Origin of the sequence: Brevibacillus migulae (assembly GCF_004521915.1) — a bacterium.
In the GTDB taxonomy this organism is placed as follows: domain Bacteria; phylum Bacillota; class Bacilli; order Brevibacillales; family Brevibacillaceae; genus Brevibacillus_F; species Brevibacillus_F migulae.
In genome coordinates this window covers 1-115,343 of the sequence record NZ_SDKD01000018.1, presented here as the reverse complement: position 1 = coordinate 115,343, position 115,343 = coordinate 1, and the positions used below count along the sequence as shown (strand labels likewise).

The window sequence follows — 115,343 nt, the reverse complement described above, 5'->3', positions numbered from 1 at the left end:
CCTCCTCCTGGCCATATCAGGAATGTTGTTGAGCCTTGTAAACGGGGCAGTCAAGATAAGTGTCGTGGACATTATCCGCGTGTTTACAGGCAGCGAACAGGGAACCATTCGGGATATTATCTGGAATGTTCGACTCCCGAGGACGCTGATTGCCTGCTTGGTCAGTATCAATCTTTCCGTCGCGGGAGCGTTGCTGCAGGGAGTCATGCGCAATTCGATGGCAGATCCCTACATCATCGGGGTATCTTCGGGAGCGGGGTTGTTTGGCGTAGCAGCGCTCGTCATGTTTCCGGCTTATGCGTACCTGATGACACCAGCAGCATTTCTGGGGGCACTGGGGGCTGCTGTCTTGATTTACGTACTGGCGTGGCACGATGGTGTTCGACCTGCAAGGCTTGTACTGGCAGGAGTGGCGGTTTCCGCTTTCTTCAACGCGGGTGTTTCCGGGCTCCTCACGTTTTACAGCGATCGGGTGGATGGAGCACTGCTGTTCATGGTAGGCGGACTCTCTGCCAAAAGCTGGCCGCATCTTCAGCTCCTGCTTCCCTATTCAATTGTGGGCATACTGCTCGCTCTCTTCGCCACCCGGCAGATGAACATACTGGCGCTGGGTGACTCCGTAGCAAAGGGACTGGGTTTGCCTGTGGAGCGGACAAGGCTGCTTGTGACGGCGGCAGCCGCGCTGCTGTCAGCAAGTGCTGTCAGTGTTGTCGGATTGCTTGGGTTTGTTGGATTGATAGTCCCGCACGCCGCCCGCATGATGGTCGGTCATGACTATCGAATATTGCTTCCGGCCACCGCTTTGCTTGGGATCGCTGTGTTAACGATTTTCGATACTGCGGCACGCATTCTCTTCGCTCCGGTTGAACTGCCGGTCGGCATCATCATGGGGGCTGTAGGGGCTCCGTTTTTTCTCTGCTTATTGAGGAAAAGAGAGGTGCAGGGTTGAGAGGTTGAAAACGGGAGGGAGGATTTTCCACAAAAAATCGGCCATCTTGTTGTTTTGAACGCGCTCAACACGGGTACTAAACTACTAACCGGGATTCAAAATCTTGTGATAACAACTCTTTCCGAAAAAGGCAAACTCGCTCGAAAGACGGGGACGCAAAGCTACGGGCCTACGGCAGAAACGCCATGGCAGCCGGGTTGCCGAAGAAGGCTGGAATGAAAAATCCACCTCTTCTTGGTGGATTTTTTCACACTCACGCCCGGAAACGTCGGAACAAAGGAGGAAAAGATGATTTACGAGATTCTGCTCCTTGTCGTCTTGATCGCATTCTGGAAAAAGGGCTCTCTCATCCGTTTGGCGCAGACTGAGATTCAGCTGTCGTATCTGATCATCACCAGCCTGCTGCTCCAGCTCGCGGCGATGCTATTGTACGATCGCAGTGTGTGGATGGCCGAAACGTTTCCGTACTGGATCACCGTTTCCTATACCATGCTTGCCTATGCCTGCTGGCGGAATCGCAAATTGCCCGGATTTCTCTGGTTCGGGATGGGGATGCTCCTGAATTTCCTAGTGATTACGGTCAATGGAGGCAGGATGCCGGTCTCGGTGGATGCACTGCAGTGGGCTGGTCTATCTTCGTACATCCCGCTATTGGAAGAGGGACTCACCAAGCATCAGCTCATGACAGCGAATACGCATCTCATCTTTCTCGCCGATGTGGTTCCGCTTCGACCACCATTCGCTTTCAGCAGCATGGTTGTCAGTATCGGAGACATTGCTGCCACATGGGGAATCTCCCGGTTTGTGTACAAAAAGATGACAGAGTAAGACCGCTTTGCCGGGGCGCTTATGTCTGATCAACAAGGAGGTGGATCGCATGAAAAATTGGCTGTTCTGGTTGACACTGGCTGCAATGGTTCTGTCCGCGATCGCAAAGATTCCACTGAAATAATGAGGATGATTCACACCTGACGATGCTATGACGAAACTTGCAGCGCCCCCCCCCTTTTTTATCTCTAAATGGAAAGGATGTGCAGCCGTGCCAAAAATTTCACAGATCTATTTGTATACGGTCTTTGCACTTGGCCTGGCTGTCATCCTTCTCATCATGCCATCGATCGATGCCGCCTTACTTTGCGCAGCCTTGACGCTTGCGCTGTTTGCTGGCCTGTTGGACAAATACTGTGTAGAACTGCCGAATGGCACGCTTTTTTCAGGATCGAGCATTTTTACGTTTGCGACTTTGTTATGCTTCGGGCTGCCGGAAGCGCTCGTGGTCGAGATCGTGATTGCCTTATTCGGGGCCATTTTTGAACGGATTCAACTGATCAAGGTACTGTTCAATGTTGGGCAATATGCCTTATCGATTGCGGCTGCCGGAAGCGTATACGAATGGTTGGGCGGGGCAGCAGGCAGCTTCTCCTGGCAAGATATTCCCGCCCTGATGACTTCTTTGTTTGTGTATAATCTCGTCAATTTATGCCTGGTCTCCGTGGCGATCGCCAAGCTGACGAATCAAGGTGTCTTGATGATCTGGCTTGATTCCTTGAAGGATACCGGCTTCATTTATGTAGTCACGCTAGTGCTCAGCCTCCGCTTGGGTTTGATTTTCCATCCCGATCGGCAAATTCAGTTTTGGATGGAAGCCGCTTTTATCTTTCTGTTCTTCCTGGCTTTGCGCTATGCGTTCCGCATGTTTATCGAACTGCGCAAAACGTATCTTCATTCGCTCGAATCATTTACCAATATGACCGAAGATAAGCTGTCGATCAGCGTAGGGCATGCAGCACGTGTAGGACGATTGGCGAGGCAGCTGGCGGAGGAGCTGAAATTGCCGTTGGCGGAAATCGATGCGATCCACTATGCTGCCCTTTTCCATGATGTAGGCAAAGGGCAGGTGAGAGAGAGCATATTCAAGAAACGGGGACCGCTGACACTGGAGGAAGAAAAGGAACAGCGCAAGCATGTAGAGATCGGGGCTGAAATGGTTCGGGACATTTCCGGATTGGAAAAGGCTTCGGACTATGTGCTGTATCATCATGAACAATGGGGTGGCGGAGGCTACCCGAAAGGCTTGCAGGGAGAAGAAATTCCGCTCGGCGCTAGGGTCATCGCAGCGGCTGATCACTACGATAAGCTGCTGCATGACAAAAAGGAAGGAAATCCGGCGAAACGATTTGCCAAGCTTGCCGACAATGTGCTGGATCCCAGACTGGTCAAGCTGGTGATGAAGATCGCTGATTTTACGATCGAACCCGAGGTGGAGAAAACCAGTGTAGAACCGAATCGGGTGACAGAAGTCGTGGTGACGCATACAAACCGGCACAAAGTGGATCAATCGGTATTGATGCAAAAGTTTGAGGCTAGCCTGTTTGCCGTTTACGAGGATGGTTTTCGCGATGGGATGGGAGAGTCGATCGCCATGCCCTTGACGAGGCAAATTGCGCCTTTGGCTGAACGGGCACGGGAAGAACAAAAGCAAATTCGTGAATATGTGGAGGATCCAGATACGGGAAAAGTATACGATCTCTACTGTTATCCATATCAGCATGCGGTCTTTCTCAGTCTGTTCGATGTGACCGGGATCATAGAGTATGAGCTGAAACAGGAGGAACGGATCAAGATTCTCTATCGCGATGTAATTTTTTCCGTGACACAAGGGAAATTGCTCTTGGCGGATGAGGAACAGATTCGCCCATACAGCCAAGGGGACTGTCTGGCAGAAGCGAGCATTGACACCAAAAAAGACGTGGCGCTCTGCCGTGAGCAAGTTTCTAAGACACTGGAGAGCCTGGGGATCGTGGATAAGACCAAATTCAGCATCCTGCTTTGCACTTCCGAGGTTGTGACCAATGTACTCAAGCATGCCGAACACGGAAGGATGCGGGTCTGCACGGACGGAGCACACCTGCGTGTGATCGTGGCGGACAATGGCAATGGCATTGAATTGTCCGAGCTTCCCAAATCTACGCTGTTGGCGGGCTATTCTTCGAAAGTGTCGATGGGACAAGGATTCAGCCTGATGCTGAAGCTGATGGATCGCGTGATTATCAACACAGGTCACCAGGGGACAACGGTGGTCCTGGAAGTGAAATTGGAGGGGGGTGGCGATGACAATGCCTAAGAAGCATACGCTGAAAAGCAAGCTGCTGTCCCAGCTGATGCGACAGATGAGCGTAGTTCTCAGTTTGATTGCCATCCCCACCATGTTTTTGGTTTTTGCTGTTCTTCATTCCGAATTTGAACGGAAACAGCAAGAGGAGATCCATACCATCACCCAGGTCATCCGCCATGCCATGGAAACCTCGCAGAATGCGAGCAAAACGATCGAGCATATGATCGAACTGTATCTGCTGAATATTTCCCAGGACTTGGCGGACGCTTTGAAGGGGAGGGATATCCACAGTATTTCCCAGCAGGAGCTGGAAGCTTTGAAGAATCAATATGAGTTGGCGGGTCTTTCCCTGTTTGTGAAAAAAGGAGAGGGGTTCGAAATCGCCATATCCTCCGAAGAAAAAGAAGTCGGATTGCATACGGCGGATTGGGGCTACTGGAATACCGCCTTCCATCAACTCATCGACCGGCAATTGGTAAACGTCGGCAAAGGATATGCAGCGAAGAACTACTGGGTCGGTCCGATTTCGCGGGCGGAAAATCAGAAAGAATACTATAAATATGCGTATTACTACGATGGCCGTACAGATTTTCTCATTAATCCGTACATCGTGGAAAACGAAATCAATCAATTGGCGGAAGCATCTTCACCGGATCGTTTGATCGACCAAATCACAAAGGAAAGCGGTTTGATTGAGGATATCGCGGTTGTCAACGTACAGGCACTGCAAAAAGGAAGCGATAATACGATCGTAGAGCCCGATATCGATACTCCTGTGCTCTACGGACGTTACCAGCCCCAGCCGGGGGACATGGCGCGAATACAGGAAGCGCTACGTTCCAATCAGTTGATCGGCTATGAGTACGAGGGAAATAAAACGGCGATGAAGCGTTATTTTTATACGCTGCCGGAAAGTCGGATCATGATCATTCATGCCGATTTGAGCCAAGAAAGAACAGCTGAAATCAAAAGCATTGCGTTTATATTTGCTGCATCATGCCTGTTTCTGATCATTTTCATCCTCTTGATGAAAGCCGTCACACAGAAATATATACGTCCGCTTGAGCAAATCTCCTCGCATATCGGGCAGGTGGCGGCCGGAAACCTGACGGGAACCATCGCGATCACGGAAGACAATGAATGGGCCGTATTAAGCAACCAGGTCAATGACATGACCGATAAAATGCGGCAGCTCATTTTGCAAATAAAAAAGGAGATTCACTCGCTGCACGTCACGTCCAATCTGCTGTCCAACCGTATTTATAACTCGATGGACAACATGAGCACCACTTCTCTTACGATGACCGACCAATCCAAGGTCCTGCTTGCTGAAATCGAAGCCTATGGAGTGGCCCTGCAGCAGCTCGTGCAGGTCAAGTATGGGGAATCGAGGGGAGAAAGGATACCAGAAGAAGAACGCTCCGAGCTGGAAGCATGTCTGGAAGCGCTGGGCAACCGCCTGCAGCAGCTCGTCCTCCTGTTTACCTCACAAACTGGCAGCTTGACTAACATCAGCTTGAGCTTTCATGACAGTCTGCAAGAACTGAGCGGAATCATCCGCGATCTGGATTTGCACGCGGACGAATTAATCACGAGGGTGGAAACCTTTGAGTTGGGTGAGTAGGGAGGTGCAAACCATGATAACCATTCGTCAATCTCGAAACGAGAATATACTCGTATTCGCCGTGGAAGGTGTTCTCGATATTTTCACAGTCGATGATTTTGATGCAGCACTCACTGAGGTCACAGGGGTGCAAAAGCTGGTGATCGATCTGTCAGCCGTGACTTTTCTCGATTCAACCGGAATCGGGGCGATCCTCCGCGCGATCTATCAGGGGCAGGATCATGGCTTTACGGTGGAATTAAGCGGCATGAATGAAGAGATCAAAGAATTGTTTGATACGGTAGGGATTTTGCGGGTATTGGAAGCGCTGCAAAAGGGGGAGAGATAAATGAGCACCCCGCATGCGGATCAAGATCCGGTACGTCGTCCGATTGAAGAATTGGAGAAAACGTTAAAAAGAGAAATCTATCAGGCAAGAAACATTCAAAACCGTCTGCTGAATGGAAAGAAACCGACCCTTTCTGACGGTGAAATCACAGGGAAATCCATCCCGGCGCGTGTGATTGGCGGGGACTATTTCGATTTCTATACGCTGCCCGAAGGAACGATACGAATTGTCATCGGGGACGTTATGGGAAAGGGCATACCAGCAGCGATGCTGATGATCCTAACTCGCGGGGCATTTCGCAGCGCTGCCGGTAAAACGAAGACCCCCGGAGAAACGCTTACGGCCATGAATCAGGCGTTGTATGAAGATTTCCGCTCCCTTTCTTCATTTGTCACGGTGTTTTGCGCAGATTGGAATCCGGCTACCAATGAGTTTGTCTATGCCAATGCTGGGCATACCTTACCGCTTCTGCTGAAAGCAAACAAGGAAGTCAAAGAGGTGCCGAAGCTCAATGGAGTCATGCTGGGCGGTCTTTACGGACAGACCTATGAGGAGCGCCGGATCCACATTGAAGCGGGCGACAAGGTGTTTTTTTACACGGATGGCATTATTGAGGCTGAAAATAAGAACGGCGTTCAATTCACACGGGATCGATTAATCGATGTACTGCTAAGTCATCCTGCTCAGTCTGTAACAGAGATGGAACAATCCGTCATTGATGCTGTACAGGCCTTTACGGAGGGCATGCCGCAAAAAGATGATATCACTATGGTTATCGTACGGGCAGGATATGGGATACAGGGATGTTCCAGAGAGACGGTCACGAGCGTGGAACCAAGTAAGGTGGGAAATCAACATGAGTAGAAGCGTGGTTGCAAAAGGAAAAACGGTACCTGAAGCTGTGGAGCTTGCTCTCCAACTTTTATCAGCTACCCGGGAGCAAGTCGATATCGAAATTTTGGAAATGGAAACCAAAGGGATTTTCGGGATCGGGGGGAAGCCCGCTGTAGTCAAGGTCGTCGTCAAGGATAACCATACCGAAGCAGCTGTTCAGAAAGGTTCCGCTTCCGAGGCGGCACAGGTCGTCACAGACACCATGGAAATCCTGATGAATACGATTGACGGACTGGAGCTGTCTGATGAAGGGGTTGGCTTCGCCCCGAATCCCCCTTCCATCGTTCCTGAGGGGAAGGAGGGGCTGGAAGGCATGGTCTGGGTAAAGGACGGGCAAATTTTTTGCAGAGACGGGGTAAACAAATACCCGACGGTGACGACCTGTCCCGAGGTTATCCTCTATAAGAATGATGAACAGGTAAAGGGAACGGTCCTCCTCTCGGAAAAGGACAAGCTTCGCGTCGAGGTCTTGGAGGAAATGACTCCGTCTCGTTGGGAGATTCATATGGAAACGGAAAAACTGAAGGCGCATTTGAAGGTAAGGCCGGGAACGCGCATCTCCAGACGTTTGGTTGACCAGGAAGCGGATGATCACCTGGATCTGTTCGTAGAGGAGTCCGTCAGAACCGTGAATGATATCAACATCAACGACGTTTACGATAAATTGGCGGATTTGGGAATTGTACAGGGTATCAATCACCAGGAGATCAGGCGGGCCTGCGAATCCCAACCGTTAAAAAGGGCGAAGTCGTCGCCATTGTACGCCCCGCTATCGAAGGGAAAGCAGGACTAACCGTAACGGGGCTCACCATCTTTCCGAAACCGGTGTACGAGATGGTGGTAAAAAACGGAAAAGGCATCGTGTTGATGGAAGAAGGGGTCAAGGTTGTTGCGATCGAAGCGGGGCGTCCCCAGTTTCAAATACGCGGAATGATGGCAAAGGTCTCCATTATGGATAAACTCTACCACCAGCAAGACGTCGACATTACCACGGGGAACATCCGCTTTACCGGCGATGTCGAAGTCACCGGAAATGTTGAGGAAGGAATGGAAGTTGCCGCAGAAGGAGACATTCTGCTTCAGCAAAATGTGAATATGGCCAAGATTACGGCGGGAAACTCTCTGGTGATCAAAGGCAACGTGATCGGCAGTGAGATCATCGCCGGAAAAAGCAATTTGCTTATCGCGGAGTGTGCTCATTTGCTCGGGGAAATGATCGTTCAAATGAAGTTGATCATCGTTGCCGTTGAGCAATTGTACCGGACCAGTGCCTTTAAGACGACGGATATTCAAAAGATCGGCTTAAGTTCCCTGCTCAAAATTTTGTTGGAGAGCAAGTTTAAGTCATTTCCTGCGCTGGTCAAGCAATTCCATGAAAAGACGAGAGAAGGTAAGAATGTATTGGACGAGGAATGGCTGAATTTTGCCAATCGCTTGTATCTTTCCTTCTTTACGATTCATCCGGGCGAATTAAAAGGGATCGAGGATTTGGTTAGGATCAAACAAAAGCTGGAGGAATTCCATCATTTCAGCATGATGCCGCCTGATCCAAATTCGAGCATCCATCTGCCCTACGCCTTGAACAGCAAAATATATTGCAGCGGTGATGTAATCATCAATGGCCAAGGCTGTTACAACACCAAAATCCATGCAGGCGGCGAATTGAAGTTGAACGGATTTATGCGCGGCGGGGACATCTATGCCGCTTTGGGAGCGGAGATTGCCGAGGCCGGAACCAAGGGAGGGTTGCAGACAAAGATCGTCGTTCCCGCTAACCAGCATATCCGCATTAAGGTGGCGATGGAGGATACGATCGTACAAGTAGGCAAAAGGCAGCACCGATTCCTGCAGGAAACGAGAAATATCCATGCTAGATTGAATGCAAGCAACGAATTACTGTTGCATTAAGGGGGACATGAATATGCTGTTTTATAAAGTGATCGAGGAAGGAAACGGAAGACGAATCGCCCTTGAAGGGGATATTGATATCGATGCCGTTGAAGTTGTAAAGGAAGAGGTGATCCCCGCTGCCTCCGCAGCGTCAAGCGTTGTCATCGATTTTGCCAACATACGTTTTGTCGATTCTACAGGGATCGGGTTATTAATTGACCTCGTGCAGACCTTGAGGGAAAACGGGGTCCAAGAACTCTCAATTGCCAATGTTTCATCGGAAGTTACCGAAGTGTTTCAACTGTTGCAGCTCCCTCTCATTTTAGGAGAAGATATTTTTCGTTGACATCATACCATGCAGGGGCTGGAGAAAATGAAGATAAACAGAAGCACCGCTACCTCCAGAGCGATCCCTATGCTCTCATTCCTAGCGGCCCTGATAGCTGCACCGGTGATCTATTTGCTGGGAGTGCCCTTCATACAGAAGGTTACAGACATCGTCCCGACAGCAAGCGCGTTCGTTTTGGGAATGATTTGCCTATGGGGAGTGGCATCCTTGCTTGTCATTTGGAACCAGCACGGGAAATTGAAGGAATGGGCGAAACGTATGGACTCCCATGCACACGTCCTCGAGCAGGAAAAACAAAAGTTCCAGTCGCTGTTCGACCATCACCCTGATTTGATCTGCATTGCCAATCGCGAAGGAATGATCGTAGAAATCAATCCGGGTAAAGAGCATCTGGTCGGTGATTCCCCAGAATTGACATTCGGCACTCCTTTTCTGCAATACATTGTACCGGAAGATCAGCAGAGAATCGCTTCCTATTTCCAGCGTGTCCTGGAGGGAGAGGCTCTTTCCTACGAAACCGCCATTTTGAATCTCGTAGGCGAACGAGTTGAGTTCGCGGTCAAAGCAGTTCCATTGTTCAAGGGGCAAAAGGTCGAGGGCGTCTACTTCATATTGAAGGAGATAACCGCCGAAAAGCAACTGCAGGCCGAACTGACGGAGAAGCATGACAAAATGACCACGCTACTGCAATCCACACCCGTCGGGATAGCGGAAGTTGACATGGCTGGACGGATCCAGGTCTGGAACAGAGGAGCGGAACGTATTTTTGGCTGGAAGCAGGAAGAATTGCAGGGGCGGTACGCGCCAAACGTTCCTCGCGAAGAATTTCTGTCATTCCGGGATCAGCTGATGCAAGGCAAGGAGCTGGTGGGAAAAGAAGTCCGTCGGCGAAAAAAAGACGGTTCTCCACTGGACATTAATCTGACCATGTCCAAAATCAATACCGCAAACGGAGAAGTGGCAGGGTTCATTGTCATTCTGGAGGATATTACTTTACGCAAAAGAGAGGAACGTAAACGGCAGCACGATCTGGAAATGGCGCGCAAAATCCAGGAAAGTGTGTTGTCGCCCCCTATCGAAGATGGCAGCATCAGCATTCATTCCACATATATCCCATCCTACAAAGTAAGTGGAGACATGTACTGCTGGTACCAGATTGATCAGCATCGATATGGTGTCATGATGCTGGATGTCATGGGGCATGGAGTGTCGTCCTGCCTGATCAGCATGTCCATTCGCTCCTTGCTGAGAGGGATGATCGTACGGGTTCAGAAACCAGAACTGGTATTTGCTGAATTGAACAAGCATATGAATGGGTTGTTTCAAAGCCAGATTGGCATCCCCTGCTTTTTTACCGCCACGTATTTGCTGATCGACAGAAACGAACAATCGATCGAATATATCAATGCGGGCAATCCTCCGGGCTTTTTGCATGATGAGGATGGACTGATTCGCCTGCTTTCTTCATCCAGCCCTCCCATCGGGTTGAGCGTGGAGAACCAGGTGAAAGCGGAAAAATTGCATTTCTCGGGGAATGCGCGGATCATGCTATATAGCGACGGACTATTGGGCAAAGGCTCTCTGAAACAAGGGGTCGATGAGCTGCTGCAACGTTTTTTTCAGCACCGTCACTTGGATCCTTACCCGTTTTCCAGAATGATGGGGGGCGACGATGATCAAGATGACATTTGCGTAGTGGTGGCAGATATAGTGGGAGACAGGAAGGATTTTGTTACCAATGAATGGAGAACAATCGATGCCAGATAGAGGTTTTGCGTTCTTTTTCCTTGGCCTGAGCCACATACATTTTTGTCTCCAAAATGTCAGACATCAACCGCGTCAGCCGGCGGTCGCGTTCCTTCAAGCTAGCCTCAATGTATCGCTCTTGCTGCTCCATTTTCGCAAGCAGCTGTTGATTGAACTGCTCCTGATGGGATACACGCTCGGCTAATGCATTCATTTTTTGCTCCAATCGCTGCGCCTGCTCCAGAGGAGATGAGATGATCGGCTTCGGTAACGGCGATAGGGCAGTTTGTTCCCTGCGCGGCAGATCTCGCCGGTTGGCGCGGTTTGTCACATTGGCAACGGCCACCTCTAGCGGCATGGCCTGCGATCGGCAAAGCTCCTTGATTTCAAACAGCAGGGCCAGGTCCTTTTGCCTGTATTCTCTGCCATTTTGCGCATTGCGCAGGAAGACATGGCCATGCTGCTCCAGAAGCAAGCTCCACTTCCGCAAGGTGCTGATGCCGATCTCCAACGAATCAGCAGCCTCTTTGCATGTGAAGGTTTTTTCCTTGGCAACCAGATCAATGACAAGCGCTTCTCGCATCCGAATCCCTCCCTTTGTTTTCCGTTTTGCTGTATGCTAGCCATTTCGGTGAGCAGGCAGCGAATTCCTGTTAGAACTGTCCGACACTTTCTGGGGGAATTCGTCTCAACCAGCATCTTCTCGCTGGTGAGTCTGGAAAAACGTGCGGCATTTTTGAGGGATTTGTTGGAAAATGCTGCTATTCGAAGATTGATTCGTTCTGAAATCATAAACAAATGGAGATTTTAACTGACGGCCTTGGAAGGGTCGTTTTTTTAGTGTGTGGGAAATGACTTTTCGCCCAGTATCCAGGGGGGGCCATTGTCACAGGGTGAAGGAAAAAAAGGAAAAAGGGACGATTTTTCCTCTTGGTAAATAATGGTTTACGGACCGCATTCGCAACTCTTCAAACACAGACAATCTTCCAAAGGCTACTAAGCAATCTCTCTCCAGGCCAGGGTGTGCAAGCGATCAGTCTGGCAAGTGCTGCTGCGTTGGGGCAACGATTGTGGCAACCATTAGCTTCGGTGGGAGCGCAGGTGAATAGTGGAGTGACAGGGTTCATCCGAGCCATCGGAGGCGGATTATATACCTTGTTTCATTCGGGAGTGAAAGGGAAACATGCAAAAGCTGCGGTGGCCATCTCCCTCACCCTTGCAGTAGGAGGAGCGGCCGCTGCACCACAAGATTTTTGGAAGCAAGAAGAATATTTTGCAGGTAAATGGTGGCATGATCCCGCAAAGGTAGATCAGGCAATTCTCGCCCTACAAACGGAAATTAACGAAAAGGGAAGAATCAAGCTCCCGGATGATGCTTTTGATCCGAATAAAATGGCAGCCATTCAACGCGTGATTGGTGCGTTAACCACGAAGGAATACAATCCACAGGTCCCGGATGTCATCCAGACCATTATGTCCAAAAATTAGCTATACGGTACCCCGCTTGAATTGAACAAGGATAATTTCAAGGTCATAGTAGAGCGTTATCGTGGTGGGTTAATTGGACAGGATTCTGGGGATGCCATCGAGCGGATGGGGATCGGGACGATTTTTCATGATGCTGCCTATGGTTTGGTTGGTGGGAATGCTGTATTGGGAAGCGGGAAATCAGTAGGGAGTACGCAGGTTACGCAAAAACCGGTTGCGAACAATAATAAACCAGTGAATGATTCACAATCGGGGAAATTGGCAACCGAGGGGACGCCAAAAGCTCCTAACGTTACAGTCACTTATAAATCAGGTTACGATAAGCATTTTATTGAAGTAGAAGGATTTAAAGCAAAAACGACTATAGGCATAAAAGGTGGTCATAACCTTGAAAACTTTGAAAAATTCATATCCGACAACTTTGGAGATCAGATTAAGGATATTAACCAAGCTGTAACAAAAACGCCCCATCCCAATATACCTGGTATTTATGAAGTGAAATACAAGCTCCCTGTCTATGATGGAATGAGTTCAGCTAACGGTGGAAAAGGGAACTTCACTGGCCAGTGGAAGGAATATAAGAATCCCAAAACAGTCTATGATCCAAAGGTAATTTCAAATGAACAGATATTGAAGTTAGGAAGAGAAGCTATGGAAGAAGGTATCCAAAGTAATAGAATAAAAATAGATACACGTCAAAATGCTGTTTCTGATGAAGTTGTTGGATATGTTGAAATTGATGGTAAACAATTACAATTTATAGGTTATAGGGATAAAGCAACTGGAGAAATAACAAACTTTTTCCCTGTAATTCCAAAAAATTAGTCAATGAAGGAGATGATTTTTTTGGACGATGAAATCTACTATGTAGAAGATGTACAGGAAAAGATTAAGAATATGGAGGCATACTATAGTACTTTAGGTGATGGATATTTTTTAGATGCTCTTAATGAATTTAAACTTGGGAAAGGATTTGGTATTGGTTATACAAGCTGTTATTTTGCAACTGAATGCACACCAAATGACGAAGAGTATTTCGGAGATAGTGGAGTGAATTTTACAACAACGCCACCAGTGACTAGTGTAGAAGTATATGCAATTGTAGATAATCAAATGTTTTTTGAACATTTAGTTAAAGTGGCGCGGGATTATCTTTCACGACATCCACAAAATACCGCAAAAGTTGAGAGTTGTTTAGTACAAATAAAGAAGCAGTTGCATTTATAGGACAGTGTTATTTCAAAAAATTCAATTGTAAGATCCAACTACATAACCAATTTGATATACCCTAAAAGGCTTTTTCCTACTAAAAAGATGAGGAGGAATTAGCCTTTTTCGTTCACGATATTTCCATTTTCAATCGATCGATGTAGAAAATGGAACAAAATCTCTAAAGGGGAGGGACAAGCGATCCGATCTGATATAAGACAGGGAAAAATCGGATTAAACATGTTTAGCAGAAAAAGTTTTATTTTGACAGAGCAGTTTGCGTATATTTCCAGAGAGAACAACGTTCGAGTCTTGATAAAATTCTCTGATATTCGTTATTATATGAGTACTTGGTGCTGCAAGAAAAGTAACAAATTAAGAAAAGTGTACAACTTCCTTAAGGCTTATTCCCTGATTAATCACCAGAAGGGAATGAGCTTTTTTTGCAATCTAAAATAAAACAGAACGCCTTCCTTCCGCCAAAACTGTGACCCAGGTCACACCGATCCCCTTGACACATGTGATACTATACTACCTATAAAGAGCATTGACTCCTGATGAGGAAGATCGTTCACATCGCGATAGGAGGTGTCCCATGAATCCGATCTCTGTAAACACCATGTACGAATTGGTGGGTGGAGAGAATACCGTCAATCGTTTAGTTGAAGCCTTTTATCCAAAAGTATACGCCGATCCCGATCTGAAGCCATTGTTCCCGGATGGCGTCGATGAGATCATGAGAAAGCAGCGGATGTTCATGACGCAATTTTTGGGCGGTCCGCCGTTATATAGTGAGGAATTCGGCCCGCCGGCGATGCGACAGCGCCATTTGCCATTTGCCGTGACTCCGCGGCGCGCCAGAGCTTGGCTGCGCTGCATGCGGGAAGCAATGGATGAAATCGGGCTGGAAGGAATTCCGCGACAATTGTTTTATAGCAGGCTGGAGCAAGTCGCTCAGATTATGATCAATACACCGGATCAAGCCGACAGCGATACCCAATAATGTGATACCCGACCACGTTGCCGAAAAGGCGGATGGTCGGGATTTTCTTTTTCTCTAGCCACTAAGGGTATAATGGGGAGGAAATATCACTTAGCAGGAAAAAGGGAGGAGCGAACAGTGGCCTTCGGGATCAACAGAAAAGAGCTGGAAGCATGGAAGAAACGTGTGAGCGAAGGGAAAATCGCTTATTTGACTCACTTTTGGACCGATCCTCGCTTTCCTGGCATTCATACGGTAACAAAAGTGGGCTGCGCTGATCTGGAACGGTTGACGGCATGGTGTGTTCAAAACGGCCTGAATCCAAAATATATTCATCAACGGGTTGAGTTTCCTCATTTTGATCTCATCGGAGAGAAGCAAAAGGAAATCCTGCAAAAAGAAGAGCTGTGGGAACAGTTGACCCGCTTTCGAATCGTGTAGGGAGTGTTAGGCAAAGAAATAGCGGTAATCCAGGAACAGAGAATGAAGTCCTGGCTTACCGCTGATGAGTCAAACGACGATGAGCCTGTCAAACGGGGCTGTGCTGTAAGGCGAATCGATCCGCAGCTAATGGAATTTGTTCTAACCAGCCATTTTTGATCATGAGATTTGCGCCATCATCAGCATAGGTCAGCATTTCGGCCAACAATTGGGAATATCGCACTCCCAAATCTCTTCTCATGCTGGTCGCCAATGAAAAGCCGAATTGCTCGATTCCGGCCCCGGTCAACATTGCTCCATGAAACATCATGAGCTTGTCGGAAAAGGGGGCAATCGTTGTATCGGATATGTACGTATCCCAAGGGATGGAAGCGGCTAGATCTTCATCGGTTAAGATGCCGCGAAATAATTCTGATTGTTTGAGGGCAATTTGTTTTCCGCGTTGGAAAAAGTCCTTCACATCTTTTGCTTTCGCTACCTGCGAAAAGCCGATCATCAATGTTTTCACCACTTCTGCAGACTGAAGGTTGGAAAAACAGCAGGCTATTTCCATGACGGTGATGGAGCGCTGTTCCCCTAAAAAACCTTTGAGAAAGCCTAGCTTTTCCGTCATCTCCGCTTTCTCAGGTATAGGGACATAAGGGGATCTGACATACAACCCCTTTGACAGCAATGTATGCTTTGTTCTTGCATTCAACTCCGTAGATGAAGATATGCACGCTGTGTAAAATTGATGAACATCCTCGCGTGTAGCCATCGCAAGCGCCTTCGAATAATAAGTCAACCCCGTATTTGCTAGTTGATGTAGATACAATAATACAAATGCATCGGAGAACAGGCGGGGGGCATCGAGGTTTTTGTCCTGATCCGTAAACCCAATAGGGATCGGGATGGCCTCAGACTCGAAAATGCTAGTGACGGTTTGTACATGCCGTTGGGATAAATGAAGTGCATATTGCAGAATGCTGGATATATTTTCGTCTTCGCACTTATGTAAAAAATATTGCAAACAGCACTGGGCCATATCATCAACCATATATGAAATCCATAAGTGAGCGATTTCAGAAGAAGTTAACATCTGCTTATGTTTTTCCACCGTTAAGGACCTCCACTTTTCGGGTATTGTCCCTCCTTCCTCTACCATCTATACATGCTGCATCAATGTACCCACGCTGTCACTCCAAAAATGCCTCCAGCGCCTCTACGTCCAGAATCGTGATCCGCTTCCGATTAATGGCAATGATCTCTTCCTTTTTCAATTGGTTAAACAGCCGGTTCACAGTCTCACGGGTACTGCCAACCATATTGGCAAATTCCTGATGAGTAAGGGGAATGTCGATCTGGATGACATTGCCGTTTTGCTTTCCGTGCTCATGGGCGATCCTCAGCAGGATGGAGATAATCCTGTAGTTGACATCGTGTACGGAAAACGCCTGCAGCTTGTGCTGCAGCTCCAGGATTTTGCTGCCTAACACCCGCATGACCTTGATCGCAATCGAGGGAACCTCCAGCAAGGTTTGCTCAAACAACTGAATCGGAATGGCGATGAGCTCTGCCGTCTCCACGACCTCAGCAGTGGCTGGGTAGGGAGACTGATCAAAGAACCCGACATGGGGAAACATATCTCCCTTTTTGAGAAAGTTAACGATTTGCTCGTTGCCATTAATATCCGTTTTGTATATCTTGATAATCCCTTCCTGAATGAAGAAGACAGCGGTGCGCTTTTCTCCTTCCATGAAAACATTCGCTTTCCGTTGGTATGTATGGGGGATGGCAATCTGGAGTATTTTCCCAAACTCTTGCTCATCCAGCTCCCGAAACAACGGGATATTCCGTAAGATCGATTCCATAGGCTCACGTCCCATCTCCTGTACGTAATGATGCATGCTTATGTTTATCGTAGCTCAAGCTCCGATCGGGCAGGTGTGACGGATGTCACTTCGACTCGATCGCCGCGTGTGGTTGGATGGGAAATAACCAGAAATTCAACAGCGTGGGCATGTTCATTTCGTGCTTGATGAGCGACTCCCGGTGGAATCTCCACACCTTCCTGTGGCTGAAGAGTCACGGACTTGCCTTCTATTTCAATCGTTAAGACGCCGGACAGCGCAAAGAAATATTGCCGAGAACGCTCATGATAATGCTTGATTTCCGCAGTCCCCGCCGGCATCCGCTCATGGATGACGCTTAGCTCCGGCTGCCTGACCAGATGCCAACCGTCACAGCCATCTCCCCAGATGTAGTGCTCCGCCACTTGCTTACTTGTTTTCATCCTGAATCTCCGCTCCTCTTTTTTCTACTACCATATCATAATTGTCTGCCGGTCGGGTACGCGCTCATGGCGATAATCTCCTATGCACTTTGCAGGAATTGTCTTGTATGATGATAAGGTTTGACAGACGCGTACAAAAGACAGGCAAGGAGGTACTTTCATTTGAAATATAGAAAATCGGTTACAGGTTGCTTGGCGGCTGCCGTATGTTTCATAGGAATGGTTTTTGGGCGAACAGAGGTGGAAGCGGCAACGACAGCTTCCCTATCCATCGTGGCAAATGGGGTGAAGGTCAATGTACCTGCAGATCAACTGCCGTTTATCCAGAAAGGGAGAACGCTGGTGCCTGTCCGGTCACTGTTTACCGAATTGGGAGCAGAGGTGAGCTGGGATGCCAAAAACCGGGTTGTTCTTGCGCAGAAGGAAGGGATTTCCCTTCGTTTGCCGATCGGTGCCGCGGAGGCCTATGTCAATAATAGGCCCGTTTCTTTGGAGCAACCGGCGCAAATGGTGAAGGGGCGTACTTTTGTCCCATTGCGCTTTGTCAGCGAAGCATTAGGGGCGAAGGTGTTCTGGGACAATCATCAGCATACCGTGACGATCATTGATGATCTCGCGAGTGTGGAAATTCCTCGGCAAGAAAAATGGCCGGAAGCGTGGAAGCAAGGAATGAGGGAGCAGACACCGGCGGGTCATGCTGAGCTGGCGATGCTGTGGGCACATGGTGTGAAGGTGCAGACGGGCCCGTTCCTTGCGCCGGGGTTGGAAAAACAGCTTTCACAAGCGGAAAGTATGCATGTGCAAAAGGTGTGGCTGACCTACGTCAATGATTTTTCCGTGGGAGATGCACATTATATAAGCAGAAACGTGACGATTCAGGAACAGGACGGTACCATACGTGATCAGGGCGTTGACACCGTCGAAGTCAAGCTTGTTCCGGACGTCGGATATCTTGTTACGGGATATGCCCAGCATAGAAACACAGTGGAGGAGCCGTCAAATGGCGCGGAATTCTGGTTTGTCAGCGGTTTATCCGCGAAAAGAGAGGAGCTTTCCCTAGCGGCTCTGCCCATCCTCTCCAACAATCAACGGACGGGACGCAATTGTTTTCCGTTGCAAGTCTTGGAACGTGTGGGTGAAGTAGAGAAGGTTGCCGACAGCAGTTATGTGCTGAAGGTTGCAGGACAAGCGTTAACCGAGCCATTTCCTGTACAAGTGATCGACAATCAGCCGTATGTCGACGTGGAAATTTTGGTCAACGCATTGAACGGCCGTCAAATGGCGCTGCCAGACGCAAGCGGCACGGCAGGGTATCGAGCGGAATGGATCGCCAAGTCACATCAACTCATCATCGAGAATACCGGATATACCCGTATTAGCTGAGATTTCAAGAAAAAAGAGAGGGCGAATGATCGTCCTCTCTTTGCTTATCCTAGAGCCCCTCGACCAGACGAGGGATCCGTGCCGTCACTTGCCTGTACAGCTCCTCTTCGTTGATCGTGAGAAGCTGTCTGTGACGCATGAGAATCCGCCCATCAACGATCGTGGTGTCAACATCCGCACCGGTAGCGCTGTAGGCGAGCAAGGCATACACATTATGGACAGGCTGCAGGTGCGGCTTTTGCAGATCGATCAGGATCAGATCGGCCTGTTTCCCGACCTCCAGCGTCCCTACCTGATGATCGATCCCGAGCAGTTTGGCGCTTTCGATCGTCGCCATCTGCAGGGCACGCTTGGCTGGCAGGCGGGTCGGATCCCCGTAATCCAGCTTTTGCAGCCAGCACGCAGCCTTGATCTCGGCAAACATATCCAGCGTCGTGGCGCTTCCGGCTCCGTCCGTACCCAAGCCTACCGTGATGCCTTGCATGTCCATATCGGTGATGGGGGCGATCCCGCAGCCCAGCTTCAGATTGCTGACCGGGTTATGGGCGATGCCTCCCCGCATACCCTTCAAGTACCCGATATCGCGCCGATTGAGATGAACGCTGTGCGCCAAAAGCACGTGCGTATGGTCAAACATGCCCAGATGGTACAAATATTCCGTCGGGGTCTGTCCGTACTTCTCTCTGATTTTGACGATCTCTTCCTTGGTCTCCGCCAGATGGATATGGAGCGATACTTGGCGTTTGCGGGCTAGCTCGATGACCTCGCGCAACGGCTCAGGGGGGCAGGTATAGGGAGCGTGCGGGCCAAACATCGTGGTGATCCGGCCGTTTGCCGCTCCTGACCATCTGTCCACCAGGTCGATCGCTTCTTGCATGCGGCGTCCGCCATCATCCTCGAAAAAGACGAGTCCTCGGGTCAGGGAAGCGCGCATCCCGTTTTCTTGAATGGCGGTGGCGATCTCATTCATATGGATGTACATATCGGCGAATGCGGTCGTCCCGGAGCGGATCATCTCGGCCATGGCCAGCTGTGATCCCCAGTAAATATCTTCTTCATTCATCCGTGCTTCGGCAGGCAGCATCTTTTTCTCCAGCCAGTCCATCAGGATCAAGTCATCGGAAAAGCCGCGCAAAAGCGACATCGGCGTATGATTGTGGGCATTGATCAGCCCTGGCATCGCAGCCATACCTTTTGCCTGGATGACTTCATCGGCTTCCATGGTGAGCGCTGATCCGATCGCGGCAATTTTTCCGTCGCGGATGAACAGATCACCTGCCACAGGCTCGTCTGCCTCTGTCATGGTGAGAATCGTACAATCCTTGATCAGGATGCTTTTCATAAAATCACTCCTTTTGGTCTTACATGGGTTCTGCAAAGGAGTGTAAGGCTTGACGCAACGGCAATGTCAAACCATATTATGAATCCAGGTGCTGCTTTTGCAGCCAGAGCGACATAATCGATCCTTCCCGAAAGGTTGAGAAAAAGGTCAGTGCGTATTCGCCGATCGGGTAATTCAGCAAATACTCGCTGTGTGTCGCGCTTTCTTCCTCCCACTTTGGTTTTCCAAGGATGCGGCGCACATCCTCTGCCCGCAAGACTCCGATTTTTTTCGCAGGAAGGTCAAAGATGGCCGCTTGATCATGCTGATCATAAAAGACAGAGCATGAGCAGCTTTGATAGGCGAAAAATTTGCCTCCTTCATAGTAGTAGGAATCGAAAGGCTTGCCCCATGCTTGTTCGATCTGCTGGCGGGAGCTGCCCAATGAAAATGGTATCGCTTTGACACGTCCTTCCTTGGCAAGCGAAAGCATTTGCTTGTCCACGATACCGGGACTTCGCTGCTGGGTGGACAAGATGGCCGCACGATAAGCGGGATTCCATTCCACATCTACCCCCAGGGCTTGGCTGGTTGCTCGCAGTGGGATCAGGAGCTCACCCTTGACGAGTTCGGGGGCGACCTCCATCGTTACATTTTTTCCGTTTATGTGGGCGACGGGAACGCCTGCTGTCAATTGGATGCGCTTCCCGTCTTTGCTGATCGTGACGGTATTCCAGTGAGGGTCATGCGCTTCAGCCGCATCGATCGCTGTAAGGAAGGCGGCAGCTTGTACCAGCAACCGGTCTTTTACAATTTTGTAGGAAAAGCTGGGTTCATAGCCAAGCACGCTGGCGTCGACCTCGATATGAACCGGTTTGGTCCCTTCCGCGAACACAGGTTGTCCATTGCAGGCCAAGTAAAGGAATGAAGCAAAAAGAAAGACGGCAAGCAGACGAAGCTGATTCATGACATGCTCCCCCTCACATTGATATGCTTGTATTTCTACCAACATATGTAGGAAAAGCCCAGAGTTGAATCGGAAACGAAAAAATATACGAAATTTTCATAAAACGAACCACGTAACAAAATTTGGCGAATAATCTCGGCTGAACGAAATATTATTTCGTAAACAGCCTATTCTTTCGCGAAAGGTGTCCGTGCTATGAATGGAGGACTCATCAGCCTGCAGACCATGTTGGAGGAGCTCAAGCCATCGGAAAGAAGGGTAGCGGCCTATATTTTGGCACATCCGGAAAAAGTGGTGCAATTATCCGTGCAAAAGCTGGCTGAATTAAGCGGTGTGTCCGAAGCGACTGTGATCCGGCTGACCCGCTCGCTCGGGATGAAGGGCTATCAGGAAATGAAGCTGCGGATCGCCGGGGATTTGACGATCCAGGCTTCTTCGAGCGGCAGCTATCAGGACATCGTGATGCAGGGAAGCATGGAAGCCTTGATTCAATCGGTCAGCCGCAACAACATCCAATCCATCCAGGACACCATCTCGGTTTTATCGGTAGAAGAAGTGCAGCGGGCAGCAGATGTCCTCTCGCACGCCAGAAAAATCGATGTATATGGGGTAGGCGCGTCGGCGGTCATCGCGGCTGACATCAGACAGAAGCTGTCGCGGATCAACATGTGGTGTGAAGCCCATTCCGATTTCCATGCACAGCTGACCTCGGCGGTGAGCTTGACGGAAAAGGATGCAGCAATCGGCATTTCCTACTCCGGGCAGACGGAGGATGTGATCCAGTCGCTGACGGAGGCGAAAAAGCAAGGAGCCACAGTGATAAGCCTAACCAAGTTTGGCCCGTCGCCTGTCGCCGAATTGGCGGATATTCGCCTGTTTACCAGCACGGTAGAGAAAAGCATCCGCAGCGGCGCGATGGCATCGCGAATCGCCCAGCTCAATGTGATCGACATCCTGTTTATCGCTTTGGTGCGAAACAAGCATGAGTCAATCATTCCGGTGCTGGAACGGACGAGAGGGGCCGTTAGCCGCACGAAGCGCACCTGAGGGAGGGGGAGAAAAAAGTGGAACAAGCCATTGAGCGATTGCAAAGCTGGATCCGGTCAAGCATGATTCCCGGCGCTTCCCTGCGTGTGCTCCATCAGGGGAAATTGCACTGCACCATCGATTGCGGCGTGACGAATCTGGCCGCTCCCCAGCCTGTTGATGCCCATACATTATATGACCTCGCTTCTTTGACCAAGGTCGTGGCTACGTTGCCGGTGACACTCTGCCTGATGCAGGCTGGTGAGCTGCGGCTAACCGATACAGTGGGGCGATTTTTCCCTGCTTGTCCACCGGAAAAACGGATGATCACCGTCGGACAGCTGCTGCTGCACACGTCCGGACTTCCCGCAGACTTGCCGGATAAGCGTCGGGACGGACACTTGCAGCTGCCCGAGAGTATCTTTCAGCAAGCCATGCTGAATCCTCCGGGCGTGAAAGTCGTGTATAGCGATCTCGGCATGATCCTCCTTGGGCTGATCATGGAGAAGGTAACCGGGCAAACGTTGGCGCAGCTTGCCAAAGGATTGGTACATACCCCATTAGGGATGCATCACACATGCTATCGCCCGGAAAAGGAGCGACTGTCAGGCAGGATCGCGGCTACGGAATATTGCATCCGTCAAGGTGATTATTTGCAAGGCGTAGTACATGATGAGAAAGCCCATCGGATGGGAGGGGTCGCGGGACATGCCGGCCTATTTGCAACGGCCGATGACCTGGTCCGGTATGTCCGATGTTGGCTTTATGGAGAAGGCAAGCTGTTCCGGCCGCCATGGAGAGAGTATGCGACTCGCTGCCATACCGATGGAGCCGGTGGACACCGCGGGCTTGGCTGGGAGAGCAATCACGGAGCGGAGCTGACCAGCTGCGGCAGCCTGTTTAGCCAGGCGAGCTATGGGCATACCGGATTCACTGGCACGAGCATCTGGATCGATCCGGTGCAGGATGTGGCCATCATCTTGCTTACCAATGCGGTGCATATGGGGCGGGATCACAAGTTGAGAGCATGGAGACCCGCCCTGCATGATGAGGTGATGAAAGGGCTTGGATTCGGCTCCATGCGGTGACGAGCCGGATGGATGAATAAAAGGGGGAAGAAATGGATGAAAAAACGAGGTCTTCATGCATTCACGACGGTGGCACTCGCAGCTTCTCTTTTCGTATCAGCATGCTCGGGTGGTTCCGGTTCGCAGAATACGGCACCGAGCGGCGAAACGCCACAGCAGCAAAGTCCGTCAGGGGAGCAGGTCGTGCTGGAGATGCATAGCTGGCGGGTAGAGGATGTGGCCGGCTATGAAAAGATCATCCAGGCATTTGAGAAGGAGAATCCCGGGATCAAAATCAATTTCAAACCATTCAAAGCGACGGAATACAACACCATCTTGAACACCGCACTCCAAAGCGACAGTGGTCCGGATATTCTCCAGCTGCGTCCGTATGCGACAGGCATCGCGCTGGCTGATGCGGGCTATCTGGAGCCGCTGGACGGGGTGAAAGGGCTGGAGCAGTTTCCGAAAGATTTCCTGGCAGCTTCGACAGGCAAGGATGGGAAAGTGTACGGCGTTCCATTGTCAATAAATTCCACCCAGATTTACTATAATAAGGATCTTTTTGAACAAAACGGACTGCAAGAGCCAAAAAGCTGGGATGAGCTGATCCAGGTCTCCAAGACATTGAAAGAGAAGGGGATCACGCCTTTTGCCTTTGGTTCCAAGGAAGGCTGGCTGCTGTCCTTAAGCCATGGCGTAATCGCTCCTGGTGCGTACAATGGTAACGGTTTTGTCGAAAAGCTGTTAAAAGGCGAGACCAATCTGACTTCTCCGGAGTTTCTGCTTTCCGTTCAGCGGATGAAGGAGCTAACGACTTATTTCCCGGAAAATTTTACGGGTCTTGAATTAACCGATCTGCGTGCGCTGTTTGCTACCGGAAAAGCGGCGATGTTCATCAATGGCTCGTTTGAGCTGGAAGGCATTCGCCAATTGAATCCGGACCTGAAGATCGACTTCTTCCCAATGCCGACTGATGATGGCAAACAAGTCATCACGACATGGGTAGACGGCTCGTACGGGGTCAACGCCAAATCGAAGCACAAGGCAGAGGCGCTCAAGTTCATGGAATTTATGACGACCAAGACATTCGGAGAGATTTTCGCCAATGAGCTGAAACGGATCAGTGCTGTTCCCGGCGTGCAATCCAGCGATCCCTTGGTGAACAAAATGGCTGAGCTGGCGCAAAGCAGTGCCACCCCTTATCTGATGGTCGTGCATCTGAGCCAAGGAAACCCGACGACCAAGGTGACGCTGGAAACTTCCTTGCAAGCCTTGTATCTGGATCAGCTGACACCGGAACAAGTGACACAGGAAGTGGAAAAATCGGCAGAAACCTGGTTTGCACCGCTGAAAAAATAGACGTGACCGAGTGGTTGTATCAAAGACTGAGGGAAGGAGGAAAAGAGGATGGCAAAAAGCAAGCGTTCATGGTTGATCCACCTTTTTCCGCTTCCTGCTTTGATTCTGTATGTGATGTTTGTCTTGTATCCGCTGTTTTCAGCCTTCTCGTATAGCCTTTATGACTGGAAGGGAATCGCCAAGGGTGCTTTTGTCGGTCTGGAAAATTTCACCACGCTGTTCACAAAAGAGCCCTTCAACGAGATGTTTTGGCGGGCGATCCAGCACAATCTCATTTACTTCGTGATCGAAATGATCGTGCAAAACGGCCTCGGTTTTCTTTTGGCCTATATCATTTACCGGAAAATCAGGGGGGCGGAGCTGTTAAAAGCCGCCTATTTTCTCCCGCGCCTCCTCTCTGTCATTATTGTTGGATTTTTATGGAAGCTCATTTTAAACCCCAACTTCGGCGCACTCAACACCTTCTTGGGCAAGCTTGGCTTGGAATCTTGGGCAAAGCCGTGGTTGGGGGATCCCGATACAGCGCTGTACGCGATCATTTTGGTCAACTGCTGGTTTGGGATCGGCTTTGCTGTCCTGGTGTTCCTTGCTGGTCTGCAATCGATCCCTGCGGAGCTGATTGAGGCGGCACGTCTGGACGGGGCCAATCGCTTGCGGCTGCTGCGAAGCGTCGTCCTGCCGCTCTGCATGCCATCGATTACGATCATGAGCGTATTGACCTTCATTCAAGCTTTTGAAGCGTTTGAGCTTGTCTATGCGATGCAGGGATCCATGGGCGAACCGGTTTACTCCACAGATACGCTGGCCGTCTATTTTTATCGGTTAGCCTTCGGCGGGGCTGGAGGCACGGATACGGTGGCGATTGGTCTCGGTTCGGCCTTGGCTGTTGTCCTCTTTCTGATCGTCGCGTCCGTCTCGGCCATCTCCCTCTATCTGCTGCGGAAACGCGAGGTCCAGCACTAGTGAAAGTCCATTCGCCCAAGGGAGGTGATGTTTCAAGTGAATACGAGGATTGGCGCACGCTCACTGCAATACTTGCTAGCCTATCTGTTCGTCCTGCTGTCCATCTATCCAATCTGGCTGATGATCGTAAATTCCTTTAAAACGACCGCTGAAATCTATATGGATCCGCTTGGACTGCCCGCCACCTTTTCATTCACCAACTACCGCAAGCTGTGGGAGACCGTCCCGTTTGCCGATTATCTCACCAACAGCATCCTTGTCAGCGTGGCATCCGTTATCTTGACCCTGATCTTCGCCTCGCTGGCTGCCTTTTACCTTGCGCGGTTTTCCTTTCGCTGGAATGGCTTCCTCTATTTCTTCTTTCTGTTAGGTTTGATGATCCCGATCAAGCTTGGGATAGTACCGCTCTTTTTGTTAATGAAGGAGCTGGGCCTGCTGAATTCCCTCTGGTCGTTGATCCTGCTGTACACGGGCAGCGGCATTCCGCTATCGGTTTTTATCCTGACCGGTTTTTTGCGTACGCTTCCGATTGAATTGGAGGAAGCAGCCCGGATCGATGGCTGCAATCACTTCCAGGTTTTTTGGCGGATCCTGCTGCCTCTCGTCCGGCCCGCACTCGGCACCGTGATGATCATCAATTTCATTTCTGCATGGAACGATTTCTTCTTTCCATTGATCTTTATCCAAAAGGACGCACTGAAGACGATTCCGATCGGGATGCTCAGCCTCTTTGGTGAATATGAGGCGGATTGGAGCCTGCTGTTTGCGGGATTGACCCTGTCGGCACTGCCGATGATCATCGTCTTCCTGCTGGCCTCGAAGCAATTCATGGAGGGGCTGACGGCCGGAGCGGTGAAATAGCGGGTGGGAAAATGGTTTTGAAACTGTTTTCGTCCGGTAGTATGATAAGGATGGAAAAAGGATGCGCAGCTGCATCCACGCAGGAGAAATCATGTTTTGCCGAAGCAAGCCAAAAGGAAGTGTGAGAGATGCCAGCGAAGCTGAGTCAGAAAATAACCAATGTCACGATTGTCATGGAGTCCGGAGTATTGTCCAATGCCGTCTTGATGATTCAGGACGGCAAAATTGCGTATGCAGGCGAGGATACGGGCGAGAGCTGTGAAGACACCTTCGACGGCCAAGGAGCGGTGCTTGTGCCCGGATTTATCGATTTGCATGTTCACGGCGGAGCAGGCAGTGATTTTATGGACAAGTCTGTGGAAGCTGTACAAGCGATCTGCCAATTTCATGCAGCGCACGGGACGACGGGCCTATTGGCGACTACCATGACAGCGCCGATGGACGCCACCGTGGATGTACTGCAGTTTTATAACCAGCTGCCCGAAACCGGAGGGGCAGCCGTGCTCGGGGTTCATATGGAAGGACCGTTCATTCATCCTGAGTTGAAAGGCGCGCAAAACGGTGACTGGATTGAGCCGGCCACGCTGGCGAATATCGAACAGATTTTGGAGACGGCAAGGCCCGGTCTGATCAAGCTCATTACATTGGCTCCCGAGCTGATCGAAGATGATCGTGTATTTGCAAGATTGAAGGAGCAGGGGATTATTGTTTCCGTAGGGCATTCCACCCTCGACTATCATGGCGGCGTATGCTGCCTGAAAAAAGGCGTCAGCCACGCGACACATCTGGGCAACGCCATGAAAGGGCTGCATCACCGCAATCCGAATGTCATCGGTCTGGTCATGGAGACACCGGAGATGACGTTTGACCTGATCGCGGACGGCATTCACCTGGCACCGGAATTCATTCGCCTGCTCACCAAGATTTGCACCCCCGAACAAATCATGCTGATCACGGATGCCATGCGGGCGGCTGGCCTGGCTGACGGGACGTATGATCTGGGCGGGCAGGAAGTGATTGTGAGAGGGAATGAAGCCCGACTGGCTGACGGTGTACTGGCAGGAAGTGTCCTGACCATGGACGTCGCCTTGGCCAACCTGATGCGCTTTGCCAACATGCCGCTGGAGCAGGCCATTCGTCATGTTTCGATCAATCAGGCACAAAAATTGGGAATTGCTGACCATAAAGGAAGCATTGCAAAAGGAAAAGATGCGGATCTGGTGCTGCTTTCCGCTGACATGAAGGTTCTTGCGACTTGGGTGGAAGGAAAGAAGGTCTACCAAGCCTAAACTTGTAGAAGAGAAATACCGGATTCTAGTAAATAGCACATCTTGATATACAGGGAATCTGTAATGGCAGCATGTGCAACAGGGCTTGTCGCACTAGGAAAAAAGTAGGAAAAGGGATTGATCTGCCTTTCCTACTTTCTTTGTGTAATGGGGAGTTTCCGCGAAAATTGTAGGAATCCAATCATTGAAAAGCTAGCCAAGCGATGTATAATGAAGACTAGATGTACGGTTATCAATTGAATCGCTCGATAAAGGCAAACTCTTTGAAAGAAGAGGACGCAAAGCCACGGATCTAAGGTTGTGAAAACTAGGATGGCCGGGTTACCGAAAGGATCTGACTACGATTGGACCAATGGCTATTTCCAGAAATTCGAGGAAAGGCCATTTTTATTTGGGCAAAAGAGTGGATTTGATCTGGCTTCGAGAGAGGCATTTATGGATAGAAAGAAAGGCAGGGTGAGCGAAGCGGTATGAATGAGAGTATTGCTGCCCATGATCACTTGCATAGAAAGCCGATACTCAGAGAGCACTTACAAAAAGAACAGATTGATCGGGCTCTCTTTGACAGTCATCCAGATGCAGTCTTTGCAATGGATTTGTATGGCACAATCCTGCATGCAAATCCACAGTGTGAATTCTTGACCGGTTATCCCGCCAAAGAATGGGAGGGACATGTCCTTCAGCAGATGATCATTCCGGAAGAACGGGAGAACGCGAGCCGATTCTTGCAAAGGGCTGCAGAAGGGGAGACGGTCACCTATGAAACTACGATTCTTCATAAAACAGGTATGTACCTGACCATTTTGATGAAGAATTTCCCGGCTATCATAGAGGGGCAAGTTGTCGGTATCTATGGATTGGCAACCGCACTCTCTCAGGATGAAAAATACCAGCTCATTACGGAAAATACCTTGGATATGATCGCGAAAATCTCCTTGGAAGGAAAGTGTCTCTATATTTCCCCAGCCTGCCAGACAGTCTTGGGGTATGAGCCGCGGGAGATGGTTGGCCAGTATGTATGGCAGTATTTCCATCCGGATGAGCGCGTCCAGTTTCATCTGAAAGAGCTGCGCGCTTCCTTTCTGGAGAAGAAATCGTATACCGTGACCTGTCGATTGCGGACCAAATGGGGAGCCTATACCTGGTTTGAAATCCTCGGAAAGCCAGTGATGGATCCGCGGACGGGGCGGATTCAGGAAATCATCGCGGTGGCGCGAGATATTACAGAAAGAATGAAAACCCAGGAGCTGCTGCAAAACTCGGAAAAGTTGACATTGGTGGGACAGCTGGCTGCGGGAATCGCGCATGAGATTCGCAATCCGCTCACTGCCCTGAAAGGATTTTTGCAATTGATGCAATCGGGCAATCAGCAAAAACAGGAGTATTTCTCCATCATGTCCTCCGAGCTGGCACGCATTGAGCTGATCGTCAGCGAGCTGCTTGTCCTTGCCAAGCCGCAAACATCCGCATTTCAGGAGCGGAATTTACATACGCTGATCAATCACGTCGTGACATTGATCGATACAGAAGCCATCATCAAAAATGTGCAAATCTCGGTGGAAGTCGATGACAATGTGCAGTGGATTCGCTGCGATGAAAATCAATTGAAGCAGGCTTTCCTGAATTTTCTGAAGAACGCAATCGAGGCCATGCCGGACGGCGGCACCATATCCATCAAGGTGTGGAAGGACACGGATCGGGTCATCATTCAGTTCATTGACAATGGCTGCGGGATTCCGGAAGAGATGATTCGGAGGCTGGGAGAACCGTTTTTTACCACCAAGGATTCAGGGACAGGCCTGGGATTCATGGTGAGTCGGAGAATTATTGAAAATCACCAAGGAAGCATCCGACTGACCAGCCAACCGAATCAAGGCACGACGGTCGAGGTTGCGCTGCCCCTGTAAAGCGAAGATTGGGAGGATTCCATGACTGCACACCCAGCAAAAAAGAAAACGGTACTGACTGCCGGCTTTGCGCAAATGCCCAAGGGCACGCCGCTTTTTGAAGCGTACACCATGATCGGTTGCATCCTGATCATTGATGTGGAGCAGCAAGTCATTGTAGACGCCGGCTTTACGTTTCTCATGGAAAAAACAAGCGAATTTCTCGCCGAGCTGCTGAGGGGCATGCGGGTCGATCAAGGCTTCGCGGACATTCATCAGGTCGTTTCCGAACACTTTCTGGCTCCTGGCCAGGGAGCCGTGCTGCAAGCCATCCGGGCAGCAGTCGATCGGTATCATGAGCAGATCAAATTGTAAATGAAGATAAGAGTCGAAGTTTACCATAACCGCTCTCTTTTAAGAGAGGCGGTTTTTTTATTACCCTTTTTTTACATTCTATTAACCTCTTCCCCATCCCACCTTCACAACCCAACACTAGACTGAAATTACACAGAAAACTACATAAACCCAAAAAAACTCACATAAGAACAAGTAAGGAGACTGATGGAGGGATGAGAGTGAATAACGTAATGAAGCTAGCAAAGAGGAGCATGTTGGCCGGATTGGTAGGGACGCTCGCATTGGCAGTGTCGGCTTGTGGAAGCAATAGCGCACCGGGAGGAGGGACAACCACAACGGCTGAGAACACCGCATCGCCTCAACCAACTGCCGCATTGAGCTTGGCCGACATCGAGACAAAAGCGAAGCAAGAAGGGGAAGTCGTCAGTGTGGGAATGCCCGATTCTTGGGCGAACTGGAAAGACACATGGACAGACTTGGGCAGCAAGTACGGCTTGAAGCATACGGATACGGACATGTCCTCCGCGGAAGAGATCGCCAAATTTGAAGCAGAGAAGAACAACCCGACAGCGGATATCGGGGATGTCGGAATCGCGTTTGGCCCGGTGGCTGTGGAAAAAGGAGTGACACAGCCGTATAAAACCTCCTATTGGGATGAGATCCCGACATGGGCCAAAGACAGTGAAGGTCATTGGATCGTAGGCTATCAAGGAACGATTGCCACGATCACGAACAAAGAACTGGTGAAAAACCCGCCAAAATCATGGGACGATCTCAAAAAGGGCGATTACAAAGTAGCGGTGGGCGATGTGATGAAAGCGGCGCAAGCGCAGATGGCCGTGCTTGCTGCGGCAATGGCTTTTGGCGGCGATGAGAAGAACATTCAGCCGGGCATCGATTTCTTTGCCGAATTGGCCAAGCAAGGGCGACTGTCTTTGGCAGAGGTAAAGGTAGCCAACTTTGAAAAGGGCGAAGTCGAAGTTGCCTTTTTGTGGGACTTTAACGCATTGGGCTACCGTGATCAGATCGATTCGAACCGTTTTGAAGTGTCCATTCCGAGCGAGGGCAGTGTCGTAAGCGGCTATGCCACGATCATCAACAAATATGCGCCGCATCCACATGCAGCGATGCTCACGAGAGAATACATCTTAAGCGACGCAGGGCAAATCAATCTGGCCAAAGGCTATGCCCGTCCGATTCGCGACAGCGTCAAACTGCCGGACGACGTCGCAAGCAAGCTTATCGCGAAAGAGCAATATAAGAATGCGAAGCCAGTCTTGGATTACAAAGCATGGGAAGAAACAGCGAAAAAGCTTCCACAGCTGTGGCAAGAGCAAGTGCTTGCCAATATGAAATAGGCGGCCGGCCATGAACAAAAAAGTGATCATGGTGGTCGTCGATGGCTTGCAGTATGAAACCGCCATTACCCAGATGGGCTATGTGAATCACCTCGTGGAAAAAGGAAAGGCGGCGCGGTGCCAGGTATTATCCGAGCTGCCGAGCCTCTCCCGTCCGCTTTACGAAGTGCTGCTGACGGGCACGCCAAGCTGGAAGAATGGGATTACGTCCAATCAGGTGGTCCGAAAATCTGGGCAGAAAAGCTTGTTTCAGCTTGCGAAGGAGCATGGTTTGCGAAATGCGGCAGCCGCCTATTATTGGGTGAGTGAGCTGTACAACCGGGCACCTTTCCACCATCTCCTCGATCGCCATCAGGCAAATCCGGAGAACACGATTCAATACGGTTCCTTTTATTTTGAAGATCCTTATCCCGATTCCCATCTGCTCATCGATGCCGAATACCTGCGGAGAACTTATGATCCTCATTTTCTTTATATCCATCCGATGGGCATTGATCACGCAGGGCATCTCTTCGGCTCGGACTCCAAGCAATACCGGGGAAAAGCGATCGAGATGGATACGCTGCTCGCCAATCTGCTGCCGCACTGGATGGAAGAGGGGTACTCCATCGTGGTGACCGCTGATCATGGAATGAATCGGGATGGCTTGCATGGCGGGACCGGGGATGATGAACGTCATGTCCCGTTGTATGTCATCGGCCAGCACATACAGCCGGGAATCTATGAAGGGCAACACCCACAATTGGCCGTCGCACCCTTGATCTGCCAGCTGCTGGGTTTAGCACCCTCTGATGAGATGATTTCTTATGAGTGGCCGTTTTTTGCGGTATAGCTTGCATTTGGCGATGTCCTCCCACCGCGGAGGACATCTGTCTAAAGGGGAAATGTAACATGCGTACACAAACCAACTTGCGAATGATCGCGCTGGTGCTGGTGCCGTTTGTCTTGATCATTATAGCCTTTGAGCTCATGCCGTTGGCGGTCATGGTGATGGACAGCTTCCGTGGAGATGAAGGGAAAGGCTGGACTTTCGCGCAGTACGTGACGGCGTTGACCAGCAAGTACTATTTGACCGGTTTGAAAAACAGCGTGCTGATCTCGCTATACTCCAGTCTGGTGGGCATCCTTGTGGCCATCTTTGCCGCATACTCGTTGACCCGCTTTCCGACGAGTCTGCGGGAAAAAATCCTGCTCTTTTCAAATATGACCTCCAATTTTGCAGGTGTTCCTTTGGCATTTGCCTATGTGGTCCTGCTGGGCAACAACGGACTGTTCACCTTGTTGTTTCAGAAAATGGGCTGGGACATCCTGGCCGAATTTGATTTATACAGCTGGATCGGATTAGCGCTCGTCTATGTCTACTTTCAGATTCCCCTTGCCATCCTCTTGCTGTATCCGACCTATTTTGCGATCCAGGAGCAGTGGAAGGAAGCGGCAGCGCTCTTGGGCGCCTCCTCCTTCCAATTTTGGCGGCATATCGGCATTCCGGTGATCATGCCTGGATTGGTCGGAACCTTCAGCATCCTTTTTGCCAATTCGATGGGAGCATATGCGACTGCCTATGCACTCGTCGGCAGTAACTTTAACTTGCTGTCGATCCGCATCGGTGCCTTGGTGGCGGGAGACGTGATGACACGGCCGGAGCTCGCCGGCGCACTTGCGGTGATCCTTGCCATCACGATGATCGCAGCCATGTGGGTGAATGAACGGATGATGCGTCGGGTAAGGAGGGACTTGCGATGAAAAACAGACTGCTGTGGCATAAGGCGCTCACTGCAATCGTTCTCCTTTATTTGTTCATACCGTTATTGGCGACCTTTCTGTATTCGATCTCGACCGACTGGTATCGGACAGTCCTGCCGGAAGGGTACACAGGGAAGTGGTATGGGGAGCTCGTCTCCGATCCGCGCTTTATCGATGCGCTTGGCCGGACGCTTTTCGTCTGTATCGTGACGATCCTGATCAGCCTGGTGGTGATGGTCATCACCGTTTTTGCCGTGACGGTCTATCTGCCGCGGCTGGAGCGGCTGTTGCAGGGCATCGCGATGCTGCCGTATGCAGTGCCGCCGGTGGTCACTGCCGTGGGACTGATCACGATCTATTCCCAAGGGCCGTTTGCCTTATCGGGAAGCGTATGGCTCGTGATCGGCGCTTACTTCGTTGCGATCCTGCCCTACATGTACCAAGGCATTCGCAACAGCATGCGGACGGTGGACGCCATCTCGCTTCTGGATGCGGCCGAGCTGCTCGGGGCGAGCAAGCTGAAAGGCTTTTGGCTGGTCGTGTTTCCCAACATTTTACCGGGGGTACTCGTCGCGACGCTGCTTTCCTTCTCCATCCTGTTTGGCGAATTCGTGCTGGCCAATCTGTTAATCGGCGGCCACTATGAGATGATCCAGGTCTATCTGGTCCGCCGGATGGAGGAAAATGGCCATCTCGCCAGCTCCATTGTGGTCTGTTACTTCATTTTCATCAGCATCATATCTGCCGTTGTGCTGCGTCTGGGACGATCGGCAAAGGAGGGTCGGACATGAGCTACGTCCGCATTGAACAAGTTTCCAAGCGATATCATCAGGAACAGGTGCTGAAAGAGGTGTCCCTCACGATCGAGAAAGGGGCGCTCGTCACTCTTCTGGGGCCGAGCGGATGCGGGAAAAGCACCTTGCTGCGATGCATCGCGGGTCTTACGGATATCGAGCCAGGCGGGAAAATGATCGTGGGGGAGACCGACATTACGAACCGTTCGCCAAAGGAACGGGAGGTAGGTATGGTCTTTCAATCCTATGCCCTGTTCCCCAATTTGACGGTCTTTGACAATATCGCCTTTGGCTTGAAGATGAAGGGGCTTGAAAAGCGTGTCTACACGGAAAAAGTCGAGCAGATCATCAGGCTGGTGGATTTGACGGGGAGGGAGCAACAGTATCCCCATCAGCTCTCCGGCGGGCAGCAGCAGCGGGTAGCGCTGGCGCGTTCGCTGGTGGTCGAGCCCAAAATCCTGCTGCTGGATGAGCCGCTGAGCGCGCTGGATGCCAAAATCCGAAAAAACCTGCAAATGGAGCTTCGCCGCATTCAAAAGGCGCTCTCGATTACGACGGTCTTTGTGACACATGACCAGGAAGAAGCGATGACCGTCTCGGATCACATCTTCATCATGGATCAAGGCAGGATTGTCCAGGCAGGCACTCCGGACGAAATCTACCGCTCTCCAGCCAATGAATTCGTAGCTCGGTTTATCGGAAGCTACAATGTCCTGAATGCCGCTGATTGGAAGAGCCTTGTGGCAGAGCAGCGCACAGGCAGCTATGCAGTGCGGCCTGAAGTGATCCGGCTCCTGCCGATTGATGCACCGGACGTACGGGAAACCGGCTGGCACTTCACAGGAAAAGTGAGAGAGAAGACGCTGAAAGGCAATGTGATACGGGCGCAGATCGTAGCCAACGGCATCCCCCTTCATGTCGATATGCTCAATACATCCAGCCAGCACGACATTCATGAAGGCATGGATGTGCGCGTATTCATCCCGGAGAGTGAGTGTGTCCCGTTGGATTGAGCGTCTGAAGGAGAGGGAGAAGGGAGCAAACGGTTTGTCACTTTTAGCAGAAGAACGAAAAATGGCCATTCTGGAAGAATGCAATCAAACCGGAAAAGTAAAGGTCGTGACATTGGCTGGGCGTTTCCAGGTCTCGGAGGAGACGATTCGCCGTGATCTAGATGCGCTGGAGCGAATGGGCAAGCTGAAGCGGGTCTATGGCGGCGCGGTACTGAAATCGTATGACAACGGAGAACCGCCGTACCATCAAAGACAGGTGCTGTACAGCGCGGAAAAGGAAATGATCGGAAAAACAGCTGCGCAGCTGCTCAAGGATGGCGATACGGTGGTCATTGACACGGGGACGACCGTACTGGAGCTGGCGAAAGCGATCCAGGGGCGAAGACGATTGACGCTGATCACGAATTCACTGCCGGTAGCCGCTGTACTGACCGAGCTGCTCAACCAGCAGCGCTTCACGGGGAAGCTCATCATGCTTGGCGGAGAGATCAATGCAGAGCAGCAAGCGATTAGCGGACAAAGCAGTGCGAAAATGCTGGAGCAGTTTTCCGTGGACAAAGCCTTTATCTCGATTGGGGGCATTTCGTTACGCTGGGGGATCAGTGATTACGATCTGAATGAATCGCTCCTGTCGCAAGTGATGATTCAAGTGGCCAAAGAAGTGATCGTGCTGGCGGATCACAGCAAAATCGGTGTCCATGCGTTTTGCCAGATCGCGGGGCTCGATGCCATCGATATGGTCATCTGTGATCAACCCTGTCCAAAAGCATGGAAAAAAGAAATGGAAACCAAGGGAGTCCATTGGATGACAGCCATACCCGGAGGTGAACAGTCATGATTGATATGCATGTGCATCTGGAGGAAGGGCCGTATTCTTTGCGTTGGCTGCAGCGTACAGGGGAGGCGCTGTGCTTTTTTATGGAACAACAGCAGGAGCAAAAGCATACGGAAGCATGGCTGCAGCAGACATTTGCCCTCTTGCAGCAGCGCATGATGAAGGGAGCCTACTCTCGGGAATGGCTGGACCTCTACCGAAAGCGTGCCAAACAGCTGGGGATCGTGCAGGTGGGTATCGTGGACCATCTCTATCGCTTTCAGGAGTATAAGGACTACTATCTTACCCACATGCATGTCGCCGACGATCCATTGGGACGGCTGCAGGAGCAATGGCTGGAGCAGGTATGCACGGCATCGCTGGAGGAATTCGTGACCTTTCTCCAGGGAGAGCAGGCGCATTGGGCAGCAGATGGGGTAGAGTTGAAGATCGGCATCGAGCTTGATTACTTCCCCGGCGGAGAGGCAGAGTTAGCCGGAGTCATTCGGCATTACCCCTGGGATCATACCATTGGCTCTGTGCATTTCCTGGATGGCTGGGGCTTTGATAATCCCGAGACCCAGGACCGTTATCAGCGTGCAGACTTGCTCGCCTTGTACGAACGATACTTTGCCGTCATGGAGCAAGGGATCAAGTCCCGTCTCTTCGATATTGCCGCACACCCGGATAATCTCAAGGTATTTGGCTATCGGCCGGCAGAGGCACTCCTACTGCCCATGTATGAGCGCATTGCGAGGAGTCTTGTAGAGAACGGAGTAGCGACCGAGATCAATACGGGCCTATTGTACCGTTATCCCGTCAAAGAGATGTGCCCGAGCATGACGTTCCTGAAGGTGTTGGCACGATTTCAGGTTCCCGTCACTACCAGCTCGGATGCACACTTTCCCGACCATCTTGGACAGCATGTGGCGGATGCCATCGCGGTACTCGAGCAAGCCGGATATGAGCGGGTCTTGTCCTTTTCGCAGCGGAGGCGGATCGATATGGAGCTGAAGCGTTAAGTTGAAAGAGAAAAAACAGGCGTGCGCATCCAAAAGGGTCGAGTATGCCTGTTTTTTTCTGATGTGGCCACAGCCCTCGTATTGACAGTGACTTTGATCCTAGTATGAAAGGACTGTATCACGACGTTTTTATGTCGAATGGCACGGGGGAACGAAGGCTTTTGAACCACAAAAATAGGAAATTATTCGCGCGAAAGGCTTAATTTTCGCTTGATCCGTTTACACAACTGGGCTTTATTGGTATTTTTGTCTCGGAATTAATATTTTGGGATGTTTCCTTAGTAGCAGTATGTCAAGTCAGAAAGCTTCATAGGTATAGAAGCGAAGTGCCGTTCCAGGCGTTCACGATACAGGTCGTAAGGAGGGATGACCGTGTCTTTTCAGCCAAAAATGGGAGAGACCGTCTCCATCAACGGCAGGGAGTATGTGTGGGCTGAAAATCCGGATCAGCCCGGCATGATCATGCGGAAGGAAGGGACGGAAAGCTTTCTCTACGCCTTGCATGCTGCGGAGGAGAGAGATGATTCCCGCATCGCATTAAAAGTGTTTTTGCGTCACTATCGCACTCCTTCTGTAGTCTCCCAGGTAGAACGTCTGCGAGCTGTCATGGATATGCAAGGATTGCAAGCGGCAAACAGGATCGTACTGATTCCGCAAGTACATATGGAGTTGCTCACGGTGTACAGGGATTTGATGTACGCTGTCGTCATGCCCTGGATCGATGGTCCCACCTGGCAGGATATCGTCAAAGAGAAGCGGCCGATCAGCAGACAGCAGGCATGGATGATGGCCAAAGCGCTGGCAGAAACCTTGGCTACCTTGGAACAGCATGGCATGGCACATGGAAGGTTGACTGCCGCGAATCTGCTCCTGCCTTGTCTCCATCCGCAACCGGACGACACGGCATACCCGATCGAACTCGTCGATCTGGAGCATGCCTATCATCCGGACTGGAAGGCGCAAGACGGAATCCGTGATGAGCACTGGGGGCCATATGCCGACCGGGTTAGCGGGGCATTGCTATTAGCCGAAATACTGGGGTGGATAGACCCGCAAATTCGCCAGATCACGCGGACGCGGGGATATTTTTTTCCCCAGGAGCTGCACAAAGATGGGGAGAGATACCGAAAGCTGTTGGCGAGTTTGCGAAAAAACTGGGGAGAACCTCTTGCCCAGCTGTTCGAACGAGCATGGGCAGCCCGAACCGCAGAGCTGTGCCCGCAGATGGGGGAATGGCTCATTTCCTTGTGCGAGGCGAAATCTCTAACAGCTTCAGCGTCTCCTGGAAAAATCACTGTTGTGCATGCATCTGAGCCATTGCCGCAGGCGTATGAGCTTCGCAAGCTGCTCATGATTGAACCGGCTGCGCTCACTCTGCAGCCAGGTGAAGCCAAAGAGCTGAAAGCTTACTGCATTTGGGTGGATGGGAGAGAAGAGGAGGTTTCGGATCGCGTTCTCTGGCATGTCGAGGGTGCAAACACCGTTGTCCATCCGGATCAGGGGGTCATTCGCGGGCTTGCTCCCGGGACAGTCAAGGTATGGGCCGAATATGAGGGGCAGCAAGCGGAGATATTCGTTTGCGTGTCCAATCAAGAGGGCATCAAGCCAGAAGCGCGATCCCCCGTGTGGAAGAACCGGAAAATGTGGGCGGGTGCTGCTGCGGCTGCAGGGGTTCTGCTGGCATGCACCTTGGCTTTCGCCGTGTTGGGCGAAGAAGAACAAGCATCCGGCAGCAAGCTGCCAGCCGTCCAGGAAAGTGGCCAAGGGAACGCACCCGGCAATCAGGGAATCGATCAGCCCAAACCCGCCGATGTCTCACAGCAGGAGGCCGCTGCACCACAGGATGGAGGATTGCCTTCCCAAGCAATGCCTACCGTTCCTCCTGCCTCGGGAAATGCCGCGGGGGCATCCGTGAATGCGGGACCGAATGCTGCGGAGACACCGTCATCTGCCCATGCTCCGTCCGCAGTGATTCCCGTACAGCCAAAGCCAGCCGCAACTGCAGCACCCGCGCCAGCCAAGACTGTTGCATCATCCAAAAAGTCCGCTGCCAAGCCCAAAGCCACGACGAAAAAGGCTCCCGTGAAAAAGACGAAGCCGCCGGTCAAGCCAGCGCCGGCACCCGTTGTCCGGCTGGCACCAAAAGAACAGGCCGGGAAATGGGGCTATATTCGGAAAGGGACAGGGTTTGAAAAAGACAAGGTCGTGATCCCTTTTCAGTATGATCACGCTACGCCGTTTTCAGGAGGATTGGCATTGGTAAAAAAGGAAGGCAAGTTTGGCTATATCGATGCGAACGGGAAGCAAGTGATCCCGTTTCAGTTTGACTATGCCACCCCCTTTGTGAATGGCAGAGCTACGGTCAAAAAGGACGGCGTGCTCGGCCAAATCAATCAAACGGGCACCATGATCAAATAATCGAGCAAGTTTGACAGGAAGAAACACATTTGTGGAGTATAGTAGTAATTGGTAGAGATAGAAGGGAAAGGGAGGTACTCCATGTTAAAAAGAATCACCATTTTGATGTTTGTCCTCATGCTGTTCGCGGTTCAACTGCAAATCCCCCAGGCAAATGCCGCTTCTTATCGTGACCTGAATGGCCACTGGGCGGAGGAATATGCAGAGGCGTTGGCCGACCTCGGCATTTATGCCAATAAAAGCGGCAACTTTTACCCGGATCAACCGGTTTCCCGGGGCGAAGCGCTTGTGCTGTTGAATCGTGTGCTGGAAAAATCTTTTGGCCATTTGAGCGATCCCAATAACGCAGTCTCGCTCGATTTTCGCTATCCGCTGGCTGCAGAAGTGAGGCAGGCCGTTGGCAACATCGACAAATTATTTTATGTACAACAGAAGCAGTTTGTCGATTTCAGTCCCGGCGCCAGCATGCTCTACTATCTTCATCTGTCTGCTACAAAAGGAACGATGTTGAGTGCCACCAAGCGAAATGCGGATTGGTGGGTGGCGAGTGCACATCTCCAGCAGCCTTTAAATCGCGAGGAAGCCAGCATGCTGATCTTCCATGCCTTGTCCAATAAGATCATCGACGATTTGGATGTCCAACCGCAAGATGTGCTTTCCCGTTACCAGGATTTTTACAATTGGAAGGTGCCTAGCCTCTATTTGGACACCAAAGCATCGTATCCGACCCTGATCAAGGAATACCGGATTTTTGAGAGTCCAGACGGCTATTTTCAACCAAAAGGAAAAGTGACACGCGGGCAATACGCAGTCGTATTGAAGCGCTTATATGATTTCTTTGACCTGTACAAACGCAATCAATTCGCTGGTTCACCCAGTCAAAAGCTGCAAATTGCCAATCTGATGCTGTCAACCGCTGCTTACAGCTATCAAAAACAAGACCAGGCGACCATGAAGCTCTATTTCGATGACAAAGCGCTGGATACGATGGAAGAAATTTATCCATCTCCGTTCCATTCCTATGACGGAGAGTTGAAGCTGAGCACGGAGGACAGACCGGCAGATGAGATTTTCATTATCGGAACCTATCAATCGCCGCTCATTGGAAAATATCAAATCGAATACTTGCTGAAAAAGGATGAGAACGCGAAGAATCCGTATGGTTGGATGATTAACATGGTTCAGTTTAAGCAGTTGTAGGCTTTCAAGTGAAATGCCTTCTCTTAGGGAAAACTTGGGGAGGGCATTTTTCTATGTCCAGCATTCTGCGGATGTAGTAATATAAGAAAATATAAAGTTCGCATCGTTGTAAGGAACAGGTAGGAAGGGCAAGGGGTGATATTTATGAAAGAAAGCTGCTCTTTTGAACCATATCAGTTTTTACAAAACTTGAACAAGCAATTACGTCAAATAGATCAGATTGACCTGGAAGCCTTGCAGCCTTACGCAGCTGAAGCCAATGAACATAAAGAGCTTTATCAGGAAACAATCAGCGAGGTTACGCGAATCGGTGAAAAAGTAAAATATTTGCAGTCGATTTCAGAACATTTGAAAATTCTGCACGAATTAGGACACGTCTTCACGCAAAGCTTTGATCAGGAGCAGATCTGCAAGAAGGCGCATGAGCTGTGCTCGCGAGTCATGCCAACCGATGCGTTTTTTCTCTCTTTTTATCATGAGGGAGACCGCGAAATCTTTCTTCCCTACTCGTGGGATAATGGCGTTCAGTACCCGCCACGGTATTTAGAGTTTGGCAAAGGGTTTATTTCCCAGGTGCTGCAAACGAAACAGACGATGCACTTTAAAACCCAAAAAGACATGGATGGGCCAGTCATTGTCAGATGGGGCAATCCCGAGAAAGAGACCAGTACGGCGATTTTTGTGCCGATGCTGTTGGGTGACAAGGTGAAAGGGGTTATTTCCGCCCAATCGTATCGGGAATACGCGTATGATCAAGAGCATGAGGAGCTGCTGCGGATCATCGGCATCCAGGTGGCGAATGCCATGGAAACTGCCCAGTTGTATAAAAAGCTCTATCAGGTTTCGGTAACGGATGAACTGAGCGGATTGAAAAACTATCGAGCTTTCCATCAGGACTTGGAAAAAATGATCGCGGAACTGCAGGATCATGAAACGATTACTTTGGTCATGCTTGATTCCGATCATTTGAAGCAAGTCAATGACCGATATGGCCATCATATGGGGGATATGATGATCAGGCGGATTGCGGAGACCATCGAGGCGAACCTGGGAATAGACGAGTATGGCTATCGCTATGCGGGTGACGAATTCATGATCGTAAGCCGAAATCGCAAGCTGGACGAGATGATTGCAAAGGTAGAAAAGATTCAGGATGATCTTGCCCTTCACCCGCTCTGTCATGAGAGCGAAGAGATCCCGGTTTCTGTCAGTGTAGGCATCGCGGAATGTCCGCTGCACGCCCGCACCTCGGACACGCTGAAACGGGTCGCGGACCAAGCGCTCTATGAATCGAAGAACAAAGGGAAAAATTGCTATACGGTCTATCAATATGAGCGAGTGTAACGAGAAAGAATAGCAATTTCGGACCTATATGAATTTTTCAATCAGAAGAATAGAGTCATGTAAAAGAGCACGTGCGGTGTTCTTTTTTTACTGGATCAAGAAGGATGAACATCCCCGGCCAAACATCCTGAAACAGCATGAAAGCCCCCGCTTGAGCCAGACTTGACATTTTTTAGGAAAGCATCCACTGTAGTTTTTTTAATTGGGATAAAAGAGAATAATTGTAATTCAGGTAAGAAACAAGTAGAATAAAAGGTGAAAAAAGGTAATTTTTATAATTCTTTATATTGCCGAAGATTCAAGCGGGTGCACGTGAGTAATGGAAGCGGGATTCTCTACTGACCGGGGCGCTGAACATATGATGTTTCGAACACAAGAGCTCATGCTGAAACAAAATCGACTCTTACAAGGAATTGCAGTTGCCGCCAGCAATCTGCTCACATCCTCCGATCATTTGGGAGGACTTCGTGAAGCACTGGCGGTTATTGGTGCTGTTACCGAGGTGCATCGCGTATATCTGATCGAATGCCATGTAGCACCCTCGCAGGAAGGACATTATCCCTCCGTCATAATGGAATGGCACGAGCCTTCTTTCTCTCGGAGGCTTTCGGAGTTGGAAGGGACACTGGCCCATCCGGTAAACGTGATCGAACAGCGGATGGAAGAGTTGAGCAGCGGACAGCCTGTGGTCGAACAAATGCGAGAATTGACCATCGCGACCGGGAAGATTCATCATTTCTTTTCGATTGGAACGGTTCTGTTGATTCCGATAGTTGTGAACGATTGCTTTACAGGTGTAGTTGGCCTCGATCTCTTCTTTCATGAGCGGTCCTGGAGCAGCTATGAGCTTGCCGTTCTTTCCATAGCGGCCTCCTGTATCGGCGGCGCTCTGGAACGGATGCAGCAGCAAAAGCAATTAGAGTTGACCAATCAAATGCTGCAAAGGCTGTCTACCCTCGATAGTCTTACAGAAGTGGCCAATCGCCGCTATTTTGACGAGTATTTTGAACGGGAGTGGAAGCGGGCTGTCCGCAATGGCTCGCCGCTTTCCCTCATCATGCTGGATATCGACTACTTCAAATCCTACAACGATACTTACGGACATCAGGAAGGGGATGCTTGTCTGATCCAGGTAGCCGGCATCTTAAGACGGACCGTATGCCGGGCTACAGATTTGGTCGCACGCTACGGCGGAGAAGAATTCGCCATCGTGCTGCCTGATACTGATTTGGCTGGCGCCTGCTTCGTATCGGAACAGATCCGGGCGAACGTGGAGCGGTTCAAAATGGGTGCGCTGCAGTCGCAGGCAAACAAATATGTAACAGTAAGCATCGGTGTCGCTTCCTTTCGTCCGCAAGCGGACAGTGAGCAGTCAGCGTTGATCCGTGCTGCTGACCGTGCGCTTTACCAGGCAAAAGCGGCCGGACGCAATCAGGTAAGATCCATACAGATGCCATAATTCTTCCGGGGAAAGAAGGAGTAAGAATGATCGTCTACAACAAATTGATCGGGAAAAAGCTGAAACAGGACGTGTTCAATGCCAATGGGGTTCTGCTTTTCGTGGCAGGCACTGTGCTCTCGCAATCGGATGTTGACGCATTGGAAGGCCATCGCATTTACGATGTGTCTGTCGAGGAGATGGAGGAAAGCTTCGAGGAGGCAGCCGTCACCACGGAAAAACAAATCGGGAAGCTGGTGCCCAGTGAGGAGCTTGCTGAGCATTATCTCGATATGCTGAACCGGACAAAAGGCCTGTTTGAGCTTGTGACAGCAAACTATACGCCACCGCTCGCGCAGTTTTCGGACTCCTTTTTTCCCCTCCTCGATCAGGTCATGAAAGAGACCGGCGTGTTCCATCAAATTTATCTCATTGAAGGCTGTGACGACTATACATATAGGCACTCCATCAATGTGGGGATTCTCTCTTCGCTGATTGCCAAACTGATCAAGCGGCCCCAAGAGGAGATCGTCCGCATTGGCCAGGCCGGACTTTTGCATGATATTGGCAAGATGCTGATCCCGGATGATATTTTAACGAAGCCAGGAAGCCTGACACCCGTGGAATTCGCCTTAATGAAAGCACATACCGTCCATGGCTACGAGATGATCATGAAGATGGAGGGAGCAGATCGTATGCACGCAGACTGTGCCCTGAATCACCATGAGCGATTGGATGGAAGCGGTTACCCGCATGGCAAAAAAGGCGCTGAGATTCCACTGGAAAGCCAGATTGTGGCGATCGCGGATATTTTTGATGCCATTTGCTCGGACCGTGTCTACAAGACGAAAACATCGCCTTTTGAAGCGGCGAAAGTGTTGTGGAAGGCAGCCTGTAAGGGTGAGTTAAATGCGGAGATTGCCACGAAATTCATACATTATGTCACCTCCTTCTATATTGGCGGCAGGGCTCTGCTGAATTGCGGGGATATTGTGGACGTCATCATGATTTATCCGGATGAACCCATGAATCCACTGGTCCGACGGGGCGGGGAATACTTGGATCTGCGTCACCACCGGTCGCTGTGGATTGAAAAAATGTTGGCGTAATTCCAAAAAAATGGTTGAAACATTATGGTAACTTCCTTCGTTTATAATGGTGACACGTTTGAAAGGAGAGGTGCCATAATGAATAAAAAGGGATCAACAATCAAACGGATTGCTGCAATCGCAGGATGCACCATGCTTTTAGCGGTTGGAGCAGGAACAGCGATGGCCCAAACAAATCCGGCTGCCGCCAAGCCTGTAACGCAAGTAGACCTGGATAATCAGCGCTCGCCTGAAGTAAAAGTCAATTCCGGTTTTAATCTGGGCAAGGATAATACGTATGTGTTGGATACAAAGTATGCAGATGTAAATGGGGATGGCGTTCGTGATCATGTTCTTCTGGTTGGTTACAAAGAAGGTCTGAGAATGGACATTCCATCAAAGGATTTTCGCATTGTGCTCCGTGACGGTGATACCAAGCAGCAGCTGATTGGCCCGAAAAGCAAGGCTGAAACTGCTGTGAAGCCGTATTTGTGGATCGGTGACTACAATGGAGATGGCGTAAAGGACGTTCGCCTGACATTGCCCCAAGATGCAAAGGGACAGCAAGTGAAGCAAGAATGGTATACCTTTAATTAAATCGGAAGCTGATTCTGTCGCTCCTGCTCGTAGAGGGGCGATTTTTTTATGCTGTGCGACCTGATGCAATCGCCGCATGAGGAAGTTATATTATGAACTATATTAGAATGATTTTAAAAAGACATTGACTTTTATCTGAATCCTGATACAATGATATTTGTTCTCATATTAAAATAATTACAAAGAGATAGAAGCGGATAGTGAGGAGGATTCTGATGTACGATGTGATTATCATCGGAGGCGGACCAGCCGGTGCCAGTGCAGCCATTTACACCGCACGCGGCAATATGAAGACGTTGGTTATCGATAAAGCCCCTGGCTCTGGAGCCTTGGCCATTACTCATAAAATCGCCAATTACCCTGGTGTGGAAGGCGAATTGACCGGTCGCGAGCTGTTGGAAAAAATGCGCAACCAAGCGATTGCTTTTGGAGCCGAGTTTGTCCAGACAACGATTACAGCGGTCGATGTGGAAGATGAAGTGAAAAGCATCTACACAGCGGATGGTACATACCAAGCCAAAGCGGTCATCGTTGCAACTGGTTCCAAAGGCAGAAACCGCATGCTGGCAGGTGAAGAGGAATTGTTGGGCAGAGGCGTAAGCACTTGCGCGACATGTGACGGAGCTTTTTACCAAGGAAAAACGGTCGCGGTGATCGGTGACTCCGAGGAAGCGCTGGAGGAAGCGATGGCGTTGACCAAGTTTGTCGATCATATCCACTTCATTATCCCGCGCGGTGATTTGCAAGGCGTCGATGAGATTCCGGAGTTGGACAAAACCCGTTATTATCTTCGTACGCGTCCGTTGGAGATCGTGGGAGACAAGAAGGTGGAAGGCGTCAAGGTTCGCACGCCGGAGGGAGAAGAGTCCGTCATTACGGTAGACGGCGTATTCGTCTTCTTGTCCGGAAGCAAGCCAGGAACCGATTTGCTGGTCGATCAGGTTCCTCTGGATGAGGAAGGCTTCATGATCGTCGATGAATACATGCAATCCCCGGTTCCTGGCGTCTTCGCTGCGGGTGAAGTCCGCAAATCGCCTGTCAAACAAGCGGTAGTCGCCGCTGCTGATGGCGCCATTGCCGCCATGGCAGTAGATAAATATATCAACAAGCGTTCCAAAGTAGTTCCCCAATACAAATAAGTAGGAGATGGATGAGAAATGGCACAAGTAATCGTATATTCCAGCACAAACTGCATGTACTGCAAGCAAGTAAAAAGCTATTTGACCGAGCAAAACGTTGCTTTTGAAGAGCGCAACATCGACGAAAACCCAGCTTTCCATGATGAGCTGTCCCGTCTTGGCATCATGTCTGTTCCATTGACACTCGTTGGCGACAAGCAAGTGCTTGGCTTCAACCCAACACGTTTCAAAAAACTGCTGGCTGCAGCGGCTGAGCAAGAGCAACAAGCATAAGTGTGGTGGTTCCGCTGCTGCGGTGAGGTGAGCATATTCCGCAACTCCGCTTCATTCTACGCCCCGCTGAGGGTATAGCCTGTCCGCTCCGCAGCAAATCGCGGGGGGATGCAAAAAGTGGTATCGCTTCGCAGTTTAGCCGGGTTTGCATCCCTGTTTCCCGCGATTCACTGCTCCGCTGGGTCGGGCTCCGCAGGCGCTCCGTTTCGGAACATGCTCACCCGCGGAGCAGAAGCTTTTTTGAATGTGAAATACAGGAAGCAGGACAGGAAGCTGAAAACGCCAAGAAGCCCCGTATAAGCGGGGCTTCTTGGCATTTTCTTATATAATGCAACCGTCGGTGAGGAAGGGAAGGCCGGGACGGGCGGAGTTTTTTGCCATACCGACCAAGGTGGAGCTTGCAAAAACGGGACATGCTTGTCGCGCAATCGCTACGGGTGAATCCGCTTCTTCGAACCCTTTTGTGCGACGTCCCGTTTTTGCGAGCGGAACCGGACAGTCTCAACTTCCTCGCAGGTGTGGCAACTTCGCAGCCCCGCCCGGTCTTCCCTTCCCCCACCACAATGTTTGCACAACCCTTATGCTGGTTTTTCTCTTCCGGTGAAACAGGTATAATCGACACAAAGACATTACCGCGGATGGAGTAGGAGGAAACAGATGGTCAGAGACGTTGCGAATCGATATCGCGGACTTCCCCCGCGCACGCCCGAGATGTTGCTGCAGGTCATCCGGAAATTTTATAGGGGAGCGGTCAGTCACTACGCATGGATTCAGGAAAAGAAGGCAGAGACGCTGCTGGCGTGGCAGCAATATCGGCAGACAGGCGAGCCGCACGAGCTGGGAGAAGCGCTGACAGTCTTGTTTCAGGAGTTTCACTTCTATGTGACCTGCTGGCTGCAGATCGATCTCGCCCTGTTCCGCTTGGCACGAATGGAGGAGACCAAGGCGTACCAAGAGGTAAGAGAACAGTTTGAGGCGGAGATCGAGCGACACTTGGCGGTCCGTGCAAAACTGGAGGATATTCCGAATGCTGTTGAAACACAGTACCTCCATTTTGGTGCAGAGCTGCGTTGTGTACCAGAGGATCGCTATTGGTTTGAAGGGACATTCTTCACCGTAGAGGAAGACAGTTTGCATACCCTCCATGAGCTGGCCCGCAGGGTGTCGGCGATCACAGAGACGCTGCAGCAAAAAGAACCGCCCTGTCAGTGACAGCGCGGTTTTATCCAACAGCAGCTTCTTTTTTTTCACCGCAAAGCTTATAGACATACTGGGCATATCCGATCAGATTGGAAAGAGAAGTTCGGCGAATGGTGGGTTCATCGAATTTTTCCGGTTTGGCATTGGCCTCAAAAAACCAAAGCCTTCCTTCTTTTGTCAGACCCAAATCCATTGACATCTCAGCCAAATCCTCAACGACTTCATTCAAATTTTCCGCGATCGTTAATGCCGTCTCCCCTATTTTTTTCATCATCTCTTCTTCCTGCTCGGGGAACAATTCACCCAACACTTTTTTGGCTGAATGAATCGAGCCCCCCCGCGGCACATGCGTAGTAATGCTGTTTGCGCCCGCACGCCTGATGCCGATCCCGGTTACATCCCAGACGCCGGTTCCATTTTTTTGCACCAACACGCGCACATCGAAGGGGCGGCCTTTGTATTTGGCAAGCGGAATGGCCTGTTGTATGATGTATTTTTTTCCGGCTATCCGCTGGCGGATATACTTCCACGCTGCATGGAGGGTTGAAAAATAGCAGGTAATGGCTCTTTGCTGATGGACACGCCGCAGGCGCCAACGCTTTTGGTAGAAATCCAGGCGCATGATGCCCTGGCCGGCTTTGCCGAGAACGGGCTTTAAATAGACGCTTCGGTGTTGAGACAGGAATGTTTTCAACCTGACAAAGCTGTCTAATCGTTTCGTTTCCGGCAAAAAGGTGGTCGCTTCAGGTATTTCTTCCAACCGTTGAAACAGGGATTGTTTGTTAAAGAAGCGGCGATTAAACAGGGTGATTTGTTTCATACTCGCGAATTGATTCAAGGTTTTGATGACGTCACTTTGTTTTTCCCATTTGCGGGTGGGAATCCGGTTGTATACGACATGCGGAAACGGCAATGTGGCTTCTAACCAGGTATCCTGCTTCTCATCATACAGGTAACCGGACACTTTATGCTGCTCCCAGTCGATGCCGCTCGGAGTAAATACATAGACCAATGCGCCCAGCTTTTTGCCGGAGAGAAAGATATCCCGAAAATTGTCCCGATTTCCGCGGAATTCTAGTCCTTCGCCAACGGTAAGGATACCGATCAATGGCCCGATGCTGATCTGGTCATTCCATATCCGCCACCGTATCCTCGTACGGATGCGGCCGGTCTGAACGGGAGGAAGACCGAGATGAATACGCTTTTTTTGTGCGTACGGCCCTACCTGTGCTACGACTCGACGACGCGCACTAAATGCGATCGGTAGCCGCGCAGCGTGCAGATACCATTTGCCCGAGGGAAGTATGGTAAGCCACCCGGAACGCGACTGGGTCATGGGAATTCCTCCTTCCTGATACACAAGGTGGGTCATGATGTTCAAAAGTTAGCCAGATAACAGCTGTAGTCTACAAGCAGGCTGCGGGAAATCTCATCCGCATGTTTGAGACGGGCGTGCTTGAAGATGGAACGGCCTGGCTTGGAGTTCGCTTCAAACATCCAGACATGTCCGTGAACATCGATTCCCATATCCAGTCCGAGTTCCCCGAGGTAAATGCCTTTTGCTTCTTCAATGGCTGAGGCGAGTCGGATCGCGGCTTCACTGATACGGTTCTGTATCAAAGCTTTTTGACGTCCGTATAAATGTTGCAGCAGATCTTCACCTGGGATCACGGTTCCACCTGTCCGGACATGGGTGGTCACGCTGCCTGAGCCTGCCACTTTTGCCGCCATGCAGGAAACGACCCACTCATTTTGCTGGTTTTTGTGAAGATGTACACGGAAATCGAAGGGGCGGTTTTGATAGGTTGCAAGATTGATTCCTTGCTGGACGAGATAAGCACTGACTTTTCTCGTACGGAAAATATGCTGGTACAGTGACGTCAGTTTACGGAATCGCCGTTTCACATTTGTGCCGCCAACATGATAGGAAACCTCATAGCTATGACCGGGGACCTGGGTAATTTTGACGATCCCGTAGCCGAGGCTTCCGTCCTTTGGTTTTAAATAAAGCATCCGGTATTTACTGAGCATGTTGCGAAGCGTACGGATCGAGGGAGCATGGTGGGTTTCCGGTATATGCTCATTTACCTCGGCATTGGGGTATAGCAGCTGATGGACGCCCCACTTATTGAAAAAGCCTTGGTTAAACATGGGGATGTTTTCATAATTGGCCAGTTGCACTTTGAATTGCCGGACATTTTCTTTTTTCTCCGCACCCCGTGATGGGATCCGGTCATAGATGACGTCAGGCAGGGCAGTTAGCAATTTTTTCCATTGATAGCGACCTTGCTTGGTACGTCGAAGAAACCAGCCCCGCACTTGCTTTTGCTCCCAATCCACATCGTCTGGAGAAAAAATGAAATAAAAGACCCCTTTTCCTTCTTGCGCTTGCAGCAGCTTGGTAAAAAAGGAGCTCCGTTGGCCAATCGGCTGGCTCGCCTGATTGCGAAGACCGGTCGTGACAATCCCGATCGACGGTCCGATTCGCAGGACTTCGCCTTCTTTTTTCAAATGGATCAACCCGCTATGGGGAATGCCAAGTTGGTTCTTGAGTGAACTGGTCACTTTGACTGTGTTGCTGTCTGGATTGCGCTTATCCTGGAAGACGGTGGCGACCACTTGCCTTTTTCCCAGTGACAGGGTGATTCTTTGACGGGGGCGAAGCTGCAGTTGTTGGCACAGATTCAGCGGTATGACGATCCCAGTCAGATGAGGATAGGATAGGAAGCGAAGTCGCACTGTAATAGAATCCATACACTTAGTAACCTCCTACGCGCTCTTTCATGAGATAGTGGGCGTACTTGACCGGTTGGGAGATGGAACGGATTCGGGCCATCCGGTCGGAAATCTGACGAAAAACGGTTCGGCCCGGCCTGCTGTTGACTTCGATAATCCATACATGTCCGTTCGTATCAATACCGATATCAATTCCCAGTTCGACCAGTCGTCCGTGATACTGTTCCAGAAAAGACGGGAGCAAGCTGGTTACCTGATCGATCTCCTCTTCGATGCGCTTCCGCTGCTGGACTGGGAAGATATCGGCAAGAAAATCGGAGAGTGGAACGGCCCTCCCTCCTCCATGCAGATTGGATGTAATATTCTCCTTAACACCAATACGCACGGCTTTCCCGGTTGTTTCCCACTGCCCATGCCCGTTTTTTTGCACGAGCACACGCACATCAAACGGTGTCCGATCCGGTGTATGAAGTGTCAGATAAGGTTGTAGAAGAAATCTGCGCGTGCCCATAAAGCCGGTGAGAAAGCTCTTCAATTCCGTTTGTGAGCGGAAACGTTTGCGAAAAGGTTTATTCTCCTGAGCTCTGCCTGTTGCCGTAAACGCGCCGTCTTTGCCTGTGATGCGCACGACTCCGATCCCATGTGTGCCGGCAGCGGGTTTGATGATGACGGCACGTTTTTGCTGAAGCATATCAAACAGCGTTGTCATGCTGAACCACTGAGTGTCGGGCAGCCATTTTTTCAGCGCTGGTGATTGGCTTAAGATTTGGTGAACCTGCCATTTTCCCGATAAGCCGTGGCCGAGAAACTGGATGTCGGGATCGTTTTGCAACTTCTCAATAAATGGTTTATAGTGGCGATAGGACGGCCCGATAAAGCATCGGTCATAAATAAAGGCGGGAAGCGGCAGGGTCGACGCCTGCCAAGCACCTTGGCGATATATATACCCGGAAGCCAGTCTGCGTTCAAAATCGACTCGCCGGGGAGAAAAAACAAAGACACGGATGCCCAATTTGCGTCCGATCAGGGTCAGCTTTTTGTAATAGCCTTTTTCCATGAATTGGGATCCATTGCAATAGGTGATGATTCCTAGCGTTTTCCTCTGTTCATCCATAGAAGTCACCTGCGTTTGCGTTTTCTCTTTTTTGCGACTTTGACTTTCTTTTTCTCATTGCTTGGAAGTGGAAATCCACTCAAGTAAGCAGCATAATCAAGCATGCGGACGACCGATGGCCGTGGCTTGCGGCGTAAGGAGGGTTGTGGCTCTCCTTCTTCGCCGTCCACATCTGGCTGCTGTACGGAAGACGTGGATTTGGAAGGCTTGCTGTTTACCTCCAGCAGCCAAATACGGCCGCGTGTGTCAACGCCAAGATCCACACCGAATTCCGCATAGTGGCCTTGAATACTGTCCTCCAGCATGGTCGCGAGCCGTTGCGCCACCTGCTTGATCTCCTCCACACTGGTGGAACCCCCTAACCGGGGACCGCAAATGAGCAGGGCTTGACGGGGAGAGATCATCGAGCCGCCGCGGGCTATATTGGAGACCACTTTGTTTTGACCAAGCCGGGCAACCAGCGAGCTGACACTCCATTTTCCGCGTCTGTCTTTTTGTACGAGAACGCGAAAGTCGGTCGGTTTTCCGTTGCGTCCGATCAGCGAAAGCCCTTGCTGCAGCAGATATGCTTTTCCTTTGGTCTGTTTTTGCAAGGCGCGATGCAGCGACATGACGTCGCGAAAGGTCTGGGTCGCTGTGCCTTCTGGAGTGGGACGTGTCAGCTTGTATCCGGCGGAGGATGTGCGAATCTGATAAATCCCCTTGCCCATGCTTCCGTTGGTCGGCTTGGCATAGACGGAAGGAAAGCTGCCAACCATCTCAACGAGGTCTTGATGAGCATGATAGCGTACCGTTTTGGGCAGATAGGGCGTTGCTTCCGGCACTGCCTGTAATGCGCGATGGACATGCCATTTGTTTAAAAAATGTTCGTTAAAAAACGGAATCTGCCGTTCTTTGCACCGTGTAATCAATGTTTCCAATTCTTCGGCTTTCTCGGATTTGCGGTTCCCAATTCGGTTGTAGATACATTGGGGCAATGGGAGTGTGGCTGTATGCCACAAGCCATTTCTCCGGATCAAGCCACGGACGGTCTCTGTTTCCCAGTTGACGTCCTGCATCCGAAAGGCGACGGCTACCCCTCCCCGCTGCCGACAAATATCAGCAATTTCATTGAGAAAAGGTGTAAAGGTTCCATATGGATTTCGCGCGTTTTGCGAAAATCTGGAAATGAGGATGCCGATCAACGGCCCAAATACAAGGCGGCGCAGATTCGCTTCATACCGCAGCTGAAGAGGTATGCCCGTAGGAATGCGCAAGGTACGAGCGAGAGATGGGCGAATCACAGTGGTTGAGGAGCGTTCGAACTCTTTTACTTGCCCCGTTGCCTGTATGCTGCCGAATTGAATGGTCAGTGCAGTCAGCGGAATCTTTAATTTGCGGCATACGCTTTTGGGAAGATAGAGGTCAGTTTCTGCAGAAGTCGGTTCCAACGCTCGGACAGTGGTACGGACCTGTAACATGAATATCCCCTTCCCGTGGGCGTTAGGTTAGTCTATTTTATGAGTGCCTAATAACTTTGGTTCCTTGATAGAGAGGTGTTTGCATTGAACGACTGGGCATTAATGCTAGTAAATATAGCAATCGGTTCGGTAATAGGCGGAGTCACAAACGAGCTTGCCATCCGCATGCTTTTCCGCCCCTATAAACCATGGATGATCGGGAGTTTTCGCGTACCTTTTACCCCAGGGTTGATCCCGCGGCGAAGAGACGAAATCGGGGTGCAAATGGGCCGGTTGGTGGAGCATCATCTGCTCACGGTAGAAGGCGTAAAAAAGGCGATTGCCCAATCTGGAGCAGAAGCGATGCTGCAGAACTGGCTGACAAGTCTGTTCGAAAAATGGCTGGCTGGCGATCGCAGTCTCAAAGAGCAAATCCAATCGTGGATTCCGGGATGGTTTACGGATGAAGGGGGCTGGAGTGAACAGATCCGGCAGCCCGTCCGGCAAAAATGGAAGGACGGCATCCAGACGCTGCTTCATCGCCATGGCGAGCGAACGATTGCGAGTCTCATCTCCGAGGGAGCGAAAGACCGTCTGCAGGCATCGGTCGATTCACTCGGACGCATGATACTCGAGCGCTTCGCTGATTATTTACGCTCTTCCGAAGGGCAAAGGGATGTGCAGCAAATGATCCGCGGCTTGCTCGGCGGGGGAGGTGGCATGTTTGGCGGTCTGATGGGTATGTTTCTCGGTGATGACAAAATGGTCGCCAAAATTCTGCCATACCTCGAAGATATCCTGCAGAGCCCGGAGTTGGCCCAGCGCCTGTCAGCCTTTTTGCATCAGGAAGTGGACAAGCTGCTGCAAAAGCCGTTGCATGAGGTCGTCTCGTTGATCGGAGAGGCGCAAATCGATGAATGGTCGGAAGCGTTGTTTCAACGAATGGAGGAAAAGTCGCTGGAATGGCTGGACCAACCGCCTGCCTATTGGTTTGCGAAATGGCGGGAGAGCATTGTGCAGGAACTGATCCCACGTGTAACAAGATGGGCGGTAACACTGCTCCAGCAAAATGTGGAAACGCTTTTCGCCAAGCTGTCGATCACAGAAATTGTGACGCGGCAGGTGGAATCCTTCCCATTGGAGCGGGTAGAGGAAATGATTGTCGGGATATCCGGCAAAGAATTCCGGATGATCACGGTGCTGGGCTTTATTCTTGGCGGCATCATTGGAGCGGTCCAGGGGCTGATTGGATGGTTGTGGTAACGGACAGCCTCCACTTTTCCATATAAATGAAAAGAAACTGTAATTGCGTTGTAATATTCCTGTAACATTTCCGGGGTAAGATAAAAGCACGATGAAAACCCCCTTAATGTAATATAATTGCCAGTGCAGCTGAAGAAAGCTGCTCTTTTTTTTTGCTTCCTGTTCAGTTATATTTGTCGGAGGAGGGGGAAGACGGATGGCGACTAAACACGAACAAATTTTACAATATATCGACCGCCTCCCTGTGGGGACGAAAATATCTGTCAGGCAGATAGCCAAAGATCTGGAAGTAAGCGAAGGTACCGCTTACCGAGCCATTAAGGAAGCGGAAACCCAGGGATACGTCAGCACCATCGAACGCGTCGGAACCGTGCGGATTGAAAAGAAACAGAAGGAAAACATCGAGCGCCTGACCTTTGCCGAGGTTGTCAATATCGTGGATGGACACGTGCTGGGCGGGAAAGAAGGCTTACATAAAACGTTGAACAAATTTGTAATCGGTGCGATGAAGCTGGAAGCGATGATGCGCTATGTGGAAGCGGGCAGCCTGCTGATTGTCGGGAACCGCGATCAGGCGCACAAGCTTTCCTTGCAGCAAGGGGCAGCGGTCCTCGTCACGGGGGGATTCGATACCAGCGATGAGGTAAAAGCGTTGGCGGACCAGCTCGCCCTGCCGATCATCTCATCTAGCTACGATACATTTACGGTCGCGGCTTTGATCAACCGCGCGATATACGACCGTTTGATCAAAAAAGAGATCGTCATGGTAGAGGACATTCTCAAGCCTTTGGCGGAAACGCCTCTGCTCCATCCATGGGATCCGATCGCCAAGTGGCATCAATACACGGAATGGTATCGGGAAACACGCTTTACGGTAGTAGACGAGCAAATGCGGCTGGTCGGCATCATTACGTCGAAAGACATCATCGGCCATGAGCCAACCGTGACCATTGAAAAGGCGATGTCGAAAAATCCGATCACGACCTCTCCGCGCGTATCGGTTGCCTCCTGTGCCCATACGATGGTGTGGGAAGGGATCGAGCTGCTGCCCGTCGTGGACAATTACAAAAAGCTGGTCGGCGTGCTCAGTCGCCAGGATGTGCTAAAAGCTCTGCAGTATATTCAGAAGCAGCCGCAGACGGGTGAGACCTTCCCGAATTTGATCATGAATCATTTTCGCGAGGAAAAAGAGGGAGACACGCTATCCTATTACGGCGAGGTTTCCCCGCAAATGACGAATCATCTGGGAACGGTGGCAAGCGGCATTTTGACCACCGTCATGGTCGAGGCGGCTTGCAACCTGCTCCGGCAGCATCGGAGAGGCGACATGATGCCGGAAAACATTACGGTCTACTTTTTGAAACCGGTGCAAATGGAAAGCCGGATCGAAGTAGTCCCGCGTTTATTGGATATCAGCAGACGTGTAGGAAAAGTCGAAGTATCCGTCTATCATGATGAGGTCATGGTGGGGAAAGCCATGGTGACCGCACAAATACTTGAGCGATAATCGATTAAAAGATGCCATCGTGGAGTCAACTTCACAAAGGTGTCTTTTTTTATTGGGAAAACTATGGAAAATATTTCAAAATGTTGCTATATTTGATTGTGTGCTATAGGAAAAAGGAGGAAATCCGAATGAAGATTTGGAAAAAAGCTGCACTTACTGCTGTAGCTGTTAGCTTGCTTTCAGCGACTCCGGCGTGGGCGGCAAAACCAAAAGACCACGAGGACAGATTGTCCAACAAAGAGGCGTGGCTGAAGAAGCTGGAAGAGGCTCAGGAAGCAAAAGAGAAAGCTTTGGAAAAGGGAAAAGGAAAAGTCAAAGCAAAGGCGATCAAAAAGCTTCCGGCGGAAATGAAACAAGTCCTGCAAAAGATCATCAAGCAGTTGCCCGAGTTGAAAGATTTCGAAGTGAGCAGCGCTTACATAAATGAAGGAGATGAATACCAGCCGGAGACATGGGAGTTCGAGCTGGATAATGGCAAAAAGGGTGATGAAGCCGCATATGCAGACATTGAGGTGAATGCAGAAACGGGTGCGCTGTCAAGCTATCGTTACCATACGAGAGACGAGGAAGAGGGAGAACTTCCCGACTATGATGATGCCAAGAAGAAGGCAGACGATTTTTTAGCAAAGATTATGACTACGGATGCAAAAAAATATAAAGTCATCGCGGATGTAGAAGAGGAAGAGGAAGAAGATTTCGAAGGATCCAGGATGTTCATTTATGAGCGTTTCGTAAATGGCATTCCGCTACGGGGTGCACATATTTCCATTCATGTGGACAGTGAAGGAAACATCGTGTATTTCAGAAATGCAAACCCTTCCAAAATCAAGGATTCCAGCTTTCCAAAGCCCAATAATGCATTGTCTGAAAAGGAAGCAGATGAAAAGTATACCGACCTGATGGACATGGAACTGCTATACAATAAATCAGAGATCATCGAGTATCCAGCGGATGACGACGATGACGATGACGATGATGATCGCGACTATAAAACCAAGCCCGTATTGAAATACGAGCCTCGCTACGCAGGTCCAATGGATGCGGCGAAGGGCGGAATTCCGAAAGATTTAGATCTGTGGGAAGAGAGCAAAAATGAAGGGAAAATGTTCTCGCTCACTCCAAAAGGAGAGAAAATGTACGCTCCTAACCGTGAGGCTGCAGAACAGCTGCTAAAGAACGCTTTTGGCATCGATATGAGCAAGTTTGAAATGTACGATGAAGACGATGAAGAAGATGAAATCTACTATAACTGGGAATCTAACTCGGATGATGATGATCGGGAAATTGAGCTCGGAGTAGATGCGAAAACCGGAGAGGTTATTGATTTCTATGTTTGGCACCGAGAAGATGCGCCTAAGCCAAAACTTTCAGAGGAACAAGCATTGGAGTATGCAACCACCTTTGTGGAGAGATTCATCGACACCGATATAAAAGAAGTGCAGCTGCGTAACGTATACCTCCCAGTGGAAACACCAAAGTTCCCGTCATGGGTGGACAAGGATATCATTGAAGAAATCGAAGAAGAAATCGAGCCTGAGCATACCTACCGTTTCTCCTTTTATGCCACTCATCAAGGAGTAGCGGTTGAGAACGACCGTTTCTCTGTTCGAGTAAACGCAACAACGGGGGAAATAGAAGGTTTCGGCTATAATTTAGAGGATGATGTCGACCTCCCGGATAACGAAAATGTCGCGTCCGAGAAAAAAGCGGCGAAAGCCTACTTGAAGGCTCAACCGCTGAAGCTCATGTATATTTATCCTGAATTCTTCGGTTACAAGGCTCCGAAGCCAATTCTGGTATATGAGTCCGAATATACGCAAGCCGGTTATGTCGATGCATTCACTGGGGAATTTGTGAAAGTAAGAGAACCAAAAAAAGACTAGATTGAAAAAAGGCTCCGCCCTATCCAGTGGCGGAGCCTAACTTTTTACTCGGACGGTTTAGAATCCACCATGCTGATCGTTATGCATCGTACTCATCGTCTGCCCATAGTACGCATCACCCGAAAAGTCCTTGGAGGCAAATTTATCCCTCGCCCGCAAGCTGACCGAACCACGCAGGCAATACGCAAGACCGATGAGACCGCCACCCAATATGAGAATGAGCAAAAACGGATTCATAGTGAGCCCCCTCCTAGTAACTGTAATGCACCAGTCATTACCATTTACGAAAAGAAACGAAAAAAGTTACGATTAGAGTTGACGAATAGTGTGATAACGGCTATCATTTGAAATGGTCATGATAATCATTATCATTTATATAAGGGGAGATTTCCTTGTTAAACCCACGAATCAGCCTCACAGCACCAATCCTGGGAATGGCATTGCTCGTTTCTGCTTGCGGAAACAACGCGAGTGCACCAGCTAACCAGACAACCGATGCGCCTGCGACTGCGACAGCCGGACAGCAAGCCGAGCAGCCGCAAGCGGCGAATACAACCGATTCAGAGCAGTTCCAAGATGCTGTCAAAGCATACCATCAATTTGTGATCGCGCAAACCGATCAGTTCGTAAAAGATACACAGGCATTTGTCGATGCGATCAAAGCGAACGATATGGAAAAAGCCAAAGCTCTCTATGCTCCATCGCGGATGTATTTTGAGCGTATTGAACCGATCGCCGAATCGCTAGGGGATTTTGACCCATGGATCGATGCCCGCGAAGGCGACGTACCTGCGAATGAGTGGAAAGGTTTCCACCGCTTGGAGAAAGCATTGTGGCAGGATAAATCTTTGGATGGCATGGCACCGGTAGCGGATCAATTGCTGCAGGATGTGAAAATGCTTCGTGTGAAGGTTGAAGGGGTAGAAATCGATGCTCCGATGCTCGTGACCGGTGCCGTGGAATTGCTGAATGAGGTTTCCTCCAGCAAAGTGACAGGTGAGGAAGAGCGCTATTCCCACACGGATTTGTATGATTTTGCGGCAAACGTAGAAGGTGCTTATGAAATCTTCAAAGTGCTGCAGCCAACCGTAGAGGCGAAGAATAAAGAGCTTGCTGCCGAAATCGACAAGCGCTTTAAAGAGCTGGATGCGACGCTTCAGCCTTACCGCAAAGACAGCGGCTATGTTCTCTACACAGATTTGAAAGAAGATGAAGTGAAAAAATTGAGCCAGGCGATCGATGCCTTAGCCGAGCCTCTGTCCCAGATCGGTACCGTTGTGGAGGGATGATGAAATGAAGCAGGAAGCAAACGACCGAGCAGACAAGTCCGCCATCAGCAGACGCGAGCTGTTGAAAATGGGGGCCGTCGGTGGCTTGGGATTATTCCTGGGCGCCGGCGTGATGAAAGGATTCGATATCGTTGACAACAACAAACCAGCCGCTTCCATGCTGACAAATGCGAATGGGATCATCCCTTTCTACGGTCGTCATCAAGCTGGTATCGTCACACCCATGCAGGATTTTGTCTGCATGGGTGCGTTTGATTTGACGGTGACGGACATTGCGGAGGTCAGAAAACTGTTTCAGGACTGGACAGCTGCTTCTGCAAGACTTGCCAAGGGGGAAGGTGTCGGCGAGGAAAGCAACAATGCGCTTGTGCCGCCAGTCGATACCGGGGAAACGATCGGACTGCAGCCGATGTCGACAACCATCACCTTTGGGGTCGGTCCGTCCTTTTTTGACGATCGCTTCGGTCTTGCCAGCAAACGACCGTCCAAACTCGTAGACATACCTGCGTTCAAACGTGATGAGCTGGTAGAGGAATGGTCACACGGCGATATCATCGTACAGGTCTGTGCGAATGATCAACAGGTAGCGTTCCATGCACTGCGCAATTTGGCCCGCATTGCCCGCGGCAAAGCGGTGCTGAGATGGCTGCAGCAAGGCTTTCAGCGGGCAGGAGCAGCGGATCCAAAAGGGGCAACTCCGCGCAATTTGCTCGGCTTTAAGGACGGCACGAACAATCCCAACGTGGCGGATGAAGAGACCGCCAAGCAGATTGTGTGGGCGCAGGCGGAAGACGGTGCACCGTGGATGGATCAAGGCAGCTATATGGTCGTCCGCCGAATCCGGATGCGAATCGAAGTGTGGGATCGCACGGCGCTCGGCGAGCAAGAGGCTACATTTGGGCGATACCGCGACTCCGGCGCACCACTTGGAGCAACAGGCGAGTTTGACCCTGCAGATTATACCAAGCTGGATAAAAATGGAAAGCCTGTGATTCCGGCCGATTCCCATATGGCTATAGCCAGTATGGGGGGCAAGGTCAAAATCCATCGTCGCGGCTATTCGTATTCCAATGGGATTGATCTGAAAACCGGACAGCTGGATGCAGGGCTTCTGTTTATCTGTTTTAACCGGGATCCGCTGCAGCAGTTTATCCCGATGCAAACCAAGTTGGCGGAGCTCGACCGGTTAAATGAATATATAGAGCATGTGGGCAGCGGCATCTACGCTTGCCTGCCAGGCGTGAAAGAGGGCGGTTATATTGGCGATACGTTACTGTAAAGAGACTAGGTTGAACATGAAACGGATCGGTATCATTCTCTGTACCGTCGCTATGCTCATGCTTTCCGTTTTTCCTTTCTCAGCGAGCGCCAATGAAGACAAGGCCGCCGTGCACAAGCAGCTGATCTCCTTTTCCAGTGATGCCTTGATCAGTGCGGGAGACGCGGACTGGGAAAACGTCCGTAAAGCAATCGCGGGGTTACAGCAGGCCTCCCTTTCGCTGCAGAAAGAGGAAGGAAATGAAGCCAAAGCCTTCACAGCAGCCTTGCAGGAAGCAGAAGCCGCTCTAGGGACAGCTGAAAGCGATCCAAAGCGCGCTTATGCAGCCATATCCGCACTTGCCAAGGCAACGGATACGTACATTTCGGCTGGCGATCAAGATCAGATGGCGGCGCAAATCCATGAAAAGATTCAAACGGCACTCCTGCCGATTCTGAAAGAAACAATGACTTCTGTTCAAGCCGCTGACTGGGACGCAGCGAAAAAGTCGTACAACCAATTCGTTGCCGCTTGGGGAAAAGCCGAAACGGCGATTCGCAAGGAAGATTCCAAGCTGTATGGCCGGATTGAAGTGAAGCTCAGCGGCGCGCGCATTGCGCTAAATACAGAGACGCCGAATCAGCAGCAGGCGACGACGAAATTGCAAGATCTGATTACCATTTTGGAGGACTATGCCGCTGGCAGGACAACCGCACCGGATTCTGCGGAAAACGGGGCTGCGGTAAATTCCATTGCCGGACTGATCGCACTGGTGGAGCAAGTCCGGGCGGATATCCAGCAAAAGCAAGCTGCTGCCGCCTATGCCAAAATGGAGACATTCGTTTCCTCTTGGCCGGAGGTGGAAGGAGAGGTTTCCACCCGTTCTCCGCAAGCGTATCGTGATATTGAAAATTACATGATCACCCTGTCCAGCCTCATGCTTTCTGCGGCGCCGGATTATGCGAAAGCAAGCGAAACTGCCGATCTGCTGATCCAGACGCTTTCTCCCTATGCCGAAGCATCGGCGTATACGGTATGGGATGCATTCGCGATATTGTTCCGCGAAGGCTTGGAGGCGATCTTGATCGTTGCGGCTCTGCTGGCGATGCTGAAGCGTTCCGGAAACGAAGATAAGCGGAAATGGATCTGGTCTGGAGCGGCCATGGGGATCGTGGTTTCCATCGCGATGGCTCTGGTGCTCACCGTATATCTGTCCAATCTTTCGACGGGAAGCTCACGTGAGATGGTCGAGGGGATTTCCAGCCTGATCGCGGTGATCTTTATGGTCACGGTAGGGGCATGGCTGCACGGAAAATCCAATATGAAAAGCTGGAATCGTTTTGTAGAGCGTACGATCGGAGCTTCGTTGGCAAAGGGAGCATTGTGGTCGCTTTCGATTACGGCTTTCTTGACGGTCATGCGCGAAGGGGCGGAAACCATCATTTTCTACTTGGGGATGGCACCGACGATTGACCCGATGGATTTGCTGCTGGGGATTGGGACTGCTGTCCTCACCCTGGTGGTCATCGCCTTTGCTGTATTGAAAGCAAGCGCGCGGATTCCGATTACCCTCTTTTTCCGCGTGGCGGGCCTGTTGATGTATTACATGGCCTTTAAGTTTTTGGGCGTGGGCATCCATGCGTTGCAAGTATCGGGTGTACTTCCTGCGCATGCCACGGGGGTAGTTCCGGAGATATCGGCGCTGGGCGTATACCAGAGCTGGGAAGTAATCATTCCACAACTGGTAGTCCTGATCATTATTTTGGGATCGATTATCCGGGTGGAGTGGAAAAGGCGCACGGTGAACAGCGGGCCCACTCCCGAAATGTGAGTAGTACGAACTTATCGCAATCGAGAAGAAATCACCTCAGACCTTTCATGCTACCATGAGGATAAATCAAAACGAGGTGATCAATGATGGCTCTGACAGCGAGCAATATTTTTGTCAATTTACCGGTAAAAGATTTGAAGAAATCGATGGAGTTCTTCTCCAGCATCGGCTTTGCCTTTAATCCGCAGTTTACTGATGATAATGCGGCGTGCATGGTGGTTAGTGAGAATATCTATGTGATGCTGCTGGTGGAACCATTCTTCCAAGGATTCAGCAAACGGCAAGTCACCGATACGGCCGATAGCTCGGAAGTCATCGTGGCATTGTCGGCGGAAAGCCGTGAAAAAGTAGACGAGATCGTCAACAAGGCGCTCGAAGCGGGTGGAAAGCCTGCGAATGAGCCGATGGACCAGGGCGGTTTCATGTATGCGTGGAGCTTTCATGATCTCGATGGGCATATGTGGGAAATCTTGTACATGGATCCGAGTGCCGTCCATCAATAAATCAAGAGTCCTATGAAGCGGGAGCGCATTTTTGGGGAAAGCCGCACATCGTTCATCAGACAAGACAATGGAAAACACGTCTCGTCATGTTGAAATCATTTAGGCAGCAGGTCTTTGGTGACCAGCTGCCTTTTTTCGCTGTGGGGTTCCATTATTCCTGATCTTTGAGCGGCACTCCGAAATGCCACAGTAAATAGGAAGTAATCAGCACGGAGATCGTGTAGGCCAACAACGGCTTTTTGTAATGGAGCCGAATCACAGAAAAGGAAATGAAATTAAACCAGATGGACCACAAAAAATTCCAATGATTGGCGTAAGAGATGGCGCCTATGTGATGAGCAATGAATTCCAACACCGCATAAATGGCGACATACTTCGTAATATGGAGAAATTGTTTGAATCGGTTTGCCGGGTAATTGGATAAGAAAACAAGCGTGACTGCGGGGAATGTAATGATGGAATAAAACAGATCAGCTGTTTCTTCACTCAGGAGAATATGGCCATGGTACCGCCAGAGATAAAAATCAGGATCATTCACCAGTAACCCGTATACCAAATTCGCAAATGGATAGAAAAGCATCGTTGCGTGATATTTTTTCCAGTTTTTCCAATCGCCCCATCGCCACGCGGCAAATAAAGACCAGAGAATAATTGCGATATGCATGTTTAGGCTCCGTGGTTTTTTTGTTAGTTTATCCCAAGGAGCATGAATTCATTTCCCTGCAGGTGCAGTTTCCAAATGGAGCTTGAAAAACGACAGCGTGTTCCTGATGATTTTTCGGCTAACCTCATCGTCGTTAAAAAGATCAAACGCATGCTGGCCATCTGGATGGGTAACCAGCTCTACCGGGATGCGTTGGTTCGTGGCTTCTTGCATGAAACGATCGATGGAGTCGTTGAAGAAGGGACGATCCAAGCCTGCCTTTACCACGAGCATAGGCGGTACGTTTGCTGGATTGCTTTTCAGGTGATTCATGGCAGAATACTGGCGGACGGTCTCGGGAGACAAATCGGGGAGCTCGCTTGCAAGCCCGTACATATCCATCAGTGGATAGTAGGCAGCCACACAGGTCAGCCACTCCGGCACGGTTTGCAGCAGCGCGGTCAAGGCTGTCGGGCCGCCTGCCGAGCAAAGCCACACTCCCAAATCTCATGAGGAAGAAATCGTAATGGAAACGAAGCGATTATGGAAGGTTCATGGTTGCCCTTTCTATTCGCGCTCCTCGTCAGTGGTGTCGTTTGTATGCGCTGTAAGCTTGATTTGCTTTAGACATTCACGGATCGCATCAACGACCGTTTGGGGCTCGGATAATTGGGGGAAATGGCCGCTATTGTGAGCGGTAATGTGTTTGCTGCCATTTGACAAGGAAAGCAGCTTCAATTGATTGTCCCTTCGTTTTTTACGAGCTTCCGCAGGCATGAGGCGATTCTCTTTGCCGCCAGTCACGACCCATACAGGGATTCCGGGGAAAAACTCGATTTGATCGATCTGTTCGACCGTATTTTTGACAAAATGAACTTCGCTGAATTTTTTGTGGGGATGCAAGAGATCAAATAGAGACAATAACTTGTTCAATGCTTTGACAAACTTGCCTTGATATTCATGAAGGTGGATATCATCCGGATGGCTGGATTCCAAAAAGACGATTCCGGCTAATTCGTCTGGATAAAGGCGCGCATATAAATTTGCATATAATCCTCCTAAAGAGTGACCGACCAATAAATAAGGAGGCGCAAAACCGACGAGTGTCAACGCCTCGCGCAGGGCTTCAATGATCGTGTTTCCATCTTGGGGTTCTTTGGGTTTATCACTATCGGCAACACCAAAACGATTATAAGAAAAAACGGAGGATATTTCCGAAAGGTCGGGCAATATTTTCATCCACCCTTCTATCGGCCCGGAGCCACCGTTGATCAAAACGATGCCTGGTGTGCCCGTTCCGCATACGTGATATTCCAGCATCCCTTTTGAGGTCTTGATTTTTGTTTTCTCGATACGCAATACACCGCACCTCGCTTGTCCAGATGCCCTTACATACGTACAAATGAAAGGAAAGTTTCCGAAAAGGAGCTCTGGGGAGTTGACAGAGGTCTGCTGATTTGATAATTATCTAATTAGATCATTATCAATTTTGTATCTGATGGAAAGGAGGTTTTAAATTGCAATTACAGCGCCTAGTGAATTTCCACAAAACATTAGGGGATCCGACGCGGATTCGCATCCTCGCTTTACTGGCCAATGGGCCTCTCCACGGCCAAGCGTTGGCTGGAAAGCTTGGCGTCACTCCGCCAACCATTTCCCATCACATGGATAAGCTCCGCGAGCTGGGACTGATCTACGAGCGCAGGGACAAAAATACGATTTATTTTCATTTGCATGCCAACCATTTGAAGCGGGATGTGACTGCGATTTTGGACGTAGTGTTCCAGCAGGGGATATCCGAGGAGCAGGAGGAGAACGAGATCATGCGCACACAGGAAGCGGAAAAGGCAGCAGTCATCCAAAATTTCTTTACCTTGGACGGAAAGCTCAAATCCATTCCGGCCCAGCGTAAGAAGAAGCTGATTGTCTTTGAACATATGGTAAAAGGGCTCTCGATGGGGAAAAAGTATCCGGAAAAGGAACTTAATGAATACATCAAAACGTTTCACGAGGATTATGCTACCATTCGCCGTGAATTTATCATGAATCAGTATATGTATCGGGAAAATGGCATCTATGAAATGAACCCGCCGGAATTGTGGGGAAAATAAAAAGGACAACCGCAGGCACAGCCCGGTTGTCTGAAGCAATAGAACGTCACAAAGAGAGTATAGCGCAGATCGGCAATCATCGCTATCGCAAACGTCTGGCAATACAGGTAAAAAATAACCCCGGTCGTCGTGGCCGGGGGAAGGAGACGAAATAGGAGAAAAAAGGTTGTCCTATTCCTTTTTTCGGTAAGAATGTTCTCCTTCCTGCTTAGGGAAACGCTGGAAATCGGCTAAAACTTGCAGCTGATTTCTAGCTTTCTTTGTTTTGGAAGGCATTCCATTCCCGGCGATTCGTCAAAAAATTGCGTGTACCCTGAATGAAATTGAAAAGACCGACCAGCAAAAACAGCAGACCGACAATGACTCGGACGGTTGTTAACGGTTCAAACGTATATTGGTTGATCCCGAACAACAAGAGCAAAATGCCTAAAGACATATTCATCTTGCCAAGCGTCATTCTGGCGGCCAAGGGATGCAATTCGCGTCTGCGGGCACTGATGCTGAAATAGACACTTCCGACCAACGACGCCAGCACTCCTGTCATATAAAAAGCGGACCACATCGTACCATCATCCTCCAATAAGCTTCTCCATCTTCTCATCCTACAGGAGAAACAGGCACAACGCAAATTCGGCCGATTGTATGTTCGCATTTTCGTAAACAATGCTATAATAAAAGAAAGCTTCAAGCCGGCTATATAGGGGACTATCTACTGGGAGGAGGGGAAGCATGGACACTTCCTTTATCCATCTGCACGTACATACTGAATACAGCTTGCTGGATTCCACCGCGCGAATCGACAAGCTGGTAGCAAAAGCCGTCACGCTGGGGATGCCGGCGTTGGCCATGACGGATCATGTCAATTTATACGGAGCCATTCCGTTTTATCAGGCTTGCAAGAAGGCCGGGATCAAGCCGATTATCGGGCTTGAGGTATACATTGCGCAAGGCGATCTGGCGGATCGGTCCAGACAAGCTCCGCCGCCGTTTCATCTGATTTTGCTGGCTGAAAATGAACGTGGCTACCGCAATTTGCTGCGCATCAGCTCGTTTGCCCATATGGAAGGCTACCATCTGCTGCCGCGAATCAGCAAAGATATCCTGCAAAAGCATAGCGAGGGTCTGATCGCGCTTAGCGGCTGCAGCAAGGGCGAGGTCTCTTCCCTGCTTTTGGCCGGCCAGACAGAGGCGGCAAAAAATGCGGCTCTCTGGTACCAGCAAGTCTTTGGGCGAGGCTCCTTTTTCCTCGAGCTGCAGGATCACGGCCTGGAAATCGAGCGGAGGCTGAATCAGCGGTTGGCGCGTTTGCATCTGGAGACAGGGATTCCGTTGGTGGCCACCAATAACGTTCATTACGTCGAGAAGCATGAGGCCAAGCTGCAGGATGTGCTGCTGGCGATCGGCGAGGGGAAGGCCGTGGATGAAGAGTCGCGTTTTCGCTATGAGGGGGAGGAATATTACCTCAAGAGTGCCGACGAGATGGCACAGCTGTTTGCCTTTGCGCCCGAGGCCATAAGCAACACCGCCGCCATTGCCGAGCGCTGCGAGCTGGAGCTTGCGTTTGATCAGCATATTTTGCCACGCTTTCCGGTGCCGCCGACGAGGGATCCCGTGCTCTATCTGCGCAAGCTTTGTGAGCAAGGCTGTGTGGAGCGGTACGGGGAAATCACCGAGGAGATCCGGCAGCGGCTGGATCACGAGCTGTCTATCATTACGAAAACAGGGTTTACCGATTACTTCTTGATCGTCTGGGATTTCATGCGCTATGCCCATGAGCAAGGCATCCCAACCGGGCCGGGCCGGGGGTCTGCGGCAGGCAGTCTGGTTGCCTATGCGCTGAAAATCACCAATGTGGATCCGCTGAAATTCAATCTGCTGTTTGAACGGTTTCTCAATCCGGAGCGCGTCACCATGCCGGATATCGATATCGACTTCTCCGTGGAGCGCCGGGATGAGGTCATCCAGTATGTGGCCAATAAATATGGACGCGATCGGGTCGCACAAATCATTACATTCGGTACGCTTGCCGCGCGCGCAGCCGTACGGGATGTGGGCAGGGCGCTCGGGATCTCGCTCGGCCAGATCGACAAGGTTGCCAAGATGATTCCTTCTTTTGTCGGGATGACCATCGACTATGCGATGCAGCAAAATCCCGAGATTGCCAAGCTTTGTGCCGAAAATCAGAAAATCGCACAGTTGATCGAAATCGCCAAAGGATTGGAAGGCTTGCCGAGACATGCCTCCACCCATGCCGCGGGTGTCGTCATTTCCCGTGATCCGCTCACCGAATACGTGCCGCTGCAGAGCGGGAACGAAGGCTTGGCCCTGACGCAGTACCCGATGGATGTGCTGGAGCAGGTCGGTCTGCTCAAAATGGACTTTCTCGGTTTGCGCAACCTGACGATTATCCAGGAGGCGCTCCGTCACATTGAGCATCAGGGCATTACGATTTCCCTCGACCAACTGCCAGCGGAAGACGAAAAGACGTTTCGCATGCTTAGCCGAGGCGAGACGACGGGTGTCTTCCAGCTCGAGTCGGCCGGGATGCGCAACGTCCTGCGCGAATTAAAGCCGGGGAATCTGGACGATATCATCGCGGTGCTGGCGCTGTATCGTCCAGGCCCGATGGAAATCATCCCGCAGTACATCCAGGCCAAGCATGGTGTCAGCAAGATAGGCTACCCGCATCCCGATCTGGAGCCCATTTTGCGCGAAACTTACGGCTTCATGATCTATCAGGAGCAGATCATGCAGATTTCCTCCAAAATGGCGGGCTTCTCCCTCGGAGAGGCGGATATTCTGCGCCGCGCTGTGGGCAAGAAAAAGCGGGAGCTGCTGGCGGAGCAGCGCGCCAAATTTGTCGTGGGCAGCATCCGCCAAGGCTATGATGACAAGCTGGCGAATGAAGTGTACGACCTGATCGTTCGCTTTGCCGATTATGGCTTCAACAAGGCGCACTCGGTCGCCTATGCCGTGATCGCGTACCAGATGGCGTATCTGAAGGCCAACCATCCGCTGGCTTTCATGGCTTCGCTGCTCTCCATGTCGATCGGCAGCCAAGGGAAAATTGCCGAGTACGTCGAGGAGGCCCGGAGACTGCGGCTAGCCGTCCTGCCTCCGGATGTGAATGCGAGCGAAGCGGCCTTTACGGTGGAAAAAGAAGCGATCCGCTTTGGGTTGGCTGCCATCAAAAATGTCGGCTATGGGGCCATTGAGTGGATCGTCAAGGAAAGAGCCCGTGCTCCCTATAAAGACCTGCTTGACTTCTGTACCCGAATGGACACGCGTCTGGTGAACCGTCGCGTCATCGAATCGCTCATCCTGGCAGGAGCTACGGATTCACTTCCCGGCCATCGCGCCCAGAAACTGATCATGCTGGATGAAATCATGGGGAAAGCCAATGTCCGGCGCGAGGAGCGCGAAGGAGCTCAGCTCAATCTGTTTGCGATGGAAGGAAAAGAAGTGGCGGACACCAGTCCGGTCCAGTATCCGGAGGTCCCCCCATTCACGAGCGTACAGCAGCTGCGCGAGGAAAGAGACCTGCTGGGTGCCTATTTATCCGGTCACCCGCTCGATCAATATTCGTTTGCGATGAATCGACCCGGCGTGTATGCGATAGGGGCTCTCGGAGAGCTGGGCAAGGACAAGACCGTCAAAGTCATCGGAATGATCATTGACCTGAAGCGGATTCAAACGAAAAAGGGCGATCCGATGGCGTTTTTGACCATCGAAGACAAGACTTCGCAGGTAGAGGTGGTCGTCTTTCCACAGGTGTTCGCCAAATTCGGGGAGCTGCTGGAAAAGGAGCGGCTGATCGTGCTGGAAGGCCGTTTGGACCAGCAAGATGACGCCTTGAAGATCCTGTCCTCGCGCTTTTGGGATTTGACCGCATTGCCGAAGCCGGAGACCGAACCCTTTTTGTTCATAAAAATTTCACCGCAGCAGGAGCGCGATTCGACACTCGCGACCCTCCAGCAAAAGCTTGTCGAAAAAAGAGGAACGATTCCCGTGGTCCTTTATTATGAAGGAAGGAAGCAGTCGATCCGCTTGCCGGACAGCATTCGCGTCGAGGCAGACGAGCCATTTTTGGAGCAAGTGCGAGCAATTGTGGGGCATGACAGCGTAATTCAGAAAGAAATGCCGATAAACTGGGGAGGATGATGTTTGTCCTCTCTTTTTTGTATTTTTCTGCATGTTTACAGATTGGACGATTTTGCTATAATGGGAACATAGTTTACAAAGTGGTCTGACCACTGAGCATCGGTTTCAACACATGGGTGAGAATGGAGTGGTTGAGTTGTCCAATTTACGAGAAGAAGCTCTGGAATTACACAAAAAACATCAGGGGAAATTGTCCGCGGTTTCAAAAGTGCCGGTGCGGAATGCACGCGACTTGAGCCTTGCGTACTCACCTGGAGTGGCTGAACCTTGCAAGGAGATTTTCGATGATCCGTCGAAAGTATATGAGTACACCATGAAAGGGAACCTCGTTGCCGTAGTCAGTGACGGTACAGCCGTTTTGGGTCTGGGCAACATCGGTCCTGCTGCCGCAATGCCGGTCATGGAAGGGAAAGCGGTGCTGTTTAAGGCGTTTGCAGGCGTAGACGCATTTCCGATCTGCCTGAATACCACTGATGTGGATAAAATCGTGGAAACGGTGAAGCTTCTGGAACCGACCTTTGGCGGTGTCAATCTGGAGGATATCGCTGCACCTGCTTGCTTCGAAATCGAAGAGCGCTTGAAAAAAGAAACGAATATCCCGGTCTTCCATGATGACCAGCATGGTACGGCAATCGTATCTGCTGCAGGGCTGATCAATGCGCTGCGCGTGGTGGGCAAAAAGCTTGAAGACATTCGTGTCGTAGCCAATGGCGCCGGTGCTGCCGGTATCGCTATCATCAAGCTGCTGTTGTCCATGGGTGTAAAAGATGTCATTATGTGCGATACAAAAGGCATAGTATATGAGGGTCGTCCTTTCGGCATGAACAAGGTCAAGGAACAAATGGCCGCGATCACCAACCGCCAGAAGCTCCAAGGCGACCTTGCTGATGCGATGAAGGGTGCAGACGTGTTCATCGGCGTATCGGTTGCCGGTGCGGTTACACCAGAAATGGTCCGTTCGATGAATAAAGATGCGATCATTTTTGCCATGGCGAACCCAACGCCGGAAATCATGCCGGATCTGGCCAAAGAAGCAGGTGCTGCTGTAGTAGGTACTGGTCGTTCTGACTTCCCGAACCAAGTGAACAACGTACTGGCTTTCCCGGGCATTTTCCGCGGAGCGCTGGAAACTTACGCAACGAATATCAACGAAGAAATGAAGCTGGCTGCGGTCTACGCGATTGCAGACCTGATCAGCCCGGAAGAGCTGTCTGCAGATAAAGTGATCCCGGCTCCATTTGACCCGCGCGTCGCTCCACATGTGGCCGCAGCAGTAGCCAAAGCGGCGATGGAAACCGGTGTTGCCCGCAAGACTGTCGATCCGGAAGAAGTAAAGGAAAAGACATCGCGTCTTTCCGCATTTTCGATGCAATCTGTATAATGTCATGCGGCGGGGGTAGAGATTCATCTGTCTCCGCCTCAGTAGTTCAAGGCTAAGTCGCCAGAGGGGAGAATGGAGCTTGCTTGATTCTGCACAAGATCGCAAAGTCTACGAGGGCATCCTGCTGCAAATTCATGAGATCGTCCAGGAACGCAATTTGCGGCCTGGAGATAAGCTGCCGTCGGAGCGTGAGCTGTCGGAGCAGCTGGGAGCGGGGCGCTCTTCTGTCCGCGAAGCCTTACGTGCACTTGAACTACTCGGCTTGATTGAAACAAGACGTGGAGAAGGCACTTTTTTAAAACATTATCGGCATAATCGTTTAATTGATATTTTAGGCTTTTTTATTTTGCGCGATTACAAGACGAAAAAAGATCTCGTAGAAATGCGAAAGATCCTGGAACTTGAAGCGGTAAGACTGGCATGCAAGCGTGCTACCCAGAAGCATTTTGAGGAGATGGAACGCTTATTGGCTGCGTCAGTGGAACGCATTGAAGAAGGCGAAATCCCGACCGAAGAGGATTATCATTTTCACCGGGTCATCTGCCGTTCCAGCCGCAACTCCATTCTGCACCGCATCTGGGTCCCGTTGGTGGAATACAGCCAAAACACGCGGAGTGAATCGTTGGCAAGAGAAGGAAGAGCGCGAAACGCCATTGAAGAACATCGGCTTATCCTGGAAGCGATCCGGGGCGGCGATGAAGAAGTCGCTGTGCAGCGGATGCGGGATCACTTGGAAAACAGCAGGCTATAGCAAATGTGAAGCCCGCTAAAGAACCGTCCGATGCCCATAAATGGCGCTGGTTTGCGACGTCCACAAATGCTGTGATATGATGATGCAGATTATATTTTGCCAGGGTGTTAGTAAGGAGGAAACAGGCCTCATGTGGACGGTTATTTATATCGCTCCAAGTTCCAAAATCGCCGAGCGCATTCAGCAACGTTTGACAGATGAAGGGTTTCTTGTGAAGGTTCGTGAGGCAAGAGTTTCGAAGCAATACGAAATTCTAGTGCCAGAAGGCGAGGTCCACGAAGTCCAAGAGGTACTCAGCACCATCCTTCACTGAAAAAAATGTGAGGTGTTACTGTGCTTAAAGATCTTTTTGGCAAAAAACGCAAATTTGCCACCGTCCCTACGCAAAATCTGGGACGGGTACCAACCGTTGAACAGAAAGAAGTTCCCGAAGGACTTATGAATAAATGTTCCCATTGCGGAACCATCCACTATTCCAAGGATCTCGAGAAAAACCTGCGTGTCTGCAAAGGCTGCGGGCATCATTTTACCATGTCCGCCCCGGAGCGCATTCAAAGCCTATTGGATGACGGCGTGCTCACGGAGGAATTCGATGCCGATCTGGTAGCGGCCAATCCTTTGGGCTTCCCGGGGTACCTGGAGAAGCTGGAGAAGGATACAGAGGCGACTTCGCTTCGGGAGGCGATCATCACCGGAGAAGGAAAGCTCTTGGGAAATCGGATCGTCCTCGGCGTCATGGATTCCCGTTTTCGCATGGGCAGCATGGGCTCCGTCGTCGGGGAAAAAATTACTCGTGCCATCGAGCGAGCGATCGAACGAAAGCTGCCGTTCATTCTTTTCTCCGCATCGGGCGGTGCCCGTATGCAAGAAGGGGCGCTGAGCTTGATGCAGATGGCCAAAACAAGTGCAGCGCTGGCCAAGATGGCAGAGGAACGCCTGCTCTTTATTTCGGTCATGACCAACCCGACAACAGGCGGGGTATCTGCCAGCTTCGCATCGCTTGGCGATTACAATATCGCTGAGCCGGGCGCTTTGATTGGCTTCGCGGGACGTCGTATCATTGAACAAACCATTCGTCAGGAACTGCCGAAAGATTTCCAAACTGCGGAATTCCTCTTGAAGCATGGACAGCTTGATATGATTGTGCCGCGCAAAGATCTGCGCGATACGCTCGGTAAGCTGGTAGAGATGCATACCGTTCAGGAGGGAGTGTAAGTATGGCAGGAGATCTTTCCTTTGAAAAACCGCTCGTCGAACTGCATGATAAAATCAAGGAACTCCGTCGCTTCACCGAGGAGAAAGGCATTGATTTTTCGGACGAGGTTGCCAGACTGGAGCAGAAAGCAAAAGATTTGGCACAGCAGATCTATGGCAATTTGACGCCATGGCAGCGCGTCCAGATCGCGCGGCATCCTGAGCGGCCTACTACCTTGGAATATGTCGGGCAGATTTTCACCGACTTCATGGAAATGCATGGGGATCGCCTGTATGGAGATGACCAAGCGATTGTCGGCGGGATTGCCAAGCTGGATGGCCGGCCGGTGACGATCATCGGCCATCAGAAGGGGAAGGATACGAAAGACAATATTCTTCGCAACTTCGGTTCGCCGCATCCGGAAGGCTACCGCAAAGCGCTGCGCCTCATGCAGCAGGCCGATAAGTTTGGCAGACCGATCATTTGCTTCATCAACACCGCAGGGGCTTATCCGGGGAAAGCGGCGGAAGAGCGCGGGCAAAGCGAAGCGATTGCGCGCAATCTCCGGGAGATGGCGGGATTTGGCGTTCCGATCCTTTGCGTAGTGATCGGCGAAGGCGGAAGCGGTGGAGCATTGGCGATCAGTGTAGGGAACCGCATTTATATGCTGGAGAACTCTACATACTCCGTAATTTCCCCGGAAGGCGCAGCTGCCCTCTTGTGGAAGGATGCAAGCTTGGCGATGCGTGCGGCTGAAACTATGAAAATTACCGCACCGGATCTGCAGGAGCTGGGCATCATTGATGCGATTATTCCTGAGCCATTCGGCGGTGCGCATCGCGCGCTTGCAGAGCAATCTGTCCTGATCAAATCACAGCTGCTCGAAGGATTGAAACAGCTGGAAGGCATGACCCGTGAACAACTGATACAGGATCGATACGACAAATTTAAATTGATGGGAAGCTTCTCCTCTTTGTAATCTACAAAGAGGATTTTTTTCGCTTTTTTCCTGCGGATAAATCTGCTACAATCGTCTCTGGATAGGAATGTGCATACTTTCACAAGGAGTATAACACATTGGTTAAACCTGTATAACAGAAATGGTAACATCATCTTTCAACATGTGCTGGAATCAATAATTATTACATACTGTTTGTTATTCCAGCCATGCTAATGTGGAGAAGATTGGAGAGGTGAGTCTGGATGAAAAAAATTGCCGTACTAACCAGTGGAGGAGATTCGCCAGGAATGAACGCTGCGGTCAGGGCTGCAGTCAGAAGAGCAGTATACCTTGGCGTGCATATGTATGGCGTGTATCACGGATATAACGGTTTGATTGCAGGTGATATCCGTGAAATGACGTTGGGTTCTGTTGGCGACATCATTCATCGTGGTGGAACCATCCTGTACACAGCTCGCAGCGAGGAATTCCGTACAGAAGCCGGGCAGCAAAAGGCTGCGGAGCAGCTGCGTCAGAATGGCATCGAAGGCTTGATCGTCATTGGCGGAGACGGTTCGTTCCGGGGAGCGCAAAAGTTGACCAAGATCGGAATTCCAACGATTGGCGTACCGGGAACCATTGATAATGACATTCCTTGCACCGACTTTACCATCGGATTCGATACGGCGTTGAATACGATTGTGGAAGCGATCGATAAAATCCGCGATACGGCCACCTCTCATGAACGGACATATATCATTGAAGTGATGGGCCGGGATGCAGGGGATCTTGCGCTGTGGGCAGGTCTGGCTGCAGGAGCGGAATCCATTATTATTCCGGAAGAAGAGCAAGATATGGATGATATCATCGAACGCTTGCACGCAGGCCATCGCCGTGGGAAAAAGCATTCCATTATCATCGTGGCAGAAGGAGTGGGCAGCGCTACCTCCTATGCGGAAACGATCAAGGAACGCACAGGCTGGGAAACGCGGGTGACGGTATTGGGCCATATCCAGCGGGGAGGCTCACCAACCGCTTTTGACCGGATGCTGGCAAGCCGGATGGGTGCGGCAGCGGTTGATTTGCTGCTGGAAGGGAAAAAAGACCGAATGGTAGGAATCCAGAACAACCAGATCGTGGACATCGATTTCGATGAGGCATTGGCGCAAAAGCACAAGCTGGACACATCCATTTATCAATTGGCACGCACACTCTCCATTTAGATGGGGAAACAAACATACTTGGGGAGGAATATCCTTGCTTAGAAAGGCGAAAATCGTATGTACGATTGGCCCTGCAAGTGAATCGGTAGAAATGCTGACCAAGCTGATTCACGCGGGGATGAATGTAGCAAGACTTAATTTTTCACATGGCTCTCACGAAGAGCATGCAGCACGTATCGATAACATTCGCGAAGCATCGAGACAGACTGGCAAGCTGGTGGCCATCCTGCTCGATACGAAAGGACCGGAAATCCGCACGGGCACTCTTTCCACCGATTCCGTGGAGCTGGTAGAAGGCAATGTGATCACGCTGACTACCGAAGAAGTTGCTGGTACGGTTGATCGTGTTTCCATTACCTATGCCGATCTGCCGAAAGATGTGGAAGTCGGCAGCACCATTCTGATCGATGACGGTTTGATCGGACTGACCGTGGAAGCGATCGAGAATACGGAAATCGTGTGCCGGATTAAAAATGGCGGCACCTTGAAAAGCAAAAAAGGGGTAAACGTACCGGGCGTGCAAATCAAGCTGCCGGGGATCACGGAAAAAGACGCGCAGGATATCGAATTCGGGATTCGCCAGGGCGTGGATTTTATCGCGGCTTCTTTTGTGCGTAAAGCATCCGACATTCTCGAAATCCGCGAGATTTTGGAGCGCCATGATGCGACGATCGATATTATTGCCAAGATCGAGAATGAAGAAGGCGTGATGAATGTCGATGAAATATTGGCGGTTGCGGATGGCCTCATGGTTGCACGCGGCGACTTGGGCGTAGAAATTCCGGCGGAAGAAGTGCCGCTGGTACAGAAGAAGCTGATCCGCAAATGTAATGAACTGGGCAAGGCAGTCATTACTGCCACGCAAATGCTGGATTCCATGCAGCGCAACCCGCGTCCGACTCGTGCGGAAGCAAGTGACGTAGCCAATGCCATTTTCGATGGTACGGATGCGATCATGCTGTCCGGAGAAACGGCTGCAGGCAAATATCCGGTGGAATCGGTAGAAACCATGAACCGGATCGCGATGCGGGCGGAGCAGGAATTGAACTATCGTGAAATCCTGCATGGCCACGCATTGGCGAAGCAGGTCACCATCACGGATGCGATCAGCCAGGCTGTTGCCAATGCGGCGCTGGATCTGGATGCAGCGGCTGTGATTACAGCCACGGAAAGCGGACATACGGCACGCATGGTATCCAAATACCGTCCGAAAGCGCCGATCATCGCGGTCACTCCTTATGAGGCTGTCGCTCGCCGTTTGGCGCTGGTCAACGGTGTATATCCGCTTATTGGCGCGGTAGCCGCTTCTACCGATGAAATGCTGAGCCAATCTGTGGATGAAGCGGTGAAATCCGGGTTGGTTCGTCACGGTGATCTCGTGGTCATTTCCGCTGGCGTACCTGTTCGGGAAACAGGGACAACCAATCTGATGAAGATCCATGTCATTGGCGATATCATCGCAAAAGGACAAGGCATCGGCCGCACGGTTGTAACGGGCAAGGTTGTCATTGCAAAATCCGCTTCGGAAGCGCTCGGCAAAATGGAAGACGGGGCTGTGTTGGTCACGATTGGCACCGATTCGGACATGATTCAAGCATTTGAACGCGCAGGAGCGGTCATCACCGAAGAAGGCGGTTTGACTTCCCATGCCGCGATCGTGGGCTTGAATCTCAATGTGCCTGTCATTGTGGGCGTAACAAGAGCCACCGATATATTGAAGGATGGAATGACCGTTACCGTAGATTCCGGTCGTGGACATATTTACACCGGACATGCCCGCGTACTGTAAGCTGGCACCGGTAAAGGGGGAAGGCGGAGTCAATCACTCCGTCTTTTTCCCGTTGTCCCAAAAGTTAGGGTAAAATAGGAAAAGATAGAGGAAAGGAGCCGGATGAATGAACAGTTATACCGTGCACACATCACGCTTTCATGTACGCTACAGTGAAACCGATCAGATGGGGATCGTGTATCATGCCAATTATTTGCCGTGGTTCGAGGTAGGCCGTACCGATTTTTTGCGCGGCGCAGGGGTGACGTATCGGCAGCTTGAGGAGCAGGGGTTTTTGCTGCCTGTTACAGATGCCACGCTATCTTACAAGCAGCCTGCGCGTTATGATGATGAGATCGAAGTCCGGACACGCATTGGGGAGCTGACGCCAGTGCGGCTGACGTTTGCCTATGAGATTGTGCGTGCGTATGATGAGGAGCTTCTGGTTACCGGGGAAACGAAGCACGTGTTTACAAGCAAATCACTGAAGCCCGTGCGTCTCTCGCGCTCGCTTCCCGAGCTGTATGCATGGCTGGAAGCCGCATATGGAAAAGGCTGATCGAAGCGGTCTCAAAAAACGGAAGGGGGATGCTGGATGTTTCGCATCTTGCTGATCTTGTTTATTGTGGTTCCGGCGCTTGAACTATGGGGGATTATCGCGGTAGGAAAGGTGATCGGCGGCTGGCCTACGGTGCTGTTGATCATTGCAACCGGCATGATCGGCGCATGGCTGGCGAAAAAACAAGGGCTGCAGGTGATGCGCACGCTGCAGCTCCAGCTGTCCCGCGGAGAAATGCCGACGCTAACCATCCTGGAAGGTGCTCTGGTTCTCGTCGGCAGTGTGCTGCTACTCACGCCTGGTTTTTTAAGCGATGTCCTCGGACTGTTGATGCTGTTGCCTTATACGCGGTTGATTCTTGCCCATCTATTGAAAAAATGGCTGTGGCGTTTGATTTCAACCGGGAAAATCAACCTGCTTTTCCGTCGGTAGAGGAAGGACCTTTGATATAGTTCCAGATGTCCTCAAAAATGTTCGCTTTGATCAAGGCATTGATCACGACCAGGCTGACTGGACCGGCGATCAATCCAAGGAAGCCGAACAGCTGCAAACCGATGAATAAAGCGACAAGCGTCATTAGCGGATCGAGCCCGACGTTTTCCGCCACCACTTTTGGCTCAATGATCTGGCGGAAGATGACGACGATTCCATACAAGATGGACAAACCGATCACCAGCGTATAGTTCCCTTTGAAGAATGCATAGATAATCCATGGGACAAAGATCGTGCCTGTCCCCAGATAAGGGAGCAGATCGACAAGCCCGGTGATCAAGCCGATCGTGATCGCGTAATCCACGCGCATGATCAGAAGACCGATGATGACAAGAGCGGCCGTCAGCGAGATCAAGGTAAGCTGCGCACGCAGAAAGCCGAAGAGCGCATTGCGCAGGTCGATGACGATCTGATCGACTCGGCTGTTTAAGCCGCGCGGCAGCAACCGGCGAAAGCGCCCTTCCCACAGGAAGAAATCCTTGCTGATGAAGAAGGCGCCGAGCAGCGAGATGACCAAGACCGTTGCCATATTGGGCAGAGACAGCAGGACGTTTTTCAAGCCGTTCAGGAAGCCCAGGCCCAGATTTTTTGCGGTATCGGTGACGGCCTTGATGGCATTTTGTACATTGGTACGAATTGTTTCCTGTGAGGGCTCATCCAGCTGCTCCCACAAAAACGTAAACTGGTTATAAATTCCGATCAAAAAGTCCTGGGAAATGGTTTTCTCCAGGTAGTCGGCAAACTCATTTGTATAATGGGGGAGGATTTCGGCTAAATGACCGATTTCGGTAACCGTCTCCGTGATCGCGAGGGTGATCACGCCGCCTACGATCGACAGCAGCAGGAGAAGCATGAGTATGACGGCCAGCCAGCGTGGCATCTTCGTTTTCCGATGCAAATAGGTAACCGGTCTGTTAATCATCATGGCTATGACTAGTGAGATAAAAAATGGGTAAAGTAATGGTGTTGCAAAAAGAAAAATACGATAGCTTATGTATAACAAAATACACACCCATAAAAAGCGAACAATCTGAAAATGGCGGGTGATCCACCGATCCTCTGACAAAAGCAAGCCCTCCCTTTCTTGCGTGCGGGCAATTTCTAAGTTTTTCCGCTCCTTACCTATTATGCCGTAATTCGTTCGTTATGAGCAAGTTTCCCGACCGTTTAGGCCAGTCTGGGTAAGGAATGTGAATACTTCTGAGATATTTATCATTCACAAAACTGTAATAATCTTTTATAATGATTGTCGAATTAGGGTTTACTTTCTTAGTATTGCCATGTAGAAGTGGAGACAACCTAGAATCAGCCTCCTCTTTCCTTTTTTCTTTGTATTGAAAAGGCGTCTTACGCTTTCATCCCCTACAGACAACGATGAACGATAGGTGCCTTTTCGAGATAATGATCATGCGGGAATGGCGGTAAGAAGGAAGTGCCTGAATCATTCAATAGAGAGAAATAATACGCTTAAAAGGAGAGAGTTACATGACAGCTACTCGTGGATTGGAAGGCGTTGTTGCAGCCCAGTCAGCCATCTGTTCGATTGTCGACGGTGTTTTGTGCTACGGTGGTATCAACATTGATGAACTGGCTGAACACGCGACCTTTGAAGAAGTAGTCTATCTCCTCTGGCACGGTGTATTGCCAAAGCGCGACCAACTGACTGAGCTTCAAAAGCAGCTGGGCGAAAACGCCACTGTACCAAAAGAGGTAATTGACAGCATCCGTACATATCCGCAGGGTGTGAATTCGATGGCAGCATTGCGCACAGCGGTTTCCACATTGGCTTTGTACGATGCGGAAGCACAAGTGATGGATCCGGAAGCGAACTACCGCAAATCCATTCGCTTGATGGCGCAAACGCCAACCATCATCGCTGCATTTGACCGAATTCGTAAGGGACTGGAACCAGTCGCGCCGAATCCTTCATACAGCCTCGCGAAAAACTTTTTGTATATGCTTACAGGAAACGAGCCATCTGACACAGCTGTGAAGGCGTTTGACGTAGCTCTGATCCTGCATGCTGACCATGAGTTTAACGCTTCTACCTTCGCAGCCCGTGTGACTGTGGCAACACTGACCGACATTTACTCCGGTATTGTTTCTGCGATCGGCACACTCAAAGGGCCTCTGCATGGTGGCGCAAATGAAGCCGTTGCCAATATGCTTCAAGAGATCGGCTCTGTTGCCAATGTCGAATCTTATATCCGCCAAAAGCTGGATAACAAAGATAAAATCATGGGCTTCGGTCACCGTGTATACAAAGACGGTGATCCACGCGCAAAATGGCTGCGTCAAATGTCGGAAAAACTGACTGCCCAAATCGGACGTCCTGAACTGTATCAAATGTCCGAGAAAGTGGAAGAGATGGTGACAGGCGAAAAAGGCTTGAAACCAAACGTAGATTTCTATTCTGCTTCTGTCTACATTTCCCTTGGCCTGGAAACGGATCTGTTCACTCCGATCTTTGCGATCAGCCGCATGTCTGGATGGACAGCGCATATCATGGAACAATACACCAACAACCGTCTGATTCGCCCTCGTGCTGATTACACCGGTCCGGTGAACCAACACTACGTGCCAATCGACCAACGCTAAGGATGACATGCAAGGACTACCACAGGTTGTGGTAGTTCTCGTCTGTCTGTGTAAATGGTTTTCCAATCTTTACCTATATACAATTCATAGATGCTGTGGAGGGATTACTCGTGTTCAAAACCTTGTCCAAGCCTACTCATGGTGAAAAAATCACGGTTCAAAATGGCAAACTGGTTGTACCTAACAATCCAATCATTCCGTTTATCGAGGGCGACGGTACCGGTCCTGACATCTGGAATGCTTCAGTTCGCGTATTGGACGCGGTCGTAGAAAAAGCATACAAAGGCGAGAAAAAAATCGCTTGGTTCGAAGTGTTCGCTGGTGAAAAAGCGTTCAACCAATTCAACGAATGGCTCCCAGAAGACACTTTGACTGCTGTTCGCGAATACCTGATCGCGATCAAAGGTCCTTTGACTACTCCTGTAGGCGGCGGTATCCGTTCCATCAACGTGGCGCTGCGCCAAGAGCTGGATCTGTATGCATGCGTACGTCCTGTACAATATTTCGACGGCGTGCCATCCCCTGTCAAACATCCTGAGCTGACTGACATGGTGATCTTCCGTGAAAACACTGAAGACATCTATGCGGGTGTGGAGTGGGCAGAAGGAACTCCAGAAGTGAAAAAAGTAATCGAGTTCCTGCAAAAAGAAATGGGCGTGAAGAAAATCCGTTTCCCAGAAACTTCTGGTATCGGGATCAAGCCTGTTTCCAAAGACGGTACAGAGCGTCTGGTTCGCGCAGCGATCAACTACGCGCTGGCTAACAACCGCAAATCCGTTACTTTGGTACACAAAGGCAACATCATGAAATTTACCGAAGGCGCGTTCAAAAACTGGGGTTATGAAGTAGCCGAGCGTGAATACGGCGATAAAGTGTTCACATGGGCACAATACGATCGCATCAAGGCTGAAGGCGGCGACGCTGACAAAGCGCAAAAAGAAGCGGAAGCAGCTGGCAAGCTGATCGTGAAAGACGTAATCGCTGACGCGTTCCTGCAACAAATCCTGACTCGTCCAGCTGAATACGATGTAGTAGCAACCCTGAACCTCAACGGTGACTATGTATCCGACGCACTGGCTGCCCAAGTAGGCGGTATCGGTATCGCACCTGGTGCAAACATCAACTACCTGACTGGCCATGCGATCTTCGAAGCAACTCACGGTACTGCACCAAAATACGCTGGTCTGGATAAAGTGAACCCATCTTCCGTGATCCTGTCCGGTGAAATGATGCTCCGCCACCTTGGCTGGAACGAAGCAGCTGACATGCTGATCGCTTCGATGGAAAAAACCATCTCCTCCAAACGAGTAACGTATGACTTCGCTCGTCTGATGGAAGGTGCTACTGAACTGAAATGCTCCGAGTTTGCTGACGAATTGATTAAAAACCTGTAATTCCAAACGGAAGGGGACCTAATAATGGCACATACGCGTAAAAAAATTGCAGTTATTGGTTCTGGCTTCACAGGTGCAACAACAGCATTCATCTTGGCGCAAAAAGAATTGGGCGACGTCGTTCTCGTTGACATTCCTCAGTTGGAAAACCCGACAAAAGGAAAAGCGTTGGACATGATGGAATCTTCTCCAGTGCTCGGATTTGATTCCAACATCACCGGTACGGCTGACTATGCAGAGATCAAAGATGCCGATATGGTCATCATCACTGCAGGGATCGCTCGCAAGCCTGGCATGTCCCGCGATGACCTCGTGAACACCAATGCAGGCATCATGCGTTCCGTAGCCGAACAAGTGAAAACCTACGCACCCAATTCGGTGGTGATCGTACTCTCCAACCCGGTAGATGCGATGACCTACACCTTCTTCAAAACGTCCGGCTTCCCGAAAGAACGCGTAATCGGTCAGTCCGGCGTATTGGATACAGCCCGTTTCCGTACATTCGTAGCACAAGAGCTGAATGTCTCCGTAGAAGACGTGACCGGCTTTGTATTGGGCGGTCACGGTGACGACATGGTTCCACTCGTTCGTTATTCCTACGCGGGCGGTATTCCGCTTGAAACACTCATTCCAAAAGATCGTCTGGAAGCAATCGTGGAGCGTACCCGCAAAGGCGGCGGCGAAATCGTAAACCTGTTGGGCAACGGTTCCGCTTACTACGCACCTGCTGCATCCTTGGTGCAAATGGCAGAAGCGATCCTGAAAGACAAAAAACGCATTCTCCCTTCCATCGCTTACCTGGAAGGAGAATACGGCTACAGCGATCTGTACCTCGGCGTACCAACCCTCCTCGGAGGCGCTGGTATCGAGAAAGTATATGAGCTGGAGCTGACTGCGGAAGAGAAAGCGGCACTCGACAAGTCTGCTGAATCCGTTCGCAACGTCATGAAAGTTTTGGCTCAATAGATTGATAGGGTAAGAAAAACGTCCTGAGTTTTCTCGGGACGTTTTTTTTATGTATTTTTATTATCCTTTAAAGGGATGTTGTAACTGGAAGTGAGTTTCCCATTCTAAGCGACTTGTCGAAGTCCATCTTAGCGGAGTATCAATCTCGCGGAAAAAGAAGGGCAACCTGAATCCGCGACAATGCGACACCACTTTTGCCCTTCCCGCGAGATTGATACGGAGCGGACAGTCCCTCTCCCTCGCGGGACGCAGACCTTTAGCGAAGAGTGGGGAACTCACTTCCCCCCACAACAGCCCGCCCACACCCCTCCCCCATCTTTACAGAAAAATAACTTGTTTCATGAACATGCTTTTGGCAGACTGAAAGTTAAGGGGAGTTTAAGAAGTTGCAGTTACTTAAATGGGGGGTTCAACAGACGTGACAAAAATTTTGGTTGTCGACGACGAAGTATCAATTGCGAAGCTGCTGCAGTTCAATCTGGAAAAGGCGGGCTACGAGGTGGTTACCGCTTTTGACGGAAAACAAGCATTGGAAGTAGCCCGTGCCGAACAGCCTGATTTTATCATTTTGGATCTGATGTTGCCCAAAATGGACGGGATGGACGTCTGCAAGACATTGCGGCAGGAGAGAAACAATACGCCGATCTTGATTTTAACGGCAAAAGATGATGAGCTGGACAAAATATTGGGCCTCGAGCTTGGTGCTGATGATTACCTGACAAAACCTTTCAGCCCACGGGAGGTGTTGGCCCGGGTCAAGGCAATCCTGCGCAGGACGCAAACGGTCTTGGAACCGGCGAGTGGGCAGGAGGATGTCGTGCTGCAGTTCGGTGATATCCGCTTGTATCCGGAGAAGTATGAGGTATACCGGGCCGATCGAAAAGTGGAGCTGACACCGAAGGAATTTGAGCTTCTCCATCATTTGGCCTCTCATCAAGGACGGGTTCTGACACGCGATCAGCTGTTAAACGCAGTCTGGAATTATGACTTCATCGGGGATTCCCGTATCGTAGACGTCCATGTCAGCCACCTGCGCGAAAAGCTGGAAGAAGATACGAAAAATCCGCGCTACATCAAAACCGTTCGCGGACTTGGCTACAAGCTCGAAGGATAGATTCATGATAAGCAGCATGATGGTGGTGGTTTCGTGACCCGTTTTCGTTTTAAACTTACTTTGACCATTCTCGGTCTGATTTCGCTTGTGATGGTCTTGATGGGAGTCTTTTTTGCCAAAGTATTGGAACGCTCCTATTTGGAAACATTGCAGGAGCTGCTATGGAGAGAGTCCCGCTTTATTGCGGAGACGATCAATGATAACCGTGTCCTCATGGATAAAGCCCAACTCGCACAGAAACTGCGGCAGTTTTCCCCTGCGGATGATGTTCGGGTGACGATAATCGATCAGGATGGGAGTGTCCGCTATGATTCGGAATCCAATCCGGATGGCATGGAAAATCATGCCCATCGCCCAGAGTTTGCAGCGGCATTGCAAGGAGAAATGGGCAGCTCGAGGCGATACAGTCATACATTAGGCTTTGACATGCTGTATGTGGCAGTACCCGTGTCGTATCACGGAGAAGTGATTGGCTCTGTCCGTTCCTCGATGTCCATGGAGGAAATCTCTACTACCATTCACCGTATGTGGTACAGCTTGTTGACAGGCTTGTTCATTACACTCGTGGTAGGTTCCCTTGTCGTCTCCAAGATTTCATCCAATATCAGCAGACCGATCGAGGAGATTACACGGGTGGCCAAAGCGATTACCCAGCGTCAATTCGAAAGCCGGGTCAAGCTGCGGGCGAAGGATGAAATCGGCCAGCTGGCGGGTGCGATCAATTTCATGGCTTCCAGCCTGGAGCAGCAGATGTATGAGATCTCGGAAAATCAGCAGCGTTTGACAGGCGTTTTGACCAATATGACCAGCGGTGTGATTTTTGTCTCGGAGAATCGGCGAATCATGCTGGTAAATCCTGCGGTGGAAAAGCTGCTCGGCACCTCGCATGCGGAGCTGATCGGGAAGCTGCATATTGAGGCGGGAAAAAGCTTTGGTCTTAGTCAATATATTGATCGATGCATCGATTTGGGGGAAAAATTTCGGGAAGAAGTGCATATTTACTACCCGCAGGAGCGTATTTTGGACGTGAGCTTTGCTCCTTATATCAACTATAAAGGGGAAGCGAAAGGGGTGGTGGCGGTATTGCACGATATCACGGAGATACGCCGTCTGGAAAAGCTGCGGAGCAACTTCGTGGCCAATGTGTCCCACGAGCTGCGTACGCCGATCACCTCGATCAAAGGCTTTACCGAGACGCTGCTGGATGGAGCCATGCATGATGAGGAGATCTGTCGCAATTTCCTGCAAATCATCTATGATGAAAGCGAACGGTTGAATCGGATGATCAGAGATACGCTGGATCTGTCCAGAATTGAGATGAAGAAGATCCCGTTGACGCTGGAACATCTGCATGTGAACACGTTGATTGCGGATTTGATTGCACTCGTGCAAGAGCAGGCATCCAAAAAACAGCTGACGATCCTTTTTGATGAGGCGGCTGATATGTGGATGGTGACGGACCGCGACAGCCTCCATCAGATCCTGCTGAATCTCGTGAGCAACGCCATTGCCTATACACCCGAGGGAGGCAAGATCGCAATGGAGATCAGTCAGGATCAGGCGGGGACGACCATCCGTGTGTCGGATACGGGGATCGGCATTCCTGAAAAGGATCTGGGACGTATTTTTGAGCGATTCTATCGTGTGGATAAAGCGCGCACCAGAGATTCGGGGGGGACAGGTCTTGGCCTCGCCATTGTAAAGCATCTCGTTGATAATCTTCAGGGTCATATCAAAGTGGAGAGCCAAGAAGGAAAGGGAACGACCTTTACGCTTTTCTTTTCAGCCAAATAGATGCGAAGGAAAACAGTCACCCCGAAAAAGGTGGCTGTTTTTGCAAAAAAAAGAATCTTAACAAAAAAAATACATTGTCTTTACTATGCTTCTATATATCCCTTGTAACATTGGCCTGATCAAATAAAATGAGACACCATTGGAGGGGTAGAAGCAATGACCAGACATATTTTTGAAGATCAATTGGATGTTCTGCATCGCAAGCTGATGACGATGGGTACATTGGTCGAGGAAGCAATACACAAGGCCATAAAAAGTCTGGTGGAACGCGATGACAAGCTGGCGGAAGAAGTGATCAGCAATGATAAGCTGATCAATTCGTTGGAGCAGGAGATCGAATCCGGCTGCTTCCGCTTAATCGCTCTGCAGCAACCGGTCGGTGGAGATTTGCGCAGATTGGGAACCATGCTGAAGCTCGTCACCGATCTAGAGCGGATGGGGGATCATGCAGTTGCCATTGCCAAAACTACCCGTCGCCTTATGCCGGAACCGTATATTAAACCGCTCATCGATATTCCGATCATGGCAGATCATGTCAAAGCAATGGTACGGGATTGCCTCAACGCGTACATTGCCCGCAATCAGGAAGAGGCGGAGGAAATCGCCGAACGGGATGATGTGATCGATAAACTGTTTTCCAAAATATTCCGTGATATGATAGAAGTAATGAGCAAGAATAAAGATCATATTTCACAAGGAACGCATCTGCTGTTGGTTGCTCAATATTTGGAGAGAATTGCGGATCATGTCACCAATATTTGTGAATGGATCATTTATCTGAATACAGGCAAAATGACAGACTTAAACAACTGACGCGCTGATAGCTTCGTTTAGAGAAAAGGCGCGCCAGGGTAAATAACATACAGGGAAACGAATCGTAGCCTGACAGGGGATAAAAAAGGGGGAGAACCCGGTGGAAGAGAGAGATCTTCTTCATCCGGATTATTTTATCAATCGAGAAATGAGTTGGCTTGCCTTCAACAGTCGTGTGCTGGAAGAGGCGATGGACGAATCCAATCCGGCGCTGGAGCGATTGAAGTTTCTGGCGATCGTTTCTTCCAACCTGGACGAGTTTTTTATGGTCCGCGTCGCCGGTCTCAAGGATCAGGTGAAAGCTGGCTTCAATCGGCCGGATTCATCGGGTTATACACCGAAAGAGCAGCTGCGGATGATCAATGCCCGGACGCACCATATGGTGGAGAGGCAATATCAATGCTTATGTGAACATATATTGCCGCTGCTTGAGGAAAATGGCATTCATTTTTTACAAGCGGCAGACCTGACGCAGGAGCAGGAATCTTTTTTGGATGAATATTTCGATTCGCTGATCTATCCGGTCCTGACCCCTCTTGCCGTGGATCAAAGCCGGCCCTTTCCGCTGCTTCTGAATAAAAGCCTGAATTTGGCTGTCATGCTGGAGCGCAGAGCAGAGAATACGAATAAGCATGTATTTGCCGTTGTGCAAGTGCCGGCTGTATTGTCACGGTTCATCGAGCTGCCGTCAGCCAATGGAAAGGTATACATTTTATTGGAAGAAGTCATTAAGAAATATATCAATCGTCTTTTCAAAGGAAACGAAGTCACGTCGGTACATCCGTTTCGCATTACGCGCAATGCGGATATGACGCTGGATGAAGAAGGCGCGGAAGACCTGCTGGAGGAAATTGAAAAAGAGCTGAAAAAGCGGAAATGGGGAGCGGCCATCCGCCTGGAAATTGACGGACAGATGGATCAGGAGGTGCGTCTCATTTTGCAGGAAGCGCTTGAGGTGCATCCGCGCGATATTTATCCGATCAACGGTCCAATCGATTTGACCAAGTTCTTTGGCTTTATCCAATTGCCGGGCTACGAGCATCTGCGCAATGAAACGATTCTGCCACAGCCTCCTGCCGATTTGATCGGTGAAGAGGATCTGTTTGCAGCGATTGCCAAGCGCGATATCCTGGTACATCATCCCTTCGAATCTTTTGACTGCGTCGTAGATTTTGTGCAAAAGGCTGCGCAAGATCCTGATGTCCTGGCGATCAAGCAGACGCTCTATCGCGTCAGCGGGGATTCACCGATCGTGCGTTCCTTGGCGCTGGCTGCGGAAAATGGGAAGCAGGTAACCGTATTGGTAGAGCTGAAGGCACGTTTTGACGAGGAAAACAATATTCATTGGGCAAAGCAGCTGGAAAAGTCTGGATGCCAAGTCATCTATGGGCTGGTAGGTCTGAAGACGCATTGCAAGATTACGCTTGTCGTGAGAAAAGAAGGGGACCGCATCAGACGTTATGTGCACCTAAGTACTGGAAACTACAATAACATGACGGCGACCTTATATACGGATCTCGGGCTGTTCACCAGCAATCCTGACATTGGGGTGGACGCGTCTGCCTTATTCAATGATTTATCCGGTTACTCGGAGCCGCCGGAATGGCGCAAGCTGGAAGCTGCCCCAAAAGGGCTGCGCAAAAAGTTCCGTGAGATGATCCGACGTGAAGTGGAAAAGACGACTTCAGAGAACCCAGGCCGGATTATTGCCAAAATGAATTCGCTGACAGATGAAGAAATCATCGGATGCTTGTATGAGGCTTCCTGCGCAGGTGTACAGATTGATTTGATCGTACGGGGCATTTGCTGCTTGCGTCCAGGAATACCCGGCGTAAGTGAAAATATCCGTGTACGCAGTATTATCGATCGATTCCTGGAGCACAGCCGTATCTTTATCTTCGGCAACGGCGGCCAGCCGGAGGTGTATCTCTCCAGCGCAGACTGGATGACCCGAAACCTGGATCGACGGGTAGAGCTGCTCTTTCCAATCGAGCAGCCCGATTTGGCCAAGCGGGTCACCGACATTGTCGATGTTTATCTGCAAGACAATACGAAAGCGCGGATTTTAGACTCGGAGGGCAACTATCATCTCATTCATCCCCAAGCGGAAGAACCCGCTTTCAGCAGTCAGCTGTATTTTATGCAGCAGGCGATAGACATGGCCGAATCGAAAAAACGGGAGAAGCTGTATGCGACTCCTTACAAAGTGAAGGATGATTGGGTGTTCTAGACGGATCGCTTGCCATCCAAAGCATGAAATCCCTCCCTTACGTTCATATTAAGGGCGGGGGTGGATTTTATGGGAACAGTGATAATGACGTGGCTGTTATTGTTGCTGCAAATGCAGCCAATGGAGCAGGCAGAACCGTTCAGGATTGTGATCGATGGAAAAGAGGTCGCGGCTGTCCATAAGCAAGATGTGACCTTGCCCTTCTCGGGTGTCCCGGTCGTAGACGAGAGCAAGCTGCAAGGATGGATTGAGAGCGTCAAAAAAGTTGCGGATCGCCCCCCGGTGAATGCGATCATCGATGATGCCGGCAAGATTATTCCGGAAAAAAAGGGCCTGCAAATCAACGAGGCGCAAGTGAGACTGAGCTTCTACGAATACTATTATGAAGCTGGCACCGCGAAGCTCGAGAATCCGACGAGAATCCTGATGCCCAAAGTGGATCAAGGATTGCTTGCCCACGTAAGGAAAAAAAGAATTGGACAGTATACCACCTATTTTAATTCCCGAAATCATAATCGTTCGCATAATATCAAGCTGGCTTCCGAGGCGATCAACAACTATGTGTTGCTGCCGGGGGAAATGTTTTCTTTCAATAAAGTGGTTGGAAAACGAACTCGGGCCAAAGGATATTTGGAAGCGCCTGTCATCGTAAAAGGAGAATTATCCGAGGGAATCGGCGGTGGGATCTGCCAGGTATCTTCGACGCTGTTTAATGCGGTCGACCGGGCAGGCATTCATATCGTGAAACGGTATTCTCATTCCCGGGAAGTTCCCTATGTGCCTCCAGGCCGAGATGCTACGGTCAGCTGGAATGGGCCGGATCTTGTATTCCAAAACAAATACCCATATCCGGTGCTCATCCGGGCCAAGTCGATTTACGGACAAGTGTATGTGTCGATTCATTCCTTTCCGGAGCTGGAGTATGAACCACGGAATGTCCCGGGTGTATCGAAGGAGCTGCCCGAGGAAATCAAAGAGGAAAAAAAGCAAGCGTTGGGCAAAAACGGTGATCTGTAATAGATCCCGTTTTTTTGTGTGGATAAGAATTGGGAAAATGTCGTATCCATATTAGTGCAACTAAGGCTTGGCGAAGCCAAAGTTTTCTAATGCTATATCGGATCACCCGGCACAATTTCTTGAATTTTCCAAAGTGTTTCCATTGACGTTTTTTTACTTTTCACCTCCCTGGATGTGTGCTATATTATTTCGTGTTAAAAAATTTCGTGTTCGAAATAAATGAGGGGAAGGAGGGGACCGCTTGGGAAAGCATTGATCATTCGAGATTTGCTGCGAAGATTTCGCAAGGTATATCAGACCGCGTTTACCCGTGAGGTAGGGGATTACGGTCTGACGATGCCGCAGATCATGGTATTGAAACAGGTGTTTGAGGAACCGAAAACGATTGGGCAGATCACCAAAGCACTCGACCTTTCTTACAGCACGATTTCAGGAATCATCGACCGCCTGGAGCGGGAGAAATTCGTGGAGCGCGTACGAGATGAAGAGGACCGCAGGGTGATCTGGATCCGAAAAAGCGCAGAAATTGAAAAATCAATTGAGAAAATTCCTTTCTTTTCAGAGGAATATTATCGGCAATTATTGGAAGGCTTGACTGAAGAAGAACTTGATATGATTATTCGTTCATTTACGCTTATTATTGGAAAAATAGAAAAGAAAGTTGAGGAGAAAGAATGAATCGCAAGACAGTACTTACCCTCATTCTTACGCTAATGGTGATCAGTGGGGCAGGAATCGGCGGCTACTACTGGTATGAAGGGCAGCACTATGTAAAGACGGAAGATGCCCGGGTAGCGGGGGATATTTATCGGATTATGCCGCGCATCTCAGGAAAGATTACTTCGCTGGCGATTAATGACGGGGATCCGGTTGTTTCTGACCAGATTGTCGGACAGCAGGATACCACGAATTTGCCGACCAACTTGCTCGATAATGCGGCCTTGCGCGCTCCGATTACGGGTACCGTATTAAAAACATTGGCAAAAGTAGGGGAAGTCGTTTCTCCAGGGCAAGCGGTAGCGATGGTTGTGGATGAAAGCAAATTGTACATCAGCGCTAACATCGAGGAAACCGAAGTGGGCAGATTGCAGCTGGGACAAAAAGTGGACATTGAAATCGATGCATTTCCTGGCAAGCAGCTGGTCGGGCATGTGTCCGAAATCGGGCAAGCAACCAACTCCACCTTCTCTTTACTCCCTGCTTCCAATACAAGCGGCAACTTTACAAAGGTGACACAACGGATTCCGATCAAGATTGCCATTGATACCGCCACAGACATTGATCTGTCAACCGGCATGAATGCGTTCATCAAGATCGAAGTGAAAGGAATATAGGGTGACGATGATGAATACAAAATCAAAACGTGCAGTGACTTGGTTTGCGTTACTTACCAGTCTTTCATTTGCAGTAGTGGGCTGCAGTGACAACGCTCAGCCGGCAGGGAATGCGCAGGCGGCGGTCCCGGCTGTAAAGGTATGGAATGTCGGCAGCGGCCAGGACAGCGGGATCACGGCGAGCGGGAAAGTGACGGCCGCAGAAGAAATCCAGGCAGTATCCAAACTGTCGGGGAAAGTAGCGCAAGTCTTGGTGAAAGAGGGCGATATCGTCAAGCCCGGTCAAGTGCTTGTTCAGCTCGATTCCTCGGACTATGTGCAGCAGGTTAGACAGGCAGAATCGGCGATCGCCAGTGCCCAAGCGAGGCTCGCAGATACAAAAGCAGGCGCACGCTCCCAAGAGCTTGACAGACTGCGCAGTGTAGTGGAACAGGCAAAAGCATCGCAGGATGTCGCCCAATCCACCTTTAACCGGATGAAAGCTTTGTATGAATCGGGTGCGATTTCGCAGTCTGAATATGAAAAAGTAACGTTGGAGCTGGAAAAGGCTCGTACTGGATATGTGCAAGCGCAAGCCCAGTTGGATTTGGCGCAAGCAGGGGCTACCTCCAATTCGTTGGCAGCCCTGCAAGCTGAAGTGGATCGTTTGAAATCCAGCCTGGAGCTGGCGAAAATCACGCTCAGCAATACCAATGTGACCTCTCCGATCGCGGGTGTCGTTGCACGCCGCAGCATCGATCCAGGGGAAATGGCTTCTCCCGGCGTACCGCTTTTGACCATTGTGAAAATGGATGAAGTGAAAGTGGAAGCAAGCATTCCGCAAGACCAAATCAACCAGGTGAAGGTTGGCGGACAAGTAACATTGCGTGTGTCGAGCCTGGAAGACAAACACTTCACGGGAACAGTTGAATTTGTCAGCCCGATCTCGGATGCGAACAACAGCACGTTCCCAGTCAAAATCCGTGTCAGCAATCAAGAAGGCTTGCTGCGCGCGGGGATGCTGGCGGACGTGATTCTTTCGGAGCAAGCGGCGCCAGCAGGCTTGAAAATTCCAGCATCTACCGTGATTGAAAAAGAAGGCAAATCTTATGTGTATAAGCTGGATGGGGATGTCGTCCATCAGGTTGCCATCACGCAAAGCGGAAAGCAAGCGGATTGGGTGGAGATCACAGGTGGTCTGGCTTCCGGTGACAAGATCGTCATGAATCCAACGGCACAATTGTCCGACGGTAGCAAGGTACGGGTGAATTAGGAGGCGAGATTCGTGTCGCAAGCAGTAGAAGAAAAGCGTACGGGCGAAAACGGCAGCTTTTGGGTCACCCTGCTTGCCATTATTCTCGGAACGTTTGTTGCTGTATTGAACAACAGCTTGATCAACGTAGCGCTGCCAAAACTCGTTAACGTATTCGGTTCCACCACACAGGATATCCAGTGGGTTTTGACGGCTTACATGCTGGCATCGGCCGTCGTGATTCCGATGAGCGGCTCGCTCGGTGAAAAGTTTGGCTATAAAAGAATGTTTATCTTATCGCTCTGGGTGTTTACCACTTGCTCCGCGCTTTGTGGCCTCGCCTGGAGTGATACCAGCCTGATTGCCTTCCGGATTTTTCAAGGGGTCAGCGGTGGCTTTATCATGCCGATCGGGATGGCGATGATCTATATGATCGTGCCGCGCCAACAGATCGGGATGGCTCTGGGGCTGTGGGGGATTGCCGCGATGGTGGCCCCTGCGATCGGCCCGACGCTCAGCGGATATCTCATTGAATATTTCAGCTGGCGGGTACTCTTTTTCATCTGTGTCCCCATAGGGGTATTTGCAGCACTCATCAGCGGGTTCCTGCTGAAGGAAACACCGAAAAAGCCGGATTTGCCCTTTGATGTACCCGGTGCTGTTTTGTCCGTCATTGCATTTGGGACGCTGCTCTTAGCGCTTACCAAGGGGCAATCGGAGGGGTGGGATTCCCTCTACATCGTCAGCCTGTTCTTTATCTGCTTCTTCTCTCTGGTGTTGTTGATCTGGGTAGAGCTCGGAAAAGCGCAGCCGCTCATTGATTTCCGCTTGTTTAAAAATCCAATCTTTTCACTCAGCACCTTTACATCGGGCTTGGTGATGATGGGGATGTTCGGCGGGGTCTTCCTGACACCGTTATACTTGCAGAATATCCAGGGGATGACGCCGGTAGAAACAGGACTTTTGCTGATGCCGCAGTCGATTGCGATGGCCTTGATGATGCCGATCAGCGGGAAGCTGTTTGACAAGTTCGGGGTAGGTCCGATTGGCTTGGTTGGTCTGACCTTGATGGGTACGATGACGTATGAACTGCATCGACTCGGTGTGGACACACCCAATCGCTGGCTGGATATGATCTTAACGATACGCGGGATTGGGATCGGCCTCTGCATGATGCCGCTCACCACGGTCGGGATGAACTCAGTCCCGAGAGAGATGGTGGGGAAAGCCTCCTCGATCTCCAATCTGTTCCGCCAAGTCATGGGTTCGCTCGGGATCGCCATCCTGACGGCGATCATGACGACACAGCAGACGCTGCATGTGTCCATGATTACGGAAAGTGTGTCTGTCACTTCTACCGTAGCGCAGCAGACCATTACCAGCGTGAGTGGTCTCTATGCGCAGGGCGGTGTTGACTCGGCTACCGCACAAGGAGGAGCCTTGGCGGTAATCGCCGGCTATATTCAAAAAGAGGCGGCAGTGCGAGCGATTGCGGATACGTTCCTGATCTCGTCGATTCCGATCTTGTGTTCGATTCCGTTTATCTATTTCTTGCGGAAAAAACGCAAGCCGGAGCCTGCTGCAAAATAATTTCAATGAAAAAAGCTCTTGTCCCGTACGAAAGTGCGAGGTAAGAGCTTTTCTTTTGTGGCGCTTCTGGCGCTTCGTGGCTGCGGTGGGGAGAGCATGTTCCGAAACTCCGCTTCATTCTACACCCCGCTGGAAAGTGTTGAATGTTCGCTCCGAAGCAAATCGCAGGGGTCCGCAAAAGGAGTAGCCGCTACGCAGCGCGGGGCACGTTGCGGCCCTTTTTCCTGCGATTTACTGCGGAGCTGGGTANCCCTTTTTCCTGCGATTTACTGCGGAGCTGGGTAGGGTTCCGCAGGCGCTCCGTTTCGAAACATGCTCTCCTGCGTAGCAGAAGCTGAAATGAAAAATAATATTTGGAAAAGCAAGAGTGCTTCGAAAGCTTAGCTGAAGTAGTAATTTCATATTTTCACGCTTTTAAATAGCATGACTTGAAGCAACCGCTGCGTGAGGAAGGGAAGAACGGGACGGGCGGAGTTTTTTGACACACCTGCTAAGGTGGAGCTTCCAAAAGCGGTACACGCTTGTCGCGCAACCTCTTCGGTTGAATATGCTTCCTCGAAACTTTTGCGCGACGTACCGTTTTTGGAAGTGGAACCGGACAGTATACACTCCCTTGCGGGTGTGGCAACTTCGCAGCCCCGCCCGTTCTTCCCTTCCCCCACCACTATGTTTGCACAAATAGCATTTATAAAAGCTTCCCGATCCAATAAATAATTCGTCCCACGATGTATCCAAGCAGGATGACCCAAAGAATTTTTCCCCAGATGCTCAATCCTTTGATATACTCACGCAGGCTTTTCCGTGGTGGAGAGGACTGACCCATCCACTTCGCCTCCTTTTACCGGTTGATTGTAGCGGATAAAGATAAAGATCCCGAGCAAGATGACTCCTCCACCAATCCACTGCGGAATGGTCAAAACCTCACCCAGAATGAAGTAGGCCAGAATGGCAGTCCCGACCGGCTCTCCAAGAATGCTCATCGATATCGTGGAGGCACTTAACCATTTGATCGCCCAGTTAAAGATAGAATGCCCCAGCAGCGTAGGGAACAGCGCAAGGCAGAAGAACCAGCCCCAATCTGCAGCGGGATAGCCGACAAGCGGATAGCCCAGAACCAAATCATAGGCGACCAAAAAGAGTGAGGTGATCGTATAGACGACCAAGGTATACGCCGTGAGGGACATTGCCTGGCGGACATATTGCCCGATTAGAAAATAACCGGTTACCGTCATGGCCCCCAGCAAAGCCAGAACATCTCCCCACAGAGCCATTCCGCCTACCTGAAAGTCTCCCCATCCGATAATGAAGCTGCCGGCAATGGCGAGAACACCGCCTGAGATAGCCAGCAGACGCAAGCGCTCCTGAAAGAGAAAATATCCCCCGATGAAGGCAAACAATGGCTGAAGCGTCACGAGTACAGTGGAGCTGGCCACAGAGGTGTACTGCAGCGATTCAAACCAGAGGAGAAAATGGCTGGCTAGAAAAGCGCCGGAGCAAGTGACAAGCAGCCATTGCCTTTTGGTCATACGGGCAATCTCCTGTCCTACCCCGCGTGTCCAGAAAAGGAACGGCAAGGTAAGCAGTGCCGAAAACACTAGCCGATAGGTCGCGATGATCGGGGCAGGTGCCGCAGACAATTTTACGAAGATGGCAGAAGTCGATATGGCGATGACCCCAATTAGCAAAGCGAGATATGGAGGAAAGCTTGGTCGATTCATAGCGAATCCCCTTTTTTTAGATAATCGTCAGAAAAATGAAAGAACTGACAGGCTTCATTGTACATGGATTGACAACTTGAAACAATTCCTTTTGCAAAGATGCAACTATTTCCAACAGAAAACGTATTAGCAGGAAATGGCAAAGAGGAGGCTCGCGGGATGACGTTAAAGCATATTTATCAAGCAACGGCAGGAATCATTATCCTTCTTATTCTTGTCCTGGTAGCATTGACAAGCTGGTATACCGTGGATCAATCGGAGCAGGCCTTGGTCCTGACGCTAGGCGAGGTTACCGAGGAGATAAAAGACCCGGGGCTTCATTTTAAGGCACCGTGGCCGATACAATCGGTCGAAGTATTTTCCCGGGAAACCTACAGTCTTGTGTTTGGGTACGGCGAAGTTGACGGACAGCCGGTCGTCAAGATGGAAGAAGCCAAGATGCTGACCGGCGATGAGAACATATTATTGGCGGGGCTCGTGGTGCAATGGCGGATCGGACATATGGCCGATTACCTGTTCAATGCGGAGGATCCGCAAACCATGCTGTACAATGCCACCTCCGCCGCACTGCGCGGTGTGATCGGCAACAGCACGATCGACAGTGCCCTGACGGATGGCAAAGCGGAAATCGAGCAAAAAGTCCGTGAACAGCTGACGACTCTGATCAACAGCTATGAAATCGGAATTGAAATCGTGGATGTAAAGCTGCAGAACGTGGACTTGCCCAATGACAACGTGCGAAAAGCGTTTACCGAGGTAACGGATGCGCGTGAACAGATGAATACCAAAATCAATGAAGCACGCAAATACGAAAACCAAAAGCTCAATGAGGCCAAAGGGGAAGCGGAAGCGAAGCTGAGCCGTGCGGAAGGCGTGAAGACTTCGCGGATTGAGACAGCGAAGGGGGATACCGCCAATTTCAACGCCCTCTACCAGTCCTATAAGGCGAGTCCGCAGATCACGCAGGAGCGGCTGATCTTGGAGACGATGGAACAAATCATGCCGGGTGCGCAGATCTATATCATGGATGATAATGGCGGTACGGTGAAATATTTGCCGATCCAGCCTTTGCAGCCCAACCAAGCAGTCCAGAAAGGAGCGGAGCAGCGATGAAGGAAGGAAATGTAATCGATATCGGCAGCAAAAAGACAGGGCCGGAAAGTTATACGCCGTATATTCGCATCGGTGTGCTCCTGCTGCTAATCATCGTTATCGTGAGCACAGTGATGTCCAATCTGTTTATCGTGAAGGAGAACGAATATCGGGTCATTCGTCAGTTTGGAGAGGTCACACGCGTAGTCAGCGAGCCAGGATTAACGTATAAAATCCCGTTCCTGCAATCGGTCACGACATTGCCGAAGCATCAGCTGCTGTTTGATACGCAGCCGACAGAAGTCAATACGAAAGACAAGAAGAAGATCATCGTCGATAACTACGTAGTCTGGCGAATCGTCAATCCGACCGCAATGATTCAGAATGCCCGGACAATCTCCAATGTGGAGAAACGGATGAGTGAGTCGGTTTCGTCGACGCTGCGCAACGAGCTGGGTTCCTTGGATTACTCGGCGATCATCAATGAAGAAAAGTCGGCACGCGGTGATTTTAACAAATTGGTCACCACGAAGGTGAATGAAGTCTTGCAGCGGGATCGTTTCGGGATAGAAATCATCGATGTGCGGGTGAAACGGACTGACCTGCCGGCCCAAAATGAGAATTCCGTATACAACCGGATGATTTCGGAACGGCACAGCAAAGCCCAGGAGTATCTGTCGATAGGGGAGGCAGAAGCGACCAAGATCAAGGCGGCGACGGACCGCAGCGTCACGGAGATGCTCTCTGTTGCCGATGCCAAAGCGAAGCTGGTTCAAGCCCAAGGGGAGGCGGAGGCTGCGCGCATTTATAACGCTGCTTACTCGCAAGACCCGGCCTTCTACAGTCTGTACCGCACGCTGGAATCGTACAAAACGACGCTGCAGGGGCAGCCGGTTATTGTCATGCCGATCAATTCGCCTTATGCGAAATACCTGCAGGGGGCAAGATAGCAAGAGGCGCAACTGGAAAAATGAATTGTGTATGCCGAGAAAAGAAGCCCATTCGTGGGCTTCTTTTTGCATGTGAAGAAAAGCGCAGTGGGCATCTAACAAGCACTTTGCCAGCCCATTCAAGCCTATGGTAAGATGAAAGGTAGTTTGGAAGGATATTCAAAGCAAATACACGGTAACGACTTTCTTTCGCTTACCGAGTCAAAGAGGGGGCGGAATTGAATGCGTCATTTTGTTGTGATAGATGGAAACAGTATTGCCAATCGCGCTTTTTATGCGCTGCCGCTGTTGTCTACTTCAAGCGGCCTGCATACCAATGCCGTGCTTGGCTTTACCACCATGCTGTTGAAAGTGCTGGAGGAAATGAAACCGACCCATATGCTGGTCGCTTTTGACGCAGGAAAAGTCGTATTCCGCCATAGTGATTTTACGGAGTACAAGGCCGGTCGCGCGAAAACGCCGCCTGAGCTGTCCGAACAATTTCCGCTCATGCGGGAGCTGCTGGATGCATTCTCGATTACCCGTTACGAGATCGAAGGGTATGAGGCGGATGACATCATCGGCACACTGACGCTCAAGGCAGACCAACAGGGATATAAAACAACGGTGATTACCGGTGATAAAGATATGCTGCAGCTGGTTTCTGACAATGTCTCCGTCGCGTTGACGCGAAAAGGGGTCAGCGAAATCGAGCTGTATACGACATCAGAAATTCAAGACAAGTACGGCTTGACGCCTATGCAGATCATCGACCTGAAAGGGTTGATGGGAGATACGTCGGATAATATTCCGGGCGTTCCGGGGGTTGGTGAGAAGACCGCGCTGAAGCTTCTTCACGAATACGGCTCTGTGGAAGAAGTGCTGGCCAATATCGACAAGGTCTCTGGGAAAAAGCTGCAAGAAAATCTGCGCAACAATGTGGAGCAAGCCAAGCTGAGCAAGCAGCTGGCCACGATCATGCGGGATGCGCCGGTCGCCATCGATCTGGAAAGCGTACCGTATCATGGTTATGATGCCGCTACCCTGACCGAATTTTTCAAGCGGATGGAATTCAAGTCTTTGATCCCGAAAGTGGCCAAAGCCGATCAAGGAACGGGCTACGGCGAAGGCGCAAGTGCAGAGGGCGGTTCGTCCCGATCTTTTGCATACGAGGTCGTTCAGCTGGAAGCATTGGAGCGTTTCACAGAGAAATTGGTGTCCCCGATGAGCTTGGCGGTCGAGCTGGATGGCGTTAATTACCACCGCTCCCCGTTGCTTGGCTTCGGTCTGGCTGCGGAAGGCACCTCGATGTACATATCTGCAGATGTAGCAGCGAAATGGCCGGAATTCATTGCCTGGCTGGCTGATTCCTCCAAAGAGAAATACGTATTCGACGGCAAGCGGGATACAGTCGGTCTGGCTTGGCATGATCGGAAGCTTGCAGGCATCCGTTTTGACCTGTATCTGGCGTCCTACTTGTTAAACGCTTCCGAGAGCAACCCGACCCTGACCGATGTAGCTGCCCAGTACGCGACGACCAAGGTGGCAGCCGACGAGGAAGTCTATGGCAAAGGGGCAAAACGCAGTTTGCCGGATGCGGAGACCATCAGCGAGCATGTGGCCAGGAAGGCTGCGGCGATCTGGGAAAGCGCGGTTGTCGTGAAAAAAGAGATTGCCGAGCATCAATTGGAAGAGCTGCTGTCCAAGCTGGAGGAGCCGCTCAGTCTCGTGCTGGCGCAAATGGAGCACACCGGTGTAAAAGTGGACGGTTCCCACCTGCAACGTATGGGACAAGAGCTGGATCAGAAGCTGGAGGAATATACGAAGCAGATCTACCATCTCGCAGGCACGTCTTTCAATATCAATTCCCCCAAGCAATTGGGAGAGATCTTGTACGATAAGCTGGATCTGCCGGTATTGAAAAAGACGAAGACCGGTCCTTCGACCAGTGCCGATGTCCTGGAGAAGCTGGCTCCTTATCATCCGATCATCGACACGATCCTGCACTATCGCCAATTGGGCAAGCTGCGCTCCACCTATATCGAAGGATTGCTGAACGAGATCAATACAAAAACAGGTAAGATCCATACATTGTTCAATCAAGCCACGACGGCGACAGGACGTCTGAGCAGTACGGAGCCGAATCTGCAAAATATCCCAATCCGTCTGGAGGAAGGCCGGAAGATCAGGGAGGCGTTTATCCCTTCAGAGGCGGACTGGTACATGCTGGCGGCAGACTATTCGCAGATCGAGCTGCGCGTCCTGGCTCATATTTCGCAGGATGCCAATCTGATGGACGCCTTCCAAAAAGGGATGGATATCCATACCCGCACGGCGATGGATGTCTTCGGCGTGCCGGAGGATCAGGTAACCTCCTTGATGCGTCGCCAGGCAAAGGCGGTCAACTTCGGGATCGTTTACGGCATCAGTGATTATGGACTCTCACAAAACCTGAATATCACGCGCAAAGAAGCAGCTGAATTTATTGATCGCTACTTTGCTGTCTTTTCCGGTGTAAAACGGTACATGGAAGAGATCGTCCAGCAAGCGAAGCAGGATGGGTTTGTGACTACGCTGTTGAACCGCCGGCGTTATTTGCCGGATATCCGCAGCAGCAACTTCAACCTGCGTTCCTTTGCTGAGCGCACTGCGATGAATACGCCGATTCAAGGAACAGCTGCGGATATTATCAAGCTCGCGATGATCCGGATGCAGCAAGTGCTAGCGGAACGCAACCTGCAAAGCCGCATGCTGTTGCAGGTGCACGATGAGCTTGTCTTTGAGGTGCCGGAAGGGGAGCTGAAAGACATGCAGCAGCTCGTGCCGGAAGTGATGGAACAAGCGCTCGAACTCGATGTGCCTTTGAAAGTAGACGTGAATTACGGACGAACCTGGTATGATGCCAAGTAAGTCAGCCTGGAGAAAGCTGAGGGATTGCCATGCCGGAATTACCTGAGGTGGAAACGGTCGTCCGGACGCTGCAAACATTGGTGCTGGGCAAGACAATCGACCATGTCAGTGTGTTATTGCCCCGCATCATCCGCAGACCGGACGACGTCGAAGAATTTAAAGCCCTGCTGCGTGGACAGACGATCCACGCCATTACGAGACGGGCCAAGTTTATTCAATTCCATTTGGATCGCGACATGCTCATCTCCCATTTACGGATGGAAGGCAGATATGGGCTCTATCAGCAGGATGAGCCTGTGGAAAAGCATACGCATGTGATCTTTCATTTTACGGACGGAACCGAGCTTCGCTATCGGGATGTCCGTCAATTTGGCACCATGGACGTATTGCCGCTGGGAAAAGAAAACGAGGAAGGCCCGCTTGCCAAGCTGGGAGTAGAGCCTTTGGATGAAAGCTTTACAGTCCCTGTGCTGCGAAGCCTCCTGAAAAAACGTTCCACAAAAATCAAGCCGTTGCTTTTGAATCAGGAATGTATCGTCGGTCTCGGGAATATTTATGTGGACGAGTCCCTCTTTCGGGCTGGCATCCACCCGGAGACTCCCGCGAACAAATTAACCGCCAAGCAGGTGGAGAAGCTTCACCAAAGCATCGTGACGGTCTTGTCGGAAGCGGTGGAGCAGGGCGGAAGCTCCATCAAGTCCTATGTCAATGGCCAAGGAGAGATGGGGATGTTTCAGCAGTTCCTCTATGCCTATGGCCGTCAGGGAGAGCCTTGCCGTGTCTGCGGAGAACCGATCATCCGCTATGTGGTAGGGGGAAGAGGGACGCATATTTGTCCGAAGTGCCAAAAGAAACGGTCGTGACGGTTTGGAAACGGTACAATACGAGTCACAAGGGAGGTGGAAGTCCATGATTCTCGGATTGACGGGCGGTATTGCCACAGGAAAAAGCACAGTGACCGGCTTGCTTCGGGAGCGAGGCATCCCAGTAATTGATGCGGATGCCATTGCCCGTGAGGTAGTGGAGCCGGGAATGCCGGCATATGAGGCAATCGTACGCCATTTTGGACAGGAAATCTTGCAGCCGAAGGGCCATTTGGATCGGAAAAAGCTCGGGGAAATCGTATTTTCTGACGAAGCACAGCGACAGGCGCTGAATGCGATCGTTCATCCAGAGGTGCGTCGTGTCATGAGAGAGCAGGCCGTCGAAGCCGAAGAGGCAGGCGCTCCGATCGTTTTCATGGATATCCCGCTCCTCTATGAAAGCAAGCTCCAGCATATGGTGGAAAAGATCGTCGTGGTTTATGTGCCAGAGGCGACGCAACTGGAACGGTTGATAGAACGTGATGAATTGGATGAAGCACAAGCGAGAAAACGGATGAATGCACAGCTGCCCATCGATGAGAAAAAAGAATGGGCCGATTATGTGATAGATAACCAAGGATCACGGGAAGAGACGGCTAGACAGGTTGACGAGCTGTTGCGGAAAATAAAAACGGAGTTAGCTACATGAGAAAAAACAGAAAAATGATCATCCTGCTCGGCATCTTGCTCGGGGTCTTTTTTGCAATTAATACCCCGCTGGTCTGGAAATGGATGTACCCGATCAAGTATGAGAATGAGGTGCTGCAAGCTTCCACCCAATATCAGGTGAATCCTCACTTGGTCCTGGCCATCATCCGGGCAGAAAGTGATTTTTCTACAGACAAGATTTCCAAAAAAGGGGCAGTCGGTTTGATGCAGGTCATGCCGAATACAGCCCATTGGGTAGTCAATCAGGCAAACCTGAAACCGATCACCGAAGAAGAGCTTTTCCACGCGCAGACCAATATCGAGATCGGGACCTGGTATCTCGCTTTCCTCCTCAATATGTTCGGAGGAGACCAAGTGAAAGCGATCGCGGCCTACAATGCTGGGCCCGGGAAAGTGAGCGAATGGATTGAGCGCAAGCTGTGGGATGGCACCATTCAGTCAATCGAAGACATTCCCTTTGGCGAAACGCGCAACTATGTGCAGCGCGTGGTGTATTTTCAGGAGCGTTATCAGAAGGTATACAATACAAGATTACAATGATTCATCAGGATAAAAGCCTTTTCCATGGAAGTGGAAAGGGCTTTTTTATGTGCATAAATCGTCCAAATATTTAATTTTTAGTAAAACACATTGATAATTGTGACATACTTATTATAATAAGAGTAGCAGATAGTATAACTTAATTTCGGGAAGGGGATTCATATATGGCAATCAAAATTGGTATCAACGGCTTCGGTCGGATCGGACGAATGGTATTTCGTCGAGCAATCCAGGACCCCAACATCGAAATTGTAGCAATCAACGCCAGTTATCCCCCGGAAACATTGGCGCATTTGTTAAAGCATGACACGATTCATGGACGCATGGAACAACACATAGAGGTCAAAGACAATAAAATTTTCGTTGATGGCAAGCAAACAATCGTTCTTTCCGATCGCGATCCGCTCAAGCTACCTTGGGGAGAGCTCGGAGTCGAGATCGTGGTAGAGGCGACGGGAAAATTCAAGGACCGTGAAGGAGCTTCCAAGCACCTGCAAAGCGGCGCGAAAAAAGTCGTTATCACAGCTCCTGCCAAAGATGAAGACGCTACCATCGTCATGGGGGTCAATGAGCATATTTACGATCATGACAAGCATCATATCGTATCCAACGCTTCTTGCACGACCAACTGCTTGGCTCCCGTAGCCAAAGTGCTGCATGACGCATTCGGCATTGAACAAGGGATGATGACAACTATCCATTCCTATACCAACGATCAGGTGAACATCGATAACCCGCATAAGGATCTGCGTCGTGCCCGTGCCTGCGGTCAATCGATCATTCCGACCTCTACAGGTGCAGCCAGAGCGGTAGGGAAGGTTCTTCCCGAATTAAACGGTCGTTTGAATGGATTTTCCTTACGCGTTCCTACGCCAAATGTTTCCGTGGTGGATTTGGTCGTCAACCTGAAGAAAGCGGTAACGGTTGATGAGGTCAATCGTGTATTGCGCGAGGCCAGCGAAGGTGACATGAAGGGGTATCTGGAATATACGGACGAACCTTTGGTTTCCAGCGATTTCAACGGCAATGACCACTCGTCGATCATCGATGGACTCTCCACGATGGTCATGGGAGAGAAACAGGTGAAGGTGCTTGCCTGGTACGACAACGAGTGGGGCTACTCCTGCCGCGTGGTTGATCTCGTTCGCCACGTATCCGAGATGTACAACCAGACAGCAAAAGAAGAGGCAGCTGCAGCGGCTGCTCGTTAAAACCTATTTATCAAAAAATGGCTCTGTTCACACGATTGTGAACGGGCCATTTTTTTCGGTCGATGTTCCAATTTTCTCGATAAGCGCACGCAATGCGCTGCTGACAAAGGAATCACGCCTGATGATGAATTCGGTTTTCATGAGACGGAGTGATTCAGGGAGCGCATGGGTGCGGATTCTGCCCTCTTCCTCATGTTTCTGAATGACAGACCTGGAAAGGAGCGAGATGCCCAGCCCCGCAGTGACTCCGCCGATAATCGCTTCCAGTGTACCGAACTCCATGATGATGGGTTGTCTTACTCCTTGAAGCAAGAGCCACTTTTCCAAAATATCCCGATAGGAGCAGCCGATGCTGTATACGAGGATCGGCTTTGTCAGCGCCTCCTCCATATCCGTTACGGAAGCGGCGGAGACAATAAGCAGCTCTTCGTCAAAGGCAGGGATTGCCTGGATGTCTGGATGAGTGCACTGACCGCCGATAAAGGCGCCGTCCAATTCATACTGGAGCACTTTTTCGATGAGGGCAGGCGTATGGTCCGTCGATAGCGATAGCAAGACACCGGGATATTGCTCGTAATACGATGCAAGCAAAGGGGGCAGGCGAACAGCCGCAGCCGTTTGTGTGGAGCCGATCTTGAGTGTGCCGCTTGGCTCATTGGAGGAGGTGAGCGCCTTGCTTGCTTCATCCAGCAATCCGACAATCTTGTCCGCATAGGTGAGCAGCATGCTGCCGCTTGCGGAGAGCGTCATGCCCCGATTATGGCGGACAAACAGCAAGGTTCCCAATTCGGATTCCAGCTGTTGAATACGGGCAGTCACATTGGATTGCACATACCCCAGCCGCATCGCCGCTTTTGTGATCGAGCCTTCGCGAGCAACCATTTGAAATACGCGTAAATCGGTGCTTTCCATTCGTGGAATCCCTCCATGTTGTGATCAAGGTGCTTCCTCAGTATTTTGGTATCTGAAAATATGATGGCAAATATCAATTGCAATCATTATACATGCTGCCGAACCTCCGTTACAATAATAACATCCTTTCTTTGGAAAATGGAGGTGATCGGCTTGAGCAAAATCAGGTACGCGGTGCTGGTCATTGTCACGACGTTTTTAATGGGCGTTGCCTTTCCCGTTGGCAAGATGGGCATGGCTTATGCGCCCCCATTCTTATTGATGGGGATTCGCTATGTATTGGCCGGCGGCCTGCTGGCGGCGATCGTCGCAAAGAAGCCGCGACCGCGGGGGATGAAGCAGTGGCTGCAGGCTGGCACAGTAGGCCTCTTGCAGTCGGCCGGCGTCATGGGGCTTGTCTATTACAGCATGAATTGGATCTCATCCAGTCAATCGTCGATTATCATGGGCACGAATCCACTGCTGGTCATCATCCTCGGATCGCTGCTCACAGGAGCTGTATATCGGGCGAGGCAATGGCTGGGTGTCACAGTCGGCTTTATCGGAGTCGCGATTACGTTTGGTTTTCAGCTCGAGGTGAACATCGGTTCCATCCTCTGTTTTGCTGGAGCTCTATGCTTTGCTGCGGCGACGCTGCTCATTAAAAGATGGGGGCCGACTTTCGATATGAATGTATTGGCAGCGTACCAAATGCTAGCCGGTGGGTTCGCCCTGCTCATCATCAGTCTGTTTACCGAGCATGCCGGGTTCGTCGTCAATGGAAGATCGCTGACAGTCCTGCTCTGGCTGATCATCATGTGCTCGATCGTTCAGTTTTCGCTCTGGTTTTACCTGCTTCGCAACGGAGACCCCGCGAAAACAAGCGCCTTTTTATTTTTGGTGCCATTTTTCGGTGTGCTTACCAGCTGGCTGCTCCTCGGTGAAAGCATGGAATGGTATGTCGCGGCAGGGGGAGTGTTGATTTGCGTCGGGGTCTTTTTGGTCAATTGGGAAGGAAAGACAGGATCGTATGTACAGACGTCCCGTATATCTTCGCCGGAACACGTGAAACGATCCTATTAATCAAGTAACGGATGAGAAAAGGAGATGAAAGATTTATGGATATGCAGCAGAAAGTGGCACTCGTAACGGGAGGCGGAACCGGAATTGGCAGGGCTACGAGCCTGGCATTGGCAAAACGGGGCGCGACGGTCGTCGTGAACTATTCAAGGTCGCAGAAAGAGGCGGATGAAACGGTGGACGAAATCCGCCGTGCGGGAGGGGATGCAGTGGCAATCCAAGCCGATGTCTCCCGAGACCAGGAAGTGCGAGAGATGGTGAAGACCATCGAGCAGCTTTTCGGCACGGTAGACGTCTTGGTCAATAACGCTAGCATCACCCACCATCTCCCGCTTGTTGATCTGGAAGGAGCGACAGACGAGGTATGGGATCAGCTCTATGAGGTAAATGTCAAAGGCATGTTCTATTGTGCCAGAGCCGTGGCCCCGTTTATGAAAAAACAGAAACAAGGCGCGATCGTCAATGTCGGCAGTGTCGCGGGGCTGACAGGCATCGGCTCCTCACTGCCCTATGCGGTGTCCAAAGCGGCGGTGCATGGCCTCACCAAGTCATTGGCTCAAGCATTGGCCCCTGAGATCAGGGTGAACGCCGTAGCGCCGGGAGCCGTGCAGACAAGATGGTGGGCAGGACGGGAAGAAGTCATGAAACGGCTGAGCGGTAGCCTTTTGCTTGAACGCATCTCCACTCCGGAAGATATCGCTGCCTTCATCTGTGCCGTGCTCGAACAGGATTCATTGACCGGTCAAATCATTACGGTCGACAGTGGACAGACATTATAAAAGATTGCCAAAAGAGAAAACCAGTCCGTGGACTCTATCTTCCGGACTGGTTTTGCTCGCTTCTTAGGCTCGTTTCACTTGTTTGACATCTTCCGTATCTGTATGGATAAACAAATCGCTGTCTTCAAAGCCCACGATGAATTGCTTCAATTCGAACTTTAAATCGATTTCATATGGCATGCGCAGATCATTTCCCCGGCCGTCCTTGAGAATCCGCACGGCAGGACGATGGCAGCATTCCGGATCTACCTTGCAGACTACCCCGGATTCGCCAGTATTGAGAACAACGCTGGACCCGATCGGGAATACGGCAATATGTTGGCGGAATGCATTGACCAGACGAAGCTCAAAGTGATGACCGCCGGTTCCGAATAAATACTCCAGTGCATCCTGCGGCATGTAACGCTTGCGCCACGGACGTGGGGAGGTAAGCGAGTCATACACGTCGCAAATGCCTACGATTTGCGCATACTCATGAATTTGCGAACCCTTCAGCCCTTGCGGATAGCCGCTGCCGTCAAGTCTTTCATGATGCTGCAAGGCGACGTGTGCGGAAAGCAGGGAGATGTTGTGCTGTTTTCGCAATAGATTAAAGCCCATCATCGCATGCTGCTTGGCGATTTCCAATTCCTCAGCGTTCCAGCGTGTTTCCTTTTTCTGCATTTCTTGTGGCAGCTGGATTTTTCCGATATCATGAAGCAGAGCGCCAATGCCAAGCTCCATCAGCTGCTGGCGATTGTAGCCGATCGACATGCCCACTGCGGTAGCCAGGATCGCCACGTTAACAGAATGTTGATACATCGAGCCGGAATAGGCAGAGATATTGCTGAGATGAAGCATAATTTGCTGATTGCTCATCAAATCATTTAATATAGAGAGGAACGCTTGTTGAAAATGCAAGCCCATCTCTTTTACGGAGACACGTCGGGACAATCGGTTGGAGTTGGTCAGCAGCTTGACGGTCTGTTGGATGGCAGTGGCTGCAAGCTGTCTGGTTTCCGGACGGACCAGATCCTCTACCATAATATCTGACGTGCGTGGATCATCGATGTAGACAGAGTCGATTTTCGCTTTTGCAAGTCCGTTTATCAATCGTTCGGTCAGGATCATGCCATTGCCTAACAGGACTTTTCCGTCGTCGGTGAATACGGTTCGTCCCAGCTTCATACCTGGCTGCACTTGTCTGAGCGAGAGTAGGCGCATTTACAATTCTCCTTCTTTCATACTTCTCTACTATTTTAAGCTAGGGATGTTTACCTAGAAAATAGGTATATAGATTTGAACTTGACTGTGTCCGCTATTGCTGGAGGACACTGGGAAAAAGCATTGATGTGACGGGAGTTGATCGGTTTATGCGATGCCCTTTTTGTGAATATAACGGGACAAAAGTCCTAGATTCGCGTCCTTTTAACCATAACAAATCTATTCGGCGCCGGCGTGAATGCGAGCAGTGCGAAAGACGCTTCACCACATTTGAAGTCGTCGAAGAAACGCCTTTGTTAATCGTCAAAAAAGATGGAACACGGGAAGAATTCAGTCGTGAAAAGATTTTGCGCGGTCTGGTGCGCGCCTGTGAGAAGCGCCCTGTCTCTCTGGACGAGCTGGAGGGCATTGTCAACGATATCGAGCGTGAGCTGCGCAGCGTAGCCCAATCCGAGATCCCCAGCAAAGATGTGGGAGAAAAAGTCATGGAACGGTTATACTATGTGGATGAAGTGGCCTATGTCCGTTTTGCCTCCGTGTACCGCCAGTTTAAAGATATCAACGTGTTCATGAAGGAGTTGGAGGAGCTTCTGGCACAGGCCCGCAGCACCCCTTACAAACCAACGGACAACTGAGGAGGATGTACACATGACCAGACATGTGCTGTCCACTAGGGCGCTCGTCATCTTTGGAATGCTTGCTGTATGGCTGGTTGGATGCAGTGCTGCAGAACCAGGACCAAGAATGGCGGAAAAGCAAGCGGTCGAACCTCCGCCACAGCCCGCAGCTCCGCGTGACCAAGAGCTGGTCATCGCTGGGCTGGAAAAGCTTCCTGCCTTCGATCCATTTGGCATCTCCAAAAAGAAGGCGCAGCTGCATGATCTGGAGCGCATCACGTATCAAGGTCTCTTTACCTATGGCGATGATCTGAATCTCGTCCCAGCTCTCGCAAGCGGTTACACGATCGACAGAAGCCAGTCGAAGCCTGCCATCGTGGTGACGCTGCGAAAAGAGGCCCGCTGGTCGGACGGAAAGCCAGTCACGGTCGACGATGTCGTTTTTACGTATGAACAATATGCCCGTCCCCACTATTACGGGGTATGGCGGGAATGGGCCCATCTGCTCGAAGGCGTTTCTCCTTTTCGGACCGGAAAGGCAGCGGCCATATCCGGGATGGCGGTGGATCGAAGCAAAGGAACCATCCGCTTTGTCTTGAACCGCGATGATGTGTCCTTTTTGCAGAGCTTGACGGCACCTATGCTGGCTAAGCATCAGCTCCAAGGAAAATCAATCGGGGAAATCGATGCGCTCTCAAAATCCGGCAAGCTGCTGGGTGCCGGTCCGTTTCAAATCAATGGCTTCTTTACTTCAGAATGGACGTATGCAGCCAACAGCAGCTACTATGGCAGCAAGCCGCGTCTGGAACGGCTGCGTGTGATACCGGTTGCGGCAGCCAATATGCAGGAGCAGCTGGAAGCGGGCAAGATCCACATCAGCTGGTTATCACCGGAGGAGGCAAGTCAAATGGGGCGGCCGAATCAGGGCAAGATCATCCCGGCAGCTGCCCATGGCTATCATTTTGTCGGCTTTAATCTGCACAGCCCGGCTGTAAAGGACCTGGCAATTCGTACGGCTTTGGCCAAAGCTATCCCGATAGACTCAATCGCCAAGAACAGCTTTTACGGGTGGGCTGATTCGGTACAAAGTCCGCTGGCTCCCGGGTCATTTGCCTATACGCCTGCAAAGTGGCCGTCGTATCAGCCCGAGGAAGCCGCACAGGCGCTGGCGCAAAAAGGATTTACCAAAGAAAAGCCGCTTGAGCTCACATTTGTTTACCCTGCCGGTAATCCGGTCCGTGAGCGATTGGCGAATGAACTCGTCAAGGCATGGGAATCACTGCCGATCCGTCTGGAGAAAAAGGCGCTGCCCGCGGATGGGTTTGTCGCGTATCTGTTTGGCGGAAGCAAAGTCGATCTCTATCTGTATGCGTGGGAATATCCGACAGACCCTGCTGAGCTCACACGCATGTGGCACTCCCGCGAAAAAGTAGGCGAAAAGGGGCTCAATGCCTCCCGCTATGAAAATGCGCAAGCCGATCAATGGCTGGAAAAGGGAGCACGCTTGCTGCCGCAGCCAGAACGGCAAAAGATCTATGAGGCATGGCAAAAGCATTTTGCCCAGGATCTGCCCATCTTTCCATTGATTCAGGTGCGCAATCCTTATTACGTTTCCAACCATGTGCAGGGAATACCAGACAGATTGGGCTTACATCCATATGAGCGGATTGCGGAATGGCGGATCGAATAAAACAGCATGCGACCCACCGGCAAAAGCAGCAGCTTCTTGCGGGCGGGTCATTTTTGTGTGCGCCTGCACGCTCCCATCATTTGCTTTCCTGCTTCCACGGGGCAATCCGTGCTATAATAGAGCTACTAGATTCATCAGGAAGGGTTAGATCCCATGCGACTGCTTTGGAATGAAATTACCCCGAAAGACCGTTACGTCGTGCGGCTTATCCGGCCGATCAGCTTCAGTGAGTTTGGGTTTGTCACCCATCTCTACTTGCCGATCATCGGAGTCGAATCGCATACGCTCTATCAATTGCTGCTTCATGAGGTGGAGGAAAAAAGCGGTGCCTGCGCGGAAAATACGCATCGCGGTCTGATGCTCATGACGGCGTTGCCGCTGGATCGGCTGTTGACGGCACGCGAGCGCTTGGAAGCGATGGGGCTTCTGGACGTGTATCGGCGTGAGAACAAACAAGGGGATTCTTTGTACGAATACGTGGTGAAACCTCCGCTGACCCCAGCAGAGTTTTTTAATGATTATGTCTTGTCCTTGATGCTGTTAAACCGGATTGAAAATTTTCGTTTTGAACAGCTTCGTGAGCGCTATGCGGATGTGCAATGGTCGCAGGTGGAACGGGAATATGCGGATGCCGAGAATGTGACGAAGGACTTTCATGAAGTGTTCGACTCGCTGAAGGCTTCCGAATTGGAGGTGCCTGTCGGCTCGGAGCGCGAACAGTTTTTGACCCAAATGGAGGAAGAGCGCCCGCCTGCTCCGATGCTGGCAAGCTACCAAGCGAAGCCCAGCCATCAGATCAGCCTGGCTTCCTTCCGCATCAATCTGCCGACGAATACGCGTTCTGAAAAGGTGCTGACAGGCGAAAATATCGAATTTTTCTACAAGCTGATCCATTTTTATCAAATCGACAGCTGGAGTCTCGGGCGGGAGCTGTCGGACTGGACGATGTATAAGTCGGATGGCTCGCTGGATCGGGAAGTACTGCGCAAGCGGCTGATTCAAAAATATGTGGAAGGCCTGCTGAATCGGGAAGTCGCTGCGGCATCCGCAGGAGAAGAGCTCGCTCCCGGGAAGCTGCCGGAAGTGGGCAGTGAAATGTTCCGCCGCGTCTGCCGGGGAATGTCGCCGCTTGTCCTGCTGGAGCAGGTCGTAGGCGGTAAGCTGAGCAAGCCGTTTGTCGATCGGGCGGAAAGCCTGATCTTTACCGACGCGATGGCGGCTGAAGTGGTGAATGCCCTGCTGCTGCACACGTTGCACACCCAGCAGATGGAACTGCCGAAGTCTTACCTGGAGACGATCCGCGATACGTGGAAGGCCAAGCAGATCACTACGGTCGAGGAAGCGATCAAGCAGATTCTGGAGCGGGCCGAGGCACGCAATCAGATCGTGGAAAAAGCAAGCAAGACGAAAAAGACCGGTGAATCCGCGTACCCGCGCAAGAATGGACGAAATGTCATGCAGGACAAGCTGCCTGAGTCCGTACAGCGACAGCTGGAACGGGAAAAAGAAAAGCCTGCGGCAGATCCGGGAGAGGCGAAAAAACAGACCGTGATGGATGATCCGGAATTGAAAGCTTTGCTGGAATCGATGCGCAACCGGCAAAAAGGGGGAAAATCATAGATGGAATCCATCGAAAATTTTATGGAGGAGTTGGCGAAGCGTGCCCCGCGTACGCTGCTCACTCCCGATCAACAGCTGGATAAAATGCTGCGCTCGTCGCGTTTTTTGCAAGCCTTCCAGCAGAAGCATCCAGAGTTGACGAGGGACGACTACCTGAAAGCTTTATCGATGGTCTATGCAGCGGTGAAGGAGCAATACTACTGCGACAATTGCCCGGGCCTGGAGAAGTGTCCAAACCTGGTAAAAGGCCATTTTAACCAGCTTGATGTGAATAACGGGTTGCTCGTCAGCGCCATGGCGCCATGCGACAAGCAACGGGCCTTTGAGGAGCAGCAGCGCACACAGCGCCTGATGCGCAGCTATTATGTATCGGAGGAGACGCTGGCAGCCAGCTTTGAGTCCTTGGAAGTAGACACGTCCAATCGCGCTGCAGTCGCCCGTGCTATCCAATTTTGCGAAGAAATGGCGACAATGAGAAAAGCCAAGGGGATATACCTGCATGGACCTTTTGGCGTCGGCAAGAGCTACCTGATGGGGGCGATTGCCCGCGAGCTTTCTTCGCGCGGAGTGGCTTCCCTGATGGTCTATGTCCCGGATTTTGTCCGCGAGATCAAAGAATCCATCCAGGACAATTCGTATGCGAGCAAGCTGGAAATGCTCAAGGACATTCCGGTGCTCATCCTGGATGACATCGGAGCGGAAAGCCTCACGCCGTGGATTCGCGATGAGATATTGGGTGTGATCCTGCACCACCGGGTGAACAATCATCTGCCTACTCTTTACACCTCCAATTATTCGCTGGACGAGCTGGAGGACCATCTCTCGATCAGCAACGGAAATCGGATCGAGGTCACCAAAGCCCGCCGGATTTTGGAGCGGATCCGTCATTACGTCGATTTGTTTATCATTGAAAGTGAAAACCGGAGAATGCAGGGCTAGCCTTGCATTACTCCGGTTTTTCCATCGGGATATAGGCGGAAAGCTTCCACTTGGTGAAGGCCAGAACTTCCCGCGCTTTGTGGTAAGGGGTGAACAGCGCTTTGGTCGGTGTCCCTACCGGCTGTGCGTCCATCTGCAGCTCTTTGGCGATATCCATCGCGCGGGCGAGGTGGTAGCTGTGGCTGACGATCAGCGCGGTCTTGAAGCTGTAATCCTCCATCAGCTGCTTGCTGTTGGCCAGATTTTCGTAGGTGCTGGTCGCTTTGTTTTCGACGATGATGCTATCCTCCGGCACACCGTTTTCCATCAGATAGTTTTTCATCACCGTGGCTTCTTCGACCTGTTTTCCTTCCCCCAGTCCTCCGCTGACCAGCAGGAAGGGGACGTATTCGTTGCGATACAGATCCAGGGCCAGATCGAGACGCTCGCGCAGCCCCGGGCTCGGCTGATTATCCCAGACGGCAGCACCCAGCACGATCGCCACATCGGCTTTTTTCGGTTTTGCCGTTCGTTCCACGGCATCGATTTTATAGAGAACATATCCTGACCAAAAAGCGCCTATCAGGAGAAGCAGCGCGAATAATTTTACCAGTCGTCCCATCCAGTCTCTCCAACCTCCGTGTGTGGGTGTGATGCTGTTTTTGCGTTTCTGCTATCATCATACCAGATATTTCTACTAGGTTATACGTATCGAGAGGGAGAAGTGTTTCTGGAAGGAAAAACACTCTTGCAAGAATGAGGAGAGATGTGATAAAATCATTTTTTTCGATATGAATGTATTGTAAAGAAATGGGGCATTAGCTCAGCTGGGAGAGCGCTACATACGACTTCTCATTTATCTCCCATTTGCTCAATGAGACTGTTGATATTAGAGTAAAATAAAGCGAACCAAGACTGCAAAGTTTTGGTTCTTTTTTATTGCTTTAAGAAATTAATGAGAAATTTAAAAAAAGTCACCTGATTGGTGACTTTACATTTGTATTATGGTGGAGTTAACGGGGATCGAACCCGTGACCTCTTGACTGCCAGTCAAGCACTCTCCCAGCTGAGCTATAACCCCTTAAACAAATATTATATTAGCACAATAATTAGTGAAAGTCAATTATGTGTTTATAAATCAAACGACACTAGCTTTGTGTTAGTGCGGTTTAAATAACATCCCTTAAAGCACAATCTGACCCTGCTCATTGACGTTTTCTTTGTACCCAATTACTTTATTCAATTTTTTAGACATCTGATTTATGTTCAGTTTTGCCGTAGAAGATGGATCAGTAACAGCAAAGACTATAGCTCTTTCTTCCTTGTTCCTGTCCTGAAACTCAACTGACAAGTACAACAAATCCTGATCTTTTTGTTTCTTGCCTATACCGGTTAGACCGCCTACGATTGCTCCTATCCCACCAAAAACCAGACCACCAATTAAAGCACGAATCACTGATTTTTCATACTCCGCAATTTGCATCCCAGTATAAACCATTGTCCGTTTAATCTGATTTACTGGAATTACGAACTTATTGTTTATCACTACTTTGTTTTGGAACGCTGTTAAATTTACCTCTGCACCTTGTTGAAAACCATCTAATCCCGCCACGATATGAGTTACTTTATTCCCACCAATAATCCAATCTTACGTTGATAAACAAGTAGAGTTATTACAAGTGACAGTAAAATGAGAATGACCAAAAGTAATTCCATAAATCCACAGACTTTCCATTTGATTAGGATTATTTTAACAAATTCCTAGGGGAGTTGGAATAAAAATGAAAAATCATAGTTCGTTTGGAATAGAACGATTGTTCTTAATATGATATAATTGGCAGTAATAGGAATCTGGTTTCGTTTTAAAGATCAATCTCAAGATAAGGAGAGATGTAATTTATGATACAAAGAATTACAGATTATTTTGTTGAGCTTGGTTTCAAAGTTATTGCTGCTTTTTTTCTATTTGGCCTTACAGCTATTGGTTTGACAACAATTCTCTATTATTGGCTAACAAATGGTTATGACAAAGCAAGATCACAAGTAACTGATCCCAGTTTGTTTGATGCAATGAATATTCCTCTTGCCAAAGGGGTTAGTTCTATCATCCCATACCTTTATGCAATTGATATCATTTGGATATCTATTGCTTGGGGAATGCGTCGATTCCTCTAGATATTTATGGGATTATCGGATGCGATAACAGTTAGTCAAGCAGACATTAAGATAAATGATGGTTTTATCAGGTGATAAAACATGCCTTTCCCAATTGGGGCACATTTTTATGTTCGCAGACTATTTTATACTCATCATGGCATTTATATTGGTGATAATAGGGTAATTCATTATGCTGGTTGGCATAAATCGGGGAAAAAGGGAAAAGTAGAAGAAGTTGTTCTCAGCGAGTTTGCCAATGGAGGTAAGCCTAAACTATACCCTCTAGAAAATTTACTAAGAGGCAAGAGACTACCAGCTAATGAAATTATCAATGAAGCAAAAAGTTGGTGAAGATGAATACAATTTGTTATTTAACAATTGTGAGCATTTTGCGAATTGGTGTACGCACAGAGATGAATATTTTTATCAAACAAGTAGGCTTGCAGAGTTGAATGTGCGAAATAAGCATATTTAGCAACTGGAAGTGATTTACGAGATTTAATCAGCCTGTTTAACTTTATAAAGAGGAGAATTAAATGAATATTTCATGGGGAGGTTTGTTGTAAAAATGGATTATTTAAATTATGAAGATCAGTTTAAAACGATATTAAACCAAGAAGAAATAAATCGAATTCAAAGTCCTCAACTTAGAGAAATCAGAATGAAGTATTGGAGATTAAGACACGAAGCATTTATTAATGAGCGAAATATTTCTGATAGAGATTTAGAAAAACTGTGTGATGACTTGATGCGTCAGGAACAAGAAGAATTGCAACTTTTTAAAGAGAATAATTCAAATATTTAAAAAGAAAGACTCATATGAGGTTAGGAAGTGATCACATGGAAAAAAATACCTTACTCCTGCCGAAGCTTTGAAATCAATCAATAGCGGTAAGATCATTCGCTTAGACACAACCGATGGCTTCACAACAATGCGGAAGAAGAAAACCGTCTATGAAATTCAATTAAATAAAGCAGCAGGAGAGGTAGAACGTACATATAATGGTGATATTCGAAATGTCATGAAGACCTTGAATGGTGAGCTAAAGAATGAGTGATACTTAGCTTAACTCTTCTCTCGAGTCTGTAAAATATTCTGTGTAAACTCTCAACCTCTA

106 protein-coding genes, 1 tRNA gene, 1 pseudogene and 2 riboswitches (1 of these 110 running past the window's edge) are annotated in these 115,343 nt (G+C 50.3%); of the genes and pseudogenes, 86 read left to right on the top strand and 22 right to left on the bottom strand.

Going from position 1 to position 115,343, the window contains the following annotated elements; genetic code table 11:
- The 10 genes from EIZ37_RS19150 to EIZ37_RS19105 form a co-directional block, all read left to right on the top strand.
- Window positions 1–949, top strand: the 3' portion of a protein-coding gene (locus EIZ37_RS19150) for a FecCD family ABC transporter permease (RefSeq protein ID WP_134686388.1). Its footprint begins 68 nt before the window's first position; the window shows 949 of its 1,017 coding nt (coding positions 69–1,017); the start codon falls outside the window, past its left edge; the stop codon is at window positions 947–949.
- 119 nt (window positions 950–1,068) lie between these two features.
- Window positions 1,069–1,154, top strand: a riboswitch (cyclic di-GMP riboswitch).
- Window positions 1,155–1,237: 83 nt separating this feature from the next.
- Entirely contained in the window at window positions 1,238–1,777 is a 540-nt protein-coding gene (locus EIZ37_RS19145) for a DUF5317 domain-containing protein (protein ID WP_134686387.1), read from the top strand.
- A 211-nt stretch (window positions 1,778–1,988) separates the two neighbouring features.
- Window positions 1,989–4,073: an HD domain-containing phosphohydrolase gene (locus EIZ37_RS19140; protein ID WP_167569016.1), complete on the top strand. Its 2,085-nt coding sequence runs from the start codon at window positions 1,989–1,991 to the stop codon at window positions 4,071–4,073.
- Window positions 4,060–5,688, top strand: a complete 1,629-nt coding sequence (locus tag EIZ37_RS19135) for a methyl-accepting chemotaxis protein (protein WP_134686385.1) — start codon at window positions 4,060–4,062, stop codon at window positions 5,686–5,688. The genes EIZ37_RS19140 and EIZ37_RS19135 overlap by 14 nt, the downstream gene beginning before the upstream one ends.
- Window positions 5,689–5,701: 13 nt before the next feature.
- Window positions 5,702–6,016: an STAS domain-containing protein gene (locus tag EIZ37_RS19130; RefSeq protein WP_134686384.1), complete on the top strand. Its 315-nt coding sequence runs from the start codon at window positions 5,702–5,704 to the stop codon at window positions 6,014–6,016.
- Window positions 6,017–6,880, top strand: a complete 864-nt coding sequence (locus tag EIZ37_RS19125; RefSeq protein WP_134686383.1) for a PP2C family protein-serine/threonine phosphatase — start codon at window positions 6,017–6,019, stop codon at window positions 6,878–6,880.
- Window positions 6,873–7,703, top strand: a complete 831-nt coding sequence (locus tag EIZ37_RS19120; protein WP_167569013.1) for a Jag N-terminal domain-containing protein — start codon at window positions 6,873–6,875, stop codon at window positions 7,701–7,703. Before EIZ37_RS19125 ends, EIZ37_RS19120 begins: the two co-directional genes overlap by 8 nt.
- The gene (locus tag EIZ37_RS19115) at window positions 7,628–8,818 is read left to right on the top strand and encodes a FapA family protein (RefSeq protein WP_328591368.1); all 1,191 of its coding nucleotides are present in this window, start codon (window positions 7,628–7,630) and stop codon (window positions 8,816–8,818) included. Before EIZ37_RS19120 ends, EIZ37_RS19115 begins: the two co-directional genes overlap by 76 nt.
- Window positions 8,819–8,831: 13 nt before the next feature.
- Entirely contained in the window at window positions 8,832–9,146 is a 315-nt protein-coding gene (locus tag EIZ37_RS19110; RefSeq protein WP_134686380.1) for an STAS domain-containing protein, read from the top strand.
- Window positions 9,147–9,173: 27 nt separating this feature from the next.
- A complete protein-coding gene (locus EIZ37_RS19105) occupies window positions 9,174–10,916 on the top strand; it encodes a SpoIIE family protein phosphatase (RefSeq protein WP_167569007.1) in 1,743 nt (580 codons plus the stop codon).
- Here EIZ37_RS19105 and EIZ37_RS19100 read toward each other — a convergent pair.
- Entirely contained in the window at window positions 10,882–11,478 is a 597-nt protein-coding gene (locus tag EIZ37_RS19100) for a hypothetical protein (protein ID WP_134686378.1), read from the bottom strand. The two genes, EIZ37_RS19105 and EIZ37_RS19100, sit on opposite strands and share 35 nt — an antisense overlap.
- Window positions 11,479–11,918: 440 nt before the next feature.
- Between EIZ37_RS19100 and EIZ37_RS19095 the strand changes: the two genes are divergently transcribed.
- The 5 genes from EIZ37_RS19095 (at window position 11,919) to EIZ37_RS19075 (ending at window position 15,015) form a co-directional block, all read left to right on the top strand.
- The gene (locus tag EIZ37_RS19095) at window positions 11,919–12,383 is read left to right on the top strand and encodes a hypothetical protein (RefSeq protein ID WP_134686377.1); all 465 of its coding nucleotides are present in this window, start codon (window positions 11,919–11,921) and stop codon (window positions 12,381–12,383) included.
- A 21-nt stretch (window positions 12,384–12,404) separates the two neighbouring features.
- A complete protein-coding gene (locus tag EIZ37_RS19090; protein WP_134686376.1) occupies window positions 12,405–13,208 on the top strand; it encodes a CdiA family toxin C-terminal domain-containing protein in 804 nt (267 codons plus the stop codon).
- Window positions 13,209–13,220: 12 nt separating this feature from the next.
- Window positions 13,221–13,610 (top strand): ribonuclease toxin immunity protein CdiI, encoded by a 390-nt coding sequence (cdiI, locus tag EIZ37_RS19085; protein WP_235828105.1) that lies wholly within the window; start codon window positions 13,221–13,223, stop codon window positions 13,608–13,610.
- Window positions 13,611–14,187: 577 nt separating this feature from the next.
- A complete protein-coding gene (locus tag EIZ37_RS19080; RefSeq protein WP_134686374.1) occupies window positions 14,188–14,595 on the top strand; it encodes a globin domain-containing protein in 408 nt (135 codons plus the stop codon).
- A 117-nt stretch (window positions 14,596–14,712) separates the two neighbouring features.
- On the top strand, window positions 14,713–15,015 hold the full coding sequence (locus EIZ37_RS19075) for a hypothetical protein (protein WP_134686373.1): 303 nt from the start codon (window positions 14,713–14,715) through the stop codon (window positions 15,013–15,015).
- Window positions 15,016–15,103: 88 nt separating this feature from the next.
- On the opposite strand, the gene EIZ37_RS19070 is transcribed toward EIZ37_RS19075, so the two are convergent.
- From EIZ37_RS19070 to EIZ37_RS19060, 3 genes are all read right to left on the bottom strand, one after another.
- On the bottom strand, window positions 15,104–16,111 hold the full coding sequence (locus EIZ37_RS19070) for a DUF3231 family protein (protein ID WP_167569004.1): 1,008 nt from the start codon (window positions 16,109–16,111) through the stop codon (window positions 15,104–15,106).
- Window positions 16,112–16,190: 79 nt separating this feature from the next.
- Window positions 16,191–16,865 (bottom strand): Crp/Fnr family transcriptional regulator, encoded by a 675-nt coding sequence (locus tag EIZ37_RS19065; RefSeq protein WP_134686371.1) that lies wholly within the window; start codon window positions 16,863–16,865, stop codon window positions 16,191–16,193.
- Window positions 16,866–16,909: 44 nt separating this feature from the next.
- Window positions 16,910–17,287: a cupin domain-containing protein gene (locus EIZ37_RS19060; protein ID WP_134686370.1), complete on the bottom strand. Its 378-nt coding sequence runs from the start codon at window positions 17,285–17,287 to the stop codon at window positions 16,910–16,912.
- A 162-nt stretch (window positions 17,288–17,449) separates the two neighbouring features.
- Between EIZ37_RS19060 and EIZ37_RS19055 the strand changes: the two genes are divergently transcribed.
- The gene (locus EIZ37_RS19055; protein ID WP_134686369.1) at window positions 17,450–18,670 is read left to right on the top strand and encodes a copper amine oxidase N-terminal domain-containing protein; all 1,221 of its coding nucleotides are present in this window, start codon (window positions 17,450–17,452) and stop codon (window positions 18,668–18,670) included.
- Between the two features lie 49 nt (window positions 18,671–18,719).
- Here the strand turns inward: EIZ37_RS19055 and EIZ37_RS19050 are convergent, their stop codons facing one another.
- Window positions 18,720–20,012: an amidohydrolase gene (locus EIZ37_RS19050; protein WP_134686368.1), complete on the bottom strand. Its 1,293-nt coding sequence runs from the start codon at window positions 20,010–20,012 to the stop codon at window positions 18,720–18,722.
- Between the two features lie 76 nt (window positions 20,013–20,088).
- Window positions 20,089–20,958 carry a stalk domain-containing protein gene (locus EIZ37_RS19045; RefSeq protein ID WP_167569001.1) on the bottom strand — a complete coding sequence of 290 codons (870 nt, stop codon included), beginning with the start codon at window positions 20,956–20,958 and terminating at the stop codon, window positions 20,089–20,091.
- Between the two features lie 195 nt (window positions 20,959–21,153).
- On the opposite strand from EIZ37_RS19045, the gene EIZ37_RS19040 reads away from it, so the two are divergent.
- The 24 genes from EIZ37_RS19040 to EIZ37_RS18925 all read left to right on the top strand — a co-directional run bounded on the left by EIZ37_RS19040 (window position 21,154) and on the right by EIZ37_RS18925 (window position 47,222).
- Window positions 21,154–22,005: a MurR/RpiR family transcriptional regulator gene (locus EIZ37_RS19040; RefSeq protein WP_134686366.1), complete on the top strand. Its 852-nt coding sequence runs from the start codon at window positions 21,154–21,156 to the stop codon at window positions 22,003–22,005.
- Between the two features lie 17 nt (window positions 22,006–22,022).
- Window positions 22,023–23,072: a serine hydrolase domain-containing protein gene (locus EIZ37_RS19035; RefSeq protein ID WP_235828103.1), complete on the top strand. Its 1,050-nt coding sequence runs from the start codon at window positions 22,023–22,025 to the stop codon at window positions 23,070–23,072.
- A gap of 36 nt (window positions 23,073–23,108) precedes the next feature.
- The gene (locus EIZ37_RS19030) at window positions 23,109–24,413 is read left to right on the top strand and encodes an ABC transporter substrate-binding protein (protein ID WP_134686365.1); all 1,305 of its coding nucleotides are present in this window, start codon (window positions 23,109–23,111) and stop codon (window positions 24,411–24,413) included.
- Window positions 24,414–24,461: 48 nt separating this feature from the next.
- Entirely contained in the window at window positions 24,462–25,376 is a 915-nt protein-coding gene (locus EIZ37_RS19025) for a carbohydrate ABC transporter permease (protein ID WP_134686364.1), read from the top strand.
- 36 nt (window positions 25,377–25,412) lie between these two features.
- The gene (locus tag EIZ37_RS19020; protein ID WP_134686363.1) at window positions 25,413–26,237 is read left to right on the top strand and encodes a carbohydrate ABC transporter permease; all 825 of its coding nucleotides are present in this window, start codon (window positions 25,413–25,415) and stop codon (window positions 26,235–26,237) included.
- A 128-nt stretch (window positions 26,238–26,365) separates the two neighbouring features.
- A complete protein-coding gene (gene nagA / locus EIZ37_RS19015; RefSeq protein ID WP_134686362.1) occupies window positions 26,366–27,526 on the top strand; it encodes an N-acetylglucosamine-6-phosphate deacetylase in 1,161 nt (386 codons plus the stop codon).
- A 243-nt stretch (window positions 27,527–27,769) separates the two neighbouring features.
- Window positions 27,770–27,855, top strand: a riboswitch (cyclic di-GMP riboswitch).
- 141 nt (window positions 27,856–27,996) lie between these two features.
- Window positions 27,997–29,433, top strand: a complete 1,437-nt coding sequence (locus EIZ37_RS19010) for a PAS domain S-box protein (protein WP_134686361.1) — start codon at window positions 27,997–27,999, stop codon at window positions 29,431–29,433.
- 21 nt (window positions 29,434–29,454) lie between these two features.
- Window positions 29,455–29,787 carry a DUF3870 domain-containing protein gene (locus EIZ37_RS19005; RefSeq protein ID WP_134686360.1) on the top strand — a complete coding sequence of 111 codons (333 nt, stop codon included), beginning with the start codon at window positions 29,455–29,457 and terminating at the stop codon, window positions 29,785–29,787.
- Between the two features lie 212 nt (window positions 29,788–29,999).
- Window positions 30,000–31,127 carry an ABC transporter substrate-binding protein gene (locus tag EIZ37_RS19000; RefSeq protein ID WP_134686398.1) on the top strand — a complete coding sequence of 376 codons (1,128 nt, stop codon included), beginning with the start codon at window positions 30,000–30,002 and terminating at the stop codon, window positions 31,125–31,127.
- Window positions 31,128–31,137: 10 nt separating this feature from the next.
- On the top strand, window positions 31,138–31,959 hold the full coding sequence (locus tag EIZ37_RS18995) for an alkaline phosphatase family protein (protein WP_134686359.1): 822 nt from the start codon (window positions 31,138–31,140) through the stop codon (window positions 31,957–31,959).
- A 59-nt stretch (window positions 31,960–32,018) separates the two neighbouring features.
- Window positions 32,019–32,870, top strand: a complete 852-nt coding sequence (locus tag EIZ37_RS18990; protein ID WP_134686358.1) for an ABC transporter permease — start codon at window positions 32,019–32,021, stop codon at window positions 32,868–32,870.
- Window positions 32,867–33,661, top strand: a complete 795-nt coding sequence (locus EIZ37_RS18985) for an ABC transporter permease (protein ID WP_134686357.1) — start codon at window positions 32,867–32,869, stop codon at window positions 33,659–33,661. Before EIZ37_RS18990 ends, EIZ37_RS18985 begins: the two co-directional genes overlap by 4 nt.
- Window positions 33,658–34,677, top strand: coding sequence for an ABC transporter ATP-binding protein (locus EIZ37_RS18980; RefSeq protein WP_134686356.1), 1,020 nt, complete (start codon window positions 33,658–33,660; stop codon window positions 34,675–34,677). Before EIZ37_RS18985 ends, EIZ37_RS18980 begins: the two co-directional genes overlap by 4 nt.
- Window positions 34,661–35,515, top strand: a complete 855-nt coding sequence (locus EIZ37_RS18975) for a DeoR/GlpR family DNA-binding transcription regulator (RefSeq protein ID WP_328591367.1) — start codon at window positions 34,661–34,663, stop codon at window positions 35,513–35,515. The genes EIZ37_RS18980 and EIZ37_RS18975 overlap by 17 nt, the downstream gene beginning before the upstream one ends.
- On the top strand, window positions 35,512–36,513 hold the full coding sequence (locus EIZ37_RS18970) for a histidinol phosphate phosphatase domain-containing protein (protein WP_134686355.1): 1,002 nt from the start codon (window positions 35,512–35,514) through the stop codon (window positions 36,511–36,513). Before EIZ37_RS18975 ends, EIZ37_RS18970 begins: the two co-directional genes overlap by 4 nt.
- A gap of 372 nt (window positions 36,514–36,885) precedes the next feature.
- Window positions 36,886–38,931 carry a WG repeat-containing protein gene (locus EIZ37_RS18965; protein WP_167568998.1) on the top strand — a complete coding sequence of 682 codons (2,046 nt, stop codon included), beginning with the start codon at window positions 36,886–36,888 and terminating at the stop codon, window positions 38,929–38,931.
- Window positions 38,932–39,012: 81 nt separating this feature from the next.
- Window positions 39,013–40,131 (top strand): S-layer homology domain-containing protein, encoded by a 1,119-nt coding sequence (locus tag EIZ37_RS18960; RefSeq protein ID WP_134686353.1) that lies wholly within the window; start codon window positions 39,013–39,015, stop codon window positions 40,129–40,131.
- Between the two features lie 144 nt (window positions 40,132–40,275).
- On the top strand, window positions 40,276–41,475 hold the full coding sequence (locus EIZ37_RS18955) for a sensor domain-containing diguanylate cyclase (protein ID WP_134686352.1): 1,200 nt from the start codon (window positions 40,276–40,278) through the stop codon (window positions 41,473–41,475).
- A gap of 358 nt (window positions 41,476–41,833) precedes the next feature.
- Window positions 41,834–42,934, top strand: coding sequence for a GGDEF domain-containing protein (locus tag EIZ37_RS18950; protein WP_167568995.1), 1,101 nt, complete (start codon window positions 41,834–41,836; stop codon window positions 42,932–42,934).
- Between the two features lie 26 nt (window positions 42,935–42,960).
- Window positions 42,961–44,022 (top strand): HD-GYP domain-containing protein, encoded by a 1,062-nt coding sequence (locus EIZ37_RS18945; protein WP_134686350.1) that lies wholly within the window; start codon window positions 42,961–42,963, stop codon window positions 44,020–44,022.
- Between the two features lie 78 nt (window positions 44,023–44,100).
- Window positions 44,101–44,598 carry a hypothetical protein gene (locus EIZ37_RS18940; RefSeq protein ID WP_134686349.1) on the top strand — a complete coding sequence of 166 codons (498 nt, stop codon included), beginning with the start codon at window positions 44,101–44,103 and terminating at the stop codon, window positions 44,596–44,598.
- A 215-nt stretch (window positions 44,599–44,813) separates the two neighbouring features.
- Window positions 44,814–45,737, top strand: coding sequence for an NAD(P)/FAD-dependent oxidoreductase (locus EIZ37_RS18935; protein ID WP_134686348.1), 924 nt, complete (start codon window positions 44,814–44,816; stop codon window positions 45,735–45,737).
- An 18-nt stretch (window positions 45,738–45,755) separates the two neighbouring features.
- The gene (locus EIZ37_RS18930) at window positions 45,756–46,010 is read left to right on the top strand and encodes a glutaredoxin family protein (RefSeq protein WP_134686347.1); all 255 of its coding nucleotides are present in this window, start codon (window positions 45,756–45,758) and stop codon (window positions 46,008–46,010) included.
- A gap of 657 nt (window positions 46,011–46,667) precedes the next feature.
- Window positions 46,668–47,222 (top strand): hypothetical protein, encoded by a 555-nt coding sequence (locus tag EIZ37_RS18925; RefSeq protein ID WP_134686346.1) that lies wholly within the window; start codon window positions 46,668–46,670, stop codon window positions 47,220–47,222.
- Window positions 47,223–47,232: 10 nt separating this feature from the next.
- Here EIZ37_RS18925 and EIZ37_RS18920 read toward each other — a convergent pair whose 3' ends face one another.
- From EIZ37_RS18920 to EIZ37_RS18905, 4 genes are read right to left on the bottom strand one after another with little or no spacing between them, the layout of a single operon-like run.
- Window positions 47,233–48,546, bottom strand: a complete 1,314-nt coding sequence (locus tag EIZ37_RS18920; protein ID WP_134686345.1) for a YheC/YheD family endospore coat-associated protein — start codon at window positions 48,544–48,546, stop codon at window positions 47,233–47,235.
- Window positions 48,547–48,587: 41 nt separating this feature from the next.
- Window positions 48,588–49,964, bottom strand: a complete 1,377-nt coding sequence (locus EIZ37_RS18915) for a YheC/YheD family endospore coat-associated protein (RefSeq protein WP_134686344.1) — start codon at window positions 49,962–49,964, stop codon at window positions 48,588–48,590.
- Between the two features lie 4 nt (window positions 49,965–49,968).
- Window positions 49,969–51,060, bottom strand: a complete 1,092-nt coding sequence (locus EIZ37_RS18910; protein ID WP_134686343.1) for a YheC/YheD family endospore coat-associated protein — start codon at window positions 51,058–51,060, stop codon at window positions 49,969–49,971.
- 5 nt (window positions 51,061–51,065) lie between these two features.
- Window positions 51,066–52,520 (bottom strand): YheC/YheD family endospore coat-associated protein, encoded by a 1,455-nt coding sequence (locus EIZ37_RS18905; protein WP_134686342.1) that lies wholly within the window; start codon window positions 52,518–52,520, stop codon window positions 51,066–51,068.
- A gap of 75 nt (window positions 52,521–52,595) precedes the next feature.
- On the opposite strand from EIZ37_RS18905, the gene EIZ37_RS18900 reads away from it, so the two are divergent.
- From EIZ37_RS18900 to EIZ37_RS18890, 3 genes are all read left to right on the top strand, one after another.
- Window positions 52,596–53,762 (top strand): DUF445 domain-containing protein, encoded by a 1,167-nt coding sequence (locus tag EIZ37_RS18900; protein ID WP_407921154.1) that lies wholly within the window; start codon window positions 52,596–52,598, stop codon window positions 53,760–53,762.
- A 196-nt stretch (window positions 53,763–53,958) separates the two neighbouring features.
- Complete coding sequence (locus EIZ37_RS18895) at window positions 53,959–55,269, top strand: DRTGG domain-containing protein (protein WP_134686340.1); 1,311 nt, start codon at window positions 53,959–53,961, stop codon at window positions 55,267–55,269.
- Window positions 55,270–55,397: 128 nt separating this feature from the next.
- Window positions 55,398–57,152, top strand: coding sequence for a YcdB/YcdC domain-containing protein (locus tag EIZ37_RS18890; RefSeq protein ID WP_134686339.1), 1,755 nt, complete (start codon window positions 55,398–55,400; stop codon window positions 57,150–57,152).
- Between the two features lie 57 nt (window positions 57,153–57,209).
- Here EIZ37_RS18890 and EIZ37_RS18885 read toward each other — a convergent pair whose 3' ends face one another.
- The gene (locus EIZ37_RS18885) at window positions 57,210–57,389 is read right to left on the bottom strand and encodes a hypothetical protein (protein WP_134686338.1); all 180 of its coding nucleotides are present in this window, start codon (window positions 57,387–57,389) and stop codon (window positions 57,210–57,212) included.
- Window positions 57,390–57,586: 197 nt separating this feature from the next.
- Between EIZ37_RS18885 and efeO the strand changes: the two genes are divergently transcribed.
- The 4 genes from efeO (at window position 57,587) to EIZ37_RS18865 (ending at window position 62,033) form a co-directional block, all read left to right on the top strand.
- On the top strand, window positions 57,587–58,441 hold the full coding sequence (gene efeO / locus EIZ37_RS18880; RefSeq protein ID WP_134686396.1) for an iron uptake system protein EfeO: 855 nt from the start codon (window positions 57,587–57,589) through the stop codon (window positions 58,439–58,441).
- Between the two features lie 4 nt (window positions 58,442–58,445).
- Window positions 58,446–59,720 carry an iron uptake transporter deferrochelatase/peroxidase subunit gene (efeB, locus tag EIZ37_RS18875; protein ID WP_134686337.1) on the top strand — a complete coding sequence of 425 codons (1,275 nt, stop codon included), beginning with the start codon at window positions 58,446–58,448 and terminating at the stop codon, window positions 59,718–59,720.
- 16 nt (window positions 59,721–59,736) lie between these two features.
- Entirely contained in the window at window positions 59,737–61,530 is a 1,794-nt protein-coding gene (locus EIZ37_RS18870) for an FTR1 family iron permease (protein WP_134686336.1), read from the top strand.
- Window positions 61,531–61,616: 86 nt separating this feature from the next.
- Window positions 61,617–62,033, top strand: a complete 417-nt coding sequence (locus tag EIZ37_RS18865) for a VOC family protein (protein ID WP_134686395.1) — start codon at window positions 61,617–61,619, stop codon at window positions 62,031–62,033.
- Window positions 62,034–62,184: 151 nt separating this feature from the next.
- Here the strand turns inward: EIZ37_RS18865 and EIZ37_RS18860 are convergent, their stop codons facing one another.
- The 3 genes from EIZ37_RS18860 to EIZ37_RS18850 all read right to left on the bottom strand — a co-directional run bounded on the left by EIZ37_RS18860 (window position 62,185) and on the right by EIZ37_RS18850 (window position 64,035).
- Window positions 62,185–62,697 (bottom strand): CBO0543 family protein, encoded by a 513-nt coding sequence (locus EIZ37_RS18860; RefSeq protein ID WP_134686335.1) that lies wholly within the window; start codon window positions 62,695–62,697, stop codon window positions 62,185–62,187.
- A 48-nt stretch (window positions 62,698–62,745) separates the two neighbouring features.
- Complete coding sequence (locus tag EIZ37_RS18855; protein ID WP_167568990.1) at window positions 62,746–63,174, bottom strand: alpha/beta hydrolase; 429 nt, start codon at window positions 63,172–63,174, stop codon at window positions 62,746–62,748.
- Window positions 63,175–63,243: 69 nt separating this feature from the next.
- Window positions 63,244–64,035 carry an alpha/beta fold hydrolase gene (locus EIZ37_RS18850; protein ID WP_134686333.1) on the bottom strand — a complete coding sequence of 264 codons (792 nt, stop codon included), beginning with the start codon at window positions 64,033–64,035 and terminating at the stop codon, window positions 63,244–63,246.
- A gap of 158 nt (window positions 64,036–64,193) precedes the next feature.
- On the opposite strand from EIZ37_RS18850, the gene EIZ37_RS18845 reads away from it, so the two are divergent.
- Window positions 64,194–64,787: a DUF2087 domain-containing protein gene (locus EIZ37_RS18845; RefSeq protein WP_134686332.1), complete on the top strand. Its 594-nt coding sequence runs from the start codon at window positions 64,194–64,196 to the stop codon at window positions 64,785–64,787.
- A gap of 250 nt (window positions 64,788–65,037) precedes the next feature.
- Here the strand turns inward: EIZ37_RS18845 and EIZ37_RS18840 are convergent, their stop codons facing one another.
- Window positions 65,038–65,349, bottom strand: coding sequence for a YtpI family protein (locus EIZ37_RS18840; RefSeq protein WP_134686331.1), 312 nt, complete (start codon window positions 65,347–65,349; stop codon window positions 65,038–65,040).
- Between the two features lie 167 nt (window positions 65,350–65,516).
- Between EIZ37_RS18840 and EIZ37_RS18835 the strand changes: the two genes are divergently transcribed.
- From EIZ37_RS18835 to EIZ37_RS18790, 10 genes are all read left to right on the top strand, one after another.
- Window positions 65,517–68,948 (top strand): DNA polymerase III subunit alpha, encoded by a 3,432-nt coding sequence (locus EIZ37_RS18835; RefSeq protein WP_134686330.1) that lies wholly within the window; start codon window positions 65,517–65,519, stop codon window positions 68,946–68,948.
- A gap of 136 nt (window positions 68,949–69,084) precedes the next feature.
- On the top strand, window positions 69,085–70,329 hold the full coding sequence (locus EIZ37_RS18830; RefSeq protein ID WP_134686329.1) for an NAD(P)-dependent malic enzyme: 1,245 nt from the start codon (window positions 69,085–69,087) through the stop codon (window positions 70,327–70,329).
- 79 nt (window positions 70,330–70,408) lie between these two features.
- Window positions 70,409–71,080, top strand: coding sequence for a FadR/GntR family transcriptional regulator (locus EIZ37_RS18825; protein ID WP_134686328.1), 672 nt, complete (start codon window positions 70,409–70,411; stop codon window positions 71,078–71,080).
- Between the two features lie 130 nt (window positions 71,081–71,210).
- Window positions 71,211–71,393 carry a glutamate decarboxylase gene (locus tag EIZ37_RS18820; RefSeq protein ID WP_134686327.1) on the top strand — a complete coding sequence of 61 codons (183 nt, stop codon included), beginning with the start codon at window positions 71,211–71,213 and terminating at the stop codon, window positions 71,391–71,393.
- 20 nt (window positions 71,394–71,413) lie between these two features.
- Window positions 71,414–72,295, top strand: coding sequence for an acetyl-CoA carboxylase, carboxyltransferase subunit beta (gene accD / locus EIZ37_RS18815; protein ID WP_134686326.1), 882 nt, complete (start codon window positions 71,414–71,416; stop codon window positions 72,293–72,295).
- A gap of 2 nt (window positions 72,296–72,297) precedes the next feature.
- A complete protein-coding gene (accA, locus tag EIZ37_RS18810; RefSeq protein WP_134686325.1) occupies window positions 72,298–73,254 on the top strand; it encodes an acetyl-CoA carboxylase carboxyl transferase subunit alpha in 957 nt (318 codons plus the stop codon).
- 224 nt (window positions 73,255–73,478) lie between these two features.
- Window positions 73,479–74,438, top strand: coding sequence for a 6-phosphofructokinase (pfkA, locus tag EIZ37_RS18805; protein WP_134686324.1), 960 nt, complete (start codon window positions 73,479–73,481; stop codon window positions 74,436–74,438).
- 34 nt (window positions 74,439–74,472) lie between these two features.
- A complete protein-coding gene (pyk, locus tag EIZ37_RS18800; RefSeq protein WP_134686323.1) occupies window positions 74,473–76,227 on the top strand; it encodes a pyruvate kinase in 1,755 nt (584 codons plus the stop codon).
- A gap of 106 nt (window positions 76,228–76,333) precedes the next feature.
- The gene (locus EIZ37_RS18795) at window positions 76,334–76,765 is read left to right on the top strand and encodes an acyl-CoA thioesterase (protein ID WP_134686322.1); all 432 of its coding nucleotides are present in this window, start codon (window positions 76,334–76,336) and stop codon (window positions 76,763–76,765) included.
- A 36-nt stretch (window positions 76,766–76,801) separates the two neighbouring features.
- On the top strand, window positions 76,802–77,197 hold the full coding sequence (locus EIZ37_RS18790) for an FxsA family protein (RefSeq protein ID WP_134686321.1): 396 nt from the start codon (window positions 76,802–76,804) through the stop codon (window positions 77,195–77,197).
- Here EIZ37_RS18790 and ytvI read toward each other — a convergent pair.
- Complete coding sequence (gene ytvI / locus EIZ37_RS18785; RefSeq protein WP_134686320.1) at window positions 77,175–78,323, bottom strand: sporulation integral membrane protein YtvI; 1,149 nt, start codon at window positions 78,321–78,323, stop codon at window positions 77,175–77,177. The genes EIZ37_RS18790 and ytvI overlap by 23 nt on opposite strands.
- Before the next feature lie 419 nt (window positions 78,324–78,742).
- Here ytvI and citZ point away from each other — a divergent pair, with 419 nt between their 5' ends.
- From citZ to EIZ37_RS18725, 12 genes are all read left to right on the top strand, one after another.
- The gene (gene citZ, locus EIZ37_RS18780) at window positions 78,743–79,855 is read left to right on the top strand and encodes a citrate synthase (protein ID WP_134686319.1); all 1,113 of its coding nucleotides are present in this window, start codon (window positions 78,743–78,745) and stop codon (window positions 79,853–79,855) included.
- 110 nt (window positions 79,856–79,965) lie between these two features.
- Window positions 79,966–81,249, top strand: a complete 1,284-nt coding sequence (gene icd, locus EIZ37_RS18775; RefSeq protein ID WP_134686318.1) for an NADP-dependent isocitrate dehydrogenase — start codon at window positions 79,966–79,968, stop codon at window positions 81,247–81,249.
- Window positions 81,250–81,273: 24 nt separating this feature from the next.
- Window positions 81,274–82,215 carry a malate dehydrogenase gene (gene mdh / locus EIZ37_RS18770; RefSeq protein WP_134686317.1) on the top strand — a complete coding sequence of 314 codons (942 nt, stop codon included), beginning with the start codon at window positions 81,274–81,276 and terminating at the stop codon, window positions 82,213–82,215.
- A gap of 418 nt (window positions 82,216–82,633) precedes the next feature.
- Entirely contained in the window at window positions 82,634–83,329 is a 696-nt protein-coding gene (locus tag EIZ37_RS18765) for a response regulator transcription factor (protein ID WP_134686316.1), read from the top strand.
- Window positions 83,330–83,362: 33 nt separating this feature from the next.
- Entirely contained in the window at window positions 83,363–85,123 is a 1,761-nt protein-coding gene (gene pnpS / locus EIZ37_RS18760) for a two-component system histidine kinase PnpS (protein ID WP_134686315.1), read from the top strand.
- Between the two features lie 156 nt (window positions 85,124–85,279).
- Window positions 85,280–85,936 carry a phosphate signaling complex protein PhoU gene (gene phoU, locus EIZ37_RS18755; protein WP_134686314.1) on the top strand — a complete coding sequence of 219 codons (657 nt, stop codon included), beginning with the start codon at window positions 85,280–85,282 and terminating at the stop codon, window positions 85,934–85,936.
- 100 nt (window positions 85,937–86,036) lie between these two features.
- A complete protein-coding gene (locus EIZ37_RS18750; RefSeq protein ID WP_134686313.1) occupies window positions 86,037–88,166 on the top strand; it encodes an RNA degradosome polyphosphate kinase in 2,130 nt (709 codons plus the stop codon).
- 69 nt (window positions 88,167–88,235) lie between these two features.
- On the top strand, window positions 88,236–89,183 hold the full coding sequence (locus tag EIZ37_RS18745) for a VanW family protein (RefSeq protein WP_134686312.1): 948 nt from the start codon (window positions 88,236–88,238) through the stop codon (window positions 89,181–89,183).
- A gap of 252 nt (window positions 89,184–89,435) precedes the next feature.
- Window positions 89,436–89,861: a MarR family winged helix-turn-helix transcriptional regulator gene (locus EIZ37_RS18740; RefSeq protein WP_235828102.1), complete on the top strand. Its 426-nt coding sequence runs from the start codon at window positions 89,436–89,438 to the stop codon at window positions 89,859–89,861.
- Window positions 89,858–90,517, top strand: coding sequence for an efflux RND transporter periplasmic adaptor subunit (locus EIZ37_RS18735; RefSeq protein ID WP_134686310.1), 660 nt, complete (start codon window positions 89,858–89,860; stop codon window positions 90,515–90,517). The genes EIZ37_RS18740 and EIZ37_RS18735 overlap by 4 nt, the downstream gene beginning before the upstream one ends.
- A 10-nt stretch (window positions 90,518–90,527) precedes the next feature.
- The gene (locus EIZ37_RS18730; RefSeq protein WP_134686309.1) at window positions 90,528–91,769 is read left to right on the top strand and encodes an efflux RND transporter periplasmic adaptor subunit; all 1,242 of its coding nucleotides are present in this window, start codon (window positions 90,528–90,530) and stop codon (window positions 91,767–91,769) included.
- Between the two features lie 12 nt (window positions 91,770–91,781).
- Entirely contained in the window at window positions 91,782–93,338 is a 1,557-nt protein-coding gene (locus tag EIZ37_RS18725) for a DHA2 family efflux MFS transporter permease subunit (protein WP_134686308.1), read from the top strand.
- A gap of 785 nt (window positions 93,339–94,123) precedes the next feature.
- Here EIZ37_RS18725 and EIZ37_RS18720 read toward each other — a convergent pair.
- Window positions 94,124–95,056, bottom strand: a complete 933-nt coding sequence (locus tag EIZ37_RS18720) for a DMT family transporter (protein WP_134686307.1) — start codon at window positions 95,054–95,056, stop codon at window positions 94,124–94,126.
- A 159-nt stretch (window positions 95,057–95,215) separates the two neighbouring features.
- On the opposite strand from EIZ37_RS18720, the gene hflK reads away from it, so the two are divergent.
- From hflK to EIZ37_RS18685, 7 genes are all read left to right on the top strand, one after another.
- The gene (gene hflK, locus EIZ37_RS18715; protein WP_134686306.1) at window positions 95,216–96,169 is read left to right on the top strand and encodes an FtsH protease activity modulator HflK; all 954 of its coding nucleotides are present in this window, start codon (window positions 95,216–95,218) and stop codon (window positions 96,167–96,169) included.
- On the top strand, window positions 96,166–97,098 hold the full coding sequence (gene hflC, locus EIZ37_RS18710) for a protease modulator HflC (RefSeq protein ID WP_134686305.1): 933 nt from the start codon (window positions 96,166–96,168) through the stop codon (window positions 97,096–97,098). The genes hflK and hflC overlap by 4 nt, the downstream gene beginning before the upstream one ends.
- A gap of 222 nt (window positions 97,099–97,320) precedes the next feature.
- Window positions 97,321–99,987 carry a DNA polymerase I gene (polA, locus tag EIZ37_RS18705; RefSeq protein WP_134686304.1) on the top strand — a complete coding sequence of 889 codons (2,667 nt, stop codon included), beginning with the start codon at window positions 97,321–97,323 and terminating at the stop codon, window positions 99,985–99,987.
- Window positions 99,988–100,016: 29 nt separating this feature from the next.
- Complete coding sequence (mutM, locus tag EIZ37_RS18700) at window positions 100,017–100,850, top strand: DNA-formamidopyrimidine glycosylase (protein ID WP_134686303.1); 834 nt, start codon at window positions 100,017–100,019, stop codon at window positions 100,848–100,850.
- Window positions 100,851–100,896: 46 nt separating this feature from the next.
- Window positions 100,897–101,499 (top strand): dephospho-CoA kinase, encoded by a 603-nt coding sequence (gene coaE / locus EIZ37_RS18695; RefSeq protein ID WP_134686302.1) that lies wholly within the window; start codon window positions 100,897–100,899, stop codon window positions 101,497–101,499.
- Window positions 101,496–102,059: a lytic transglycosylase domain-containing protein gene (locus EIZ37_RS18690; RefSeq protein ID WP_134686301.1), complete on the top strand. Its 564-nt coding sequence runs from the start codon at window positions 101,496–101,498 to the stop codon at window positions 102,057–102,059. Before coaE ends, EIZ37_RS18690 begins: the two co-directional genes overlap by 4 nt.
- 164 nt (window positions 102,060–102,223) lie before the next feature.
- Entirely contained in the window at window positions 102,224–103,270 is a 1,047-nt protein-coding gene (locus tag EIZ37_RS18685) for a glyceraldehyde-3-phosphate dehydrogenase (RefSeq protein WP_134686300.1), read from the top strand.
- Between the two features lie 27 nt (window positions 103,271–103,297).
- On the opposite strand, the gene EIZ37_RS18680 is transcribed toward EIZ37_RS18685, so the two are convergent.
- Window positions 103,298–104,182 carry a LysR family transcriptional regulator gene (locus EIZ37_RS18680; protein ID WP_134686299.1) on the bottom strand — a complete coding sequence of 295 codons (885 nt, stop codon included), beginning with the start codon at window positions 104,180–104,182 and terminating at the stop codon, window positions 103,298–103,300.
- A gap of 153 nt (window positions 104,183–104,335) precedes the next feature.
- Between EIZ37_RS18680 and EIZ37_RS18675 the strand changes: the two genes are divergently transcribed.
- Window positions 104,336–105,244 (top strand): DMT family transporter, encoded by a 909-nt coding sequence (locus EIZ37_RS18675; RefSeq protein ID WP_134686298.1) that lies wholly within the window; start codon window positions 104,336–104,338, stop codon window positions 105,242–105,244.
- A gap of 35 nt (window positions 105,245–105,279) precedes the next feature.
- The gene (locus EIZ37_RS18670) at window positions 105,280–106,020 is read left to right on the top strand and encodes an SDR family NAD(P)-dependent oxidoreductase (protein ID WP_134686297.1); all 741 of its coding nucleotides are present in this window, start codon (window positions 105,280–105,282) and stop codon (window positions 106,018–106,020) included.
- A 63-nt stretch (window positions 106,021–106,083) separates the two neighbouring features.
- Here EIZ37_RS18670 and EIZ37_RS18665 read toward each other — a convergent pair whose 3' ends face one another.
- Window positions 106,084–107,223: an HD-GYP domain-containing protein gene (locus EIZ37_RS18665; protein WP_134686296.1), complete on the bottom strand. Its 1,140-nt coding sequence runs from the start codon at window positions 107,221–107,223 to the stop codon at window positions 106,084–106,086.
- Window positions 107,224–107,372: 149 nt separating this feature from the next.
- Between EIZ37_RS18665 and nrdR the strand changes: the two genes are divergently transcribed.
- From nrdR to dnaI, 4 genes are all read left to right on the top strand, one after another.
- A complete protein-coding gene (nrdR, locus tag EIZ37_RS18660) occupies window positions 107,373–107,858 on the top strand; it encodes a transcriptional regulator NrdR (RefSeq protein ID WP_134686295.1) in 486 nt (161 codons plus the stop codon).
- A gap of 13 nt (window positions 107,859–107,871) precedes the next feature.
- The gene (locus tag EIZ37_RS18655) at window positions 107,872–109,530 is read left to right on the top strand and encodes an ABC transporter substrate-binding protein (protein ID WP_134686294.1); all 1,659 of its coding nucleotides are present in this window, start codon (window positions 107,872–107,874) and stop codon (window positions 109,528–109,530) included.
- 153 nt (window positions 109,531–109,683) lie between these two features.
- The gene (locus EIZ37_RS18650; RefSeq protein WP_134686293.1) at window positions 109,684–111,150 is read left to right on the top strand and encodes a replication initiation and membrane attachment family protein; all 1,467 of its coding nucleotides are present in this window, start codon (window positions 109,684–109,686) and stop codon (window positions 111,148–111,150) included.
- Window positions 111,151–112,089: a primosomal protein DnaI gene (gene dnaI, locus EIZ37_RS18645; RefSeq protein WP_134686292.1), complete on the top strand. Its 939-nt coding sequence runs from the start codon at window positions 111,151–111,153 to the stop codon at window positions 112,087–112,089.
- A 7-nt stretch (window positions 112,090–112,096) separates the two neighbouring features.
- Here dnaI and EIZ37_RS18640 read toward each other — a convergent pair whose 3' ends face one another.
- The 3 genes from EIZ37_RS18640 to EIZ37_RS18630 all read right to left on the bottom strand — a co-directional run bounded on the left by EIZ37_RS18640 (window position 112,097) and on the right by EIZ37_RS18630 (window position 113,680).
- The gene (locus tag EIZ37_RS18640) at window positions 112,097–112,690 is read right to left on the bottom strand and encodes a YdcF family protein (protein ID WP_134686291.1); all 594 of its coding nucleotides are present in this window, start codon (window positions 112,688–112,690) and stop codon (window positions 112,097–112,099) included.
- Between the two features lie 383 nt (window positions 112,691–113,073).
- Window positions 113,074–113,149: transfer RNA gene (locus EIZ37_RS18635), tRNA-Ala, on the bottom strand.
- A gap of 102 nt (window positions 113,150–113,251) precedes the next feature.
- Window positions 113,252–113,680, bottom strand: a complete 429-nt coding sequence (locus EIZ37_RS18630) for a hypothetical protein (RefSeq protein ID WP_134686290.1) — start codon at window positions 113,678–113,680, stop codon at window positions 113,252–113,254.
- A 287-nt stretch (window positions 113,681–113,967) separates the two neighbouring features.
- On the opposite strand from EIZ37_RS18630, the gene EIZ37_RS18625 reads away from it, so the two are divergent.
- The 3 genes and pseudogenes from EIZ37_RS18625 (at window position 113,968) to EIZ37_RS18610 (ending at window position 115,030) form a co-directional block, all read left to right on the top strand.
- The gene (locus EIZ37_RS18625) at window positions 113,968–114,243 is read left to right on the top strand and encodes a hypothetical protein (RefSeq protein WP_134686289.1); all 276 of its coding nucleotides are present in this window, start codon (window positions 113,968–113,970) and stop codon (window positions 114,241–114,243) included.
- Window positions 114,244–114,324: 81 nt separating this feature from the next.
- Window positions 114,325–114,571 (top strand): annotated as a pseudogene (locus tag EIZ37_RS18620) (lecithin retinol acyltransferase family protein); the annotation flags it as partial.
- Between the two features lie 222 nt (window positions 114,572–114,793).
- Window positions 114,794–115,030 carry a hypothetical protein gene (locus EIZ37_RS18610; RefSeq protein WP_134686286.1) on the top strand — a complete coding sequence of 79 codons (237 nt, stop codon included), beginning with the start codon at window positions 114,794–114,796 and terminating at the stop codon, window positions 115,028–115,030.
- The last annotated feature ends 313 nt before the right edge of the window (window positions 115,031–115,343 follow it).

Excerpts from the sequence above, each read along its gene's own strand:
- EIZ37_RS19145 (WP_134686387.1), top strand. The coding sequence starts at position 1,238 with ATGATTTACGAGATTCTGCTCCTTGTCGTCTTGATCGCATTCTGGAAA.
- EIZ37_RS19135 (WP_134686385.1), top strand. The coding sequence starts at position 4,060 with ATGACAATGCCTAAGAAGCATACGCTGAAAAGCAAGCTGCTGTCCCAG.
- EIZ37_RS19130 (WP_134686384.1), top strand. The coding sequence starts at position 5,702 with ATGATAACCATTCGTCAATCTCGAAACGAGAATATACTCGTATTCGCC.
- EIZ37_RS19125 (WP_134686383.1), top strand. The coding sequence starts at position 6,017 with ATGAGCACCCCGCATGCGGATCAAGATCCGGTACGTCGTCCGATTGAA.
- EIZ37_RS19120 (WP_167569013.1), top strand. The coding sequence starts at position 6,873 with ATGAGTAGAAGCGTGGTTGCAAAAGGAAAAACGGTACCTGAAGCTGTG.
- EIZ37_RS19110 (WP_134686380.1), top strand. The coding sequence starts at position 8,832 with ATGCTGTTTTATAAAGTGATCGAGGAAGGAAACGGAAGACGAATCGCC.
- EIZ37_RS19105 (WP_167569007.1), top strand. The coding sequence starts at position 9,174 with ATGAAGATAAACAGAAGCACCGCTACCTCCAGAGCGATCCCTATGCTC.
- EIZ37_RS19100 (WP_134686378.1), bottom strand. The coding sequence starts at position 11,478 with ATGCGAGAAGCGCTTGTCATTGATCTGGTTGCCAAGGAAAAAACCTTC.
- cdiI (WP_235828105.1), top strand. The coding sequence starts at position 13,221 with ATGATTTTTTTGGACGATGAAATCTACTATGTAGAAGATGTACAGGAA.
- EIZ37_RS19080 (WP_134686374.1), top strand. The coding sequence starts at position 14,188 with ATGAATCCGATCTCTGTAAACACCATGTACGAATTGGTGGGTGGAGAG.
- EIZ37_RS19065 (WP_134686371.1), bottom strand. The coding sequence starts at position 16,865 with ATGGAATCGATCTTACGGAATATCCCGTTGTTTCGGGAGCTGGATGAG.
- EIZ37_RS19060 (WP_134686370.1), bottom strand. The coding sequence starts at position 17,287 with ATGAAAACAAGTAAGCAAGTGGCGGAGCACTACATCTGGGGAGATGGC.
- EIZ37_RS19050 (WP_134686368.1), bottom strand. The coding sequence starts at position 20,012 with ATGAAAAGCATCCTGATCAAGGATTGTACGATTCTCACCATGACAGAG.
- EIZ37_RS19045 (WP_167569001.1), bottom strand. The coding sequence starts at position 20,958 with ATGAATCAGCTTCGTCTGCTTGCCGTCTTTCTTTTTGCTTCATTCCTT.
- EIZ37_RS19040 (WP_134686366.1), top strand. The coding sequence starts at position 21,154 with ATGAATGGAGGACTCATCAGCCTGCAGACCATGTTGGAGGAGCTCAAG.
- EIZ37_RS19030 (WP_134686365.1), top strand. The coding sequence starts at position 23,109 with ATGAAAAAACGAGGTCTTCATGCATTCACGACGGTGGCACTCGCAGCT.
- EIZ37_RS19025 (WP_134686364.1), top strand. The coding sequence starts at position 24,462 with ATGGCAAAAAGCAAGCGTTCATGGTTGATCCACCTTTTTCCGCTTCCT.
- nagA (WP_134686362.1), top strand. The coding sequence starts at position 26,366 with ATGCCAGCGAAGCTGAGTCAGAAAATAACCAATGTCACGATTGTCATG.
- EIZ37_RS19010 (WP_134686361.1), top strand. The coding sequence starts at position 27,997 with ATGAATGAGAGTATTGCTGCCCATGATCACTTGCATAGAAAGCCGATA.
- EIZ37_RS19005 (WP_134686360.1), top strand. The coding sequence starts at position 29,455 with ATGACTGCACACCCAGCAAAAAAGAAAACGGTACTGACTGCCGGCTTT.
- EIZ37_RS19000 (WP_134686398.1), top strand. The coding sequence starts at position 30,000 with ATGAAGCTAGCAAAGAGGAGCATGTTGGCCGGATTGGTAGGGACGCTC.
- EIZ37_RS18995 (WP_134686359.1), top strand. The coding sequence starts at position 31,138 with ATGAACAAAAAAGTGATCATGGTGGTCGTCGATGGCTTGCAGTATGAA.
- EIZ37_RS18990 (WP_134686358.1), top strand. The coding sequence starts at position 32,019 with ATGCGTACACAAACCAACTTGCGAATGATCGCGCTGGTGCTGGTGCCG.
- EIZ37_RS18985 (WP_134686357.1), top strand. The coding sequence starts at position 32,867 with ATGAAAAACAGACTGCTGTGGCATAAGGCGCTCACTGCAATCGTTCTC.
- EIZ37_RS18980 (WP_134686356.1), top strand. The coding sequence starts at position 33,658 with ATGAGCTACGTCCGCATTGAACAAGTTTCCAAGCGATATCATCAGGAA.
- EIZ37_RS18970 (WP_134686355.1), top strand. The coding sequence starts at position 35,512 with ATGATTGATATGCATGTGCATCTGGAGGAAGGGCCGTATTCTTTGCGT.
- EIZ37_RS18960 (WP_134686353.1), top strand. The coding sequence starts at position 39,013 with ATGTTAAAAAGAATCACCATTTTGATGTTTGTCCTCATGCTGTTCGCG.
- EIZ37_RS18955 (WP_134686352.1), top strand. The coding sequence starts at position 40,276 with ATGAAAGAAAGCTGCTCTTTTGAACCATATCAGTTTTTACAAAACTTG.
- EIZ37_RS18950 (WP_167568995.1), top strand. The coding sequence starts at position 41,834 with ATGATGTTTCGAACACAAGAGCTCATGCTGAAACAAAATCGACTCTTA.
- EIZ37_RS18945 (WP_134686350.1), top strand. The coding sequence starts at position 42,961 with ATGATCGTCTACAACAAATTGATCGGGAAAAAGCTGAAACAGGACGTG.
- EIZ37_RS18940 (WP_134686349.1), top strand. The coding sequence starts at position 44,101 with ATGAATAAAAAGGGATCAACAATCAAACGGATTGCTGCAATCGCAGGA.
- EIZ37_RS18935 (WP_134686348.1), top strand. The coding sequence starts at position 44,814 with ATGTACGATGTGATTATCATCGGAGGCGGACCAGCCGGTGCCAGTGCA.
- EIZ37_RS18930 (WP_134686347.1), top strand. The coding sequence starts at position 45,756 with ATGGCACAAGTAATCGTATATTCCAGCACAAACTGCATGTACTGCAAG.
- EIZ37_RS18925 (WP_134686346.1), top strand. The coding sequence starts at position 46,668 with ATGGTCAGAGACGTTGCGAATCGATATCGCGGACTTCCCCCGCGCACG.
- EIZ37_RS18920 (WP_134686345.1), bottom strand. The coding sequence starts at position 48,546 with ATGACCCAGTCGCGTTCCGGGTGGCTTACCATACTTCCCTCGGGCAAA.
- EIZ37_RS18915 (WP_134686344.1), bottom strand. The coding sequence starts at position 49,964 with ATGGATTCTATTACAGTGCGACTTCGCTTCCTATCCTATCCTCATCTG.
- EIZ37_RS18910 (WP_134686343.1), bottom strand. The coding sequence starts at position 51,060 with ATGGATGAACAGAGGAAAACGCTAGGAATCATCACCTATTGCAATGGA.
- EIZ37_RS18905 (WP_134686342.1), bottom strand. The coding sequence starts at position 52,520 with ATGTTACAGGTCCGTACCACTGTCCGAGCGTTGGAACCGACTTCTGCA.
- EIZ37_RS18895 (WP_134686340.1), top strand. The coding sequence starts at position 53,959 with ATGGCGACTAAACACGAACAAATTTTACAATATATCGACCGCCTCCCT.
- EIZ37_RS18890 (WP_134686339.1), top strand. The coding sequence starts at position 55,398 with ATGAAGATTTGGAAAAAAGCTGCACTTACTGCTGTAGCTGTTAGCTTG.
- EIZ37_RS18885 (WP_134686338.1), bottom strand. The coding sequence starts at position 57,389 with ATGAATCCGTTTTTGCTCATTCTCATATTGGGTGGCGGTCTCATCGGT.
- efeO (WP_134686396.1), top strand. The coding sequence starts at position 57,587 with ATGGCATTGCTCGTTTCTGCTTGCGGAAACAACGCGAGTGCACCAGCT.
- efeB (WP_134686337.1), top strand. The coding sequence starts at position 58,446 with ATGAAGCAGGAAGCAAACGACCGAGCAGACAAGTCCGCCATCAGCAGA.
- EIZ37_RS18870 (WP_134686336.1), top strand. The coding sequence starts at position 59,737 with ATGAAACGGATCGGTATCATTCTCTGTACCGTCGCTATGCTCATGCTT.
- EIZ37_RS18865 (WP_134686395.1), top strand. The coding sequence starts at position 61,617 with ATGGCTCTGACAGCGAGCAATATTTTTGTCAATTTACCGGTAAAAGAT.
- EIZ37_RS18860 (WP_134686335.1), bottom strand. The coding sequence starts at position 62,697 with ATGCATATCGCAATTATTCTCTGGTCTTTATTTGCCGCGTGGCGATGG.
- EIZ37_RS18840 (WP_134686331.1), bottom strand. The coding sequence starts at position 65,349 with ATGTGGTCCGCTTTTTATATGACAGGAGTGCTGGCGTCGTTGGTCGGA.
- EIZ37_RS18835 (WP_134686330.1), top strand. The coding sequence starts at position 65,517 with ATGGACACTTCCTTTATCCATCTGCACGTACATACTGAATACAGCTTG.
- EIZ37_RS18820 (WP_134686327.1), top strand. The coding sequence starts at position 71,211 with ATGTGGACGGTTATTTATATCGCTCCAAGTTCCAAAATCGCCGAGCGC.
- accA (WP_134686325.1), top strand. The coding sequence starts at position 72,298 with ATGGCAGGAGATCTTTCCTTTGAAAAACCGCTCGTCGAACTGCATGAT.
- pfkA (WP_134686324.1), top strand. The coding sequence starts at position 73,479 with ATGAAAAAAATTGCCGTACTAACCAGTGGAGGAGATTCGCCAGGAATG.
- EIZ37_RS18795 (WP_134686322.1), top strand. The coding sequence starts at position 76,334 with ATGAACAGTTATACCGTGCACACATCACGCTTTCATGTACGCTACAGT.
- EIZ37_RS18790 (WP_134686321.1), top strand. The coding sequence starts at position 76,802 with ATGTTTCGCATCTTGCTGATCTTGTTTATTGTGGTTCCGGCGCTTGAA.
- citZ (WP_134686319.1), top strand. The coding sequence starts at position 78,743 with ATGACAGCTACTCGTGGATTGGAAGGCGTTGTTGCAGCCCAGTCAGCC.
- mdh (WP_134686317.1), top strand. The coding sequence starts at position 81,274 with ATGGCACATACGCGTAAAAAAATTGCAGTTATTGGTTCTGGCTTCACA.
- phoU (WP_134686314.1), top strand. The coding sequence starts at position 85,280 with ATGACCAGACATATTTTTGAAGATCAATTGGATGTTCTGCATCGCAAG.
- EIZ37_RS18745 (WP_134686312.1), top strand. The coding sequence starts at position 88,236 with ATGGGAACAGTGATAATGACGTGGCTGTTATTGTTGCTGCAAATGCAG.
- EIZ37_RS18735 (WP_134686310.1), top strand. The coding sequence starts at position 89,858 with ATGAATCGCAAGACAGTACTTACCCTCATTCTTACGCTAATGGTGATC.
- EIZ37_RS18730 (WP_134686309.1), top strand. The coding sequence starts at position 90,528 with ATGAATACAAAATCAAAACGTGCAGTGACTTGGTTTGCGTTACTTACC.
- EIZ37_RS18720 (WP_134686307.1), bottom strand. The coding sequence starts at position 95,056 with ATGAATCGACCAAGCTTTCCTCCATATCTCGCTTTGCTAATTGGGGTC.
- hflK (WP_134686306.1), top strand. The coding sequence starts at position 95,216 with ATGACGTTAAAGCATATTTATCAAGCAACGGCAGGAATCATTATCCTT.
- hflC (WP_134686305.1), top strand. The coding sequence starts at position 96,166 with ATGAAGGAAGGAAATGTAATCGATATCGGCAGCAAAAAGACAGGGCCG.
- polA (WP_134686304.1), top strand. The coding sequence starts at position 97,321 with ATGCGTCATTTTGTTGTGATAGATGGAAACAGTATTGCCAATCGCGCT.
- mutM (WP_134686303.1), top strand. The coding sequence starts at position 100,017 with ATGCCGGAATTACCTGAGGTGGAAACGGTCGTCCGGACGCTGCAAACA.
- coaE (WP_134686302.1), top strand. The coding sequence starts at position 100,897 with ATGATTCTCGGATTGACGGGCGGTATTGCCACAGGAAAAAGCACAGTG.
- EIZ37_RS18690 (WP_134686301.1), top strand. The coding sequence starts at position 101,496 with ATGAGAAAAAACAGAAAAATGATCATCCTGCTCGGCATCTTGCTCGGG.
- EIZ37_RS18685 (WP_134686300.1), top strand. The coding sequence starts at position 102,224 with ATGGCAATCAAAATTGGTATCAACGGCTTCGGTCGGATCGGACGAATG.
- EIZ37_RS18680 (WP_134686299.1), bottom strand. The coding sequence starts at position 104,182 with ATGGAAAGCACCGATTTACGCGTATTTCAAATGGTTGCTCGCGAAGGC.
- EIZ37_RS18670 (WP_134686297.1), top strand. The coding sequence starts at position 105,280 with ATGGATATGCAGCAGAAAGTGGCACTCGTAACGGGAGGCGGAACCGGA.
- EIZ37_RS18665 (WP_134686296.1), bottom strand. The coding sequence starts at position 107,223 with ATGCGCCTACTCTCGCTCAGACAAGTGCAGCCAGGTATGAAGCTGGGA.
- nrdR (WP_134686295.1), top strand. The coding sequence starts at position 107,373 with ATGCGATGCCCTTTTTGTGAATATAACGGGACAAAAGTCCTAGATTCG.
- EIZ37_RS18655 (WP_134686294.1), top strand. The coding sequence starts at position 107,872 with ATGACCAGACATGTGCTGTCCACTAGGGCGCTCGTCATCTTTGGAATG.
- EIZ37_RS18650 (WP_134686293.1), top strand. The coding sequence starts at position 109,684 with ATGCGACTGCTTTGGAATGAAATTACCCCGAAAGACCGTTACGTCGTG.
- dnaI (WP_134686292.1), top strand. The coding sequence starts at position 111,151 with ATGGAATCCATCGAAAATTTTATGGAGGAGTTGGCGAAGCGTGCCCCG.
- EIZ37_RS18640 (WP_134686291.1), bottom strand. The coding sequence starts at position 112,690 with ATGGGACGACTGGTAAAATTATTCGCGCTGCTTCTCCTGATAGGCGCT.
- EIZ37_RS18625 (WP_134686289.1), top strand. The coding sequence starts at position 113,968 with ATGATACAAAGAATTACAGATTATTTTGTTGAGCTTGGTTTCAAAGTT.
- EIZ37_RS18610 (WP_134686286.1), top strand. The coding sequence starts at position 114,794 with ATGGATTATTTAAATTATGAAGATCAGTTTAAAACGATATTAAACCAA.